At 69.6% G+C, this 111,857-nt stretch carries 113 protein-coding genes and 4 tRNA genes (2 of these 117 running past the window's edge); 81 read left to right on the top strand and 36 right to left on the bottom strand.

The genetic code is table 11. The annotated features are described in order from the left end of the window. Window positions 1-87, top strand: partial view of a molybdopterin-dependent oxidoreductase gene (locus BJY18_RS20195; RefSeq protein WP_221459630.1) — the 3' portion only. Its footprint begins 1,416 nt before the window's first position; the window shows 87 of its 1,503 coding nt (coding positions 1,417-1,503); its start codon lies beyond the left edge, outside the window; the stop codon is at window positions 85-87. A 72-nt stretch (window positions 88-159) separates the two neighbouring features. Here the strand turns inward: BJY18_RS20195 and BJY18_RS20190 are convergent, their stop codons facing one another. Next, window positions 160-648: a hypothetical protein gene (locus BJY18_RS20190; RefSeq protein WP_184781446.1), complete on the bottom strand. Its 489-nt coding sequence runs from the start codon at window positions 646-648 to the stop codon at window positions 160-162. Window positions 649-789: 141 nt separating this feature from the next. Then, the gene (locus tag BJY18_RS20185; protein WP_184781445.1) at window positions 790-1,416 is read right to left on the bottom strand and encodes a hypothetical protein; all 627 of its coding nucleotides are present in this window, start codon (window positions 1,414-1,416) and stop codon (window positions 790-792) included. Between the two features lie 735 nt (window positions 1,417-2,151). On the opposite strand from BJY18_RS20185, the gene BJY18_RS20180 reads away from it, so the two are divergent. From BJY18_RS20180 to BJY18_RS20135, 10 genes are all read left to right on the top strand, one after another. Beyond that, on the top strand, window positions 2,152-2,949 hold the full coding sequence (locus BJY18_RS20180) for a redox-sensing transcriptional repressor Rex (protein ID WP_184781444.1): 798 nt from the start codon (window positions 2,152-2,154) through the stop codon (window positions 2,947-2,949). Further along, on the top strand, window positions 2,950-4,284 hold the full coding sequence (locus tag BJY18_RS20175; protein WP_184781443.1) for a glutamyl-tRNA reductase: 1,335 nt from the start codon (window positions 2,950-2,952) through the stop codon (window positions 4,282-4,284). It begins immediately after the preceding gene. Continuing rightward, entirely contained in the window at window positions 4,281-5,228 is a 948-nt protein-coding gene (gene hemC, locus BJY18_RS20170) for a hydroxymethylbilane synthase (protein ID WP_184781442.1), read from the top strand. The genes BJY18_RS20175 and hemC overlap by 4 nt, the downstream gene beginning before the upstream one ends. Window positions 5,229-5,313: 85 nt before the next feature. Further along, entirely contained in the window at window positions 5,314-6,846 is a 1,533-nt protein-coding gene (locus BJY18_RS20165) for a bifunctional uroporphyrinogen-III C-methyltransferase/uroporphyrinogen-III synthase (RefSeq protein WP_184781441.1), read from the top strand. Between the two features lie 82 nt (window positions 6,847-6,928). Continuing rightward, window positions 6,929-7,159 (top strand): type II toxin-antitoxin system CcdA family antitoxin, encoded by a 231-nt coding sequence (locus BJY18_RS20160; protein WP_184781440.1) that lies wholly within the window; start codon window positions 6,929-6,931, stop codon window positions 7,157-7,159. Then, window positions 7,152-7,553, top strand: coding sequence for a type II toxin-antitoxin system VapC family toxin (locus BJY18_RS20155; protein WP_184781439.1), 402 nt, complete (start codon window positions 7,152-7,154; stop codon window positions 7,551-7,553). Before BJY18_RS20160 ends, BJY18_RS20155 begins: the two co-directional genes overlap by 8 nt. 78 nt (window positions 7,554-7,631) lie before the next feature. Beyond that, window positions 7,632-8,603, top strand: a complete 972-nt coding sequence (hemB, locus tag BJY18_RS20150) for a porphobilinogen synthase (protein WP_184781438.1) — start codon at window positions 7,632-7,634, stop codon at window positions 8,601-8,603. Between the two features lie 19 nt (window positions 8,604-8,622). Next, window positions 8,623-9,195, top strand: a complete 573-nt coding sequence (locus BJY18_RS20145) for a hypothetical protein (RefSeq protein WP_312873900.1) — start codon at window positions 8,623-8,625, stop codon at window positions 9,193-9,195. Next, on the top strand, window positions 9,195-9,659 hold the full coding sequence (gene mce1N, locus BJY18_RS20140) for a transport-regulating membrane protein Mce1N (protein ID WP_184781437.1): 465 nt from the start codon (window positions 9,195-9,197) through the stop codon (window positions 9,657-9,659). The genes BJY18_RS20145 and mce1N overlap by 1 nt, the downstream gene beginning before the upstream one ends. Before the next feature lie 40 nt (window positions 9,660-9,699). Further along, on the top strand, window positions 9,700-10,038 hold the full coding sequence (locus BJY18_RS20135; protein ID WP_312873899.1) for a hypothetical protein: 339 nt from the start codon (window positions 9,700-9,702) through the stop codon (window positions 10,036-10,038). Window positions 10,039-10,105: 67 nt separating this feature from the next. On the opposite strand, the gene BJY18_RS20130 is transcribed toward BJY18_RS20135, so the two are convergent. Beyond that, window positions 10,106-10,591, bottom strand: a complete 486-nt coding sequence (locus BJY18_RS20130; RefSeq protein WP_312873898.1) for a TspO/MBR family protein — start codon at window positions 10,589-10,591, stop codon at window positions 10,106-10,108. 117 nt (window positions 10,592-10,708) lie between these two features. Between BJY18_RS20130 and hemL the strand changes: the two genes are divergently transcribed. The 3 genes from hemL to BJY18_RS20115 are packed head-to-tail and all read left to right on the top strand — an operon-like array spanning window position 10,709 to window position 13,252. Further along, window positions 10,709-12,013, top strand: coding sequence for a glutamate-1-semialdehyde 2,1-aminomutase (gene hemL, locus BJY18_RS20125; protein ID WP_184781435.1), 1,305 nt, complete (start codon window positions 10,709-10,711; stop codon window positions 12,011-12,013). A gap of 34 nt (window positions 12,014-12,047) precedes the next feature. Continuing rightward, the gene (locus tag BJY18_RS20120; RefSeq protein ID WP_184781434.1) at window positions 12,048-12,674 is read left to right on the top strand and encodes a histidine phosphatase family protein; all 627 of its coding nucleotides are present in this window, start codon (window positions 12,048-12,050) and stop codon (window positions 12,672-12,674) included. Further along, the gene (locus tag BJY18_RS20115) at window positions 12,671-13,252 is read left to right on the top strand and encodes a TlpA family protein disulfide reductase (RefSeq protein WP_184781433.1); all 582 of its coding nucleotides are present in this window, start codon (window positions 12,671-12,673) and stop codon (window positions 13,250-13,252) included. Before BJY18_RS20120 ends, BJY18_RS20115 begins: the two co-directional genes overlap by 4 nt. A 1-nt stretch (window position 13,253) precedes the next feature. Here BJY18_RS20115 and BJY18_RS20110 read toward each other — a convergent pair whose 3' ends face one another. Further along, entirely contained in the window at window positions 13,254-14,210 is a 957-nt protein-coding gene (locus BJY18_RS20110) for a ketopantoate reductase family protein (protein ID WP_184781432.1), read from the bottom strand. 210 nt (window positions 14,211-14,420) lie between these two features. On the opposite strand from BJY18_RS20110, the gene BJY18_RS20105 reads away from it, so the two are divergent. The 7 genes from BJY18_RS20105 to BJY18_RS20075 all read left to right on the top strand — a co-directional run bounded on the left by BJY18_RS20105 (window position 14,421) and on the right by BJY18_RS20075 (window position 21,016). Then, window positions 14,421-15,194, top strand: a complete 774-nt coding sequence (locus BJY18_RS20105; protein WP_184781431.1) for a cytochrome c biogenesis CcdA family protein — start codon at window positions 14,421-14,423, stop codon at window positions 15,192-15,194. Further along, window positions 15,191-16,798: a cytochrome c biogenesis protein ResB gene (gene resB / locus BJY18_RS20100; protein ID WP_184781430.1), complete on the top strand. Its 1,608-nt coding sequence runs from the start codon at window positions 15,191-15,193 to the stop codon at window positions 16,796-16,798. The genes BJY18_RS20105 and resB overlap by 4 nt, the downstream gene beginning before the upstream one ends. Further along, complete coding sequence (gene ccsB, locus BJY18_RS20095) at window positions 16,798-17,781, top strand: c-type cytochrome biogenesis protein CcsB (protein WP_184781429.1); 984 nt, start codon at window positions 16,798-16,800, stop codon at window positions 17,779-17,781. Before resB ends, ccsB begins: the two co-directional genes overlap by 1 nt. A gap of 81 nt (window positions 17,782-17,862) precedes the next feature. Continuing rightward, window positions 17,863-19,158: a MinD/ParA family ATP-binding protein gene (locus BJY18_RS20090; RefSeq protein ID WP_184781428.1), complete on the top strand. Its 1,296-nt coding sequence runs from the start codon at window positions 17,863-17,865 to the stop codon at window positions 19,156-19,158. Between the two features lie 110 nt (window positions 19,159-19,268). Then, complete coding sequence (locus tag BJY18_RS20085; protein WP_184781427.1) at window positions 19,269-19,754, top strand: hypothetical protein; 486 nt, start codon at window positions 19,269-19,271, stop codon at window positions 19,752-19,754. A 4-nt stretch (window positions 19,755-19,758) separates the two neighbouring features. Then, window positions 19,759-20,361, top strand: coding sequence for a DUF3558 domain-containing protein (locus BJY18_RS20080; RefSeq protein WP_184781426.1), 603 nt, complete (start codon window positions 19,759-19,761; stop codon window positions 20,359-20,361). A gap of 79 nt (window positions 20,362-20,440) precedes the next feature. Then, window positions 20,441-21,016 (top strand): DUF3558 domain-containing protein, encoded by a 576-nt coding sequence (locus BJY18_RS20075; RefSeq protein WP_184784730.1) that lies wholly within the window; start codon window positions 20,441-20,443, stop codon window positions 21,014-21,016. A gap of 11 nt (window positions 21,017-21,027) precedes the next feature. Here the strand turns inward: BJY18_RS20075 and BJY18_RS20070 are convergent, their stop codons facing one another. After that, entirely contained in the window at window positions 21,028-21,210 is a 183-nt protein-coding gene (locus BJY18_RS20070; RefSeq protein WP_184781425.1) for a hypothetical protein, read from the bottom strand. Window positions 21,211-21,364: 154 nt separating this feature from the next. Further along, entirely contained in the window at window positions 21,365-21,577 is a 213-nt protein-coding gene (locus BJY18_RS20065) for a BldC family transcriptional regulator (protein WP_072474890.1), read from the bottom strand. 355 nt (window positions 21,578-21,932) lie between these two features. Here BJY18_RS20065 and BJY18_RS20060 point away from each other — a divergent pair, with 355 nt between their 5' ends. Genes BJY18_RS20060 through cds1 form a run of 3 tightly spaced genes read left to right on the top strand, consistent with a single transcriptional unit; the run spans window position 21,933 to window position 23,784 of the window. Then, window positions 21,933-22,406, top strand: a complete 474-nt coding sequence (locus BJY18_RS20060) for an Lrp/AsnC family transcriptional regulator (RefSeq protein WP_184781424.1) — start codon at window positions 21,933-21,935, stop codon at window positions 22,404-22,406. An 11-nt stretch (window positions 22,407-22,417) separates the two neighbouring features. After that, window positions 22,418-22,711, top strand: coding sequence for a DUF4229 domain-containing protein (locus BJY18_RS20055; protein ID WP_184781423.1), 294 nt, complete (start codon window positions 22,418-22,420; stop codon window positions 22,709-22,711). Further along, window positions 22,708-23,784 carry an L-cysteine desulfhydrase Cds1 gene (gene cds1, locus BJY18_RS20050; protein WP_184781422.1) on the top strand — a complete coding sequence of 359 codons (1,077 nt, stop codon included), beginning with the start codon at window positions 22,708-22,710 and terminating at the stop codon, window positions 23,782-23,784. Before BJY18_RS20055 ends, cds1 begins: the two co-directional genes overlap by 4 nt. A gap of 9 nt (window positions 23,785-23,793) precedes the next feature. Here cds1 and BJY18_RS20045 read toward each other — a convergent pair whose 3' ends face one another. The 3 genes from BJY18_RS20045 to BJY18_RS20035 all read right to left on the bottom strand — a co-directional run bounded on the left by BJY18_RS20045 (window position 23,794) and on the right by BJY18_RS20035 (window position 27,353). Further along, on the bottom strand, window positions 23,794-24,666 hold the full coding sequence (locus BJY18_RS20045) for a 1,4-dihydroxy-2-naphthoate polyprenyltransferase (RefSeq protein WP_184781421.1): 873 nt from the start codon (window positions 24,664-24,666) through the stop codon (window positions 23,794-23,796). Window positions 24,667-25,266: 600 nt separating this feature from the next. Further along, window positions 25,267-26,409 (bottom strand): o-succinylbenzoate--CoA ligase, encoded by a 1,143-nt coding sequence (menE, locus tag BJY18_RS20040; RefSeq protein WP_184781420.1) that lies wholly within the window; start codon window positions 26,407-26,409, stop codon window positions 25,267-25,269. Window positions 26,410-26,429: 20 nt separating this feature from the next. After that, window positions 26,430-27,353, bottom strand: coding sequence for a 1,4-dihydroxy-2-naphthoyl-CoA synthase (locus BJY18_RS20035; protein ID WP_184781419.1), 924 nt, complete (start codon window positions 27,351-27,353; stop codon window positions 26,430-26,432). Window positions 27,354-27,449: 96 nt separating this feature from the next. On the opposite strand from BJY18_RS20035, the gene menD reads away from it, so the two are divergent. Next, window positions 27,450-29,126 carry a 2-succinyl-5-enolpyruvyl-6-hydroxy-3-cyclohexene-1-carboxylic-acid synthase gene (menD, locus tag BJY18_RS20030; RefSeq protein WP_184781418.1) on the top strand — a complete coding sequence of 559 codons (1,677 nt, stop codon included), beginning with the start codon at window positions 27,450-27,452 and terminating at the stop codon, window positions 29,124-29,126. A gap of 261 nt (window positions 29,127-29,387) precedes the next feature. Here menD and BJY18_RS20025 read toward each other — a convergent pair whose 3' ends face one another. Together BJY18_RS20025 and budC are read right to left on the bottom strand one after the other, a co-directional pair. Further along, window positions 29,388-30,341, bottom strand: coding sequence for an alpha/beta hydrolase (locus tag BJY18_RS20025; RefSeq protein WP_184781417.1), 954 nt, complete (start codon window positions 30,339-30,341; stop codon window positions 29,388-29,390). A 21-nt stretch (window positions 30,342-30,362) separates the two neighbouring features. Then, window positions 30,363-31,124, bottom strand: a complete 762-nt coding sequence (budC, locus tag BJY18_RS20020) for a meso-2,3-butanediol dehydrogenase (RefSeq protein WP_184781416.1) — start codon at window positions 31,122-31,124, stop codon at window positions 30,363-30,365. 87 nt (window positions 31,125-31,211) lie between these two features. Here budC and BJY18_RS20015 point away from each other — a divergent pair, with 87 nt between their 5' ends. The 3 genes from BJY18_RS20015 (at window position 31,212) to BJY18_RS20005 (ending at window position 34,360) form a co-directional block, all read left to right on the top strand. After that, complete coding sequence (locus BJY18_RS20015) at window positions 31,212-31,778, top strand: TetR/AcrR family transcriptional regulator (protein ID WP_184781415.1); 567 nt, start codon at window positions 31,212-31,214, stop codon at window positions 31,776-31,778. 595 nt (window positions 31,779-32,373) lie between these two features. Next, window positions 32,374-33,888, top strand: coding sequence for a M1 family metallopeptidase (locus BJY18_RS20010; protein WP_184781414.1), 1,515 nt, complete (start codon window positions 32,374-32,376; stop codon window positions 33,886-33,888). Between the two features lie 22 nt (window positions 33,889-33,910). After that, on the top strand, window positions 33,911-34,360 hold the full coding sequence (locus tag BJY18_RS20005) for a DUF3592 domain-containing protein (protein WP_184781413.1): 450 nt from the start codon (window positions 33,911-33,913) through the stop codon (window positions 34,358-34,360). 277 nt (window positions 34,361-34,637) lie between these two features. On the opposite strand, the gene BJY18_RS20000 is transcribed toward BJY18_RS20005, so the two are convergent. Next, the gene (locus tag BJY18_RS20000) at window positions 34,638-35,477 is read right to left on the bottom strand and encodes an inositol monophosphatase family protein (protein WP_184781412.1); all 840 of its coding nucleotides are present in this window, start codon (window positions 35,475-35,477) and stop codon (window positions 34,638-34,640) included. A gap of 224 nt (window positions 35,478-35,701) precedes the next feature. Here BJY18_RS20000 and BJY18_RS19995 point away from each other — a divergent pair, with 224 nt between their 5' ends. Together BJY18_RS19995 and BJY18_RS19990 are read left to right on the top strand one after the other, a co-directional pair. Beyond that, on the top strand, window positions 35,702-36,772 hold the full coding sequence (locus BJY18_RS19995; RefSeq protein WP_312873897.1) for a glycosyltransferase family 4 protein: 1,071 nt from the start codon (window positions 35,702-35,704) through the stop codon (window positions 36,770-36,772). Between the two features lie 3 nt (window positions 36,773-36,775). Then, on the top strand, window positions 36,776-37,879 hold the full coding sequence (locus tag BJY18_RS19990) for a glycosyltransferase family 4 protein (RefSeq protein WP_184781410.1): 1,104 nt from the start codon (window positions 36,776-36,778) through the stop codon (window positions 37,877-37,879). 21 nt (window positions 37,880-37,900) lie between these two features. Here the strand turns inward: BJY18_RS19990 and asnB are convergent, their stop codons facing one another. Beyond that, window positions 37,901-39,733 (bottom strand): asparagine synthase (glutamine-hydrolyzing), encoded by a 1,833-nt coding sequence (gene asnB / locus BJY18_RS19985; RefSeq protein WP_184781409.1) that lies wholly within the window; start codon window positions 39,731-39,733, stop codon window positions 37,901-37,903. A 174-nt stretch (window positions 39,734-39,907) separates the two neighbouring features. On the opposite strand from asnB, the gene BJY18_RS19980 reads away from it, so the two are divergent. From BJY18_RS19980 to nuoN, 16 genes are all read left to right on the top strand, one after another. Then, a complete protein-coding gene (locus tag BJY18_RS19980) occupies window positions 39,908-40,597 on the top strand; it encodes a demethylmenaquinone methyltransferase (RefSeq protein WP_184781408.1) in 690 nt (229 codons plus the stop codon). Window positions 40,598-40,607: 10 nt separating this feature from the next. Beyond that, a complete protein-coding gene (locus tag BJY18_RS19975; protein ID WP_184781407.1) occupies window positions 40,608-41,900 on the top strand; it encodes a geranylgeranyl reductase family protein in 1,293 nt (430 codons plus the stop codon). A gap of 473 nt (window positions 41,901-42,373) precedes the next feature. After that, window positions 42,374-42,784, top strand: a complete 411-nt coding sequence (locus tag BJY18_RS19970; RefSeq protein WP_184784729.1) for an NADH-quinone oxidoreductase subunit A — start codon at window positions 42,374-42,376, stop codon at window positions 42,782-42,784. A 4-nt stretch (window positions 42,785-42,788) separates the two neighbouring features. Next, a complete protein-coding gene (locus tag BJY18_RS19965) occupies window positions 42,789-43,337 on the top strand; it encodes a NuoB/complex I 20 kDa subunit family protein (protein ID WP_184781406.1) in 549 nt (182 codons plus the stop codon). A gap of 5 nt (window positions 43,338-43,342) precedes the next feature. Further along, window positions 43,343-44,113, top strand: coding sequence for an NADH-quinone oxidoreductase subunit C (locus BJY18_RS19960; protein WP_184781405.1), 771 nt, complete (start codon window positions 43,343-43,345; stop codon window positions 44,111-44,113). Window positions 44,114-44,177: 64 nt separating this feature from the next. Then, a complete protein-coding gene (locus BJY18_RS19955; RefSeq protein WP_184781404.1) occupies window positions 44,178-45,551 on the top strand; it encodes an NADH-quinone oxidoreductase subunit D in 1,374 nt (457 codons plus the stop codon). Continuing rightward, on the top strand, window positions 45,548-46,411 hold the full coding sequence (nuoE, locus tag BJY18_RS19950; protein WP_184781403.1) for an NADH-quinone oxidoreductase subunit NuoE: 864 nt from the start codon (window positions 45,548-45,550) through the stop codon (window positions 46,409-46,411). The genes BJY18_RS19955 and nuoE overlap by 4 nt, the downstream gene beginning before the upstream one ends. Then, the gene (nuoF, locus tag BJY18_RS19945; protein ID WP_184781402.1) at window positions 46,411-47,706 is read left to right on the top strand and encodes an NADH-quinone oxidoreductase subunit NuoF; all 1,296 of its coding nucleotides are present in this window, start codon (window positions 46,411-46,413) and stop codon (window positions 47,704-47,706) included. Before nuoE ends, nuoF begins: the two co-directional genes overlap by 1 nt. Continuing rightward, window positions 47,703-50,168, top strand: a complete 2,466-nt coding sequence (locus BJY18_RS19940) for an NADH-quinone oxidoreductase subunit G (protein WP_184781401.1) — start codon at window positions 47,703-47,705, stop codon at window positions 50,166-50,168. Before nuoF ends, BJY18_RS19940 begins: the two co-directional genes overlap by 4 nt. Next, complete coding sequence (gene nuoH / locus BJY18_RS19935) at window positions 50,165-51,511, top strand: NADH-quinone oxidoreductase subunit NuoH (protein ID WP_184781400.1); 1,347 nt, start codon at window positions 50,165-50,167, stop codon at window positions 51,509-51,511. The genes BJY18_RS19940 and nuoH overlap by 4 nt, the downstream gene beginning before the upstream one ends. After that, window positions 51,498-52,037 carry an NADH-quinone oxidoreductase subunit NuoI gene (gene nuoI / locus BJY18_RS19930; protein ID WP_184781399.1) on the top strand — a complete coding sequence of 180 codons (540 nt, stop codon included), beginning with the start codon at window positions 51,498-51,500 and terminating at the stop codon, window positions 52,035-52,037. The genes nuoH and nuoI overlap by 14 nt, the downstream gene beginning before the upstream one ends. Next, window positions 52,034-52,906, top strand: a complete 873-nt coding sequence (locus BJY18_RS19925; RefSeq protein WP_184781398.1) for an NADH-quinone oxidoreductase subunit J — start codon at window positions 52,034-52,036, stop codon at window positions 52,904-52,906. The genes nuoI and BJY18_RS19925 overlap by 4 nt, the downstream gene beginning before the upstream one ends. Then, window positions 52,903-53,202, top strand: coding sequence for an NADH-quinone oxidoreductase subunit NuoK (nuoK, locus tag BJY18_RS19920; protein WP_184781397.1), 300 nt, complete (start codon window positions 52,903-52,905; stop codon window positions 53,200-53,202). The genes BJY18_RS19925 and nuoK overlap by 4 nt, the downstream gene beginning before the upstream one ends. A gap of 12 nt (window positions 53,203-53,214) precedes the next feature. After that, window positions 53,215-55,122, top strand: a complete 1,908-nt coding sequence (gene nuoL, locus BJY18_RS19915) for an NADH-quinone oxidoreductase subunit L (protein WP_184781396.1) — start codon at window positions 53,215-53,217, stop codon at window positions 55,120-55,122. Window position 55,123: 1 nt separating this feature from the next. After that, window positions 55,124-56,674 carry an NADH-quinone oxidoreductase subunit M gene (locus tag BJY18_RS19910; RefSeq protein ID WP_184781395.1) on the top strand — a complete coding sequence of 517 codons (1,551 nt, stop codon included), beginning with the start codon at window positions 55,124-55,126 and terminating at the stop codon, window positions 56,672-56,674. A gap of 12 nt (window positions 56,675-56,686) precedes the next feature. Continuing rightward, the gene (nuoN, locus tag BJY18_RS19905) at window positions 56,687-58,255 is read left to right on the top strand and encodes an NADH-quinone oxidoreductase subunit NuoN (RefSeq protein ID WP_184784728.1); all 1,569 of its coding nucleotides are present in this window, start codon (window positions 56,687-56,689) and stop codon (window positions 58,253-58,255) included. 72 nt (window positions 58,256-58,327) lie between these two features. Here the strand turns inward: nuoN and BJY18_RS36375 are convergent, their stop codons facing one another. Beyond that, complete coding sequence (locus BJY18_RS36375; RefSeq protein WP_221457841.1) at window positions 58,328-59,059, bottom strand: hypothetical protein; 732 nt, start codon at window positions 59,057-59,059, stop codon at window positions 58,328-58,330. Between the two features lie 260 nt (window positions 59,060-59,319). Here BJY18_RS36375 and BJY18_RS19895 point away from each other — a divergent pair, with 260 nt between their 5' ends. Beyond that, window positions 59,320-60,357 (top strand): polyprenyl synthetase family protein, encoded by a 1,038-nt coding sequence (locus BJY18_RS19895; RefSeq protein WP_312874112.1) that lies wholly within the window; start codon window positions 59,320-59,322, stop codon window positions 60,355-60,357. 11 nt (window positions 60,358-60,368) lie between these two features. Further along, window positions 60,369-62,189 carry a sunset domain-containing protein gene (locus BJY18_RS38070; protein ID WP_376774698.1) on the top strand — a complete coding sequence of 607 codons (1,821 nt, stop codon included), beginning with the start codon at window positions 60,369-60,371 and terminating at the stop codon, window positions 62,187-62,189. Window positions 62,190-62,512: 323 nt separating this feature from the next. On the opposite strand, the gene BJY18_RS19885 is transcribed toward BJY18_RS38070, so the two are convergent. The 4 genes from BJY18_RS19885 to BJY18_RS19870 all read right to left on the bottom strand — a co-directional run bounded on the left by BJY18_RS19885 (window position 62,513) and on the right by BJY18_RS19870 (window position 67,044). After that, window positions 62,513-63,577, bottom strand: coding sequence for a 2-oxoacid:ferredoxin oxidoreductase subunit beta (locus BJY18_RS19885; protein WP_184781394.1), 1,065 nt, complete (start codon window positions 63,575-63,577; stop codon window positions 62,513-62,515). Continuing rightward, window positions 63,574-65,499 carry a 2-oxoacid:acceptor oxidoreductase subunit alpha gene (locus tag BJY18_RS19880; protein ID WP_184781393.1) on the bottom strand — a complete coding sequence of 642 codons (1,926 nt, stop codon included), beginning with the start codon at window positions 65,497-65,499 and terminating at the stop codon, window positions 63,574-63,576. Before BJY18_RS19880 ends, BJY18_RS19885 begins: the two co-directional genes overlap by 4 nt. Window positions 65,500-65,821: 322 nt before the next feature. After that, on the bottom strand, window positions 65,822-66,583 hold the full coding sequence (locus BJY18_RS19875; RefSeq protein WP_184781392.1) for an enoyl-CoA hydratase: 762 nt from the start codon (window positions 66,581-66,583) through the stop codon (window positions 65,822-65,824). Between the two features lie 17 nt (window positions 66,584-66,600). Further along, complete coding sequence (locus BJY18_RS19870; RefSeq protein WP_184781391.1) at window positions 66,601-67,044, bottom strand: Lrp/AsnC family transcriptional regulator; 444 nt, start codon at window positions 67,042-67,044, stop codon at window positions 66,601-66,603. 74 nt (window positions 67,045-67,118) lie between these two features. On the opposite strand from BJY18_RS19870, the gene ddaH reads away from it, so the two are divergent. The 3 genes from ddaH to BJY18_RS19855 all read left to right on the top strand — a co-directional run bounded on the left by ddaH (window position 67,119) and on the right by BJY18_RS19855 (window position 69,587). Next, window positions 67,119-67,967: a dimethylargininase gene (gene ddaH, locus BJY18_RS19865; RefSeq protein ID WP_376774697.1), complete on the top strand. Its 849-nt coding sequence runs from the start codon at window positions 67,119-67,121 to the stop codon at window positions 67,965-67,967. 101 nt (window positions 67,968-68,068) lie between these two features. Further along, window positions 68,069-68,716, top strand: a complete 648-nt coding sequence (locus BJY18_RS19860) for a polysaccharide deacetylase family protein (RefSeq protein WP_184781390.1) — start codon at window positions 68,069-68,071, stop codon at window positions 68,714-68,716. A gap of 187 nt (window positions 68,717-68,903) precedes the next feature. Continuing rightward, window positions 68,904-69,587, top strand: coding sequence for a glycoside hydrolase family 75 protein (locus BJY18_RS19855; protein WP_184781389.1), 684 nt, complete (start codon window positions 68,904-68,906; stop codon window positions 69,585-69,587). 138 nt (window positions 69,588-69,725) lie between these two features. On the opposite strand, the gene BJY18_RS19850 is transcribed toward BJY18_RS19855, so the two are convergent. Both BJY18_RS19850 and BJY18_RS19845 read right to left on the bottom strand, forming a co-directional pair. Then, window positions 69,726-70,601 carry an LLM class F420-dependent oxidoreductase gene (locus tag BJY18_RS19850; RefSeq protein ID WP_184781388.1) on the bottom strand — a complete coding sequence of 292 codons (876 nt, stop codon included), beginning with the start codon at window positions 70,599-70,601 and terminating at the stop codon, window positions 69,726-69,728. Between the two features lie 39 nt (window positions 70,602-70,640). After that, window positions 70,641-71,609 carry a YncE family protein gene (locus BJY18_RS19845; protein ID WP_184781387.1) on the bottom strand — a complete coding sequence of 323 codons (969 nt, stop codon included), beginning with the start codon at window positions 71,607-71,609 and terminating at the stop codon, window positions 70,641-70,643. Between the two features lie 145 nt (window positions 71,610-71,754). On the opposite strand from BJY18_RS19845, the gene htpX reads away from it, so the two are divergent. Then, window positions 71,755-72,600 (top strand): zinc metalloprotease HtpX, encoded by an 846-nt coding sequence (gene htpX, locus BJY18_RS19840; RefSeq protein WP_184781386.1) that lies wholly within the window; start codon window positions 71,755-71,757, stop codon window positions 72,598-72,600. Between the two features lie 7 nt (window positions 72,601-72,607). Here the strand turns inward: htpX and BJY18_RS37795 are convergent, their stop codons facing one another. The 3 genes from BJY18_RS37795 to BJY18_RS19825 all read right to left on the bottom strand — a co-directional run bounded on the left by BJY18_RS37795 (window position 72,608) and on the right by BJY18_RS19825 (window position 74,092). Beyond that, window positions 72,608-73,402: a MerR family transcriptional regulator gene (locus tag BJY18_RS37795; protein WP_184781385.1), complete on the bottom strand. Its 795-nt coding sequence runs from the start codon at window positions 73,400-73,402 to the stop codon at window positions 72,608-72,610. Between the two features lie 20 nt (window positions 73,403-73,422). Beyond that, a complete protein-coding gene (locus BJY18_RS19830; RefSeq protein ID WP_184781384.1) occupies window positions 73,423-73,914 on the bottom strand; it encodes a VOC family protein in 492 nt (163 codons plus the stop codon). Window positions 73,915-74,007: 93 nt separating this feature from the next. After that, a tRNA-Tyr gene (locus BJY18_RS19825) sits at window positions 74,008-74,092 on the bottom strand. A gap of 126 nt (window positions 74,093-74,218) precedes the next feature. On the opposite strand from BJY18_RS19825, the gene BJY18_RS19820 reads away from it, so the two are divergent. Continuing rightward, window positions 74,219-74,710, top strand: coding sequence for a YajQ family cyclic di-GMP-binding protein (locus BJY18_RS19820; protein ID WP_184781383.1), 492 nt, complete (start codon window positions 74,219-74,221; stop codon window positions 74,708-74,710). A 31-nt stretch (window positions 74,711-74,741) separates the two neighbouring features. On the opposite strand, the gene BJY18_RS19815 is transcribed toward BJY18_RS19820, so the two are convergent. From BJY18_RS19815 to BJY18_RS19800, 4 genes are read right to left on the bottom strand one after another with little or no spacing between them, the layout of a single operon-like run. Next, the gene (locus BJY18_RS19815; RefSeq protein WP_184781382.1) at window positions 74,742-75,944 is read right to left on the bottom strand and encodes a tyrosine-type recombinase/integrase; all 1,203 of its coding nucleotides are present in this window, start codon (window positions 75,942-75,944) and stop codon (window positions 74,742-74,744) included. After that, window positions 75,934-77,337, bottom strand: coding sequence for a replication initiator (locus tag BJY18_RS19810; RefSeq protein ID WP_246458928.1), 1,404 nt, complete (start codon window positions 77,335-77,337; stop codon window positions 75,934-75,936). Before BJY18_RS19810 ends, BJY18_RS19815 begins: the two co-directional genes overlap by 11 nt. Further along, on the bottom strand, window positions 77,337-77,849 hold the full coding sequence (locus BJY18_RS19805; RefSeq protein WP_184781381.1) for a hypothetical protein: 513 nt from the start codon (window positions 77,847-77,849) through the stop codon (window positions 77,337-77,339). Before BJY18_RS19805 ends, BJY18_RS19810 begins: the two co-directional genes overlap by 1 nt. A 3-nt stretch (window positions 77,850-77,852) precedes the next feature. Then, entirely contained in the window at window positions 77,853-78,251 is a 399-nt protein-coding gene (locus BJY18_RS19800; protein WP_184781380.1) for a hypothetical protein, read from the bottom strand. Window positions 78,252-78,398: 147 nt separating this feature from the next. On the opposite strand from BJY18_RS19800, the gene BJY18_RS19795 reads away from it, so the two are divergent. Further along, window positions 78,399-79,166: a GntR family transcriptional regulator gene (locus BJY18_RS19795; protein WP_184781379.1), complete on the top strand. Its 768-nt coding sequence runs from the start codon at window positions 78,399-78,401 to the stop codon at window positions 79,164-79,166. After that, entirely contained in the window at window positions 79,163-79,636 is a 474-nt protein-coding gene (locus BJY18_RS19790) for an HIT family protein (RefSeq protein WP_221457838.1), read from the top strand. The genes BJY18_RS19795 and BJY18_RS19790 overlap by 4 nt, the downstream gene beginning before the upstream one ends. A gap of 455 nt (window positions 79,637-80,091) precedes the next feature. Here the strand turns inward: BJY18_RS19790 and BJY18_RS19785 are convergent, their stop codons facing one another. The 3 genes from BJY18_RS19785 to BJY18_RS19775 all read right to left on the bottom strand — a co-directional run bounded on the left by BJY18_RS19785 (window position 80,092) and on the right by BJY18_RS19775 (window position 82,733). Next, a complete protein-coding gene (locus tag BJY18_RS19785; protein ID WP_184781378.1) occupies window positions 80,092-81,135 on the bottom strand; it encodes a helix-turn-helix domain-containing protein in 1,044 nt (347 codons plus the stop codon). Beyond that, window positions 81,135-81,779: a hypothetical protein gene (locus BJY18_RS19780; RefSeq protein ID WP_184781377.1), complete on the bottom strand. Its 645-nt coding sequence runs from the start codon at window positions 81,777-81,779 to the stop codon at window positions 81,135-81,137. Before BJY18_RS19780 ends, BJY18_RS19785 begins: the two co-directional genes overlap by 1 nt. 225 nt (window positions 81,780-82,004) lie before the next feature. Then, window positions 82,005-82,733 (bottom strand): tyrosine-protein phosphatase, encoded by a 729-nt coding sequence (locus BJY18_RS19775; protein WP_184781376.1) that lies wholly within the window; start codon window positions 82,731-82,733, stop codon window positions 82,005-82,007. Window positions 82,734-82,933: 200 nt separating this feature from the next. Here BJY18_RS19775 and BJY18_RS19770 point away from each other — a divergent pair, with 200 nt between their 5' ends. From BJY18_RS19770 to BJY18_RS19760, 3 genes are all read left to right on the top strand, one after another. Next, on the top strand, window positions 82,934-84,082 hold the full coding sequence (locus BJY18_RS19770) for an exo-alpha-sialidase (RefSeq protein WP_184781375.1): 1,149 nt from the start codon (window positions 82,934-82,936) through the stop codon (window positions 84,080-84,082). A gap of 74 nt (window positions 84,083-84,156) precedes the next feature. After that, the gene (rfbA, locus tag BJY18_RS19765) at window positions 84,157-85,038 is read left to right on the top strand and encodes a glucose-1-phosphate thymidylyltransferase RfbA (protein WP_184781374.1); all 882 of its coding nucleotides are present in this window, start codon (window positions 84,157-84,159) and stop codon (window positions 85,036-85,038) included. 105 nt (window positions 85,039-85,143) lie between these two features. After that, the gene (locus tag BJY18_RS19760) at window positions 85,144-85,791 is read left to right on the top strand and encodes a LysE family translocator (RefSeq protein ID WP_184781373.1); all 648 of its coding nucleotides are present in this window, start codon (window positions 85,144-85,146) and stop codon (window positions 85,789-85,791) included. 106 nt (window positions 85,792-85,897) lie between these two features. Here BJY18_RS19760 and lon read toward each other — a convergent pair whose 3' ends face one another. From lon to BJY18_RS19745, 3 genes are all read right to left on the bottom strand, one after another. Beyond that, the gene (lon, locus tag BJY18_RS19755; protein WP_184781372.1) at window positions 85,898-88,300 is read right to left on the bottom strand and encodes an endopeptidase La; all 2,403 of its coding nucleotides are present in this window, start codon (window positions 88,298-88,300) and stop codon (window positions 85,898-85,900) included. Between the two features lie 97 nt (window positions 88,301-88,397). Continuing rightward, complete coding sequence (locus tag BJY18_RS19750; RefSeq protein ID WP_184781371.1) at window positions 88,398-89,246, bottom strand: SAM-dependent methyltransferase; 849 nt, start codon at window positions 89,244-89,246, stop codon at window positions 88,398-88,400. A gap of 62 nt (window positions 89,247-89,308) precedes the next feature. Then, the gene (locus tag BJY18_RS19745) at window positions 89,309-90,247 is read right to left on the bottom strand and encodes a GNAT family N-acetyltransferase (RefSeq protein WP_184781370.1); all 939 of its coding nucleotides are present in this window, start codon (window positions 90,245-90,247) and stop codon (window positions 89,309-89,311) included. Window positions 90,248-90,505: 258 nt separating this feature from the next. On the opposite strand from BJY18_RS19745, the gene BJY18_RS19740 reads away from it, so the two are divergent. The 6 genes from BJY18_RS19740 (at window position 90,506) to BJY18_RS19715 (ending at window position 94,681) form a co-directional block, all read left to right on the top strand. Beyond that, entirely contained in the window at window positions 90,506-93,127 is a 2,622-nt protein-coding gene (locus tag BJY18_RS19740; protein WP_184781369.1) for a putative bifunctional diguanylate cyclase/phosphodiesterase, read from the top strand. A gap of 79 nt (window positions 93,128-93,206) precedes the next feature. After that, window positions 93,207-93,279: transfer RNA gene (locus BJY18_RS19735), tRNA-Thr, on the top strand. A gap of 160 nt (window positions 93,280-93,439) precedes the next feature. Further along, window positions 93,440-93,512 (top strand) — tRNA-Met (locus tag BJY18_RS19730). Window positions 93,513-93,561: 49 nt separating this feature from the next. Continuing rightward, the gene (gene rpmG / locus BJY18_RS19725; protein WP_005152047.1) at window positions 93,562-93,726 is read left to right on the top strand and encodes a 50S ribosomal protein L33; all 165 of its coding nucleotides are present in this window, start codon (window positions 93,562-93,564) and stop codon (window positions 93,724-93,726) included. 110 nt (window positions 93,727-93,836) lie between these two features. Further along, complete coding sequence (locus BJY18_RS19720) at window positions 93,837-94,286, top strand: MaoC family dehydratase N-terminal domain-containing protein (protein WP_184781368.1); 450 nt, start codon at window positions 93,837-93,839, stop codon at window positions 94,284-94,286. Continuing rightward, entirely contained in the window at window positions 94,283-94,681 is a 399-nt protein-coding gene (locus BJY18_RS19715) for a MaoC family dehydratase (RefSeq protein WP_184781367.1), read from the top strand. The genes BJY18_RS19720 and BJY18_RS19715 overlap by 4 nt, the downstream gene beginning before the upstream one ends. A 6-nt stretch (window positions 94,682-94,687) precedes the next feature. On the opposite strand, the gene BJY18_RS19710 is transcribed toward BJY18_RS19715, so the two are convergent. Beyond that, a complete protein-coding gene (locus tag BJY18_RS19710; RefSeq protein WP_184781366.1) occupies window positions 94,688-95,593 on the bottom strand; it encodes an SGNH/GDSL hydrolase family protein in 906 nt (301 codons plus the stop codon). A 100-nt stretch (window positions 95,594-95,693) separates the two neighbouring features. Continuing rightward, window positions 95,694-96,599 carry a TIGR03619 family F420-dependent LLM class oxidoreductase gene (locus BJY18_RS19705; protein ID WP_184781365.1) on the bottom strand — a complete coding sequence of 302 codons (906 nt, stop codon included), beginning with the start codon at window positions 96,597-96,599 and terminating at the stop codon, window positions 95,694-95,696. A 424-nt stretch (window positions 96,600-97,023) separates the two neighbouring features. Between BJY18_RS19705 and BJY18_RS19700 the strand changes: the two genes are divergently transcribed. The 6 genes from BJY18_RS19700 to BJY18_RS19675 all read left to right on the top strand — a co-directional run bounded on the left by BJY18_RS19700 (window position 97,024) and on the right by BJY18_RS19675 (window position 100,899). Then, window positions 97,024-97,096: transfer RNA gene (locus tag BJY18_RS19700), tRNA-Trp, on the top strand. 32 nt (window positions 97,097-97,128) lie between these two features. Beyond that, entirely contained in the window at window positions 97,129-97,566 is a 438-nt protein-coding gene (secE, locus tag BJY18_RS37790) for a preprotein translocase subunit SecE (protein ID WP_184781364.1), read from the top strand. A gap of 69 nt (window positions 97,567-97,635) precedes the next feature. Further along, entirely contained in the window at window positions 97,636-98,586 is a 951-nt protein-coding gene (nusG, locus tag BJY18_RS19690; protein ID WP_184781363.1) for a transcription termination/antitermination protein NusG, read from the top strand. A gap of 80 nt (window positions 98,587-98,666) precedes the next feature. Next, window positions 98,667-99,101 carry a 50S ribosomal protein L11 gene (rplK, locus tag BJY18_RS19685; protein ID WP_184781362.1) on the top strand — a complete coding sequence of 145 codons (435 nt, stop codon included), beginning with the start codon at window positions 98,667-98,669 and terminating at the stop codon, window positions 99,099-99,101. Window positions 99,102-99,300: 199 nt separating this feature from the next. Beyond that, window positions 99,301-100,020, top strand: a complete 720-nt coding sequence (gene rplA, locus BJY18_RS19680) for a 50S ribosomal protein L1 (protein WP_184781361.1) — start codon at window positions 99,301-99,303, stop codon at window positions 100,018-100,020. 69 nt (window positions 100,021-100,089) lie between these two features. After that, complete coding sequence (locus BJY18_RS19675; protein WP_184781360.1) at window positions 100,090-100,899, top strand: alpha/beta fold hydrolase; 810 nt, start codon at window positions 100,090-100,092, stop codon at window positions 100,897-100,899. A 6-nt stretch (window positions 100,900-100,905) separates the two neighbouring features. Here BJY18_RS19675 and BJY18_RS19670 read toward each other — a convergent pair whose 3' ends face one another. Continuing rightward, window positions 100,906-101,883, bottom strand: coding sequence for a hypothetical protein (locus tag BJY18_RS19670; RefSeq protein ID WP_184781359.1), 978 nt, complete (start codon window positions 101,881-101,883; stop codon window positions 100,906-100,908). 322 nt (window positions 101,884-102,205) lie between these two features. Here BJY18_RS19670 and rplJ point away from each other — a divergent pair, with 322 nt between their 5' ends. From rplJ to BJY18_RS19615, 11 genes are all read left to right on the top strand, one after another. Further along, window positions 102,206-102,760, top strand: a complete 555-nt coding sequence (gene rplJ / locus BJY18_RS19665; RefSeq protein ID WP_184781358.1) for a 50S ribosomal protein L10 — start codon at window positions 102,206-102,208, stop codon at window positions 102,758-102,760. 49 nt (window positions 102,761-102,809) lie between these two features. Beyond that, window positions 102,810-103,199, top strand: coding sequence for a 50S ribosomal protein L7/L12 (gene rplL, locus BJY18_RS19660; protein WP_184781357.1), 390 nt, complete (start codon window positions 102,810-102,812; stop codon window positions 103,197-103,199). A 246-nt stretch (window positions 103,200-103,445) separates the two neighbouring features. After that, window positions 103,446-103,610, top strand: a complete 165-nt coding sequence (locus tag BJY18_RS19655; RefSeq protein ID WP_184781356.1) for a hypothetical protein — start codon at window positions 103,446-103,448, stop codon at window positions 103,608-103,610. After that, complete coding sequence (locus BJY18_RS19650; protein WP_184781355.1) at window positions 103,580-104,752, top strand: ABC transporter ATP-binding protein; 1,173 nt, start codon at window positions 103,580-103,582, stop codon at window positions 104,750-104,752. The genes BJY18_RS19655 and BJY18_RS19650 overlap by 31 nt, the downstream gene beginning before the upstream one ends. A 38-nt stretch (window positions 104,753-104,790) precedes the next feature. Then, entirely contained in the window at window positions 104,791-105,543 is a 753-nt protein-coding gene (locus BJY18_RS19645; protein WP_184784722.1) for an MlaE family ABC transporter permease, read from the top strand. Window position 105,544: 1 nt separating this feature from the next. Next, complete coding sequence (locus tag BJY18_RS19640) at window positions 105,545-106,381, top strand: MlaE family ABC transporter permease (RefSeq protein ID WP_184781354.1); 837 nt, start codon at window positions 105,545-105,547, stop codon at window positions 106,379-106,381. Next, entirely contained in the window at window positions 106,378-107,709 is a 1,332-nt protein-coding gene (locus tag BJY18_RS19635) for an MCE family protein (protein WP_184781353.1), read from the top strand. The genes BJY18_RS19640 and BJY18_RS19635 overlap by 4 nt, the downstream gene beginning before the upstream one ends. Beyond that, complete coding sequence (locus BJY18_RS19630; protein WP_184781352.1) at window positions 107,706-108,737, top strand: MCE family protein; 1,032 nt, start codon at window positions 107,706-107,708, stop codon at window positions 108,735-108,737. The genes BJY18_RS19635 and BJY18_RS19630 overlap by 4 nt, the downstream gene beginning before the upstream one ends. Continuing rightward, on the top strand, window positions 108,734-109,720 hold the full coding sequence (locus BJY18_RS19625; RefSeq protein ID WP_184781351.1) for an MCE family protein: 987 nt from the start codon (window positions 108,734-108,736) through the stop codon (window positions 109,718-109,720). Before BJY18_RS19630 ends, BJY18_RS19625 begins: the two co-directional genes overlap by 4 nt. Further along, window positions 109,717-110,895 (top strand): MCE family protein, encoded by a 1,179-nt coding sequence (locus BJY18_RS19620; RefSeq protein ID WP_184781350.1) that lies wholly within the window; start codon window positions 109,717-109,719, stop codon window positions 110,893-110,895. The genes BJY18_RS19625 and BJY18_RS19620 overlap by 4 nt, the downstream gene beginning before the upstream one ends. A gap of 2 nt (window positions 110,896-110,897) precedes the next feature. Then, window positions 110,898-111,857, top strand: partial view of an MCE family protein gene (locus tag BJY18_RS19615; protein ID WP_376774695.1) — the 5' portion only. The gene runs 270 nt beyond the window's last position; 960 of the gene's 1,230 nt are visible here — the first part of the coding sequence; its start codon is at window positions 110,898-110,900; the stop codon falls past the right edge of the window.

Below are 111,857 nucleotides of genomic sequence, written 5' to 3'. Positions count from 1 at the left end.
TCCGGCTACACCCAGACCGACCATCCGGCGGACCCGGTCCCGGACGGAGCGAGCGGATGGCATTCGGTGTCGTTCACCGCGCGGTGAGAGTCCGGTCTCGTCAGGGCCGGAGGGGCGTGGGCAGCCGCCTGCCCAGCGCGTCGGCCAGCTCGTGCTTCATCAACCGGGCAGCGACTGGATTATCTTGTCGGCCACCTTCTCGGTCATGGCACAGGCAGTGTTGCCAAAGCTGGTGACGGAATCCGGTCCGAAGTTCAGCGCGATCGAGAAGAGCTGCTGTGTGTCGTCGCCGGCCAGCCGCACGTTGAGCACGCAAGCTTGACCCTCCGCGGCACTCGTCTCGGTGGCCTCTTGCCCGGCAACAGTCACATCCGAACCGCCCTTCGATGACTCGATCCCGCGAGCGAGCGTGGCGGTCACCTGGTTCGAGGACTGGTAGACACACTGAGGACCGGAAACTTCGGGTCTTGGCACCGCTCCGCCGACGATCGATCCCAAATCCGCTTGGCTGATGAGGTCGCACGCGGTCTTCGACCCCAGCTGCTTCGCCGGTGCGTCAGGGGATGAACTGCAGGCCGCTGTGCTCGCCAGTGACAAAGTCAGTAGCGCCAATACCGCTGCCGCATGCTTTCGGGGCTTCAAGTCCAACTTCCTCTTCAGTGTGAAGATGCCTTAGTCGTCTGTACGGGGGGACGCTCGCCAGTACGACGAAGGAGGCCGCCGAGGGTGCGTTACTTGCGGCGGTCCCGCACAGCTGCGCGTTGCACGGACAGTGCGGCCCTAGCCTGTTCAGCGGGACAGTCGCTGGGCGAGGTCCTCCAGGTCCGCGACCGCGGGGTCGATGCGGTTCGGGTCGAAGCGGCCTTCGTGCCAGGTTTCCAGGCGGCCGGCGACCACGCGGAACGGGCGGCGGCGGTGCGTGGCGAGCCAGTCCTGGACCGCAGGGGGGATCAGGCCCTCGGTCGCCCATTCGCTGTCGATGTCGGGGTTGCCGGTGCCGGAGCCGGTGAGGCCGGCCTGGTTGGCGAGCCTGCCGATCCGGCCGCGCGGGGTCGCGTACACCTCGTGTGCCGGGAAGGGCAGCTTCAGCGAGGCGAGCTGGCGGAAAACCCGGCGGGCGTAGCGGTTGCCGTGGTTTCGGCCGCGGACCTCGCTGTACTCGAACGACAGCACCTCGTACGGCCCGTGCTGCCCGCGCACTGCGTGCCAGGCGCGGCGACGGCGGCCGAAGCCGTCGAACGGGGCGCCGTGGCAGCGGCCGAGCAGGTCCTGGTCGCGTTCGGTGTAGGTCCAGCCGCGCTGGGTCGCGTACGCCGTGGCCGCCGCCTTGTTCCGCTGGTATCGGCGCCAGTAGAAGAGCGCGCAGCCGATGATGACCAGCGGCGCGATCACGTACCAGATCCAGTGCGTCGCCATCGTTCTCCTGACCGTCGCGTCCGGGAATGGGGCAGGCAGGAGATTGTGCCGGGTACCCGGACCGGACGCGCACCGGGTCGCTCCGCGACGGGCCGTTGCCGTGCCCGTGACATGTCGGTGACCAGTGACTTTGTGCCTGCGTTCACAAGTGGACTACCGTGGGTCGGGTCGTCCCCGTGAAGCCCGGCATCGAACCGGACGGAAGCCGCGGGGTCAAGAGTCGGTTTCCCGCCACCTGGATGTGGACTGGGAAACGGACGTGCACAGGTCGGACGAGGAGTGACCAGCGTGGTGACACAGCGGGGTGGGCACAGCGGTGCCGAACCGCCGGTTACGCCACCCCACGGTGAGACCGCCGGCACTGACGGTGACGAAACCGGGTCCAGGCCTGCCCGTCGCCGATCCGGCGGCCGGCACGCGGCCGGGAAACGCCGGCCCACCGTCGATGGCGAAAGCTCCCCTGGCGGCAACGGTTCCCCTGGCAGTAATGGTCGCGTCCCCGGCCCGGACCAAACCGGTGCCGAAGACAACGGCCACGCCCCCCGAACCGCAGGATCCGGGAACGGGGCCTCCCGGAGTTCCGCCACGCGGGAAGCCACTCCCGAGGGCAACGGCCGCGCCCCGAGGAGTGCCGCAGCGAGCACCCGCGAGGCCGCGCCTCGGGCGACCACGGCAAGCCGCCCCCGCCGGGGGGCTCGGTCCGCGCCGGACGCCGACAACGCGCCGACCGCCGAGATGCCCGCCGTGGCGGGGGTGGAGGACACCGCGGTCCGGGCGAAGCAGATTCCCGAGGCCGCCGTCGCGCGGCTGGCCGTGTATCTGCGGGTGCTGTCCGGGATGGCCGAACAGGGCGCGACCACCGTCTCCAGCGAGGAGCTTTCCGGTTCCGCCGGGGTCAACTCGGCGAAGCTGCGCAAGGACCTGTCCTACCTCGGCTCCTACGGCACCCGCGGCGTCGGCTACGAGGTGCAGGTGCTGGTCAGCCAGATCGAACGGATCCTCGGGCTCACCCGTCAGCACCGCGTCGCCGTGATCGGGATCGGCAACCTCGGGCACGCGCTGGCGAACTACGGCGGCTTTCCCGGACGCGGGTTCCCGGTCGAGGCGCTCTTCGACACCGACCCGGACCTGGTCGGCATCCCGGTCGGCGGGATCCCGGTCTCACATCTCGAGGACATTCCGCGGATCTGCTCCGAACGGGAGATTTCCGTGGGGATCATCGCCACACCTCCTACCGCCGCGCAGTCGGTCTGCGACAGGCTGGTGGCAGGCGGCGTCCAGTGCATCCTGAACTTCGCGCCGGTGGTGCTCCAGGTACCGGCGCATGTCGAGGTCCGCAAGGTCGACCTGGCCGTCGAGCTGCAGATCCTGTCCTTCCACGTGGCTCGCCGTGCCGATCGCGCCGGGGAAGCACCGGAAAACCGGGGAACTCCCGGGTTACCGGACGCCGGCCTGCCGATCGACAATGGCGGTACAGGTGACGGACGAAACAGCGCCGGAACGGACGGCGGTCTCGGAATGGTGGTGCGCTGAATGAGCGTGTTGGCGGTCGGGCTCTCCCATCGCAGTGCGGACCTCGGCACGCTGGAGCGCGCCGCGGTGCCCGCCGGCGAGCTGGCCAAGGTGCTCCACGAGCTGCAGCAGGCCGAGCACGTCAGCGAGGCCATGCTCGTCTCGACGTGCAACCGGATCGAGGTCTACGCCGTCGTGGAGACCTTCCACGGCGGGGTCAACGACGTCTCCGAGGTGCTCTCCCGCCAGGCCGGGATGGAGCCCACCGAGCTGTACGACAACCTGTACGTGCACTACGCCGGCGCGGCCGTGGAGCACCTGTTCTGCGTGGCCTCCGGGCTCGATTCGATGGTGGTCGGCGAGACCCAGATCCTCGGCCAGGTCCGGGCCGCCTACGCCACCGCGCGGGAGGCCGGCACCGTCGGCCGCACACTGCACGAGCTGATCCAGACCACCCTGCGCGTCGGCAAGCGCGTGCACTCCGAGACCGGGCTCGACCAGCTCGGCGCGTCCGTGGTGTCCGAGGCGCTGAACGCCGCGGGCGAGCTCGCGGGCAAGCACGCGCTGATCGTCGGTGCCGGTTCGATGGGTGCGCTGAGCGCGACGCAGCTGGCCAAGGCCGGGATCGGCCGGATCACCGTGGCCAACCGCACCGACGCCAACGCCTCGCGGCTCGCGGTCAAGATCACCGAACAGGGCGTGCTCGCGCAGTCCGTGCCGCTGTCCGAGCTGGCCGGCGCCGTGGCCGAGGCGGACGTGGTGGTGTCGTGCACCGGTGCGAAGGACGCGGTGTTCCTGGCCGAGCACGTGCCGCCGCGCGCCGGGCGCCCGCTGGTCGTATGCGACCTCGGGCTGCCCAAGGACGTCGACCCGGACGTCGCCGAGCTGGCTGACGTCACCGTGGTCGACCTGGAGACGATCCAGCGCCGGATGCGCGAGGCCGGTGCGCCGACCACCGAACGGCAGACGGCCAAGGCCAACGGCATCGTGCTCGACGAGGTGCGCGACTACCTCGCCGGGCAGCGCAGCGCCGAGGTCACGCCCACCGTCACCGCGCTGCGCCGCCGCGCGGCCGAGGTGGTGGACGGGGAGCTGCTGCGCCTGGACCACCGGCTGCCGGAACTGGACAGCCAGGTGCGTGAAGAGGTCGGCCGCACGGTTCGCCGGGTGGTCGACAAGCTGCTGCACGCGCCCACCGTGCGCGTCAAGCAGCTGGCCGCCGAGACGGCCGACACCGACTACGCCAACGCGTTGCGGGAGCTGTTCTGTCTCGATCCGCAGGCCCCCGCGGCCGTGGCGAGCCCGACCGTGTCCGCAGCGTCCCCATCCCCGGAAACCGAGAAGAAATCCCAGTGACCAGAGTCATCCGTATCGGCACGCGAGGCAGCAAGCTGGCCCTCGCGCAGACCGGCACCGTCGCCGACGCACTGCGCGGCACCGGCGTCGAGGTCGAGATCGTCACCGTGAAGACCCCCGGCGACCTCTCCAGCGCCCCGATCTCGCAGATCGGCGTCGGCGTGTTCACCTCCGCACTGCGCGAGGCCTTGCTGCGCAAGGAAATCGACGTCGCGGTGCATTCGTACAAGGACCTGCCCACCGCGCCCGAACCTGGCATCGTGCTCGCCGCGGTGCCGCTGCGGGAGGATCCGCGGGACGCGTTGATCGCCCGTGACGGGCTCACCCTCGGTGAGCTGCCACCCGGTTCGAAGGTCGGCACCGGCGCGGCCCGGCGGATGGCGCAGCTGCGCGCGCTGGGGCTCGGTTTGGAAATCGTGCCGATCCGAGGCAATATCGATACCCGCATGCGCAAGGTGACCGATGGCGAGCTGGATGCCGTCGTCCTCGCGCGTGCCGGACTGGCCAGGACCGGCCAGGTCGAGGCGATCACCGAGACCCTCGACCCGATCCAGATGCTGCCCTCGGCCGCGCAGGGGGCGCTGGCGCTGGAGTGCCGGGCCGCCGACGTGGACGTCGAGCACCTGCTCGCGTCCACTGTGGACGACGAGGGCACGCGGGTCGCGGTGACGGCCGAGCGGGCCCTGCTTGCCGCGCTCGAGGCGGGGTGCAGTGCCCCGGTGGGGGCGCTCGCCGAGATCGTCGAAGATCTCGACGCCGAGGGCGCGGTGCTCGAACGCATCTCGCTGCGCGGCACCGCTGCCGTCGAAGGCGAGAACGGCGGAGTCGACATGGTGCGCGCGTCCGGTGTCGCCGAACTCGGCGAAGCGGAGCAGCTCGGCCGGACGCTGGCCGCCGAACTGCTCGACCTGGGGGCCGGTGCGCTGTCCGGCCCCGCCCAGTGACGCACGGCGGCACTGACCCGAACAACCTGCCCCACCCACCCGCGGCCGGGGACACCGGCCGCCCAAGAGGAGAAGAACACCAACGATGACCCCCGCTCGCAAGACCGCAGGGCGCGTCGCTTTCGTGGGCTCGGGCCCCGGTGACGCCGGTCTGCTCACCGTCCGCGCCCAGGAGCTGCTGGCCAAGGCCGAGGTCGTGGTGACCGACCCGGACGTGCCCGCCGCCGTGCTCGCGTACGCCCCGGCCGGGGCCGAGGTACGGCCCGCCGTCGGCGAACCGGCCGACGTGGCGAAGGACCTGACCGCCGAGGCCAAGGCAGGCCGGCTCGCGCTGCGCCTGGTCTCCGGCGACCCGCTGACCAGCCCCGCCGTCGTGGCCGAGGTGCAGGCGGTGGCCCGCACCTCCGCCGTGTTCGACGTGATCCCGGGCGTTTCGCCGGGTACCGCGGTGCCGGCGTACGCGGGCGTCGCGCTGGGCGGCACGTACACCGAAGTCGACGTGCGTGGCGAGGTCGAGTGGGGTTCGCTGGCCGCGGCCGCCGGCCCGATCGTGCTGCACGCCACCTCGGCGCACCTGGCCGAGGCGGCCAGCCAGCTCACCGAGAAGGGCCTGCCGCCCACGACCCCGGTCGCGGTGACCGCCAACGGCACCATCAACACCCAGCGCACGCTGGACACCACGCTGGCCTCGGTGGCCAACGACGCGGGCGAGCTGGTCGGCCCGCTCGTGGTGACCGTCGGCCAGGCGGCCGGGCAGCGTTCGAAGCTGTCCTGGTGGGAGTCGCGTGCGCTTTACGGCTGGAAGGTGCTCGTGCCGCGCACCAAGGAGCAGGCAGGCGAGATGGCCGAGCGGCTGCGTGGCCACGGCGCGACCTCGCACGAGGTGCCGACGATCTCGGTCGAGCCGCCGCGCAGCCCCGCGCAGATGGAGCGCTCGGTGAAGGGCCTCGTCGACGGCCGCTACCAGTGGATCGTGTTCACCTCCACCAACGCGGTACGCGCGGTGTGGGAGAAGTTCGAGGAGTTCGGTCTCGACGCGCGGGCGTTCTCCGGCGTGAAGATCGCCTGCGTCGGCGAAGCGACCGCCGCGAAGGTGCGTTCGTTCGGCATCATCCCCGAGCTGGTTCCGCAGGGTGAGCAGTCCAGCGAGGGCCTGCTGGCCGAGTTCCCGCCGTACGACGACGTGCTGGACCCGGTGAACCGGGTGCTGCTGCCGCGGGCCGACATCGCCACCGAGACCCTGTCGGCCGGTCTGGTCGAGCGTGGCTGGGAGGTCGACGACGTGACGGCCTACCGCACCGTCCGCGCCGCCCCGCCGCCCGCGGAGACCCGCGAGATGATCAAGACCGGCGGTTTCGACGCGGTCTGCTTCACCTCGTCCTCGACGGTCCGCAACCTGGTCGGCATCGCCGGCAAGCCGCATGCCCGCACGCTGGTCGCGTGCATCGGCCCGAAGACCGCGGAGACCGCCGTGGAGTTCGGCCTGCGGGTGGACGTCCAGCCGGAGAAGGCCGACGTGCCGAACCTGGTGGACGCGCTGGCCGAGCACGCCGCCCGGCTGCGTGCCGAAGGCGCGCTGCCGCCGCCGCGCAAGGCCAAGCGGACCCGGCGCAGCTGAGCCCTGAAGTCGATGAAGGCCTCGTTCAGGGAACCCAGTTCTCCGAACGAGGCCTTCACGGCTTTGTGTGTATAGTGTGTGTATGGCGCGAATGAACGTGTACGTGCCGGACGAGCTGGCTGCGCGGGCGAAAAGTGCTGACCTCAATGTCAGCGCACTGGTCCAGGCCGCGTTGTCCGATGCCCTGCAGCGGCAGGCCACTGATGCGTGGCTCGATGCGCTTCCCGCGCCGCGGCGCACGATCTCGCATGAGGCGGTCATGGACGCTGTGGCTGCCGCGCGTGCGGAGCTGGGCGACGTGTCCGATGCCTGATTCCGCGGCCGAAATCGCGGTTCTCGACGCCTCGTTGCTCGTGGAAGTGCTGGCGGGGACGAGTCATGCCGATGCGGCGAGAGAGCGGTTGCGTGGCGCTGTCCTGCATGCTCCCGCGCATTTCGATGCCGAGGTCCTGTCGGCGCTGGGCAGACTGCAGCGTGCGGGTGAGCTGACTCCGGACGAGGTCGCCGCCGCACTGGACAGGCTGACCAGTCTGCCCCTCACCCGGCACCCGGTTGCCGAACTGGCGGCCGGGGCTTGGTCCCGGCGAGCCGACCTCCGGCTGACTGACGCGCTGTACGTGGAGCTGGCCGCGCGGCTGCGCACAGTGGTGCTGACCACCGATCGCAGGCTTGCCCGGGCCACCACGCTCGCCGAGGAGATCGGCTGACCCTGGGTGTCTCGTGAGTGGCTACGCCGGTTCTGACCGGCATTAACACTCACGACGCGCGCGAGTACCGTGGATGGGGTGTTCCCTGAACAGCGACCTCGCAGGCTTCGTACCACTCCGGCTATGCGCAGGCTGGTCGGTGAGACCACGCTGCGGCCCCGGCAGCTGATCCTGCCGATGTTCGTGGCCGAGGGAGCCGATGCGCCGCGGCCGATCTCGAGTATGCCGGGCGTCGTCCAGCACACCCGGGACACGCTGCGGAAAGCGGCCGTCGAAGCGGTCAACGCCGGGGTCGGCGGGCTGATGCTGTTCGGTATCCCGGCCACCCGTGACGCCGAGGGGTCCGGCGCCGTCGACGAGAACGGCATCCTCAACGTCGCACTGCGCGATCTGCGCAGTGAGCTCGGCGACTCGACCGTGCTGATGGCCGACACCTGCCTCGACGAGTTCACCGACCACGGGCACTGCGGTGTCCTGGACGCCGACGGCGCGGTGGACAACGACGCCACGCTGCGTCTGTACGCGGAAATGGCGGTGGCGCAGGCGGAAGCCGGTGCGCACGTGCTCGGGCCGAGCGGCATGATGGACGGCCAGGTCGGCGTGATCCGCCGGGCGCTGGACGAGGTCGGGCACAGCGACAAGGCCATCCTCGCGTACGCGATCAAGTACGCCAGTGCCTTCTACGGCCCGTTCCGCGAGGCGGTCGATTCGCAGCTCAAGGGGGACCGCAAGACCTACCAGCAGGATCCGGGCAACGCGCGGGAGGCGATGCGCGAGCTCGAGCTGGACCTGGCCGAGGGTGCGGACATGGTGATGGTCAAGCCTGCGCTGTCCTATTTGGACATCGTGAAGGCGGCCGCGGACATCTCCCCGGTGCCGGTGGCGGCGTACAACATCTCCGGCGAGTACGCGATGGTCGAGGCGGCCGCCGCGAACGGCTGGCTCGAGCGCGAGCGCACCGTGCTCGAGGTCCTCACCTCGATCCGCCGGGCCGGCGCCGATGCGGTCCTCACCTACTGGGCCGCCGAGGCCGCGGCCTGGCTGGACTGACCTGAGCTAGGGTTCTGCGGTGGCCGACAACGACGAGCCGGACGCCGGGCTGACCGGCGGCCAGCCCCGCGACCAGGACAAGCTCACCGACGACCAGCTCCGCAAGCTGGGCCGGGCGCCGGATCCGGTGCTGCCAGGGCAGACGGCGGCGAAGGCGAGTCCGCCGAGGCCGGTGCACCTGGCCTTCGTGCTCGTCGTCGTGGCCGCGGTGGTCCTCGTGGCCGGGCAGGTCGTCACCGTCCTGTACAAGCAGCAGCTGGTGGACGAGGCGATCCGCCAAAGTGCCCAGTCCGGGCAGAAGTTCGACGCCGGGCAGGTGCAGGCCAACGCGACCACGCTGGTCTGGGCGTTGTTCGTGGGCGCGCTGTGCTTCGGGGCGCTGATGGTGCTGTTCGCGTGGAAGTCGCGGGAGGGCACGCGTTCCGCGCGCACCGTGGTGACGCTGCTGGCGGTCCTCGGCCTGGTCTTCCAGCTCGGCCTGGTGCGCAGTGTGTTCTCGGTGGTTTCGTCGCTGCTGCTGGTGATCGCGTTGGTCCTGCTGTACCTGCCGAGTGTGGCGGAGTACTTCCCGAAGGTCGGCAAGAAGCTGTAATGGACCGCACGCTGTACTCGGAACCCGGCGTCCGATGGACGGCGCTGGTCTGGGGCCCGCTGTTCGCGGTGCTGGGCGCGCTCGCCGAACTCGCGACAGGTGGGCCGGTACACGTGGTGGGCTGGGTGCTGGTCGGGGTCGGGCTGGCCGCGCTGACCCTGCCGTGGGTGTACGCGCGCCGCCGGTTCCTCTCCCTGGCGGTCACCACCCACGGTCTGCGTCAGGGCCGGGAGAACGTGCCGGCCGCGCGGATCGCGGAAGTGGCCGACGTCGGCGCGCCGGCGGGTGCCAAGGTGCTCGGCGGCGGCTGGGCGGTACCCCGCAAGTACGACGAACTGCCGGTGCAGCTCGACGACGGCACGGTGGTGCTCGCCTGGGCCAGGGACGTCGAGTCCCTGCGTACGGCCCTGGGTGAGCTCGTCGCGGCGAACCCCGACCGGGAGGACCAGCCCGATGAGCGCTGAACCCGAGCGCGCTGCCGGCGAACCTGAAAGGCTGGACCCCGTGATCGACCTCCCTCAGCCGACCGGTGCGCAGCTGTGGCCACCGGAAGAAGCCAAGCCGTCCTCACGGCTCAACCAACCGTGGCGGGCGTTCGTCGCGCTCGGCGAGGTACTGGTGGCCGCGGTCGCTTTGTGGCTGGCGTTCCTGCTGTGGCACGCCGGGGTGATCACCGTCGTCACCACGGCCGGCGACGGCGCGCAGCTGGCTTCGCAGCGGTACTTCGGCGGGCACCTCGCCGGGGCGCTCGGGCTCGGCGCCCTCGCCGCGGTGCTCGTGGTGGACGCGATCCGGCAGCTCCTGCTCGCCGTGCGTGCGCGGCGCCGCAAGCACAAGGACTGAATCCGGCCGGACAAGTCTGTCCACTTCGGACTCCCCGGCGCGGATCCTGGACGTCGTACCGCCGGCGTCAGCCCACGTCGTTGAGCGCGATGATCGCGACGTTCAGCGCGGTCGTGTAGCAGAGCCAGCCGAAGTAGAGCAGCAGCAGCAACGAGGCGGCGCGGGAACGGCGGTAGAACAGGCCGACCGTCATCAGCACGAAGAAGTCGAGCAGCACGATGTCCACGCAGGCCAGCCGGGTCGAGCCGCCGGCGAAGAACAGCGGCGACCAGAGCAGGTTGAGCAGCAGGCCGATGCCGTAGAGGGCGAAGCCCTGGGTCTCCCCGTCGGTGCGCCAGTAGGCCCAGCCGGCCAGCGCGAGCACCGCGTACATGACCGTCCACACCAGACCGAACCAGTCCGCGGGCGGGGCCCAGGACGGCACGGTGAACCGGGCGTAAATCTCCGGCGCGGCGGTGGCCGCGAGGGAGCCGACCAGCGCGACCACGGCGACCAGGCAGAAGAACGCCACGAGCATGACCCACGGGTTCCGCCGGTGAGTGGGCGCCGTCACGTCTCCTCCTCCGCTGCGCGATCCCGTCAAAGTACCGGCTGAGGTGCTGATTTCGCCGGACCTGCGCCGCGGCGGGTGGGGCCGACACCGATCGGGTGGATTTGCGAGACTGGGAAGGTGAGCACTGGCACCGAGCAGTCCAAGCGTTGGTTCGAACGTGCGAAAACGGCCGTCCCCGGCGGGGTGAACTCGCCGGTGCGGGCGTTCAACTCGGTCGGCGGCACGCCGCGGTTCATGGTCCGCGGCGAAGGCCCCCACCTGTGGGACGCCGACGGCAACCGCTACGTCGACCTGGTCTCCTCCTGGGGGCCGATGATTCTCGGGCACGCGCATCCGCGGGTCGTCGCGGCCGCACGGGAGGCCGCCGCGAGCGGGCTCTCCTTCGGCACCCCGACGATCGGCGAGGTCGAGCTGGCGGAGGAGATCATCGGCCGGGTCGCGCCGGTCGAGCAGGTCCGGCTGGTCAACTCCGGTACCGAGGCCACGATGAGCGCCATCCGGCTCGCGCGCGGCTTCACCGGCAGGCCGAAGATCCTGAAGTTCGCCGGGTGCTACCACGGGCACGTGGACGCGCTGCTCGCCCAGGCGGGGTCCGGCGTCGCCACGCTCGGCCTGCCCACCTCGCCCGGGGTCACCGGCGCGCAGGCGGCGGACACGCTCGTGCTGCCCTACAACGACCTCGCCGCGGTCCGGCAGTCCTTTGCAGAGAACGAGGGGCAGATCGCCGCGGTGATCACCGAGGCCGCCGCGGGCAACATGGGTGCGATCGCGCCGGACGCCGGGTTCAACGCCGGACTGCGCGACCTCGCGCACGAGCACGGCGCGTTGTTCATCGTCGACGAGGTGATGACCGGCTTCCGCGTCTCGCGTGCGGGCTGGTTCGGCCTCGACGGAGTGGCCGGCGACCTGTACACCTTCGGCAAGGTCATGTCCGGCGGTCTTCCCGCCGCCGCTTTCGGTGGCCGTGCCGATGTGATGGCCAAGCTGGCGCCTGGCGGCCCGGTCTACCAGGCGGGCACGCTCTCCGGTAACCCCGTCGCAGTCGCCGCGGGCCTCACCACGCTGCGCGAAGCCGACGACGCTGTGTACGCGAAGCTCGATGCCAACGCGAAGCGTCTCGGCGACCTCTTCGACGCGGCGTTGACCGAAGCGGGTGTCGCGCACACCGTGCAGTACGCGGGCAACCTGCTCAGCGTCTTCTTCGGCGAAAGCCCCGTACGCAACTACGCCGACGCGCAAGCCACGGAGACCTGGCGCTTCGCACCGTTCTTCCACGCGCTGCTCGATGCCGGCGTGTACGGGCCACCCAGCGCGTACGAGGCGTGGTTCGTGAACGCTGCGATGGACGACGAAGCGTTCGGCGTCATCGAAGCGGCTCTCCCGGCAGCAGCGCGCGCTGCGGCAGAGGCGGTGCAGCAGTGACCACCGCTGACGTACTTTTTCCCGCGGAGGCGTCATGACAACGGTCGTGCACATGCTGCGCCACGGTGAGGTTCACAACCCGGACAAGATCCTTTACGGCCGGCTGCCGAACTACCGGCTGTCCGAACGTGGACAGCGGCAGGCCCTCACCGTCGCCGAGGCTGTCGCGGGCCATGACCTCGCGTACGTGGTCGCTTCGCCGCTTCAACGTGCGCAGGAGACCGCCGCGCCGATCGCGGCGGGGCATCGCCTCGACATCGCCACCGACGAGGGGTTGATCGAGGCGGCGAACATCTTCGAAGGCCAGCGCGTGGCAGTAGGCGACGGCGCGCTGCGGCAGCCGAAGGCGTGGCCGCACCTGGTGAACCCGTTCAAGCCGTCGTGGGGCGAGCCGTACGTGGAGATCGCACACCGCATGGTCGGCGCGGTGCACCGTGCGCGCGAGAAGGCCGAAGGCCGCGAAGCGCTGTGCGTGTCACACCAGCTGCCGATCTGGACGCTGCGGCGGTTCCTGGAGGGCAAGCGGATGTGGCACGACCCGCGGCAGCGGCAGTGCTCACTCGCGTCGCTGACCAGCCTGGTGTTCGACGGCGAAGAGCTGATCGAGATCGTCTACAGCGAGCCCGCGGGCAGCACCGATCCGAAGGTGACCGGCGCATGAAGCAGCGGGCGATCGGGGTGCTGCTGGCGGCCGCGCTCGTCGTGGCCGGCTGCTCGACCGGCAAGGACGCGGTGGAGCAGGGCGGCACGTTCACGTTCGTCTCGCCGGGTGGCCAGGTCGACATCACCTACCCGATCGACCAGCGGCAGAAGGCACCCACGCTGGCCGGTGACGATCTGATGCACGAGGGCAAGCAGCTCTCGATCGAGGATTTCCCCGGCAAGCCGGTGGTGATCAACCTGTGGGGCCAGTGGTGCGGCCCGTGCCGTTCGGAATCGCCGGAGCTGGAGAAGGCGAGCAAGGAGATCCAGCCGCTCGGCGGCGCGCTGATCGGGCTGGACGTGCGGGATCCGGCCCGCGAGGTGGCACAGGACTTCGTGCGGGACCGTGCGCTGACCTACCCGTCCATCTGGGATCCCTCCGGCCGCGTGCTGCTGCGGCTCTCCGGATATCCGCGCAACATCATCCCGTCCACGATCGTGCTGGACAAACAGCACCGGGTGGCGGCGGTGTTCCTGCGCACGGTGCTGTCGTCGGACCTCACGCCGCTGGTGCGGAAGCTCGTCGACGAGAAGTAGCTCACCCGGTCGCCGGCCGCCACTCCGGTTCCGCCGCCTCCAGCCGCGGTACCGCGATGCCCAGCCGCCGTGCCTCGGCCAGGGTGTCCCGGCAGATCTCCCGCGGCTCCCGGGCCGCGGGGTCGGAGTGCGCCGCGAAATTCGCCCGCACCGGCTCGAAGTGGACGGTCAACCACGCGAGCAGGCGGGCCGTCAGCCAGCTGGGCGCGCGAAGCTGCCGCACCTGGCCACGATGGCGTTCGAGGTCGACGCCCCGCGCCTCGATGAGGGGCAGAAGCTCGCGGCCGGTCCGCACCGCCTCGCGCAGGTCGGCGGTCGACCCGGCCAGCCTGGCCAGCGAGCCCAGCCGTACGCCCTGCGAGTGCAGGCCGGCGTTCGACACGAAATGGAGCCACAGCCAGCCGCGGAAATCGGTCTTCTCCGTGATCCGGAAGCCGGCCTCGCCGAACGCCCGGCGCGCGGTCCGCTCGCATTCGGTCGGCGGCCTGCCGAAGGTGCCGAACACGACCGACCGCAGCAGCACCGTGCGGAGCACGCCGTCCTCGCCGAAACCGCCGCCCGCTTGGGGAAATCCCCAGGCGACCTGGGCAAGGGGGAGGTCGCCGATCGCGGCCGTCGGCTCGTCCCAGACGTTGCCGAAGACCAGCACGGTGGCGTTGCCGATGCGCGGCGCCAGGAAGTCCGCCGCCTCGGTGAGGTGGTAGTGCGGCACGCTCAGCACGATCAGGTCGAAGTCGTGGTCCGGTGCCAGTGCCTCGCGGTAACGCACCGGCCACTTCGCGACGACGCGCTCGCCCAGCGTCCGGCGCCGCAGATCGAGCAGTTCGAGGTCCATCGCGTCCCCGTACGCCGCTGCGCGGCCCGGCCGGACGTAGAACTCGACCTCGTGTCCTGCCTGGTGCAGGGCCCAGCCGTAGCTGGCGGCGATCACGCCCCGGCCGAACATGAGGACTTTCACGCCGCACCTCCGAGGACGAAGTGGAGACTGTCTCCACCTCAAAAAGTATGCTCCACTTGTCAACGAGGAGCGGCGCCGGCCCAGGTGTCGTGATCGTGACGAGATTCCCGGAGATCCCGGCCGGGACGAAGGTCCCGCACGGGCGTGGCGTAGGTCCCGTGAACCGGACCCGCCGGTCTCACACCCAGCTCACTGCCTACCCTCAGGTACGTGAACTCCGTGTCCGAGCTGGCGATCTCCGGACCGCTGCTGCTCGCCGCGGGCGTGGCGCTGGTGGCGGGCGCGATCTCGTTCGCGTCGCCGTGCGTGGTGCCGCTGGTGCCGGGTTACCTGGCCTACCTCGCGGCGCTGGTCGGCGCGGACGCCCCGGCGGTGCGGGCCGGTGAGGACCGCAAGAAGGGCCGCTACGCCGTGCTCGGCGCGGCGGGCCTGTTCGTGCTCGGGTTCACCGTGGTGTTCGTCGCGACGCTGGGCACGCTCGTCTGGCTCGCCGACACGCTGCTGGTCAACCAGGACCTCCTGCAACGCATCGGCGGGGTGCTGACCATCGCCATGGCGCTGGTCTTCCTCGGCTGGATTCCCGGGCTGCAGCGCGAGTTCCGCTCGCACCGCGTGCCCGGTGGCGGGCTGTGGGGCGCGCCGGTGCTCGGTGCGGTGTTCGGGCTCGGCTGGACGCCGTGCATCGGGCCCACGCTGTCGGCGGTCACCAGCCTCGCCAGCGCCACCGGCGGGGCCGCGGCGCGCGGGTACCTGCTGGTGCTCGTCTACTGCCTGGGCCTCGGCCTGCCATTCCTGCTGCTCGCCCTCGGCGCCCGCTGGGCCGTGCGGGCCACCGACTGGCTCCGCCGCAACGGCCGCCGCGTGCAGCTGATCGGGGGCGGGCTGCTGCTGGTCGTCGGCGTCCTGCTGGTCACCGGATTGTGGGGAGATGTCATGGGCTGGCTGCGCAATTCCGTCGCCTCCGATCTCGAGCTGCCGTTGTGACCACGACCGAAGCACCGCCGGAGAACCCGCGGCACCCGTACCGGCCCTCGCGCGGCCGGCAGGTGCTGGCCTTCCTGCGCAACACCTGGCGCGGGCTCACCTCGATGCGCACCGCGCTGGTGCTGTTGTTCCTGCTCGCGCTCGCCGCGCTGCCCGGCGCCCTGCTGCCGCAGCGGCGGCTGAACGTCGGCAAGGTCGACGAGTACATCTCCGCGCACGGCTGGTGGGGAACGCTGCTGGACAAGCTGGAGTTCTTCGACGTCTACTCCAGCGTCTGGTTCTCCGCGATCTACCTGCTGCTGATGATCTCGCTCGTCGGCTGCCTCACGCCGCGCAGCTTCGAGTACGTCAAGCAGATGCGGGCCAAGCCGGTGCTGACGCCGCGCAGGCTCGCGCGGATGCCGCACCACCGCATCGCACGCACCTCGCGTACGCCGGAGACGATCCGCGAGGACGTGCGCAAGCAGCTGTCCGGCTGGCGGAAGGTCGAGCGCGACGAAGAAGACGGCGGGTTCAGCGTCTCCGCCGAGCGCGGATACCTGCGCGAGACCGGCAACCTGCTGTTCCACTTCGGAATGCTCGGCCTGATCATCTTCTTCGCCCTCGGCAAGCTCTACAGCTACGAGGGCCAGGTCATCGTGCAGGCCGACGGCGGCCAGTTCTGCAATTCCGGCATCTACAACTACGACTCGTTCGAGGCGGGCCTCACCGTCGACGGCACGCACCTTGACCCGTTCTGCGTGCAGGTCGACGACTTCACCGCGCACTACGCGCCCTCCGGCGAAGCCGACTACTACCACTCGAACATCCAGTACCAGTCCGGCGAAGATCTGCAGACCGATACCTGGAAGCCCTACAACCTGCAGGTCAACGATCCACTGCGGACCGCGGGCGACCGGGTGTACTTGCTGGGCAACGGATATTCGCCGCGGTTCACGGTGACCTTCCCGGACGGGCAGCAGCGCACCCAGAACACCCAATGGCGCTACAGCAACCAGGCCACCATGCTGTCCGACGGTGCCACCAAGTTCGATCCGCCCGGCGTCACCGACGAAATCCAGCGGCGAACCCGGCAACTGGCGATCACCGGACTGCTCGCGCCGACCTCGTTCGTGCACGGCGGGGTGCTCACGTCCAGCGCACCGCAGCTGAACAACCCGATGGTGGCGGTCGACGTGCTGCGCGGCGACCTCGGATTGGACGCCGGCCGCGGGCAGTCGGTGTTCGAGGTCGACCAGTCGCGGGTGGCCGACGGGCGGCTCAAGCGCGTCGCCCGGCAGAACCTCGCGGTCGGGCAGGAGTTGAAGCTCGACGACGGCACCCGGATCCGCTTCGACGGCGTCAACCGGTGGGTGAACCTGCAGATCTCGCACGACCCCACGCAGGGGTACGTGCTCGGCTTCGCCATCGTGATGTTCGCGGGGCTGGGGGCGTCCCTGCTGGTCAAGCGGCGCCGGGTGTGGGTACGGGTGCGCCCGGGTGACGAGGACCACGCGGGTACCGTGATCGAGGTCGCCGGGCTCGCGCGCACGGACCAAGCCGGGTATGGCGAAGAGTTCCAGCGGATCAGCGAACGGCTGGTCACGGGCCGGAAAGGCAGCTGATGGAGATCAACGAGACGCTCTCGCAGTACAGCGACCTGCTCTACACCACCACGGTGGCGATCTATGTGCTGGCGCTGCTCCTCTCGCTGTTCGAACAGGCCTTCGGGGCGAAGGGCCGGCGGGCCGCCGAACGCAGCCGGCACAAGGTGCTGGCCGGTGCGGGCGGCCCGGACGTCGAGCTGGAGGACGCCGACCTCCCGGCCACCCCCGAGCCGCCGAAGGCGGTCGGCCGCGCGGAGCGGATCGGCCGGATGGGCGCGGCGCTGCTGGTGCTCGGCGCGGTGCTGCAGCTGGCCGCGATCGTGCTGCGTGGCCTCGCGGTGCACCGCGCGCCGTGGGGCAACATGTACGAGTACGGCATGGCGGTCACCTTCATCACCGTCGTCGCCTGGCTCGTCGTGATCCGGAAGTTCCCGGTCCGCCACCTCACCGGCTTCCTGCTGACGCCGGTCGTGATCCTGATGTTCATCAACGGCACGCTGCTCTACACGGTGGCCGCGCCGGTGGTGCCCGCACTGCAGTCCTACTGGCTCTACATCCACGTGTCGGCGGCGATCATCGGCTCGGGTGTGTTCCTGGTGCCCGGTGTGGCGAGCGTGCTGTACCTGTTCCGCACCGCCCACGACCGTGACTCGGCGAAGTTCCCGAAGTTCGGTCCGAAGCTGCCCGCCGCCGACGTGCTGGACCGGATCTCCTACCGGGCGACCATCGTCGCGTTCCCGATCTTCACCTTCGGCGTGCTGTGCGGCGCGGTGTGGGCCGAGGCGGCGTGGGGCCGGTTCTGGGGCTGGGACCCGAAGGAGACGGTGGCCTTCATCGCGTGGGTGATCTACGCCGCCTATCTGCACTCGCGGGCCACCGCGGGCTGGCGGGGAACCCGTGCGGCGGTGATCAACGTCGTCGGGTTCGCGGCGACGATCTTCAACCTGTTCTTCGTCAACCTGGTGACTGCCGGACTGCACTCCTACGCAGGGGTGAACTGAGCGGGGGTCCACCGGATCCCTCCCGGCTTCTGCGACTACCGTCGTCCTCGGGGTACTCGACAGACGCGGGAGGTTGGCACGGTGACCGGACCCAGTGAAGAGGCTGCCGGGGGGCCGCAGCCCGAGCAGGCCCAGGAACCGGCGGCCGAGCTGTTCTCCGAGCAGCGCACCGATTCGGCGCCGCACCCGGGCAGCGGACCCTACGACGCGCAGCCGACGCAGGTCGTCCAGCCGAACCCGTACGCCACGCCGCCCGGTGCCGCGCAGCCGCAGGGCTACCCGCAGCCGGGCGGGTACGACCAGAACCTGCCGCCGTTGCAGCCCGAGCCGGGGTACCCGCCGGGTTACCAGCAGTCACCGCCGGGGGCGGTGCCGAACCCGGGTCCGCCGCCGGGTCAGTCGGGTCAGCCGGGTCCGCCGCCTGGGTTGCCGCAGCCCGGTGGGGCGCCGGGGCCGGACGAGCTGTCCACGGCGCACCTGGTCAAGCAGCAGAAGCGCACCCCGCAGTCCGGCTGGCGCAAGGTCCTGTACCGGGGTTCGGGCAAGCTGATCAATCCCGGCGAGAGCCCGGCCGACACGCGCCGTCGTGAGCTGATCGCCCGCGTCAACCAGCCCCTGCGTGGCTGCTACAAGATCGCGATGCTGTCGCTGAAGGGTGGCGTCGGCAAGACCACCACCACGACCACGCTGGGTTCCACTTTCGCGTCGCTGCGCGGGGACCGGGTGGTGGCCGTGGACGCGAACCCTGACCGCGGCACCCTGTCGCAGAAGATCGCCATCGAGACCACCGCGACGGTGCGGCACCTGTTGCGGGACGCGGACAAGATCACCCGTTACAGCGACGTGCGGTCCTACACCTCACAGGGCGCGAGCCGGCTGGAAATCCTTGCCAGCGAACAGGATCCGGCGGTGTCGGAGGCGTTCTCGGAGACCGACTACCGGCGCACGGTGAACCTGCTGGAGCACTTCTACAACATCGTGCTCACCGACTGCGGCACCGGCCTGATGCACTCGGCGATGAAGGGCGTCCTCGACGTGGCCGATTCGCTGGTGGTGGTCTCGTCGGGCTCGGTCGACGGCGCACGCAGCGCGTCGGCCACCCTCGACTGGTTGGAAGCGCACGGCTACGGCGACCTGGTGAAACGCTCGGTGGTGGTGATCAACTCGGTCCGCCCCAAGGGCAGCTCGGTCGACCTGGACAAACTGTCCGCGCACTTCGGCGCGAAGGTCCGCTCGGTCTGCCGCATCCCGTTCGACCCCCACCTGGAAGAAGGCGCGGAAGTCGAACTGGAACGCCTGGCCGCCGACACCCGCTTGGCCCTGCTGGAACTGGCCGCCACCGTAGCCGACGGCTTCGGGGGACAGCAGTACCGCTGAACTTCGGGTCATTCGGCCCCCGCGCGCGGTTCTGACCGATTACTCTCGGCCGGAGTGTCGGCAGTTGCAGACAGTATTGCCGGGAGCACGAGGCAAAGGGGAGCGTTGTCGTGGGTGGGCAGTCTGCGGAAAGCGAGCAGCCGAGTGGCCGCGCCGGGTATCTCAGCCCGGAGGAGCAGGCCCTGCGTGACCGGCAGGACAAGCAGTACAACGAGGCCATGAACTCGACCGGCACGCACATCTACCAGCAGCGCGCCGCCGAGGACGCCAAGGTCAACGCCGCTGCCGCCGGTGGCGGCTTCAGGATGGACATCGACGCGATGAAGTCCCTGCTCCCGGATTGGCAGAGCATCGCGGACGATCTCGACGACATGATAGGCACCGCGCAGCAGTTGCGAAACGTGGCGCAGCCTGCCGAAGATCCGGGCAGCACGCTACAAAAGCAGGCCGCCGACCGGCATGCTGACGCCTATATCGACAGCCTCGCTCAGCAGCAGGCGTATGCACAAGGTTACGCAGACCAGCTGAAGCAGGCGATCGCCAAATACGAGCAGCAGGACCAGGCGAATACTGACGGACTCGACAAGCAAGGATGACCCGGTGACCCAACCCATCACCCGCGCCGCAGCCGTCGGCCTTTTCCTGCTGGTTGTCACGGCCTGCTCCGCCACGCCGGGTACGTCCAGCCCGGCAAGTTCGAGTGGCGCACCTGCATCGCCCTCCAGTACTGGGCTCGAGGTGCCGCAGGTGACCAATCCGCTGGACGCCACGAAATACGAGCGGCACCCTTGCTCTGTCCTCACTCAGGCGCAAGTCACGGAGGTATTCGCAGCCGTACGCAACAGGGAAGGCGGCGGCACAGTCGCACCCTTGTGCACCTGGAACGACAGCGACAACAGCAGCGTCGGTCTGGGCTTTCTCCCCGGGCAAGGTGGGCTGGCCACCACCTATGAGAACAGCATTGATGCCGGTGCCGGCTACTTTGAAGTGGCGCCCGATGTCGCCGGTTATCCGGCCGCGTTTTCCGCCGTTCATGACGACCGCAAGAGCGGTGGATGCCAGATTGCCGTTGGCATCAAGAACGACGAGGTTCTGACCGTTTCCAGTCGTCTCCGAACGAGCTCGCAGGACTACAGCGATCCCTGTTCATTGGTGACGAAGGTTGCCGAAGCGGCAGTCACCACGCTCAAGGCGGGGGCCTGAGTCGTCAGCCCGTTACGGGATCCTGACGGGCTCGAGAAGCAAGGATGACCCGGTGACTCGAAACATCACCCGCGCCGCGATGACTGGCCTCTTGCTCGTCGTTGCGGCGGCTTGTTCCGCCAGCCCTGGGAGCGGCAGTTCGGGAAGTTCCGACAACGTACCTGCGTCGCCGTCCAGTACTGGGCCCAAGGTGCCGCAGGTGACCACTCCGCTGGACACGACCAAATTCGACCAGCATCCCTGTTCTGCCCTCACCGAAACGCAAGCACAACAAATATTCGCGGCTGTGCGGAGCAGGGAAGGAGGTGGCACTGTCGCACCCGGATGCTCGTGGTACGACAGCGCTGACAACAGCGTCGGCCTCGGGTTTCTTCCCGGGCAAGGCGGGCTGGCCACCACCTACAAGAACAGTGTCGACGCGGGCGCCGGCTATTTCGAGGTGGCGCCCGACGTTGCCGGTTACCCGGCTGCGTTCGCAGGTGTTTCGGATGACCGCAAGAGTGGTGGGTGTCAGATTGCCGTTGGCGTGAAGAATGACGAGGTTTTCACGGTCTCGGCCCTTCTCGACCAAAGCTCGCAGGACTACAGCGATCCCTGTTCATTGGTGACGAAGGTTGCCGAAGCGGCAGTCACCACACTTAAGTCGGGGGCCTGAGCACTCGGTCGTCAGGACTCCTCGTCCGGGCGGTGGTCGAGCTGTTGTTCGGAGAGTTTGCGGAGGAAGTCCGGGTCGTCGTCCGGGGCCAGGGGTGGGCGGCGTTGCGGTACCTGGATGCGTTCGGCGCCCAGCACGCGCCACAACAGGACGACGATGGTGATCGCGCCCACGGCTGCGAGCAGAGCAATCATGCCGGGTCCTTCCGTCGGGCAGGCTGCCAGCACCCCAGGTTAGCCCGAAACTTCGGATGTGTCGCGAACCCGGGAACGCACGAAGGGTCGTGACCGGTAAGCGGTGCTCGGCTGCACCTCTTACCACTCACGACCCTTTTTCCGAATGCGTGCCTCAGGCCTTGCGCGCCGGCTCGCTCGCGTCCGTGGTGAGCTCGGCCAGCAGCTCGTTCACCTCGGACTCGCGGAACCTGCGGTGTCCGCCCGGGGTCCGGATCGAGCCGATCCGGCCCGCGGTGGCCCAGCGGGTGACCGTCTTCGGGTCCACCCGGAACAGTGCGGCCACCTCGCCGGGGGTGAGCAACCGTCCGCCCATGGTCGCGGTCATTTTCCGCCTCCTTAACGACCTACCTGCTATACCGGAGGCATCGGGCCGTTCGCCCGTCGCGCCGGGATGTCAACACGGCAATCGTGGCACTTCACCCGTCGGGTACTCGAACGGTTGTCGTTGGGTAAAGAGCCCTTAAAGTGCAAAAGGGACATAATCTCGGCGCTCTCCGTACCCTCTGCCCGCCCGGACAGGAACCCTCTGACCAGGACTTACGTCGAACGCCCGCGGATCGGCCGGGTAAAGCGGTCGCCAACGCCGTCGCCGCGGCGGGCGAGTTCCGCCCGGGGCTGTGACACAGGAGACATTCCAGGCCGCCCGGGCCAGCCCGTCCGGTGGTGCGCATAATGACCCGGTGGATCAGCTGGACCGGAAGATCATCGCGGCGCTGCGGATCAACGGGCGGGCCACCTACGCCGACCTGGGCCGGGCCGTCGGGCTGTCCGCGTCGTCGGTGCACGAGCGGGTCGGCAAGCTCGAAGCCGCGGGCGTGATCACCGGCTACCACGCGACGGTCGATCCCAACGCCGTCGGTCTCGGCGTCACCGCGCTGGTCGGCATCCATCCCACGGACACCGCCACCGACGACGACGTCGCCACGGCGCTCGGTGAGCTGCCGGAAGTGGAGAGCTGCTACGCGGTGGCCGGCGACGAGGCGTACGTGGTGAAGGTGCGCGTGTCCACCGTCGACGAGCTGGAGCTCACGCTCGGCCGCCTGCGCCGGATCCCGGGCGTCGGACGCACGAACACCACCGTGGTGCTTTCCACCCGGTTCGAGAGCCGGCCCAACAACGCGGGCCTGGACGAGGAGTCCGTCGGCGGGGCGTAGCCTGCTTCGATGTGAGTGCTGCCCCGGACCACCTGCCCCGTGACCTGACGGTTTACCTGATCGCGCGGTTCGCGCTCGTGGCCGTGGTCGCCTGGGTACTGACGCTGGTCGGGGTGCCGTTGCTGGTCGCCCTGCTGATCGGTCTCGTGGTGGGCCTCCCGCTGGGGCTGCTGCTCTTCCGCGGGCTCAACCAGCGGGTCACCGCCGGGCTGGCCAAGCGCAACGAGTCCCGCGCCCGCGCTCGGGCGCAGCTGCGCGCGCAGCTGCGCGGCGACCACTCCGAGGCCGACGACCGCGCCTCATGAGCCGTACGCACAGCCGTGCCTGGGTGCGGGAAGCGGTCCGGATCATCGAGGCCGACGCCAACCGCAGCGCCGACACCCACCTGCACGTGTTCCCGCTGCCCCCGGAATGGGGCGTCGACCTCTACCTGAAGGACGAGTCGGTGCATCCGACCGGTTCGCTCAAACACCGGCTGGCGCGCTCGCTGTTCCTCTACGGCCTGGTCAACGGCCAGATCGGACCGGACACGGTGCTGGTCGAGGCCTCCAGCGGGTCCACCGCGGTCTCGGAGGCCTACTTCGCCCGCATGCTCGGGCTGCGGTTCGTCACGGTGGTACCGCGGCGCACCAGCAAGGAGAAGATCGCGCTCATCGAGTTCTACGGCGGCGAATGCCATTTCGTCGACGAGGCGCCCGCGATGTACCCGGAGGCCGAACGGCTCGCCGCGGAGTCCGGCGGGCACTACCTCGACCAGTTCACCTACGCCGAGCGCGCGACGGACTGGCGCGGCAACAACAACATCGCCGAGTCGGTGTTCGCGCAGCTGCGTGCGGAACGCCATCCGGTACCTAGCTGGATCGTCGTCGGCGCGGGCACCGGTGGAACCAGCGCGACCTTCGGCAGGTACGTGCGCTACAAGCGGCACACCACCAAGGTCTGCGTGGTCGACCCGGAGAACTCGTCGTTCTTCGGTGCCTGGGAGACCGGGGCGATGGACTACGCGACCGGGATGCCGTCGCGGATCGAGGGGATCGGCAGGCCGCGCTGCGAACCCTCGTTCGTGCCCGGCGTGATCGACGAGATGATCCAGGTCCCCGACGCGGCCTCGCTCGCCGCGATCCGGCTGCTGCGCGAGCGCACCGGGCACTGGGCGGGCGGTTCCACCGGCACCAACCTCTACGGTGCGTTCCGGCTGATCTCCCGGATGGTGAGCGAGGGCCAGGCCGGCTCGGTGGTCACCCTTCTCTGCGACGGCGGCGACCGCTACGCCAACACCTACTACTCCGACGAATGGCTGGCGGCACAGCAGATCGACCTCGCGCCGTACCGTGCGCGGTTCGACGAGTTCCTGCTGACCGGCCGGTTCGACGGCTGACCTTCCGGCTCAGCTGAGGGCGAGGGTCACCGCGCTGAGCACGGCCCAGGCGAGCATGGCCAGCCCGGTGTCGCGAAGCGCCGGGATCAGCGCACGGCCCTGCTGCCCGCCGCCGACCGCGCGGACGGACTTGAGCAGCATCGGAGCCGTGATCAGGGCGATGAGCAGCAGCGGGTGCCAGATCCCGAGGACCACGGTGAGCACGTACGGCACGGACACCAGCGTCACGTACACCCGGCGGGTGCCGCGGTCGCCGATACGGGTCGCGAGAGTGTGCTTGCCGGTCTCCAGGTCGGTCGGGATGTCACGCAGGTTGTTCGCGGTCAGCACGGCCATCGAGAAGCAGCCGACAGCCACCGCGAAGCCCACTCCGGCCCAGCTCACGCGGCCGGCCTGGACGTACACCGTGCCCAGTACCCCGGCCAGGCCGAAGAAGATGAACACCGCCAGCTCGCCGAGGCCGTGGTAGCCGTAGGGTTTGCTTCCTCCGGTGTAGAACCACGCGCCGAGGATGCACAGCGCGCCCATCGCGAGCAGCCACCAGTATCCGCTGAACGCGACGAGCAGCAGCCCCAGGACGCCGGCGAGGCCGAGGCAGGCGAGAGCGGCCGCCAGCACGGCCTTCGGCGCCGCGGTACCCGAGCCGACGAGCCGCAGCGGGCCCACCCGGTTCTCGTCGGTACCGCGGATCCCGTCGGAGTAGTCGTTGGCGAAGTTCACGCCGATGATCAGCGACAGGGAGACGAGCAGAGCCAGGACCGAACGCCACCAGGAGAACGCGTCGAGCGCGACGGCCGCCCCCACCCCGGCCACGACCGGCGCGATCGCGTTGGGCAGCGTGCGCGGCCGGGCACCTTCGATCCATTCACTGACTGTCGCCATGCCCGATATTCAACGCCATGCGCCTGTCACCCGTTCGGCGAGGCTGGGGCGGGCTGTTTCCGGAGGTGCAGGCACGTGTGGGGACGGAGTCGTGGGGTTGTCGCAACGCGGTGTGGGTCCCCGGGTGTGTTGCGATGGTGCGGAACGTCGGTGGTTGGTGCGGCTGCGGTTGGTGGTGGCAGGTGCGCGCGGGCGGGCGGCTCGTGCGGTGGGGTTGACCGCAACGGCGGGGCTGCGCCGTGGGCCGGCGGCTTTGGCGGTGGGGTGGGGACGGGCGCGGTTGTTGCGGCAGACGGGTAACGCGCCCCGCCGGCTCGGCCCGATTCGGTCAGGCTGGGCACGGTCCGGCTTGGTCTGGTTGGGCACGGTCCGGCTTGGTCTGGTTGGTTTGGCTCGGCCCGGCGCGGTTCGGCTCGGCTCGGTCTGGCTGGGTACTGTCCGGCTCGGTTCGGCTTGGTCTGGCACCTTCCGGCTCGGTCTGGCTGGGCACGGTTCGGCTCGGTTCGACTTGGTCCGGCTCGGTTCGGCTTGGTCTGGTCCGGCTCGGTTTGGCCTGGTCGGTCTGGTTTGGCCTGGTCCGGTTTGGCTCGGCGCCGGAGGTCAGGTGGCGGCGAGATGGTGGCGTACGGCAGTGCGGTCGATCTTTCCCGGACCTCGCAGTGGCAGTTCTGCGGTGAATTCCACCCGTTTCGGGGTGGCCGCGGCGCCGAGTTCGGCGCGGACGGCGGCACGCAGGCCGTCCGGGTCGGCTTGCCCGGCCACGACCAGCGCGACCACCGCCTCGCCCCACTCCGGGTCCGGCAGGCCGACCACACAGGCGTCGCGGACGCCGGGGCAGCCGCCGAGCACCCGCTCCACGGCTGCGGCGGAGACTTTCACACCTCCGGTATTGATCACGTCGTCCGCACGGCCCAGCACCTCGACCCGCCCGTCCGGCAACAACCGGCCGCGGTCGGACGTACGGAACCAGCCGTCGCGGAACGACTCGGCGGTCAGTTCGGGGGAGAGCCGGTAACCGTGGGCGAGCACGTCGCCGGCAATCCACAGACGCTCGCTCGCGTCCGGCTCCACGCGCACGCCGTCGAGCGGAAGGCCGTCGTACACGCAGCCGCTGGCGGTCTCGCTCATGCCGTACGCGGGCACGATCCGCACGCCGGCTTCGTGGGCACGCGCACGCAGCTTGGGCGACGTTGCCGCTGCACCCAGCACGATTCCGTCGAACGCCTTCGCCGCCGCGAGACCGGCACCGCCGTCGTCGAGGAGACGTACGAGCTGGGTTGGCACCAGCGCGGTGTACCGCGGGCCCGCTTCGGCGAGCACCGGCGCGGCAGCTACCGCGAAGGCATCCGTACGGAAGCCTTCGCCGGTCAGGAACGCCGGCTTGGTGCCCGCGAGTCGCGCGCGGATCAGCACCTGCAGGCCGCCGATGTAGTGCGCGGGCGTGGCGAGCAACCAGTGACCGGGGCCACCGAGACGAGCGTGGGTCGCCGTCGCGGACGCGGTGAGCGCGTGCGGGGAGAGCAGCACTCCCTTCGGCGCGCCCGTGGACCCCGACGTGGCGATGACCACCGCGGTGTCCGGCTCGATCGCCTGCTCCGGCGACATCGCTTCGAGCAGCGACTGCGCGGACGGGTCCGCGGCGTTCAGCGGCAGCACCGCTTCGCCGCCGTCCAGCGCGGCAGCCACCGCTTCGTCGAGCGCGGCGATCGCCGCGGCGCTGCCGTCCAGCCACACCACACGCACGAGCCAGCCTCCTCGTGGAATCAGTAGTAGTACGGGTAGCCGGACCAGTCCGGATCCCGTTTCTCCAGGAAGGCGTCCCGGCCCTCCACGGCCTCGTCCTGCATGTAGGCCAGCCGGGTGGTTTCGCCGGCGAAGAGCTGCTGCCCGACGAGACCGTCGTCGATCGCGTTGAAGGCGTACTTCAGCATCCGCTGCGCGGTCGGCGACTTGCCGATGATCGTCCACGCCCAGTCCACCGCCACCTCCTCCAGCGACGCGTGCGGGACGACCTCGTTGACCGCGCCCATCCGATGCATCTGCTCGGCGGTGTACTCCCGGCCGAGGAAGAAGATCTCCCTGGCGAACTTCTGCCCGACCTGCCGGGCCAGCCCGGCCGAACCGTAGCCGGCGTCGAACGAACCGACGTCGGCGTCGGTCTGCTTGAAGCGCGCGTGCTCGGCCGAGGCGATGGTGAGATCGCACACCACGTGCAGCGAGTGCCCGCCACCCGCGGCCCAGCCCGGCACCACGGCGACCACCGGTTTCGGGAGGAACCGGATGAGCCGCTGCACCTCCAGGATGTGCAGCCGGCCGGCCCGCGCCGGGTCGACCGTGTCGGAGGTCTCCCCGCTCGCGTACTGATACCCGGACCGTCCGCGAATACGCTGGTCACCGCCGGAGCAGAAGGCCCAGCCGCCGTCCTTCGGTGACGGGCCGTTGCCGGTGAGCAGGACGCAGCCGACGTCGGAGCTCATCCGGGCGTGATCGAGTGCCCGGTACAGCTCGTCGACGGTGTGCGGCCGGAAGGCGTTGCGGACCTCGGGCCGGTCGAAGGCGATGCGGACCACCCGTTTGCCGGAGCGGTTGTCGCGGGAGCGGTGGTAGGTGATGTCGGTGAAGTCGAAACCGTCGATCGCGGTCCACACGGCCGGGTCGAACAGCTCGGAAACTCGGGTGTCATCCACGTTTGGGAGAATAGGACCTGTGGACATGATCGCTGTGCTCGATGCCGCCTCCGCGGGGGAGAGCACGCCCGACGGCGCGGTACCGGGGGTCTGCCGGTGAACCCTTCCACCGCGCAGGCCAGGGTCATCGTCGACGAACTCGTCCGCAACACCGTTTCGCACGTCGTACTGTGCCCGGGCTCCCGCAACGCGCCGCTGTCCATCGCGCTGTACGACGCGGCCGCCGCCGGACGGGTCCAGCTGCACGTGCGCATCGACGAACGCGGTGCGGCCTTCCTCGCGCTTGGCATCGCCGCGCGCACCGGACGGCCTGCCGCGGTGATCTGCACCTCCGGTACCGCGGCGGCGAACTTCCACCCGGCCGTGTTGGAGGCCGACCGGGCAGGCGTGCCACTGATCGTGCTCACCGCCGACCGCCCGCCGGAGCTGCGTGCGGCAGGGGCGAGCCAGGTGATCGACCAGTACCAGCTCTACGGCGACGCGGTGCGGTACTTCGACGAGCTGGCCGTCGGCGAACGCCGGGCGGGTCAGAATTCCTACTGGCGCAGCCAGATCTGCCGCGCGTGGAACGCGGCGTACGGCGAATGGCGCTGCGGTCCGGTGCACCTGAACATCCCGTTCCGCGATCCGCTGGTGCCCGACCTCGACGACGACGGCGAGTGGTTCGAATCGCTGGAGGGCCGCCCGGGCGGCGCCCGCTGGACCGAGCTGCCCGACTTCGGCGCGCTGCCCTCGTTCGTGGTGCCCTCGGCGCGGCACGGGCTGGTCATCGCCTGCGACACCGGTGCGCAGGCGGCGAGTGAATGGGCCGAACAGCACGGCTGGCCGGTGGTGTCGGAGACCGGTGGGCTCGGCCTTTCCGGCGGCACGGCGATCTCGTCCGGCGCCTGGCTGCTCGGCGTGGAGGAGTTCATCTCGAGGCACCGGCCGGAGCAGGTGCTGTGCCTCGGCCGGCCGACGGTGTTCCGGCAGGTGCAGAAGGTGCTTTCGGACCCGGCCGTGGAGGTGCTGCTGGTCCGGCCGGATTCGGACTGGCCGGCGCCTGCGCACAACGTGCGCCAGGTCGGGCAGTGGTTTGCCGAGCCGACCAAACCGGCCGACCCGGAGTGGCTGGCCGGCTGGAAGCGGGCCGACGCGGCCGCGGCGCGGGCGGTGTCGGAGACGCTGGCCGGTGAACCGTGGCCGAGCGGGCTGCGGATGGCGGCCGAGCTGGTAGACGCGCTGCCCGAGGGCGCGCTGCTGGTGGTGGGCTCCTCCAATCCGACGCGTGACGTGGCGCTGGCCGGGCAGCTGCGCCCGGACGTGCTGGTGCACCGCAACCGGGGCGTGGCCGGGATCGACGGCACGGTGTCCACCGCGATCGGCGCGGCCACCGTGCACCGGGCACCCTCGTACGCGTTCCTGGGTGATCTGACTTTCCTGCACGACGCGTCCGGCCTGCTCACCGGCCCGGCCGAACAACGCCCGGACCTGACCATCGTGGTGCTGAACGACGACGGTGGCGGCATCTTCTCGCTGCTGGAGCAGGGCGCCCCGGAGCACGCGGCCAGTTTCGAACGCGTTTTCGGCACCCCGCACGGCGCCGACCTCGGCGCGTTGTGCGCGGGGTATCGCGTGCCGTACGTGCTGGCCGAGACGCTGCCGGAGTTCCGGGCCGCGCTGCGCCCGGCGCCGGGCCTGCGTGTGGTGGAGGTCCGGGTCGACCGGACCCGCCATCGCGGGTTGCACGGTCGCCTTCGGGCGGCGGTGGCGGAGGCGGTTACGCATAGCTGACTTCCACCGGTGGAGGCTGTGTCGTAGGGGGTTGTGCCAGGTCTGCTGGAAGGTGTGGGCCGGGGTGTTTGTGGCGTGAAGGGGTTCTGGGCGCGCTTGGCGTGCAAGAGCGTGCCTGGTGCCGCTGTAGGCGGGTGGGTCGGCTGATACGTCGGTGGCGACCGGTCGGGCTTGTGTGTGGTGGGGGTTGGGGTGGGCCGGAGTTATCGTCGGGGGCTGCACGGCCGTCGGACGGCGGAGGCGGTTGCGCATAGCTGAGCCTCACGCGTGGAGGCTGTGTCGTACGGAGTTGTGCCAGGTCTGGGCGAAGGTGCGGGCCAGGGCGGTTTCCGGGGCGAAGCGGTCCCAGGCGTGTACGGCGCCGCCGTAGACGTGGAGGTCTACGGATACACCTGCAGCGATCAGGCGCCGCGCGAAGTCGATGTTCTCGTCTCGGAACACGTCGTACTGGCCGACCGCGAGGAAGGTGCGCGGGAAGCCGCTGAGGTCGGTGGCTCGTCCCGGGGCGCAGTACGGGTGCAGGTCAGGTGCTCCGGCTCGGTCACCCAGTACGGCGGCCCATGCGTACAGGTTCTCTTGGCGGTCGAACACCCCGATATCGGTCACCTCGTGGCTCGACGGGGTCTCGTTGCGGTCGTCGAGCATCGGGTAGAGCAGCGACAGCACCCGTGGCACCGGCGCTTCGCGGTCGCGCACCATCAACGCCGTGACCGTGGCGGGCGCGCCACCGCCGCTCGCCCCGGCGAGACCGATCCGCGTGGGGTCGAGGTCGTGGTCGGCGGCGTGCTTGCACAGGTGGGTGTAGGCCAGGTAGCCGTCCTCCGCACCGCCGGGTGCCGGGGTCTCCGGGGCGACCCGGTAGTCCACCGCGGCGACCACGCACTCACATGCGAGCGCGAGGGAGGTGAGGTACTCGGCGTCGTGGTGCGGCTCGCCGCCGAGGACCTGGCCACCGCCGTGGAACCACAGAATCGCCGGCTGTGTCTCGGGTCCGTCCACCGGCCGGTAGAGGACCACGGCCAGCTGTGATCCGTCCACCCGGTCGAGGAGCAGGGTTTCGACGGCCACCCGGGGATCCTGTGGTGGCGTCTCGGCAGCCGCCGCGGCTGCCCGCAACTGTTCGCGGAGCGCGGGGATGTCGCTGTAGTCCAGCAGGGTTCCCTTGGAGTTCTTGGGCAACGCGGCGATCGCGGCCGCGACTTCGGGGTCGATCATCGAGAATCCTTTCGGGCGAAATCAGAACAGGTCGGGTTGCCCGCTGGCGGCGGTGATCCCGCCGTCGACGGGCAGGACGGTGCCGGTGATGCACCGGGCGTCGGCGGAGGCGAGGAAGGCGACCGCGGCACCGATGTCGGCCGGGGTGGAGTGGCCGCGCAGCGCCCGGCGACGGTCGAACCGCTCGGCCAGCTGGTCGATCCCGGGCAGCTGCCGGTGCTCCTCGCCGATCGTCAGCGCCGGTGCGACCGCGTTCACCCGGATGCCGTGCGGTCCGAGGTCCATGGCGAGGCCGCGGGTGAAGTTCACGACCGCACCCTTGGCCGCGTTGTACGCGGTGAGCAGGCGATCCCCGCCGAGACCGGATGCGGACGCGATCTGGACGATGCTGCCCTTGCTCTGCTTCAGATACGGCAGCGCTGCCTGTGCACCGAAGAAGCAGCTGTCGAGGTCGGTGCTCATCACGAGCCGCCAGTCCTCTGGCGTGGTCTCTTCGAACGGCTTCAGCCGGCCGAATCCGGCGTTGGAGACCAGCACGTCGATTCCGCCGAACCGCTCCGCGCCGGCCCGGACCATCGCCTGGACGTCGCCGGGTTGCGTGACGTCCGCGGCGACCGCCAGCACCCGCTCCGGGCCGAGCTCGGCCGCGAGCTCGTCGAGCTTTTCCTTGCGGCGGGCGGCGATCACGACATTCGCGCCCTCCTCGGCGAACCGCCGCGCGATGCCCGCCCCGATGCCGGAGCTGGCGCCGGTGACGATTGCGGTTGTGCCTTCGAAATGCATGGAACCCCTCGCGCTGTCAGTGACTGACTGTCAGCCGCTGACAGTACGCCCTGTCAGTCACTGACGCAAGTGTGCTAATCTCGAGGCATGCCCAGAGGCGTGGACTTGGTGCGGCAGCGGCTGAAGGACGCCGCGGTCGAGCTTTTCCTGGACAACGGCTTCGACGAGACGACGGCGGAGAGCATCGCCGCCCGCGCCGGGGTCACCGAGCGCACGTACTTCCGGCATTTCGCCGACAAACGGGAGGTGTTGTTCGACGAGGAGGGAGAGTTCGGCGAACGCATCGCCGCCGCGATCGCCGCGGTTCCGGAAGGCGTGGAGCCCTTGCCCGCGTTGCACGCCGCTTTCCATGACGTGGTGCCGCTGCTCGTCGCCGGCCGCCCGCAGACCGAACCGCGCATGCGGGTGATCGCCACGCATCCGGCGCTGCAGGAGCGCGCGCTGGCCAAGACCGCGGCGTTGGTCACGTGCTGTTTCGAGGCGTTGCGTGCCCGCGGCGTGGACGACCGCACGGCGAAGCTGTGTGCGGAGGTGGGGTGGCACGCGTTCGGTATCGCGACCGACCGGTGGCGGGAGGACTCGGACGTCGAGCTGGCCGACGTGCTGGACGAGGTCTTCGAGAACTTGCGGGCGGTGGTCGGCGCGTTGGGTTGAGTGGCCGGTGTTTCCGGCGGGCTGAGCTGGACGAGGCGTTCGGGGGTTTCCGCAGGGTGGCCGGCGTGCTGGGTTGAGCGGCCGCGTTCCGGCGACTGGGCCAGGTGTTCGAGGGCCGGCGGAGGGTGCCCGGCGCGCTGAGTTGAGCGATCGTCTCCCAGCGGGCCGCACGAGGTCTCCGAGGGCTGCGGAGGATGGCTGGGCGCGTTGGGTTGAGTGGCCGGCGTTTCCGGCGGGCTGAGCGAGGCGTTCGAGGGACTTATGGCGGGTGGTCGGCGTGCTGGGCTGACCGGCCGCTCTCTCCGCTGACCTGGACGAGGCGTTCAGGGGGCATGAGGCAGGTGGGCTGGTGCGTTAGGTTGGCCGGCCGCTCTCCCTGGTGAGCCGGAGGGGGCGTTCGGGGCGTGTGGGGGGCGCCGGTGCGCTGCGTGAGTGGCGGCTCTCTCCGAAGGTCCGGACGAGGCGTACGAGGATAAGCGGCCGGCGTGTTGGGCTGGGCGGCCGTTCCCAGTGGTTGGAAACCTTCCTTCGGACGTATCTGGGCAACGCCGGCGTGGCTACGTTCGAGCGCGCTGCTCACTTCCCAGGAGGAATCATGCGATCGAGAACTCGTGCCGGAGCCGGGGTGCTCGCGGCCGGGGTCGCGTCCGTGCTGCTCGCCACCACCGCGAGTGCCGCACCCGAGCCGGGGGCACCCGGGGCCGGCGATCCGTACTACCCGAACGCCGGCAACGGCGGCACCGACGTGCTGCACTACGACATCCGGCTGAGCTACCAGCCGGAGACCGATCTGCTGTCCGGCACCACCACCCTGCTGCTCACCGCCACGCAGGACCTGTCGCGCTTCGACCTCGACTTCGCGCTGAAGGCTTCCAGCGTGCTCGTGAACAACCGGCCGGCGCAGTTCACGAACTCCGACGGCAACGGTGAGCTCGTGGTCACCCCGGCCGAGGCGCTGGCCAAGGGGCAGACCGCGACCGTCGTCGTGAAGTACTCCGACACCCCGTCCACCGAGCAGGTCGACGGGCTCAACGGCTGGAAGCACGGCGACTTCGGCGCGCTCGGCGTGGACGAACCGCAGAGCGCGCAGTGGTGGTTCCCCTCCAACGACCATCCCACCGACAAGGCCACCTTCGACGTGTCGATCGAGGCGCCGGACGGGCTTTCCGCGATCACCAACGGCTCGCTCGTGCGCACGACCAAGAGCCGGGCAGGCTGGACGCGCTGGAACTGGCGCAGCACGCATCCGCAGGCGACGTACCTGACCTCGTTCATCGTCGGGAAGTACGACGTGCGCCAGTCCACCACGCCCGAGGGCAAGCCGTTCATCACCGCCTACGGAACGGACCTCGGTGACTCCCGGGGCGCCGCCGAGGCCAGCGTCGAGCGCACACCGGAGATCAACGCGTTCCTGGCCTCGCAGTTCGGGCCCTACCCGTTCGAGGCCGAGGGCGGTGTGGTGACCAGCGGCATCAGCTTCTCGCTGGAGAACCAGACCCGGCCCACGTACGGGCTGAAGAACTTCACCTCCGGCGCCAACACCACGCTGATCGCGCACGAGAACGCGCACCAGTGGTACGGCGACAACGTCTCGCTCGGGCGTTGGAGCGACATCTGGCTGAACGAGGGTTTCGCGTCTTATGCCGAATGGCTGTGGTCCGAGCACGAGGGCGAGGGCACCGTCGCCGAACTCGCGCAGTACACCTACGACTCCAACGCCGCCGACGCCGACCTGTGGAAGGTCGTGCCCGCGGATCCGGGCGCGGACAACCAGTTCGACAGCGCGGTGTACGACCGCGGCGCGCTGACGCTGCAGGCGCTGCGCACGACCGTCGGCGACGACGCGTTCTTCACGATTTTGAAGGACTGGCAGGTGGAGAAGGCCGGGAAGGACGGCCGGATCCAGGAGTTCATCGCGCTGGCGGAGAAGGTGTCCGGCAAGCCGCTGCACGAGCTGTTCCAGACCTGGCTCTACACGGCGGGGAAACCGGCGGCCGGTCCGAACGGTGCTGCCGCGGCCAGGACCGCGCACGCGGCGGCGGCCAAGCCGAAGTCCTGGGACCAGATCCAGGCCAACCACCGGTTGCTCGCCACGGAGCACCGGCACTGAGCGGTACCGCTACGCTCGCGGCGTGAGCAGGAGGAGTGAGCGGGCGAGGCGCATCGGCTGGATCGCCGTGCTCGGTGTCGCCTCGCTCCTCACCGTGATGTGCGTGACCCTGCTGTTCGCCGCTTTCCGCAACGACAACGCGATCGAGGCGCATCCGGGCACGGCGACCGCCACCGTGGAATCGGTGGCCTTCGACCGCACGATCATCCAGTACCAGACCCCGGACGGCATCGTGCACAGCCCGGCCACCGGGGTGCTCTACCCGTCCGGCCTCGCCGCCGGCCAGCTGGTGCTCATCGAGTACGACGGCACCAACCCCGATTTGGCGAGGGTGGCCGGCCGCACGGCCACGTTGACGTTGCTGCCGCTCGGCGTCACGGTGCTGGTGATTTGGCTGGTCGCCGGCCCGGCGCTGTGGTGGCTGCGGCGGCTGATCCACCGCGACCGCGCGGACGAGCCGGTGCCTGCCTGACGGTCCTCAGAGCGCGGCCAGTGCTTCGATCACCACGCGGAACCGCGGGTCGATCAGCCCGGCCACCTGCACTAGAGAACTGGGGCCGGAGGCCGGGCCGGATCCAGGTGTTCGTCGCGGACCGCATGCAGCACCGGCAGGTCGGCCAGGTCGGTGCGGAAGTAGGTCAGCTTCACGACCACTGGTCGGCGGCAGCCCCTGCGGACGGATCAGGTATTCGGGCACGGCAGGTTCCTCCGATCCCGGAAGGGGCGGCGTTCCGGCACGACAGCGCGGCTCAGCTGCCGGCCGTGGCGGTTTCCTGCCACCAGCCCAGCACCTCGTCGGCCACTCCCGGCGCGGCCACCAGCAGGCCGTCAGTGGGCAGGGCGGTGTCCTCGCCGTGCTTGTCGAGCACCACCGCGCCGACCTCGATCGCCATCGCCACCGAGCCCGCGACGTCCCATTCGTGATAGCTGTGCAGCACCGCGGCCGCGGCGTGCCCGAGGGCGACCTGCGCGATGGACAACGCGGCCGAACCCAGCACCCGTACTCCGGCGTGCGCGGCCGCGGCACGTTCGATGAACTCGCCCATTCCTGGCCACGGACCCTTGCGGGCCAGCTCCGTGCAGACGATCGCGCCCGCGGTACCCGGCCGGTCCGTGAGCCGGACCGGCTTGCCGTTGGCGCGCGCGCCTCGGCCGCGGGCGGCGGCGTAAATCTGTGCCCGGTACGGATCGGCGACCACGCCGACCACCGGACCGGACGCGTCGACCAGCGCCAGGCTGTAGGCACACCACGGCACCCCGGCGACGTAGTTGGCGGTGCCGTCCACCGAATCCACCACCCAGCGGTACTCGGCCACGTCCGCGCCGTGGTCCGCGCCGAACTCGTGGCCGACGACCGGGATACCGGGGAACTCCGCGGTCAGCACGCGCCGGGTGTGCCGCTCCAGGATCCGGTCGGTGTCGGTGACCCAGTCGAACGGGGACTCCAGCGTCGCCGGGTGCGCGCCGCGGCCCGCCGTCGCGGTGATCACGTCGGTCGCGTCGTTCGCCAGCCGGCCCGCCACCTCGAGTGCCCTCGAGAGCAGGCCCGGCTCCACCGGCCGGGACGGCCGGGAGGACAAGAGGGTCATGCCTGCTTAGTCTGGGCCGTGCTGGTGTCCGGCACACGACCTTGAGATGACATGTCGTGGCGAATTGATCGACAGCCGGTGTCCGCGAGCGGACGCTGCGCAGTGTTCGGCGGCAGTTGGCCGGGCGGTCACGCGGGATTGGCTCGCCCCGCGCGTGCCGGTGCGACAGTGACCGGGTGCGAGTCGCCATAGTCACCGAAAGTTTCCTGCCCCAGGTGAACGGCGTGACGAACTCCGTGCTCCGGATCGTCGAGCATCTGGCCGGAGCCGGGCACGAGGTGCTGGTGGTGGCGCCGGGGCCGGGCCCGGAGTCCTACCGCGGCGCGCCGGTGGTCCGCATCCCGGCCTTCGACGTGCCGGGAGTGCACTCGCTGCCGATCGGCCTGCCGACCCGCACCGTGCTGACCGCGCTGGACGGGTTCGGCCCGGACGTGGTGCATCTGGCGTCCCCGTTCGTGGTCGGCGCCCGCGGGCTGGCCGCGGCGAGACGGCTGCGGGTGCCCTCGATCGCGGTCTACCAGACGGACATCGCAGGCTTCGCCACGTCGTACGGCTTCGGCATCGGCGCCCGCGCTGCCTGGCGCTGGGTACGTCGGTTGCACTCGCGCGCCGACCGCACGCTCGCCCCGTCGTCGGATTCGATGCGGCAGCTGGAGCTGCACGGCGTACCGCGGGTGCACCGCTGGGCCCGCGGGGTGGACGTCGCGCGGTTTTCGCCACGGCACCGGGATCCGGCGTTGCGCGGAGAGCTGGCGCCGAACGGTGAACTGCTGGTCGGTTTCGTCGGACGCCTCGCCCCGGAGAAGGAAGTCGACCGGCTGACCACGCTCGCCGGGACGCCGGGAATCCGCGTGGTGGTGGTCGGCGACGGTCCGGAACTGCCGGCGTTGCGCGAGCGGCTGCCCGGCGCGGCATTCCTCGGCGCGAAGTACGGCGACGAGCTCTCCACGGCGTACGCGAGCCTCGACGTGTTCGTGCACACCGGTCCGCACGAGACGTTCTGCCAAGCCGTGCAGGAGGCGATGGCGTCCGGGCTGCCGGTCCTCGCGCCGGACGCGGGCGGGCCGAAGGACCTCGTTCTGCCCGGTCGTACCGGCTACCTGCTGCCGGCCGACCGGGAGGAGTTCGGCCGCGCGCTGGCCGACAGGGTCGATGCGTTGCGGGATCCGGCGCTGCGGGCTCGGCTGGGGGAGAAGGCCCGGAAGGTCGTGCTGGGCCGTACTTGGCCCGCGGTGTGCCGGAAACTGGTCGGCCACTACGAAGCAGTGCAGGGCCGAGTCGCACGCGCGGCTTGAGTCATGCACATCGTGCAGCTGGCGAACTTCTACGGACCGCGTTCGGGCGGGTTGCGCACCGCACTGCACCACCTCGGCGCCGGGTACGTCGCCAGTGGGCACCGGGTGACGCTGGTGGTGCCCGGAACCCGTTACACGGTCGAAAACCTGCCCACCGGAGTACGGCGCTGTTCGCTGCCCGCCCCGCGGATCCCGGGCACCGGCGGGTATCGCGCGATCGACCCACACCGGGTGCGGAGTGTGCTGCGCCGGCTGGAACCGGACCGGCTGGAGGTGTCCGACCGGCTGACCCTGCGGGGGATGGGCAGCTGGGCTCAGCGCAACGGCATCCCCAGCACGGTGATCTCGCACGAACGGCTCGACCGGCTGCTGGAGCAGTTCCTGCTGCCCCGGCCGGTGGCGCACCGCGTGGCGGACACGGCCAACCGGCGGATGGCCGCGAGGTACGACACGGTGGTCTGTACCACCTATTTCGCCCGCGCGGAATTCGACCGGATCGCCGCGCCGAACGTACGCCGGGTGCCACTCGGAGTCGACCTGGCCACGTTCGCCCCGTCCATGCGCGACGACGGCTGGCGCTATGCACTGGCCGGCGGTGCCGACGCTCTGTTGGTCCACTGTGGCCGGTTGTCGCCGGAGAAACACGTGGAGCGCAGCGTGGACACCGTGGCCGAGCTGACCGAATCGGGTGCCCGCGTCCGGCTGGTCATCGCCGGCGACGGTCCCCGGCGGCGCGCACTGGAACGCCGTGCGCGCGGTTTGCCGGTGACCTTCCTCGGATTCCTCTCCGGTCGGGACGAGGTGGCCCGGTTGCTGGCCACTTCGGACGTTTCACTCGCCCCTGGTCCACATGAGACGTTCGGGCTCGCCGCGCTCGAGGCGCTCGCGTCGGGTACCCCGGTGGTGGTTTCGGCTTCGTCCGCGCTGCGCGAGATCGTGCAGCCCGGCTGCGGAGCCGCGGTGGACGATCACGCCCCGGCGTTCGCCACCGCGGTCACCGGATTGCTGGACAGCCCGGAAGACCTCCGCCGCGCCGCGGCCCGGTCGCGGGCGGAGGACTTCGCATGGCCTGCCTCGGTACGCGGCATGCTCGACGCTCTCGGCTGACCGCGTACCGAAGCCGGGTGCTCAGCCGAGTTTCAGGGTCGGCTTGCGCAGGTCCATCCAGGTGGCCACGTCGAGGAACCGTTCCAGGCCGGAGCGCTGCTGGTTGGTGATTTCGGCGATGCCCGCGCCGCTCGCGGCCAGCACCGCGTCCCGGTCGTAGAACTCCAGTGCCGCGTGGTCGCCGGAAACCAGCTCCCGCGCGTGCGACTGGATGGCCGCCAGGTAGGCCGGGTCGAAGCTGCCCGGATAGCCGCTCTTCTTCCGGTTCGCCACGCTGTCGGGCAGCGTGTCCCGGGTGGCGCCGCGCAGGATGCTCTTTTCCCGGCCGTCGTAGGTCTTGAGCGACCACGGCGTGTTGAACACGTACTGCACCAGCCGGTGGTCACAGAACGGCACGCGAACTTCCAGGCCCACCGCCATGGACATCCGGTCCTTGCGGTCCAGCAGAGTCTGCACCATCCGCGTCAGATGCAGGTAGCACACCTCGCGCATCCGCCGTTCCAACCCGGTTTCGTCGTCACGGTAGGGAACCTCGCGCAGTGCCTGGCGGTACTGGTCGGCCTTGTAGGTCTCCAGGTCCAGCTTGGCGGTGAGGTCGGCGTGCATCATCGAGGCGGGGCTGATCGGCGACTTCTGGTTGGCCAGCCACGGGAACGTGTCCGCCTCGCGCTGCTCGTTGTGGAACCACGGATAGCCGCCGAACACCTCGTCCGCGGATTCGCCGGACAGCGCGACCGTCGACTCCTCCCGGATCGCCTTGAACAGCAGGTACAGCGAGTTGTCCCGGTCGCCGAGCCCGATCGGCAGGTCCCGGGCCGCGACCGCCGCGGCGCGGGTCGCCGGATCGGCCATCGCCCCGCCGTCGAGCATGATGTCCTTGTGCTCGCAGACGATGTGCTCGGCAACCGCGTGCACGTACGGGGTGTCCTGGGTGGGTGCGATGTCCTCGGCGCGGAAGTTCTCCGCCTGGTTGGGGAAATCGACCGCGAAACTGCGCACCACCTCGCCTTGTTCCTGCAGCTGCGCCGCGGCGATCGCGGTCATCGCGGACGAGTCGAGGCCGCCGGACAGCAGGGTGCACCGCGGCACGTCGGCGACGAGCTGACGCCGGATGATGTCGTCGAGCAGTGAACGGACGTGCGCGACGGTCTCTTCGGTGCTGTCGGTGTGGTCAGTGACCTCGAGCTGCCAGTAGCAGGTCTCGCGCAGTCCGGAACGGTCGACGACGGCCAGGTGCCCTGGCCGCAGCTCCCGCATGCCCGACCACACCGCGTGCCCGGGGGTCTTGGCGAAGGCGAACAGCTCCCGCAGCCCGTCGGTGGTGATCACGTGCTCGGCCAGCCGGTTGGCCAGTATCGCCTTCGGCTCGGAGCCGAACAGCACGCCGTCCTCGGTCTCGTAGTAGTAGAACGGCTTGATCCCCATCCGGTCGCGGATCATCACCAGCTTGTCGGAGCGGGTGTCCCAGATGGCGAAGGCGTACATCCCGTTGAGCCGCTCGACGAGCGCCTCGCCCCACTCCAGGTATCCGCGCAGCACGACCTCGGTGTCCGAGTCGGTGCTGAACTTCGCGCCACGCCGGCGCAGCTCGTCCCGCAGTTCGGTGAAGTTGTAGGCCTCGCCCGAGTACACCATCGCGACCGGACCGTCCGGCGTGTCCACGGTCATCGGCTGCGCACCGCCGGGCAGGTCGATCACGGCGAGCCTGCGGTGGCCGAGCGCGGCGTGCGGGACGGCCCAGGCGCCGTTCGCGTCCGGACCGCGGCAGGACATGGTCGCGGTCATCGCGTCCAGTTCTGCTGCTTCCTGCGTCAGGTCGCGGTGGAACGAGACCCAGCCGGTGATGCCACACATAAGCGCCCTTCCTTGTTACGGCCATATGTTGCCTGTGCTAACTAACTATTAACCGCGTCATGATCATCGGACTACCCGGCAAAGGAGTGACGTAGAGCGAGCGCACCGTGCCGGAAAGTGGCGGAAACGGCCCGCCCGGCGACGAACCGGACGGCGCTGTCTAGATTCAGGGGTATGCCGCGCGCCAGCTTGGAGAAGGATCCGCACGATGTCGCCGCGATGTTCGACGGCGTCGCGTCCGGGTACGACCGGGCCAACTCCTTCATGACCTTCGGGTTCGACCGCCGCTGGCGGACCACCACCGCGCGGGTGCTCGACGCCCGGGCCGGGGAGCGGGTGCTCGACCTGGCGGCCGGGACCGGGGTCTCCACCGTCGAGTACGCCCGTGGCGGTGCCTGGTGCCTGGCCGCGGACTTCTCCGTCGGCATGCTCAAGGCCGGCCTGCACCGGCAGGTGCCGATGGTCGCCGCGGACGCGCTGAACCTGCCCTTCGCCGACGACAGCTTCGACGCCGTCACGATCTCCCTCGCGCTGCGCAACTTCGTGGACACCAAGGCGGCGCTGACCGAGATCCTGCGGGTGACCAAGCCGGGCGGACGGTTGGTGATCTGCGAGGTGTCCACGCCCACGTTCGCGCCCATCCGGTTCGTCTACCGGCGGTTCATCCTCAAGGCGCTGACCTGGGTCGGCAGCCGCTCCTCGACCAATCCGGAGGCCTACTCCTACCTGGCCGAATCGATGCTCGCCTGGCCCGACCAGCGGACGCTGGGCGAGACCATCGCGAGCGCGGGCTGGACCGAGGTCGAGTGGCTGAACCTCACATTCGGCGTCGTCGCCATCCACCGCGCGCGGAAGCCTCTTTAGACTCGGGGGCATGACGACCTCGCGCCGCAGCCCGGACCACGACGCCGAAGTGATCGTGGTCGGCGCCGGACCGGCCGGTTCCACCGTGGCCACGTACCTCGCCCGCTCGGGTGTCGACGTGCTCCTGCTGGAGAAGACCGCGTTCCCGCGCGAGAAGGTGTGCGGCGACGGGCTCACCCCGCGTGGCGTCAAGCAGCTGATCGACCTGGGCCTCGACACCAGCGAGGAGGCCGGCTGGGTGCACAGCCGCGGACTGCGCATCCTCACCGGCGATCTCACGCTGGAGCTCGACTGGCCGGACCTGACCAGCTATCCGCCCTACGGCGTCGCGCGCACCCGCCAGGACTTCGACGATCTGCTGGCGAAGACCGCGGTGAAGGCGGGCGCCCGGCTGTACGAGCGCACCACGGTGACCGGCGCGATCACGAACGCCGCCGGCCGGGTGGTCGGGGTGGAGGCGAAGGTCGGCCCGGAGAAGACGCCGGTGAGCTACCGCGCGCCGCTCGTGCTGGCCTGCGACGGCGTGTCCGCGCGGCTCGCGCTGAGCGTCGGCATCGAGAAGAACGAGAAGCGCCCGATGGGTGTCGCGGTCCGGCGCTACTACAAGAGCCCGCGGCACGACGACCCGTTCATCGAGGGCCACCTGGAGCTGTGGGACCGCTCGGACCCGCGGAATCCGAAGCTGCTGCCCGGCTACGGCTGGGCGTTCCCGCTCGGCGACGGCACGGTCAACGTCGGTCTCGGCATGCTGTCCACGTCCGCCTCGTTCCGCAACACCGACTACCGCGCGCTGCTGCGGCAGTGGCTCGATGGCACACCCGAGGAATGGGGCTACCGCGAGGAAAACGCGGTCGGCAAGGTCGGCGGCGCCGGGCTGCCGATGGGCTTCAACCGCACCCCGCACTACCGCGACGGCCTGCTGCTGCTCGGCGACGCGGGTGGCATGGTGAGCCCGTTCAACGGCGAGGGCATCTCGGCCGCGATGGAGTCCGCGCAGGTCGCCGCGGAGGTCGTCGTGCAGGCGCTGGCCCGTCCGGAAGGACCGTCGCGGGAACGCGCACTGGCCGGCTACCCGCGTGCCGTGGCCGACCTGATGGGTGGCTACTACCGGCTCGGCAACGTGTTCGCGAAGCTGATCGGCAAACCCGCCGTCATGCACGCCGCGACCAAGTACGGGCTGCGGATCAACAAGATCCTTCCGTTGGTGTACAAGGGACTTTCCGGTTGCTACGACGCACGCGGCGGCGATGGCGTCGACCGCCTGATCGCCGCCCTCTCGCGCGCCACCCCCAGCCCGCGCTGACCCTCGCGAGTGGCGGTCCCGGTTGGTACCGGTCTCGCCGTTCACGCGTGGAACTACCCGGCTGGAGCAATGGTTGCCTGGCCGGTCAGGTGGGATGCGTCACAAGGTCGCGTCCGGCGGACCGTCCGGCGCGGTTCCTCAAGAACCCTTTACCGCAGGTCTGCCCACTGTGTCCGCAGGTGCACCGGGTTGGCCGTCCGGTCAAGTTAGGTAAGCCTTATACCACGGCCCCTAGGGACAACCGTGTGACTCGCGTCCTACACTCCCCCCATGCTTTGTGAATCGCTTCACAACCGCGACGAGTGGCTTGTGAACTATTTCACAAGCTCCTTACGGACCGGCCACGGGCCGTAAGGGTGCCCTGACCCTCGGCGGTGTGACCCAGCTCCCTTAGGGTTCCGCCGGGGACTCGGACCACCACCCGAGAAGCAACCCGCAGCGGCGCGGAAAGGATGGCGAAAGATCCCGTGCTGATGGTGTCCGTGCTGGCGCAGGCCGACTCCGGGACGGCGGCGCCCGGCCTGAAGGTGTACCTGCCGCTCGTTCTGCTGTTCGTGCTCGCGGCCGCGTTCGCCGTGTTTTCGGTGTCGCTGGGCCCGCTCGTCGGCCCGAGCCGCTACAACAAGGCGAAGACGTCGGCCTACGAATGCGGCATCGAACCCTCGCCGCAGCCGCTCGTCGGCGGCGGCCGGATGCCGGTGGCGTACTACATCACCGCGATGCTGTTCATCCTGTTCGACATCGAGATGGTGTTCCTCTACCCGTTCGCGGTGAACGCCGGCGCGCTCGGCGTGTTCGGCCTGGTGGAGATCCTGCTGTTCATCGTTACGGTCGGCTTCGCCTACGCCTACGTGTGGCGGCGCGGCGGCCTGGATTGGAACTGAGCCCATGGGTCTGGAAGAGAAACTCCCCAACGGCATCCTGCTGGCCAGTCTCGAGGGCCTGGTCAACTGGGCACGCAAGAACTCGATGTGGCCCGCCACCTTCGGTCTCGCCTGCTGTGCGATCGAGATGATGACCGCGGGCGGATCCCGTTACGACATCGCCCGCTTCGGCATGGAGCGGTTCAGCGCCACGCCGCGGCAGGCCGACCTGATGATCGTGGCCGGCCGGGTGACCCAGAAGATGGCGCCGGTGCTGCGGCAGATCTACGACCAGATGGCCGAGCCCAAGTGGGTGCTGGCGATGGGCGTGTGCGCCTCCTCCGGCGGCATGTTCAACAACTACGCCGTGGTGCAGGGGGTCGACCACGTGGTGCCGGTCGACATGTACCTCCCCGGCTGCCCGCCGCGCCCGGAGATGCTGCTCGACGCGATCCTCAAGCTGCACGCCAAGGTCCAGGACGAGCCGATCAACGCCCGCCGCGCCGCCCTGCGCGCGGCCAGCGGCGCGCGCACCGAGCTGGTCCCGTCCTCGATCAAGTACGCGAAGAAGTGAGTCCGGTGCCCGAAAACCCTGAAGAGAAGCCCGAAACCGGCGGGGAGCAGTCCAGCGCGCAGCGGCCGGACGCCGGCCTGGAACCGCACGGCACGCGACCGGCCGAACCCGCCGAACCGGTCGTCGCCGGCCGCGCCCGCGCGGGCATGTTCGGCGTCAGCGGCAGTGGCGACACCTCCGGCTACGGCGGCCTGCGGCTGCCCGCGTTCACCCCGCCGCCCGCGGAACGCCCGTACGGCGGCTGGTTCGACGAGTTTGCCGACGAGCTCTACGCGGCCATGGCGGACAACAACATCCCGGCGTCGGCGATCCTGCAGACCACCGTGCACCGCGACGAGATCACCTTCTACGTCGAGCGCGAGCATTTGGTCGGCATCGCCGGTGTGCTGCGTGACGACGCGGGCCTGCGGTTCGAACTGCTCAGCTCGGTGTCCGGAGTGGACTACGGCGTGGACGTCCCGCAGCGGCTGCACTCGGTCTACCACTTCACGTCGATGACCTACCGGCGGCGGATCCGGCTCGAGGTCACCCTGGACATCGAGGACCCACACGTGCCCTCGCTGGTCGAGCTGTACCCGACCGCGGACTGGCAGGAGCGCGAGGCCTACGACATGTTCGGCATCGTCTACGACGGCCACCCGGCGCTGACCCGGATCCTCATGCCGGATGACTGGGACGGGCACCCGCAGCGCAAGGACTACCCGCTCGGCGGGATCCCGGTCGAATACAAGGGCGCGGAAATCCCGCCGCCGGACCAGCGGAGGTCGTACTCGTGAGCATCGAGACGTCCGGCCGGGCGCGGAAATCCCGGCTCTGTCCACAGCAGCGGAGGTCGCACTCGTGACTACCAGCGAAAACCTCTCCGACGTCACGACCGGCACCGACACCTCGTCCACCGGTGCCGACAGCGTCGACTACGCCGATTCGCGCGAGACCACCGAAGGCCGCGTCTACTCGGTGTCCGGCGGTGACTGGGACGACATCGTCTCCGACGCCGGGCACGACGAGCGCATGGTCATCAACATGGGCCCGCAGCACCCGTCCACGCACGGCGTGCTCCGGCTCGTGCTGGAGATGGAGGGCGAGACCGTCACGCAGCTGCGGTCGGTCATCGGCTACCTGCACACCGGTATCGAGAAGAACTGCGAGTACCGGACGTGGACCCAGGGCGTCACCTTCGTGACGCGGATGGACTACCTCGCGCCGCTGTCCACCGAAATGGCCTACTGCCTCGGGGTGGAGAAGCTACTCGGGATCCAGGCGCCGCCGCGCGCGGAGCTGCTGCGGGTGCTGCTGCTGGAGATCAACCGAATCGGCTCGCACCTGGTCTACATCGCCACCGGCGGGATGGAGCTCGGCGCCACCACGGCGATGACGCTCGGGTTCCGCGAGCGCGAGGTGGTGCTGCACCTGCTGGAGGAGCTGACCGGGCTGCGGATGAACCACGCGTTCATCCGCCCTGGCGGGCTCGCGCAGGACATGCCCGCGGACTTCGAGGAGAAGGTCACCGAGTTCATCAAGGTGATGGACCAGCGGCTTCCGTTGTACGACAAGCTCTTCACCGGTCAGCCGATCTGGCGCAACCGGCTCAAGGGCGTGGGCGTGCTGCCGCTGGACGCCTGCCTCGCGCTCGGCATCACCGGACCGATCCTGCGCTCCGCGGGCCTGCCGTGGGACCTGCGCAAGACCGAGCCGTACTCGCGCTACGACGAGTTCGAGTTCGACATCCCCACCTCCACCGACGCGGACTGCTGGTCGCGGTACCTGATCCGGGTCGAGGAGATGCACCAGAGCCTGCGGATCATCAAGCAGGTGCTGGCCAAGCTCGAACCGGGCCCGGTGATGGTCGAGGACAAGAAGGTCGCCTGGCCCGCGCAGCTGTCCATCGGCAGCGACGGCATGGGCAACTCGCTCGAGCACGTGAAGAAGATCATGGGCCAGTCGATGGAATCGCTGATCCACCACTTCAAGCTCGTCACCGAGGGCTTCCACGTGCCGCCGGGCCAGGTGTACACGCCGGTCGAATCGCCCCGCGGCGAGATCGGCGCGCACCTGGTGTCCGACGGCGGCACCCGGCCGCTGCGGGTGCACATGCGGGAGCCCAGTTTCGTGAACCTGCAGTCGATGCCCGCGATGTCCGAGGGCGGGCTGGTGGCCGACGTGATCGCCGCGGTCGCCTCGATCGACCCGGTGATGGGGGGAGTGGACCGATGACGAACCCGACCGCAGTCCCGGAACCGGGACCACGGGACGCGGAGACCACGTACGCGGCCGCGGGCGGCGACACCGACGTCGTCGGCATCGCCCCGGAACCCGCTGTCGCGGAAGGGATCCTCGCCGACGCTCCGGCGGCGGACATCTTCGGCGCGGACACCGAGCGGCAGGCGAAGGAGATCATCGCCCGCTACCCGGTGTCGCGTTCCGCGCTGCTGCCGATGCTGCACCTGGTGCAGTCGGTGCAGGGCTACGTGAGCCAGGAGGGCATCGGGTTCTGCGCCCGGCAGCTCGACCTGACCGACGCCGAGGTCAGCGCGGTCGCCACCTTCTACACCATGTACAAGCGCCGCCCGTGCGGTGAGCACCTGGTGAGCGTGTGCACCAACACGCTGTGCGCGGCGCTGGGTGGCGACGACATCTACCGCACGCTCCAGACCCACCTCGGCTCCGCGGACAAGCCGCTGGGCCACGAGGAGACCGCGGGTACGCCGGGGGAGCCCGGCTCGATCACGCTGGAGCACGCGGAGTGCCTGGCCGCCTGCGACCTCGGACCGGTGCTCCAGGTCAACTACGAGTACTACGACAACCAGACCACGGACCAGGCGGTCGCACTGGTCGACGCGCTGCGGGCGGGCACGAAACCGGCGCCGACCCGGGGTGCGCCGCTGAGCGACTTCAAGGGTGCCGAACTGCAGCTGGCCGGGTTCTTCCCGGAGGACGAGGCGACCTACCGCGGGGACGTCGACGGGCCGTCGCAGGCCGTCGAGACGCTGCGGGGCGCGCAGCTCGCCACCGACCGCGGCTGGACCGCGCCGGGTGCGCAGGACGTACCGCTGCCAGAAGTGGAGAAGAAGTAATGCCTGATCCCATTACTCCGGTCCTCACGAAGCGCTGGCTGTCGCCGGAATCCTGGCGGATCGAGACCTACGAGCAGCTCGAGGGCTACACCGCCGCGCGCAAGGCACTGGCGGCCACGCCGGAGCAGCTCGTGGCTGTGGTCAAGGACTCCGGTCTCCGCGGTCGCGGCGGCGCGGGCTTCCCGGCGGGCGTGAAGTGGTCGTTCATGCCGCCCAACGAGGACAAGCCGCATTATCTGGTGATCAACGCCGACGAGGGCGAACCGGGTACCTGCAAGGACATCCCGCTGATGATGGCCGACCCGCACTCGCTCATCGAAGGCTGCATCATCGCCTCGTACGCGATGCGTTCGCACCACTGCTTCATCTACGTGCGCGGCGAGGCACTGCACTGCATCCGGCGGCTCAACGCGGCCACGCGGGAGGCGTACCGCAAGGGCTACCTCGGCAAGAACATCTTCGGCACCGGCTACGACCTCGAGCTGACTGTGCACGCCGGCGCCGGCGCGTACATCTGCGGTGAGGAAACCGCGCTGCTCGACTCGCTCGAAGGCCGCCGTGGCCAGCCGCGGCTCAAGCCGCCGTTCCCCGCCGCCGCCGGCCTGTACGCCGCGCCGACCACGGTGAACAACGTCGAGACCATCGCGAGCGCGCCGTACATCGTCAACGCCGGTTCGGCCTGGTTCCGCGAGATGGGCCGGGAGAAGTCGCCCGGTCCGAAGATCTACTCGATCTCCGGACACGTGGAAAAGCCTGGCCAGTACGAGTGCCCGCTCGGCACCACGCTGCGTGAGCTGCTGGAGCTGGCCGGCGGGATGAAGGACGGCATTCCGCTCAAGTTCTGGACGCCGGGTGGTTCGTCCACGCCGATGTTCACCGCCGAGCACCTGGACACGCCGCTCGACTTCGAGGGCGCGGCCGAGGCCGGTTCGATGCTCGGCACCACCGCGGTGCAGGTCTTCAACGAGACCGTGTCCGTGCCGTGGGCGGTGATGAAGTGGACGCAGTTCTACGAGCACGAGTCCTGCGGCAAGTGCACGCCGTGTCGGGAGGGCACGTACTGGCTCACCCAAATCCTGGAGCGGATGGTCGAGGGCCACGGCACCGCCGAGGACATCGACACCCTGCTGGACGTCTGCGACAACATCCTCGGCCGCTCGTTCTGCGCGCTCGGGGACGGTGCGGTTTCGCCGATCACCAGCGGCATCAAGTACTTCCGGGACGAGTTCCTGGCGCTCTGCCGGCAACAGCAGGGTTCCGCAACCGCGCACGAACTGGTGGGAGCGCAGGCATGACGATCGCGCCCGACAAGCCCACGACCGAGGAGACCCCGGTCCCCGAGGGCCACGTGAAGCTGACCATCGACGGGGAAGAGGTCATCGCGCCCAAGGGCGAGCTGCTGATCCGCACCGCCGAGCGGCTCGGCACGGTCATCCCGCGGTTCTGCGACCATCCGCTGCTCGACCCGGCAGGCGCCTGCCGCCAGTGCCTGGTCGAGGTCGAGATGGGCGGCCGTCCGATGCCGAAGCCGCAGGCCTCGTGCACCATGACGGTCGCGGACGGCATGGTGGTCAAGACGCAGCTGACTTCGCCGGTGGCGGACAAGGCGCAGCAGGGCGTGATGGAGCTGCTGCTGATCAACCACCCGCTGGACTGCCCGATCTGCGACAAGGGCGGCGAATGCCCGCTGCAGAACCAGGCACTCGCGCACGGCCGCACGGATTCGCGCTTCGTCGACACCAAGCGCACCTTCCCGAAGCCGCTGCCGATCTCCACCCAGGTGCTGCTGGACCGGGAACGGTGCGTGCTGTGCCAGCGCTGCACCCGGTTCTCCGCACAGATCGCCGGGGACCCGTTCATCGAGCTGCTGGAGCGCGGCGCGCACCAGCAGATCGGCACCGCGGAGACCGCGGACGTCCTCGACCTGGCCTCGCGCACGACGTCCGGTCAGCCGTTCCAGTCCTACTTCTCCGGCAACGTGATCCAGATCTGCCCGGTCGGCGCGCTGACCAGCGCGGCCTACCGGTTCCGGTCGCGGCCGTTCGACCTGGTGTCCTCGCCGAGCGTGTGCGAGCACTGCTCGTCCGGCTGCGCCGAGCGCACCGACTTCCGGCGGGGCAAGGTGCAGCGCAAGCTGGCCGGTGACGACCCGGAGGTGAACGAGGAGTGGCTGTGCGACAAGGGCCGCTTCGGGTTCCGCTACCTGCAGGCCGGTGACCGGATCCGCCGTCCGCTGGTCCGCAACGAGGCCGGTGAGCTGGAAGAGGCGTCCTGGACCGACGCGCTCCGCGTCGCCTCGGCCGGTCTGCTGAAGGCCCGCGAGGGCAACGGCGCCGGCGTGCTCACCGGGGGCCGGCTGACCGTCGAGGACGCCTACGCGTACTCGAAGTTCGCTCGGGTCGCCTTGCGCACCAACGACATCGACTTCCGCGCCCGGGCACACTCGGACGAGGAGCTTGCGGTGCTCACCTCGCTGGGGGTGGCCTCGGCCGAGGTGAACGGCGTGACGTTCGCCGACCTCGAGAAGGCCCGCACGGTGCTGTGCGTGGCCTTCGAGCCGGAGGACGAAGCGCCGATCGTGTTCCTGCGGCTGCGCAAGGCGGCCCGCAAGAACAGCACCCGCGTCGTCCACTTGGGACAGTGGACGACGTCGTCGGTGCGCAAGACCTTCGGCGAGCTGCTGGCCTGCGTGCCGGGTGGCGAGGCCGCCGCGGTCGAAGGCATCGCGCAGCACGCGCCGGACCTCGAAGAGGCACTCGGCGGCGAAGGCGCGGTGGTGCTGGTCGGTGAACGCGCCGCGGAAATCCCCGGCCTGTTCTCCGCACTGCGTGCGCTGGCCGACCGCACCGGCGTGCGGCTCGCCTGGATCCCGCGGCGTGCGGGCGACCGGGGCGCGCTGGCCACCGGATGCGTGCCGACCCTGCTTCCGGGCGGTCGCCCGGTGACCGACGACGCCGCGCGCGCCGAGGTCGAAAAGCACTGGGGCGCTTCGATTCCGGCCGAGCCGGGGCGCGACACCACGGGCATCCTGCAGGCGGCCTCCGGCGGTCAGCTCGACGCGCTCGTCGTCGGCGGTGTGGACCCGAACGACCTGCCGGATCCGGACCTCGCCCGGCGCGCGCTGGACAACGCCGGGTTCGTGGTCAGCCTGGAACTGCGGGCGAGCGAGGTGACCGAGCGGGCCGACGTGGTCCTGCCGGTCGCGCCGTCCGCGGAGAAGGCGGGCAGCTACCTCAACTGGGAGGGCAGGCGCCGCGAGTTCGCGATCACGCTCGAGGGCACCGGATCCCTGCCGGACGGCCGGGTCCTGGACACCCTCGCCGTCGAGATGGACGCCGACCTGTTCACCCAGACCCCGGCCGCCGCCGCGGGCGACTTCGCGAAGCTCGGCCAGGCGGTCCCGAACCGGGGGCACGTCGCCACGCCGGCGCAGTCCGCGCCGGTGCCCGGTGCGGGGCAGGCGGTGCTCGCGACCTGGCGGCAGCTGATCGACAACGGATCGCTGCAGGACGACGAACCACACCTCAAGGGCACGCAGCGAACCCCGGTGGCCCGGCTCTCGGCCACGACTGCCGAAGGGCTCGGCGGCACCGTCCGGGTGTCGAACGAGCGCGGTTCGATCACGCTGCCGATCGAGGTCGCCGACCTGCCGGACGGCGTCGTGTGGCTGCCCGGCAACTCCGACGGCTCCGCCGTTCGTCCCGCGCTCGCCGCGGGCCACGGCGCGCTGGTGCAGATCTCCGGAGGTGACCAGTGAGCCCGCAGCTCACCCAGTTGCTCGCCCAGGTCCCGGACGCCGCGGAACGCGCCCGGATCCTGGCCGACGACCCCTGGTGGCTCTACCTGATCAAGGCCATCGTGATCCTGCTGATCGGGCCGATCCTGACGATCTTCCTGATCGTCTGGGAACGCAAGGCGGTCGGCCGGATGCAGAACCGGCCCGGTCCCAACCGGGTCGGCCCCGGCGGGTACCTGCAGTCGCTGGCCGACGCGCTGAAGCTCCCGTTCAAGGAGCAGATCATCCCGGACACCGCCGACCGCAAGGTGTACTTCCTCGCGCCGGTGCTGTCCGCGGTCCCCGCGCTGATCGCGCTGGCGGCCATCCCGTTCGGCCCGGTGGTCTCGATCTTCGGTGAGCAGACCACGCTGCAGCTGGTGGACCTGCCGGTCGGCGTGCTGGTGGTCCTGGCCTGCTCGTCGATCGGCGTGTACGGCATCGTGCTCGCCGGCTGGTCGTCCGGATCGCCGTACCCGCTGCTCGGCGCGCTGCGCTCGGCCGCGCAGGTGATCTCCTACGAGATCGCGATGGGCCTGTCGATCGTCGCGGTGATCCTCTACGCCGGATCGCTGCAGACCTCGGAGATCGTGCAGGCGCAGTCGCACGGCTGGTACTTCTACATGCTCATCCCGAGCTTCGTGATCTACCTGATCTCGATGGTGGGCGAGACCAACCGCGCGCCGTTCGACCTCGCGGAGGCCGAATCGGAGCTGGTCGGCGGGTTCCACACCGAGTACAGCTCGATGAAGTTCGCGATGTTCTTCCTCGCCGAGTACGTCAACATGGTGATCGTCTCGGCGTTCTGCACCACGTTGTTCCTCGGCGGCTGGCGGTTCCCGTTCGTCGGCGACGATTCGGCGCTGAACCAGAACTGGTGGCCGGTCCTCTGGTTCTTCGCCAAGACCTTCGTGCTGCTGTTCTGCTTCATCTGGCTGCGCGGCACGCTGCCGCGGATGCGCTACGACCAGTTCATGCGGCTGGGCTGGAAGGTCCTGGTCCCGGTGAACCTGGTCTGGATCATCGTCGTGGTGGCGATCAGGACCATCCAGTGGAGCTGGCCGCAGATCCTCATCGGTGTCGGAGTGGTGCTGGTGGTGCTCGTGCTGCTGAGCCTCGCGCTGCCGGACAAGAAGCTGCCGGAGTCGGAGTACGTGGATCTCACCGGCGGCGGGCATCCGCTGCCGCCGCTGGACCTGCGGGTCCCGGAAAGCACTCCGCGCCAGAAGGCGCTGGCCAAGGCGGAGGCGAGGGCCGCCCGGCGCAAGCCGGCCGGGGTCACCTCCGGAGCCGCACAGGAAGGGGCAGAAGATGGCGGCAACTGACTTCCTCAATCCCATCAAGGGATTCGGCGTCACCTTCGGGATGATGTTCAAGAAGGTCGCCACCGAGGAGTACCCGGAGGCCGGTGCCCCGGCCGCCCCGCGCTACCACGGGCGCCACCAGCTCAACCGGCATCCGGACGGGCTGGAGAAGTGCGTCGGCTGCGAACTGTGCGCGTGGGCCTGCCCGGCGGACGCGATCTTCGTGGAGGGCGGCGACAACACCGAGGAGGCGCGGTACTCCCCTGGTGAACGCTACGGCGCGGACTACCAGATCAACTACCTGCGCTGCATCGGCTGCGGGCTGTGCATCGAGGCGTGCCCGACGCGATCCCTCACGATGATCAACTTCTACGAGCTCGCCGACGACGACCGTCAGCGGCTCATCTACACCAAGGAAGACCTGCTCGCCCCGCTGCTGCCCGGGATGGAGCAGCCGCCGCACCCGATGCGGCTCGGCGAGAACGAACAGGACTACTACGTCAACGGGCCGGAACTGGCCCGCGGGGCGCAGGAGGCGAAGCAATGATCGCCGCAGTTCTCGCACAGGCGACGGGGGCGGTCGACCAGTCGGTTCCGGTAGGCGAGGCCATCGCGTTCTGGATCCTCGGCCCGGTCTGCCTGCTCGGCGCGCTGGGGATGATCTTCTCCCGCAACGCCGTGCACTCGGCGCTGTGGCTGGTGCTCACCATGCTGAGCCTGGGCGCGCTGTACATGACCCAGTCCGCGCCGTTCCTCGGGTTCACCCAGATCATCGTCTACACCGGCGCGATCATGATGCTGTTCCTGTTCGTGCTGATGCTGGTCGGGCGGGAGAGTTCCGATTCGGTGGTCGAGGTGCTGCGCGGGCAGCGGCTGGCCGCCACGGTCCTCGGCGTCGGGCTGGCCGCGCTGATCGCGGCCGGGGTGTTCCGCTCGCTGGTGAACGTGACGCCGGCGCAGCCGCTGGACCCGTACTCCACGGCAGGCGGCGCGGCCGGCGGGCTCGGCCGGATCATCTTCACCGAGTACCTGTTCCCGTTCGAGCTGACCTCCGCGCTGCTGATCACCGCCGCGCTCGGTGCCATGGTGCTCGCGTTCACCGATCGCAACGCCAAGAACGGCAAGCTCAGCCAGCGCGAGCTGGTCAAGATGCGCTTCCGCGGTGAGCACGACCGTCCGTCGCCGCTGCCGGGGCCGGGGGTGTTCGCCACCGCGAACTCGGTGGCCGTCCCGGCACTGCTGCCGGACGGTTCGGTGGCGCCGGAGTCGCTGTCGGAGATCATCGAATCGACTTCGGCGATCCAGCTGATGCGCGACCGCAAGCTCATCGCGGACGAGGGACCGAAGCCGGACGCGCACGCGCTGGTCGGCGCGGAGCAGCCCGAAACGGGCGAAGAAGAAGGGGAAGGAAAGTGACCCCGAGCTACTACCTGCTGCTTTCGGCGTTGCTGTTCGCGATCGGAGCCGTCGGCGTGCTCGTGCGCCGCAACGCGATCGTCGTGTTCATGTGCATCGAGCTGATGCTCAACGCGGTGAACCTCAGCCTGGTCACCTTCGCCCGGATCAACGGCGGGCTGGACGGCCAGGTGATGGCGTTCTTCGTGATGGTGGTCGCCGCCGCCGAGGTCGTGGTGGGCCTGGCGATCATCATGGCGATCTTCCGCACCCGCCGTTCGGCCTCGGTCGACGACACGAACCTGCTGAAGTACTAGGGGAGAGACCGAGTGACCGCATCATCGTGGCTGCTGGTGGCCCTGCCCGCCCTCGGCGCCCTGATTCTCCTGCTTTCCGGGAAACGGGCACGGGCGTGGGGGCATCTGCTCGGCACCGCCACCGTCGTACTGGCCTTCGTGTACGCCGTGATCCTGTTCTTCGCCACGGGCAGCAAATCCACAGTGGACACCAAGGTGTTCTCCTGGATCCCGGTCGACCAGTTGCAGGTGGACTTCGGGCTGCGGATCGACGCGCTGTCGTTGACGTTCGTGCTGCTGATCACCGGCGTCGGCATGCTGATCCACTTCTACTCGATCGGCTACCTGGCCGACGACGAGGGCAGGCACCGGTTCTTCGCCTACCTGAACCTCTTCGTCGCCTCGATGCTGATTCTGGTGCTGGGCAACAGCTTCGTGACGCTGTACCTCGGCTGGGAGGGGGTGGGCCTCGCGTCCTACCTGCTCATCGGCTGGTACCAGCACCGCCCGGCCGCGGCGACCGCGGCGAAGAAGGCGTTCCTGATGAACCGCGTCGGGGACGTCGGGCTGGCGCTGGCGATCTTCCTGATGTTCAAGTACACCGGCTCGACCGGCTACGCGCAGGTCTTCGACGGTGTCGCAAGCGGGCAGATCCCCTCCGGCGCGATCACCGCGATCGCGATCCTGCTGCTGCTCGGAGCCTGCGGTAAGTCGGGCCAGTTCCCGCTGCAGGCCTGGCTGCCGGACGCGATGGAGGGCCCGACCCCGGTGTCCGCGCTGATCCACGCGGCGACGATGGTCACCGCGGGCGTCTACCTGGTCGCCCGCTCGAACGTGATCTTCAGCGCCACACCGGACGGCAGGCTCGTGGTCACCCTGGTCGGCGCGATCACGCTGCTGCTCGGATGCATCGTCGGCTGCGCCTACGACGACATCAAGAAGGTGCTCGCGTACTCCACGGTCAGCCAGATCGGCTACATGATGCTGGCGGTCGGGCTCGGGCCGGGCATCTACGCGCTCGGCATCATGCACCTGGTCGCGCACGGCTTCTTCAAGGCCGGGCTGTTCCTCGGCGCCGGTTCGGTCATGCACGGCATGAACGACGAGGTCGACATGCGCAAGTTCGGCGGGCTGGCGAAGAAGATGCCGATCACCTTCGTCACCTTCGGCCTCGGCTATCTGGCGATCATCGGCTTCCCGTTCCTCACCGGGTACTACACCAAGGACGCGATCATCGAGGCCGCGTTCGGCCAGGAAGGCTGGCGTGGCTGGGTGTTCGGGCTCGCCACGGTGATCGGCGCCGGGCTCACGGCGTTCTACATGACCCGGCTGATGATGATGACCTTCTTCGGCAAGTCGCGGTGGAAGGAGATCAAGTCCGCCGACGGCCGCGACTTCCACCCGCACGAGTCCACGCCGGTGATGTGGATCCCGATGGTGATCCTGGCGGTCGGCTCGGTCGGTGCGGGCGCGTTCTTCGCGCTGGGCAACCGGTTCGTCGACTGGCTGTCCCCGGTGCTCGGCGAGTTCGAGGAGGCCGAGCACACCCCGATTCCGTCGTGGACGGTGCCGGCGGCCACCCTGGTGCTCGCGGCGATCGGCGTGCTGCTGGCGGTGTGGCTGTTCCGGCCGTCGCGCGACGTCCCGGTCGAGAAGCCCGAGCGGGTGTCCTGGCCGGTCCGCGCGGCCCGGCGGGACCTCTACGGCAACGCGCTCAACGAGACGCTGGTCGCCCGTCCGGGCACCTGGCTGTCGCGGGCGCTGGTCTACGTGGACAACCGCGGGGTGGACGGGGCGGTCAACGGCCTCGCCGCGGCCCTCGGCGGTGGATCCGGGCGGCTGCGCCGGCTGCAGACCGGGTTCGTGCGGTCCTACGCGTTGTCCATGCTCGGTGGCACGTTCCTGCTTCTGGCGGCCCTTCTGCTGGTGAGGTTCTCCTGACATGACTTGGCTTCTGGCGCTCATCCTGCTGCCCCTGGTGGGCTCGCTGGCGCTGGCGTTCCTCAAGGGGAACGACCGGGCGGCGGTCGCGACCGCGCTCGTCGTGTCCATTGTGGAGTTCCTGCTGATCATTCCGTTCTGGGCGAGCTACTCGCCCTCGGGCGAACGCATCCAGCAGGCCACCACGATGGACTGGATCCCGACGTTCGGCATCCACATCTCGTTCGGCACCGACGGCATCTCGCTGATCATGATCGCGGTGATCGCGCTGCTCGTGCCGATCGTGGTGGGGGCGCTCGGGCTCACCGACAAGCTCCCGGCCGGCCGCAGTGCCGGCGGGTTCCTGTCGCTGATCCTGCTGCAGGAGGCGATCACGATCGGCGTCTTCGCGGCGACCGACGTGTTCCTCTTCTACGTGCTGTTCGAGATCATGCTGATCCCGATGTACTTCCTGATCGGCGGCTACGGCGGCGCGAACCGGCAGTACGCGGCGGTGAAGTTCTTCCTGTACTCGTTCCTCGGCGGCCTGATCATGCTGGCCTCGGCGATCGGGGCGTACTCGCTGGCCTCGGACAAGCTCGGCAAGGGCACCTTCGACTGGGCCACCCTGGTCACCGTGGTGCGGGACGCGCCGACCGGCACCCAGGTCTGGCTCTTCCTCGGGTTCTTCCTCGCCTTCGCGATCAAGGCCCCGCTGGTGCCGTTCCACACCTGGCTGCCCGACGCGGCCGGCCAGGCGCCGATCGGCGTCGCGGTGCTGCTGGTCGGCGTGCTGGACAAGGTCGGCACGTTCGGCTTCCTGCGCTACTGCCTGCCGATGTTCCCGGAGGCGAGCAAGACACTGGCGCCGCTGGTGCTGGTGCTCTCGGTGATCGGCGTGATCTACGGGTCGATCCTCGCGGCCGGGCAGACCGACATGAAGCGGTTCCTCGCCTACGTCTCGATCGCCCACTTCGGCTTCATCGCGCTGGGCATCTTCACCTTCAACGAGCAGGCCATGGTCGGCTCGGTGTCCTACATGCTCAACCACAGCCTTTCCACCGGCATGCTGATCGTGGTGGTCGGCCTGATCGTGATGCGCGGTGGTTCGACCCGCATCTCGGACTACGGCGGGATGGCGAAGGTGACCCCGCTGCTGGGCGGGATGCTGCTGATCGCCGGGCTGTCGGCGCTGTCGCTGCCCGGTACGAACTCGTTCATCAGCGAGTTCCTGGTGCTGCTGGGGTCCTTTGTGGACCACCCGGTGTACACGATCATCGCGACCGTGGGCATGGTGCTCGCCGCGGCCTACGTGCTGTGGCTCTACCAGCGGGTCATGCAGGGCCCGGTACGGGGCGACGCGCTGATCGGCGCCGGCGGCGGCCCCGGCACCGCGATGGCACCGGAACTGGGTGCCAAGAAGGCCATCAAGGACCTCGGCGGACGCGAGATCGCCATTCTCGCGCCGATGGTCATCCTGATCATCGGCTTGGGTGTGTATCCCAAGCCGATGCTCGACACGATCACCCCGTCGGTGCAGGCGACACTGTCTGCCGTGCAGGGAGGCAAGTAAACCGTGCTCGACATGTTCCTCGCGCAGGCGCCCACCGCGGCGGTGCAGGCGCCCGCGGTCGATTACGCGGCCGTGCTGCCGATGCTGATCGTCTTCGGCATCGCATGTGTGGGTGTCCTGGTGGAAGCGTTCGCGCCCAAGGCGACGCGGTGGGGGATCCAGGTCGCGATCTCGGTCATCGCGATCGTGGCCGCCGGGGTTTCGCTGATCACCTACGCCAGCGGCTCGGCACCGCAGGCGGGCACCACCACGTTCTCCGGGGCGATCTCGGTGGACGGGCCGTCGTTGTTCCTGTGGGGCACGCTGCTGCTGCTGGCCCTCGGCGCGTTGTTCCTCATCGCGGACCGCAAGGTCGAGCCGGGCGGTGCGTTCGTGGCGCAGGCGGCGATCAGTCCCGGCACCGCGCGGGACCGCGCGCAGGCCGGTGCCACCACGGCGTCGCAGACCGAGGTCTTCCCGCTGACGTTGTTCGCGCTCGGCGGCATGATGGCCTTCTGCGCGGCCAACGACCTGCTCACCATGTTCATCGCCCTCGAGGTGCTGAGCCTGCCGCTGTACCTGATGTGCGGTCTCGCGCGGCGGCGCCGGCTCATCTCGCAGGAGTCGGCGGTGAAGTACTTCCTGCTGGGCGCGTTCTCCTCGGCGTTCTTCCTCTACGGGCTGGCGCTGCTCTACGGCTACGCGAACTCGGTCAAGCTCGCCGACATCGCGCACGCCGCGGCCGGTTCGGACCGGTCGGACACGCTGTTGTTCGCCGGGCTCGGACTGCTCGTGGTGGGCTTGCTGTTCAAGGGTTCGGTGGGGCCGTTCCACACCTGGACCCCGGACGTCTACCAGGGTGCGCCGACGCCGGTCACCGGCTTCATGGCGGCTTGCACGAAGGTGGCCGCGTTCGGCGGGATCCTGCGGGTGCTCTCGGTCGCGTTCTCCTCGACCAGCTGGGAATGGCGCGGGGTGCTGTGGGCGGTGGCGATCATCTCGATGGTGATCGGCGCGATCCTCGGCCTCACCCAGACCGACGTGAAGCGGATGATCGCCTACTCCTCGATCGCGCACGCGGGCTTCCTGCTCGTCGGTGCCATCGCGATGACCGAGGACGGCCTGTCCAGCACGCTGTTCTACCTGCTGGCCTACGGGTTCACCACGCTCGCCGCGTTCGGCGTGATCAGCCTGGTCCGCGATTCCACCGGGGAGGCCACCCACCTGTCCGCGTGGGCCGGGCTGGCGAAACGGTCGCCGGTGCTGGCGGGGGTGTTCACGTTCCTGTTGCTGGCACTGGCCGGGATCCCGTTGACGAGCGGGTTCGTGGGCAAGTTCGTGGTGTTTTCCGCCGCGCTGTCGGACGGGATGGCCCCGCTGGTGGTGGTCGCGCTGGTGTTCAGCGCGGTGGCCGCGTTCTTCTACCTGCGGGTGATCGTGCTGATGTACTTCTCCGAACCGGCCGCGGACGGCCCGACGGTCACCGTGCCGGGTGGCTTCACCACCGCGGCCATCACGCTCGGCGTGGTGGTGACCCTGGTGCTCGGCATCGTGCCCGCGTTCGCGCTGAACTGGGCAGCCTCCGGCGGATTCGCCTCGTAATTCCTCTTGCCGTCGGGTTCGTGAAGGCCCGCGTCCGGGAACTGGCTTCCCTGACGCGGGCCTTCACCGCTTTCACGGGGTCGGCGCGCAGGCCGTGTGGCCCACCGAAACCGAGCCGGTGGCGCCGGAGCCAGGGGCGAAGTCGATGCGCAGCATGGTCAGGTCGATGCCGCCGTCGCCGGGGAGCGCCTGCACGTTGAAGTTCGCGGTGGCGAGCAGCGTGCCGTCGGCCTTGGTGAGCGGCTTCGCGTAGTTCACCGGCATCGGCGAGGGCAGGTCGGTGATGCCGGACAGCCCGTTGAACGTCCAGTTCGCGCTCGTCTGGCCCTGCACGCCCTTGCAGGTGACGGTGTAGGAGCCGAGCTTGATCCGCCGTCCGCCCGCACTGACGAGCGCGGCGAGTTCGAAGTTCTTCCCGGTGGCGGTCGACGTGGTCGCGGTGACGTCGTCGGCCGGATCGGTGACCTCGGTGGTGCAGGAGGAGGTGCCACCACCGAAGGTGATCCCCGCCTGCGAGACGGCCCCGGACGACCCGCTTTCCGGCCCCTCGACGGCACACGGCGCGACCGGCGGGACGGAGACGGTGGCAGCCCCCTTGGTGAAGCCGGCCTCGCCGACGTCAGCCACGCCGGCCGGGCTGGCCACGGTCCCGGCGGGCTGGCCGGCCGCGTGGGCTGTGCCGGTGGATTGGCTGGGTCCGTCAGCCGTTTCGATCGCCTCGGCCGAGCCCGTCCCCGCGAGCACTCCGCTCGCCATCAGCAGCGCACCCACCAGGCCGGCTCGGGTGATCGTCGTCTTCGGCATTTCGCCTGTCCTCCTTGTTGCGGCTCGACTCCCTCCCGTGACTATCCGCAAGCCCGATTCGCCCGTTGCGCCGGCCGGCGGCGACCACTCGTCCGAGACCGCGGATCAACCCGTTCGTGGCCGCGCGGGCGGATGTCGCGTTCGTCACCGTTTCCGCTGGACAGCGGGTAAACAGAGCGCGCAGGGTAACCACTACCCTGAAGGGCGTAAACCCGAGCGGCGCACGAACGAGCCACAAAGAGAGCGGAGCCGACGTGTCTGTGTCTTCACCACCTCCGGGGCCGGCCCGGGATGGCGCTGTCGAGGACCTGCGCGCGACCGTCGGCCTGCCGATCGAGGACGAGCAGCTGCTCCGGTCCATCGCGGGTGACCTCGCCGAGGTCGAGGTGCTGCTGCGTGACGTCGTGAAGAGCGACGTGCCGGCCGTGCACGACGCGGCGTTGCACCTGGTCGAAGCGGGGGGCAAACGTTTTCGTCCGCTCTTCACGCTGCTGTCCGCGCAGTTCGGGCCCAAGCAGGGTGAGCAGGTCCGCATCGCGGCCGCCGCGGTCGAGCTGGTGCACCTGGCGACGCTGTACCACGACGACGTGATGGACGAGGCGACCATGCGCCGCGGCGCGGAGAGCGTGAACGCGCGCTGGGACAACACCGTCGCGATCCTCACCGGCGACTTCCTCTTCGCGCACGCCTCCCGGCTCGTCGCCGACCTCGGCACGGACGCCGCGCGGATCATCGCCGAGACGTTCGGCGAGCTGGTGACCGGGCAGATGCGGGAGACCGTCGGCCCCGGCGCGGGCGACGACCCGGTCGAGCACTACCTCACCGTGATCGGGCAGAAGACCGGTTCGCTGATCGCCACCGCCGGCCGGTTCGGCGGCATGATGTCCGGCGCGGACGAGGAGCACGTGCAGGCGCTGCGCCGATTCGGTGACATCGTCGGCACCGCGTTCCAGATCTCGGACGACATCATCGACATCGCCTCGCCCTCGGTCGAACTGGGCAAGGCGCAGGGCACCGACCTGCGGGAAGGCGTTCGCACGCTGCCGATGCTGTACGCGCTGGCCGATCCGGGCACCGATCCGCGGCTGAGTGACCTGCTGTCCGGCCCGATCACCGAAGACGCCCTCGTCGAGGAGGCGCTCGGGCTGCTGCGCCGTTCGAGCGGCCTCGAACGCGCGCGCGTCACTCTTTCCGACTACGCTTCCCGAGCACGTGGAGAGCTCGCCGCGCTGCCCGCTTCCCCCGCGCGTGACGCTTGCGAGTCGGTCGCCGACTACATGGTCGCGCGTACGTTCTAAAGGGGCGGAAAATGTCCATTTTCGGGCAGGTGTGGCTCTGGAGCCTGCTGGCCTTCGTCGTCGGTGCGCTCATTTCCTGGCTGGTGCTGGCCCGGCCGATGCGCAGACGGGTCCAGGAGCTGGAGGAGCGGCTCGCGACGGCGCACGCCGACGCCGCCCGCACCCCGGCGAACGCCGGTGCCTCCCGAACCGCGCTGCTGTCCCCGGTCGGTGACGAGACGTCGGCTTGGACCCGTGAGGAGCCCCGCGGGGAGCAGGCTCAGCCCGCCGGCCGCGGCTTCGATCCTGAGTCGGAGTACGAGGCCGAGTACCGCACGGCCCCGGAACAGGTTGTTGCCGAACCCGCCACTCCTGGATCCGCTTTCGAATCGACTGCCTTCGACGATGCGGACGAGGCTTTCGCCCGCCCGGAGCACGGTTACCCGGACGCCGAGCGCACGACGGTGACGCCCAGCCTCGCCGCCCTCGACGGACCCACCGGCGACCCCGGGCACGGTGATCCGGGCTTTTCGGGCAACGGCCGGAGCACCGTAGGCGATCCGCACGTCGAGGAGTCCACTGTGGACTCCAACTATGGTGACGGGCGGACCACTGTGTACTCGGGCCTGGATGGAGCCGAGGAGTCCGGAGTGGACGCTGGGCTTCCCGGTTTCCCGGGTGTCGATCAGTCCGCTTCGGAGATTGGTGTTTCCGGTTCGGAGCCGGGTGTTCCGGCATCGGCCGATTCCGGGCACAGCGCAGTTTCCGGGCGGTTCGCGGAGGAGGAGGCGGGGGCCGAGTCCACTTCGGAGTCGTTCGCCCAGCGCGCCGGGCACGATCCCGATTACCGGGCCGCGGCCACCGACTACCTGAATCCGGCGGAGTCCGGCAGCGGGTACCACCGCGTGGCCGATACGCCATCGGCGGACGAGTACGGCAGCGGGTACCACCGTGCGCCGGAGCCGTCTGCTTTGGAGCGTCGGCTGGAACCGTCGCCGGTCGGTTTCGACGGCGGACCGTCCGCTCCGGACGAGCCGGTCTCGTTGTTCGAGCCCACCCCGCACCAGGAACCGGAAGCGGAGCCGGATTGGTTCCGCCGCCCGGACCTTCCGGAACGCTCCCCGTTCGAGGAGCCCGCGGACGGCCACCTCGCCGAACCCGCGGAGACCGACCACCTGAACCCCGCCGGCAGCGGTCATGAACAGGGCTTCGTCCCGCCGGATGCCGCTGAGGTTCGCGAGCAGGGCTTCGCATCGACGGATGCTGGCGGCGGTCGTGAGCAGGGCTTCGTGCCGACCGAGGCCGGTGGCGAGTCCGCGTCGGGGCTTGTCGGCGAGTCCGCCTCGGACTCTGCCGATCGCGGTGGCGAGTCCGCTTTCGAGTCGGCCGGGAACAGCCCCGGACAGGCCGGCTCGGAGTCCATTGTGGACTCCGCCGACGGTACTCAGCTCCTGCCCAAGCGTCAGCCGCGGGACGCGCCGCGTGGCGGGTTCGACCCGCCGCGGCCGATCCAGCCGTCGATGCGTCCGATCGAGCGGCGGGGACCGGAGCTGTCCGGTACGCAGAGCGGGTCTTTGTTCGAACCGTCCGTGCAGCCCAACCAGTCCGCACCGGAGCCGCCGCCCGCGCGGGGCAGCGGTGAGGAAGCGGTGCCTCCGGGACCGTTCGGGCCCGGATCGGCGATGCCCCGGCCCGGCGGTGGCCGCCCGGCCGAGGGGTACACGGTGAAGGCCAGCGTGACCGCATTGCGGTACTGCACCGAGGAATCACCGCAGTTCCCGCGGATGGTCGCGGAGGTCTGGTTCCGCAGCGCCGCGGACGCCGAGCGCGTCGGGTTCCGCCCACTGCACTGACCGTCCACCAGCGCCGGTCAGCCGTCTGCGAACGACAACCGGCGGCCCGCGACGACGACCGGCAGCCGTCTGCGAACGACGACCGGCGGGGCCCGCAACGACGACGGTCAGCCATCTCCCCGCGACGACACCGACGGCCCGCGACGACGACCGGGCAGCTGTCTGCCCACGACGGCCGCCCGCCCGCCCGTCCGAGAAGACAACCCTCCGTCCATTGAGGACGGTCAGCTGTCCACTGACGACGGCCGTCCACCCACCGACGAACGGAGGCCGCCATCCCCGAGGGGGTGGCGGCCTCCGTGCGGCTCAGGCGAAAGAAACTGTCAGACCACGGTCCAGGTGTCCTTGCCCCGCAACAGTCCCTGCAGGTCGGGCCGGTGTGCTTCGCGGGCCTGCTCGACCTGGGCGCGGGCGCCGTCGTCGTAGGTGGGTCGGTCGATCTGGCGCAGGATGCCGGTGGGCACGTGGTTCAGGTTCTGGTCGCCGAGGCGGGACAGCGCGAAGGCGTAACTCGTGTCGGCGATCGCCGGATCGTGCAAGACCAGGTTCTGCTCGCCGATCTCGGCGACCTTGCCGACCTCGAGCCCGCCCCAGTCACTGCGGCGCACGCCGTACTCGCCCTCGGCGCCGAACCGGATGGGCTCGCCCGCGTGCAGCGGGATCAGCCGCTGGGCCGCCTCGTCCTTGTCCTTCAGCACTTCGAACGCGCCGTCGTTGAAGATCGGGCAGTTCTGGTAGATCTCGACGAGTGCCGAACCACGGTGCTTCGCGGCCGCTTCGAGCACCTCGGTGAGGCCCTTGCGGTCGGAGTCCATCGCCCGGCCCACGAACGAGGCCTCGGCGCCGATCGCGAGCGACAACGGGTTGAACGGGGTGTCCACCGACCCCATCGGGGTCGACTTGGTGACCTTGCCCGGTTCCGAGGTCGGCGAGTACTGGCCCTTGGTCAACCCGTAGATCCGGTTGTTGAACAGCAGGATCTTGATGTTGACGTTGCGGCGCAGCGCGTGGATCAGGTGGTTGCCGCCGATGGAGAGCGCGTCGCCGTCGCCGGTCACCACCCACACCGACAGGTCCGGACGGGTGGTGGCCAGCCCGGTCGCGATCGACGGCGCGCGGCCGTGGATCGAGTGCATGCCGTAGGTGTCGAGGTAGTACGGGAACCGCGACGAGCAGCCGATGCCCGAGATGAACACGATGTTCTCGCGCTTGAGCCCGAGGCTCGGCAGGAACGACTGGACGGCGTTGAGCACCACGTAGTCGCCGCAGCCGGGGCACCAGCGCACTTCCTGGTCGGACTTGTAGTCCTTGGCCTTCTGCGGTTCGTCGGTGGCAGGAACCAGGTCCAGGCCGCCCAGCTGCGGCAGCCCGAGATCGATGGCGGTCACTTGACGCCCTCCGGGACGAGGTTGGTGATGAGGTCGGCGAACACGTTCTGCAGCTCCTCGGCCTTGAACGGCAGGCCGGCGACCTTCGAGTGCGAATGGATGTCCACCAGGTACTCGGCCCGCAGCAGCAGGGCGAGCTGGCCGAGGTTCATCTCCGGCACCACGACCTTGTCGTAGTGGCGAAGCAGTGCGCCGAGGTTCTTCGGCAGCGGGTTGAGATGGCGCAGGTGCGCCTGCGCGATCGGCATGCCCATCTTCCGCACCCGCCGGCAGGCCGCGCCGATCGGACCGTAGGAGGAACCCCAGCCGAGCGCGAGCACTCGTGCCTCGCCGGACGGGTCGTCCACCACCACGTCCGGCACGGTCACGCCGTCGACCTTGGCCTGACGCAGCCGCACCATGTGGTCGTGGTTGTCCGGGTCGTAGGAGATGCTGCCCTTGCCGTCCTGCTTCTCCAGTCCGCCGATGCGGTGCTGCAGCCCGGCGGTGCCCGGCACCGCCCATTCCCGCGCCAGCGTCTCCGGATCGCGGACGTAGGGCCAGAACTCGCCGGAATCGTCGGTGGCGTTGGGCGCGGAGGCGAACTCCACGCGCAGGTCGGGCAGGTCCGCCACGTCCGGGATCAGCCACGGCTCGGACCCGTTGGCGATCGCGCCGTCGGACAGCAGCAGCACCGGCGTGCGGTACTGCAGCGCGATCCGGGTCGCCTCGAGCGCCGCGTCGAAGCAGTCCGCGGGCGAGCACGGCGCGACGACCGGTACCGGGGATTCGCCGTTGCGGCCGAACATCGCCTGCAGCAGGTCGGCCTGTTCGGTCTTGGTGGGCAGCCCGGTGGACGGACCGCCGCGCTGCACGTCGACGACCACGAGCGGCAGTTCGGTCATCACGCCGAGGCCGATCGCCTCGGACTTGAGCGCGACACCCGGTCCGGACGTGGAGGTGACGCCGAGCGCCCCGCCGTAGGAGGCGCCGAGCGCGGCCCCGATCCCGGCGATCTCGTCCTCGGCCTGGAAGGTGATGATGCCGAAGTTCTTGTGCTTGGACAGCTCGTGCAGCACGTCCGAGGCCGGGGTGATCGGGTAGGTGCCGAGCAGGATCTGCAGGCCGGACTGCTGTCCGGCGGCCACGAGCCCGTAGGCCAGCGCGGTGTTGCCGGTGATCTGCCGATAGGTGCCCTGCGCCAGCTTGGCCGGCGCGACCTCGAAGGTCGTCACGAACGATTCGGTGGTCTCGCCGTAGTTCCAGCCCGCGCGGAAGGCCAGGATGTTGGCCTCGGCGATGTCCGGCTTCCTGGCGAACTTCTCCTTCAGGAACCGCTCGGTGCCCTCGGTGGGCCGGTGGTACATCCAGGACAGCAGCCCGAGCGCGAACATGTTCTTGCAGCGCTCGGCGTCCTTCTTGCCCAGCCCGGTGTCCGCGAGCGCGCCCTGGGTCAACGTCGACATGGCGACCCGGTGCACCTGGAAGGCGGACAGCGTGTCGTCGCCGGTCGGGTCGCTGTCGTAGCCGACCTTGACCAGGTTGCGCTTGCTGAACTCGTCGGTGTTCAGGATGATCGTGCCGCCGCGCGGGACGTCGCCCAGGTTCGCCTTGAGGGCGGCGGGGTTCATCGCCACCAGCACGTCGGGCCGGTCGCCGGGCGTGAGGATGTCGTAGTCGGCGAAGTGCACCTGAAACGACGACACCCCGGGGATCGTGCCCTGCGGGGCGCGGATCTCGGCCGGGAAGTTCGGCATCGTCGACAGGTCGTTGCCGAAGGCGGCGGCCTCGGAGGTGAACCGGTCACCGGTCAGCTGCATGCCGTCGCCCGAGTCACCGGCGAACCGGATGACGACCCGGTCCAGCTTGCTCACTTCGGTGGCCCTGGTCGCGGTCAGCGCTGCGTGCCCGTTACCGGTCTCGCTGCCGTTCGTCGTGCTCATGGGTCAGGGAATCCCTCTCTCCCGACGTGCTGCGGCCCGGGCCGTTCCCCGGGACGCCCGCCCCCACCACCGACGTCGGCGGCGGTACCGGGCCTGCTTCCGAGGCTACTCGCCGAGCACCTCCGCGCTGCCGAAGTGTGGGGTAGCCGGGAGCCAGTACTTCCCTGCCTGGCCACGACCGGCACAGCTGCGTTCGATGGTAGTGGCGCGGACGGCCCGGGCAGGCGTGACGCGCGTCTCCCACCAATGGTCCAGATCAGAAGTCAAAGCTCGCTCGAACTTCACTGTTCCCACTCTGTGGACGCCGCGCTGGTGATCGTGGTCAGCGCCGGGTGATCCGCGCCTTCATCGCCGCCAGCCGTTCCGCGAACGCCGGTGCGGCCAGGGATTCCAGTTGCGGTGCGAGCTCCGCGTCGACGGCCGCGGGGTGTTCGGCGAGGTCGCTGGTCAGCCGCATCGTCCGCTTCGTGGACACGAGAACCTCGCGCGGCGCGGCCACCGCGGGCTCGGCCAGCGCACGGGCCGCGGTGATCAGCGCGTCGTGCTCGCCCTCGACGACGCGCAGCGCCAGCCCGGCGCGGACGGCGGCCTCGGCGTCGAGCACCTCGCCGAACAACGTCATCGCGGCGGCTTGCTGCGGCCCGAGCAGGCGCTGTGTCATCCAGGTCATCCCGCCGCCGGGATGCAACCCCAGTTCCAGGAACCGGGCGATGAACTTCGCGCGCGGCCCGGCGAGGCGCACGTCGGCGGCGAGCGCGAGGTTCAGCCCCGCCCCGACCGCTGCCCCGCCGACCGCGGCGATCGTGGGCAGGCTGCACCCGGCGACGGCGAGGAATCCCGCGTAGACGGAACGAAGCCCCGTGGCATCCGCGTCGCCGAGCGCGCTGAGGTCCGCACCCGCGCAGAACGCGGGCGGGGCGCCGGTGACGATCACCGCGTGCACGTCTTCGTCGGCCTCGGCGCGAGCCACCGCGGCGGCCAGCTCCGCGGACAGGTCGAGGGTCAGCGCGTTGCGGCTCTTCGGGGCGTCGACGGTGAGCAGCGCGACGCCGTGGTCGTGCTCGCTGTGGATGCGGTCGGTCATGTGCCCGAGCATCCCACTCACGAGGGGCTCGGCGGCCGTTCCAGCAACCGCGACAGCACGACGGTGGACACGGTCCGGTCGATGATCTCCAGGCCGCGCAGCCGTTCCAGCGCGGTTTCGAGGTGGTGGATGTCGGCCGCGCGCAGGTGCACGATCGCGTCTGCCGCGCCGGACACCGTGTAGGCGGCCACGACCTCGGGCAGCGGGTCGAGCCGCGCCCGGATCCGGGCCGGGGTCACGTTGCCCTGGCAGTGCACCTCGACGAACGCCTCGGTGCCCCAGCCCAGTGCCTCCGGGTCGACCACCGCGGTGAACCCCCGCAGCACCCCCGTTTCGAGCAGCCGGTCGACCCGGCGTTTCACCGCGGGGGCGGACAGTCCGACGACCTTGCCGATCTCCGCGTAGCTGGACCGCGCGTTGGCCACCAGGCAGGAAACGATTCGCTGGTCGATACTGTTCACACGCAATGTTTAGCAGGTATGCACGCAGTGAACAGCGATTGATTGCGAGTTCAGACCGACCTTACGCTTGACTCATGCAGGGACAGGCCGTGCCGCGGGTGCCCACCCCCCGCCGTTACCTGATGTGCCCGCCGCGGTTCTTCGCGGTGGACTACGCGATCAACCCCTGGATGGACCCCAGCCAGCCGGTCAGCGCGAAGGTCGCCCTCGCGCAGTGGACCGAGCTTCGGGACACCTACCGCCGCCTCGGCCACACCGTCGAGGAGATCGAACCGCAGCCGGGGCTGCCGGACATGGTCTTCGCGGCGAACTCGGGCACTGTCGTGGACGGGCGGGTGCTGGGTGCGCGGTTCCGGGCGCCGCAGCGCGCCGCTGAGGCCGAGCACTTCCGCCGCTGGTTCACCGAGCACGGTTACCGCGACCTCACCATGCCGGAGAAGATCAACGAGGCCGAGGGCGATTTCGCGTGGACCGGCCGGGTGCTGCTGGCCGGCACCGGCTTCCGCACGGATCCCGCCGCGCACGCGGAGGCGCAGGAGGTGCTGGGCGTCCCGGTGGTGTCGCTGCGGCTGGTCGATCCGCGGTACTACCACCTGGACACCGCGCTGTTCGTACTCACCGAGGCGACCGACGCGGCGCCTGCGCAGGTCGCCTACTACCCGGAGGCGTTCTCGCCGGGCTCGCAGCAGGTGCTGCGCCGGCTGTTCCCCGACGCCGTTGTCGCCACCTCGGCCGACGCCGAGTGCTTCGGCCTGAACGGGGTGTCGGACGGTCGCAACGTGGTGTTGCCGTTGGAGGCGCGGCGCACGGGGCTGGGGGAGACGCTGAGCCGGTGCGGCTACGAGCCGGTCTACCTGGACGTTTCCGAACTGCGCAAGGCCGGCGGCGGGCCGAAGTGCTGCACGATGGAGATCCGCAAGTAGCTCTCCGTACGGCCCGGTCGGCCTCACCCCGGTTGCCAACGGGATTAATCGGGTAGCATGATTAATCCCTTACACGGCTTCCGGCGGGCGGAGAGGTGCGCATGGTCACCTTCGCAGTGCACGGCATCGGACGGCCTCGCCGCGCCCTCGACCCCGGCGAGGACGAACGGTGGCTCACCGTCGAGCAGTTCGACTCGCTGCTCGACGTGGTCGCCGGCGCCGGCGCGCACCTCACCTTCGACGACGGCAACGTCTCCGACGTGGAGATCGCCCTGCCCCGGCTGGTCGACCGGGGGCTGCACGCGGAGTTCTTCCCGCTGGCCGGCCGGGTCGGCGAACGCGGGTACGTCGGGCGCGAGGACCTGCGCCGGCTCGTGCGGGCGGGGATGCACGTCGGTTCGCACGGCTGGGACCGGCACGGCTGGCGTCATCTCGACCGGACGTTCACGGTACGGCGCGAGCTGGACGCCGCGCCCCGGCTGCTGGAGGAGCTGAGCGGTGCGCCGGTGCAGCGCTACTCGCTGCCGTCGGGCTCGTACGACCGGCGCGTGCTGACCCACCTGCGTGAGGCCGGGGCGACGCGCGTCTACTCCACTGGCGGCCGCTCCCGTCCGGGTGCCTGGCTGCGGCCCCGCGTCGAAGTCCGGTCGGATCTCGACGCCGGATGGGTCGAGAACGCCGTGCGCCGAGCCGGCCTTCGCCGATGGCACAGGACATCCGGCGGCGCGGGACTGCTGCGCTTCCGGTAAGCCTGCGGTCGCGGGAGTCGCGCGCTGCCTTCGCCGCTCGCGCGCCTGTCGCTCGCGTCGTCCGAAACTCCGGCCTGTCCGGTGAGAAAAACACCCACCTTTCGGCGGTAGCCGCCTTACCGTCCGCGGAGCACCCTGTTGCGCACGCCGCATCGTAAAGAACGTTTCCTAATGGACAGGGAGCATCATGCGGAAACTGATCCTGCTCGCGATCATGGCGCTCGCCGCCGCGGTTCTGCCCGCTGCGCTCGCCTCGGCCGCGACCCCGTCGGGGAGTCGTCCGGCCGCCGGGCCCAGTGCCGAGCAGCTGCTGGCCAAAACGACCGGCTGCGACCAGATCTCGAACGGCAAGTACAAGACCGACGAGGACGCCGCCGACGCCGGGGTGGCGGTGTGCGACGGCGGCTCCGCGGTGTTCTGGAAGGCGGATCTGGACATCGACTGCGACGGACAGCGGACGTCCCAGTGCAATGAGGACACCGACTGCTGCTTCCAGCCGGACACCGCGTTCCACCAGTCCGACGGGCAGCCGCTCAACGCGGCGGAACTGCCCTACATCGTGGTGCCCAGCTCGAGTGACATCTGGGACTACCAGTCGGCGAACCTGCACGGCGGCGGCTCCTGCGCGGTGATCTACAACGGAAAGGTCGAGTACGCGGTCATCGGGGACACCGGACCGGACGAGATCATCGGCGAGGCCTCCTACGCCACCGCGAACGACCTGGGCATCAATCCGGACCCGTCGAACGGCGGCACCGACTCCGGCGTCACCTACATCTGCTTCAAGGACTCCGAGGTGAACCCCATCGAGGACCACGCCGCGGCGACCAGCACCGGCGAGGACCTGGCCACCCAGTTCGTGAACGGCTGAACCGGTGCGGGGCCGCCTCGCCGTCTCACCGGCGGGGCGGCCCCTTCAGCGGCCCACTCAGCGGCGGCCGAGTACACGGTGCCGTACCGGATCAGGCTGATCCCGGTGAGCCTGCTGGGAAACGTGGCGACCGGTCCCTCAGGACAGCGCCTCCGCCGCCGGGATGACGTCGGTGCCCATCTTTTCGATCAGGCGCAGGTCCGGAACTCCGGGCAGGGCACCGATCGCGGCGTCCACCCCGAGTCCGTGCAGCCGTTCCAGCTCACGTTTGAGGTCGTCGGCCTTCTCGCCGGACGGGCCGATGTCCAGGATGTGGTAGACGGTCTTGGTGATCTCGCCGTAGTCGCGGCCCTCGGTGTCGCAGTGGCGCTTCAGCACGTCGAGTTTGTGTTCCAGCTCCGGGCTGTTGAAGATGTTGCACGCGTCGCCGTACTTCGCGACGAACCGCAGGGTCTTCTTCTCACCGCTGCCGCCGACCATGATCGGCGGGTGCGGGCGCTGCCGGGCCTGCGGGACGTTCATCAGGCGCTCAGCCCGGAAATGCTTGCTGGTGAAGGATTCCTCGCCCTCGCCCCACATCTGCAGCACATACTGGAGGTTCTCCTCCAGCAGTTCGAACCGTTCGGCGGTGGGCGGGAAGGGGAAGCCGAGGCCGCGGGATTCCTCCTCGTTCCAGCCGGCCCCGATGCCGAGGACCGCGCGGCCGCCGGAGAGCACGTCGAGGGTGGTGATGGCCTTCGCGAGCAGGCCGGGATGCCGGTAGAGCACCCCGGTGATCACGGTGAGCAGCTTGGCGCGCTCGGTGTGCGCGGCCAGGTAGCCGAGCGTGGTGTACGCCTCGAGCATGTCGTGCTCGACCGGGCCGACCTGCGGGATCTGGAAGAAGTGGTCCATCACGGCGAGGTACTCGAACCCGGCCTCGTCGGCCGTCCGCGCGACCGCGGCGAGATCCGCGCCGAGACTGCCCGCTCCGCCGGCCCACGTGAAGTCCGGGATCTGCAGTCCAAGTTTCATGTATTCGACGGTATACCTGGAGTAACCCCGGCCGCGCGATCAGAAATCGCGCACGACGGTGACCGTTCCGTGCAGGGGATCGCTCACGTACACCGCGCCCGTGCGCTGGTCCACGGCCACTTCGCCGGGGTTCACGCCGAGGCCCAGCTCGCCGCTCAGCGTCTCACGCTGTCCATCCACTTTGGACAGACCGTTCTGGCCGCCGTTGGTGTAGACCGTATCGGTGTCCTGGTGCACGGCGACCGAGGAAGCTTCGCTGCCCAGCAGCACGGTCTTCGTCTGGGTCCTGGTCACGCCGTCGACAATGGACAGGTGGTGGATCGCCGAGTTGGCCACGAACACCTTCCCGCTCCGCTCGTGCACAACCACCCCGATGGGGGAGGCGCCGACCGCGACGCTGCCGGTGAACTTCCCGGCGTCGAGGTCGTAGATCTCCACGGAATCGGTGTCCGGGCTGGTGCAGTAGGCCCGCCGGCGCCCGGGGTCGACGGCGATACCGGCCAGCCCGGGTTTCGGAGCCGGCACCAGCTTCCGCTGGGTCAGGCTGACCGTGTCGACGACCGCGAACGTGCCGGTGTCCGCACTGACCGCGTACACCGCCTGTGCGCCGGGATCCACCGCCACCGACGACGCCCCGGCCCCGGCGCCGACCACGCTCAGCGTGCGGTGGGTCGCCCCGTCGAGAGCCAGCACGGTGCCCCCTGGCGGGTTGGCGACGTAGATCCGGTTGGCGTTCGCGTCCACGGCGAGGCCGCTCGGCGCGCCCCCGACGGTGAGCGTGGCCACGACCTGCCCGGCCTGCGGGTCGAGCACCGCGATCGAGCCGGCGCTCGCGTCGGCGGCGTACACCAGGCCGGTGACCGGATTCACCGCGAGCGCCGACGGCGACCCCCCGACCTGGAGCACACCGACCCGCTCGGCACCTCTGGCCGGGGCCGCGACGAACCCGGCGGCACCCGCCGCGACCAGCGCGAACAGACCTCGTCTCGGAAACCGCGGACCGCGCATCGCATCCTCCTGCCCCGGTGGCCGGTCGGTTCGGATTGCCGCCCGACCCTAACCCGGGCGAGGATCATGTGAAGGAACTTCGGATCCCCCGATCGCGTTGTTTCCGGTGAGTAACCACGGTGAAGAGCGGACGGAGGCGAGCCGCGTGCACAGGCACCACAACGGACTGAAGACGGCGTTGCTGCTCGGTCTGCTGTCAGCGATCATCATCGCGATCAGCGGGCTGTTCGGGCGCGGGGCGTTGCTCATCGGCCTGCTGCTGGCGCTGGGCATGAACGCCTTCGCCTACTTCAACTCCGAGAAACTGGCGCTGCGGGCGATGCACGCGCGGCCGGTTTCGGAGGTCGAACAGCCCGCGATGTACCGGATCGTGCGCGAGCTGGCCACGACCGCGCGGCAGCCGATGCCCGCGCTATACCTCAGCCCGACCGCGGCGCCCAACGCGTTCGCCACCGGGCGCAACCCGCAGCACGCCGCGGTGTGCTGCACCACCGGCATCCTCGAGCTGCTCGACGAGCGGGAGCTGCGCGCGGTGCTCGGGCACGAGCTCTCCCACGTGTACAACCGCGACATCCTGATTTCGTGCGTGGCCGGTGCGCTGGCCAGTGTGGTCAGCGTGCTGGCCAACCTCGCCTTCTTCTTCGGCGGCAACGACCGGGAGGGCAACCCGTTCACGTCGCTGTTGCTGGTGCTGTTGGGGCCGATCGCGGCCGGTGTGGTCAAAATGGCGGTGAGCCGCTCGCGGGAGTACCAGGCCGACGCCTCGGGCGCCGAGCTGACCGGCGATCCGCTCGCGCTGGCGTCCGCGCTGCGGAAGCTGGAGCGCGGCACCCGGGCCGCGCCGCTCGCGCCCGAACCGGCGGTGGTGTCGCAGTCGCACCTGATGATCGCGAACCCGTTCCGTCCTGGTGCCGGCCTCACCAAGCTGTTCTCCACCCATCCGCCGATCGAGGACCGCATCCGCAGGCTGGAGGAGATGGCCGGCCGCTGAGCCCGGGTCACTCCCAGGTCGCGGTGTCCGGGTCGACCCCGTGCGCCTCGGCGTTGGCGAAGATCACGTCGCGCAGCCAGCCGGAAAGCCCGGGCGTCAGACCGTCGTAGTACGACGAGAACCCCGGGTCGGTGGCGAACTTGCGGCCGAGGCACACCTGCATCGCGTGCGTGCAGTCGAAGTACTGGGACAGTTCCGTGCGGTGCCGCTCGGCCAGCTCGTTGGCCTCGGCCGAGCCGGGCGCGGTCCCGGCCTGTTTGGCGGCGGCCAGGTCGGCGTTCAGGGTGTCGTGCTCGTCGGAGACGCGCCGCCAGTCGTCGGCCGTCTTCCCCGCGGTCCGCTCCTCGTACTGCGCCCACTGCTTCGTGTCGCCCCACCGCTGTTCGGCCTGGCGTGCCCAGTCCGGATCCCAGCCGGAACCGAAGATCTCGACCTGTTCCTCCGGCGTGATCTGAATGCCGCCTCGGGTGGCCGCCAGCATCCGCTCCACCGCGGACGCCATGTGCTGCAGCCGGGTGATGCGGTCGGCCAGCTCGGCGCGCTGCCGTCGGAGGTGGGCGCGTTCGTCGGTGGCCGGATCGTCCAGGAGACGGCCGATCTCCGCGAGTGGGAAGCCCAGCTCGCGGTAGACCAGCACCCGGTGGATGCGCGCGACGTCGCCGGCCGAGTACACCCGGTACCCGGCCGGCGTCCGAGCGCTGGGCCGGACCAGGCCGATGGCGTCCCAGTGGTGCAGCGCTTTCACACTCACCCCGACGAGGGTCGCCACCCGGCCGACGGTGAGGCCGTCCTGTTCCGTCACCGCTCCAGTGTCGCCCGCGTTCACGGGCGCGGCACTTCGATGCCCACCGCCCGCAGCCGGTCGGCGACCACGCTGTCCGGGTCGATCGGCTGAGCGGCGGTCAGCACGACCCGCGTGCCCTCCGGCGTCACCACGATCAGGTCGAGCGAGTTCCACGGCCGCTCGTGCGGCCCGTCCGTGCAGCCCGGCAGCAGCTCCTCACACCGCTCACGGATTTCGCCCAGTTCACCGAGCACGCAGGAGAAGTTGATGCGCGGCGCCCCGGCTCCCGCGCTGCGCTCTCCGGGCTCGAGCAGCACGTCCTGAAACGCCCAGCGCCGCAAGTGGACCAGCCGGCCCGGAATGCTGAACAGGTCGCTGAACCCGAGCCCGCGAAGCCAGAACTCCCGGGAAGCGGCCAGATCGGCGGTCGGTACGGTCAGAAACATCGGCATGCCGTAAATGCCGTCGTAGTTCCCCGGAGAAACCGCATCAAAGGCGGGCACCGGGACGGGGCTGCGAAATTCGGTCATGGCAGTGAGCCTGCGGCCTCCCGCAGGGTCAGGGTCAAGCCATCGGGCCAAGAGACGACGAAACCCCCGTGACCGAGGGCCGCGGGGGCTTGCTGGTGGCAGGTGAGGGATTCGAACCCCCGAAGGCTGAGCCGTCTGATTTACAGTCAGATCCCTTTGGCCGCTTGGGTAACCTGCCTTGACCGGGTGACCGGCCGGGGAAAGGATACCCAACGGCCGCGGGCCGGGGTCAACCGGGATGCCCGGTGGTGTGCAGGGGCTAGGCTGGTGGCCCCTGACGAGCGAGTACGAGGTGTGAGGACACGTGGCGGATCCCTCTTTCGACGTGGTGAGCAAGGTCGACCGCCAGGAGGTGGACAACGCGCTGAACCAGGCGGCCAAGGAGCTGGGCACGCGGTTCGACTTCCGCGGGACCGGGACCGGGGTCAGCTGGGCCGGTGAGGAAGCCATCGCGATCGAGTCGGAGACCGAGGAACGCGCGCTGGCCGCCGTCGAGGTCTTCAAGGAGAAGCTGATCAAGCGGAACATCTCGCTGAAGGCCTTCGAAGCAGGCGAGCCCGCCGTCTCCGGCAAGATCTACAAGATCAACGGCAAGATCCTGCAGGGCATCGCCTCGGACAAGGCCAAGCAGATCGCGAAGTTCATCCGCGACGAGGGCCCGAAGGGCGTGCAGGCCCAGATCCAGGGCGACCAGCTGCGGGTCTCGGGCAAGAAGAAGGACCAGCTCCAGGACGTGATCGCCCTGCTGAAGGGCGAGGACTTCGAGATCGCGCTCCAGTTCACCAACTACCGGTGAGCGATGGGCTCTGACCTGCGGGTATCTGGTTTCAGGTGCCCGTGGGTACAACCCCGGTACAACCGAGCGCGGAGTCCACGAGCGTCCGCGTCTGGTCCACCGCGTCCGGCCAGTAGCCGACGTAGGTGTTGAGCGTCACCGTGGGCGTGGTGTGGCCCATCGCGAGCTGAACGGTCTTGACGTTCGCTCCGCCGAAGATCAGCACCGTGGCGAAGTAGTGCCGGAGGTCACGCAGGCCGAAGCCCTCCGGCAGGCCAGCGGCCTTCACAGCCGGACGCCAGATGTACGACCAGTCGGCCCGGTGGATCGGGCGGCCGTCGCCCCGCGTGAACACGAGGTTGGCGGGCCGCCGGATCGGCCGGCGGGGGTCGGTCTCGTCGTCGATTTCCTCCGGCAGCGTCCGGAAGGTCTCCAGGTGGCCGCGTAGGGAGTTCGCGACCAGCGTCGGCAGCTCGTTCGCGCGGCGGCTGGTCTTGGTCTTCGGCGGCGCGAGGTAGGGCGTGCGGCCGGACACCACGGTGAGCTGATGGCGGACCTCGACCTCCATCGCGTCGAAGTCGATCGCGTCCCGCTCCAGGCCGAAGATCTCGCCACCACGCCAGCCGCAGCCAGCCGCCAGGTAGACGATCGGCCGGTACCGCTCCGGCAGCGCGTTGTGGAGTGCGTGGACCTCTTCGGGGCGCGCGATGTAGTACTGGGCGTCCTCGATCTCCGGCAGCCGAATGCCGACGCACGGAGACGTCCCGATGCGCTTGTCGGCCACGGCCGCGTTGAACAGCGGAACGAGCGTCCCGAAGTAGACGACCGTGAGCGTGCTCGGAGCGAGCTTGGTCGCTCGATCCTTTACCCAGCCCCGAATGTGCGAGCTCCGGATCTGCGCGATGGGCAGCCCACCGAGCACGGGCACGAGGTGCCGCCGGATGACGCGCTCCGTCCGTTCAGCCGTGCTCGGGCGGTGCAGCAGCGTCTGCCGCCACTGGTCCGCGTACTCCTGGAACGTCAGCCGACCGGCTCGAGGATCGACGTACTGCCCGCGCGAGATGTCGGCGTGCATGTTCGCGTCGTGCCGGTCGGCGTCGGCGCGGCGCTCGAACAGCTCGGTACGGTCCTGGCCGGTGTCCGGGTCGACCCAGCGGACACGCCAGCGCTTACCGCGTCCATGGCGCTTCGCGCGCAGCCTTTCGCCGGTCTCCGCGTCGCGTTTGCGCAGGTACCAGAGGTCGTCAACGGCCATGCGGTCCCCCGCCGTCGTCGTCCTGACCGTCGAGCTTGCGCCGGGCGAGGTGCAGTTCGGCGAACACGGCAGCGAGCCGTCGCTCCGCGTCGTTGTGGTAGCCGATGCCGGTCATGGACCAGTCGTTAACGACGGTCAGGACCTCGGTGTCGGCGATGCCCAGGGCCTCACGCTGCTCATCGAGGCGGTACTCCGCCCGGGTACGGCGGATCTGCCCGAACGTCGTGGAGTAGCGGCGGGACTTGGTCAGGAAGTGGCCCCGAAACCCGAGCATGTGCGCCCACTTCCGGAGGTTCAGCTCCCGGTACTCGGGCAGCCCGCCGAGCCGCCAGGCGGTGCGCATGAGCTGCTTGTGGTGCTCGGTGATCGGAAGCTGCTCGATGTGCTCCGCCGAGCGGATGCGGTAGTCGGAGCCCTCGGTAAGGCGGGTGCCCTTGGTGGCGTACTTGGCGACGTAGCCCGCGACGCGCCGGTCGTGCCAGCCACCGTCCGAGTCCTCCGAGGTGCCCTCCGACGCCGCGATGGGCTCCACGTCGACCTGCTCACCCCAGGACAGCTTGACCACGCCCACAGCGGGGGACTCGGGGGTGCGCACGATGACGGACGCAGCGGCGGCCTGGATGACGGCGGTCAGGAGGTCGTCGGTCACGGCGGCCGGCGGGGGCGGTCCGTCCGGTCCCTCGGGGCCATCGACGCGCACGACGGCGTGGAAGTGGATGAGCCCGCGGCGCTGGTACTCGGCGACTTTGGCGTAGGACAGGCGCATGACCTCGCGCAGCTCAGCCGGGCGGATGCCGAGGGCGCGGGCGAGTTTGCGGCCCACGGCGATGGTGAAGCGGCGCCACAGCTCCCCGGCGTGGGCCTGCCACAGCACCGACCCGACGTAGTCGTAGGTCTCGGGGTCCAGGGGCGTGCCGAGGACGTCGTCGTACTGGGAGTGCAGCTCGCCACAGGAGCAGCGGCGCACGTGTCCATTGCGGAACGGTCGCGAGTGGACTTTCCCGAACGACGGCGCGGTCAGCGTCGCCAGCACGCGCAGGTGACCGGTGACGGTCTCGGGGACGCCCTTGCCCCCGGCCATGCCAGCGCGGATGAGGTGGAACGTGTCGTGCGCGTAGTGGGCTGAGCAGGACTCGCACACCGACGCGCGCCGGTTCTTGCAGGGGACGAACACGCTGCCGGACAGCTCGGCGAAGACCTTGCCGGAGGAGTCGACCACGGTGGATCCCCCGGCCATCCGGACCGGCTTCGCGCAACCCCGAGCGGCCTTGACCTTCCCGGCCCAGGTGTCGAAGTTCGAGCGGGCGAGGACGTGCGCCAGGGCCGGGTCCAGCGTGCCGGACTCCGAGAACGCGGCCACCATCTCGCCGAAGCCAGCCGGAGCAGCCACCATCAGGCAGCCACCCCCACCCGAGCGGCACCCGGCCAGCCGACGCGCGACGCTTGGCGGTCACCCCACACGACCGGACGAGCGACGGTGTGGACGCCGTCCAAGCAGGGCACTTCGAGGACTTCCCCGCGTTCCACGAGGGTGTTCCAGCGCTCCGGCGAGACGCCCATGCTCAGGACCAGGTCCTGGACCAGCTCGGGGAGGTCGGCGAACCGTACCTCGCAGAAACGGCGGCCGGTCTCCGAGTCCACATCAGACAGGCGGAACCGCTCGCCAGGCAGGCGACGGACCTGGGCGCAGTGGCGTTCCTGCTGGGCCACGACCATGTCGGAGTACGAGCCGAACCGGCCCTCGCCACGGCAGGTGCGGCAGGCAATGCCGGACCCGGGCGTGAGCGTGCCCATTCCAGAGCACGACCAGCACGGCGCCCACGCGATCACGGGAGCCTGGATGTGCGGCTGCCCGCAGCGGGAGCAGTCGAAGGTGAGCACGTCACCGAGCTGCATGGTGGTCATGGCTCAGACCCCCGCGCAGTCGCAGACGAAGGCTGCGCCGACGGTGCCGGTCACCGAGCCATCGGTGTCGCAGGCCGCGAGGGTGCCCCAGCAGTCCGGGCACATGCCGGTCGGGCCAGGGCGGTGCTTGCGGGCGGCGAACGACTGGAACAACGGAGCCAGCGAGTAGTAGCGGAACGGCCCGACGACGGAATAGGTCTCCCCCGCGTCCACGAGCGCTTCCCACTTCGCCTCGGTCAGCCCGACGACGTCCGTGATCACGTCCTCGACGTACGGCGGCAGGTCACCGAACTTGTTGCGGCCGAACGGTTCCAACGTCAGCGGGTTCTCGTCGGAGAACCGGAACCGCTCCGGAATCACCGTCACGTACCGCTCGTCATCCAGCAGAGCAAGAGCGCCCATGTTCGCCTCCGTCGTCGCGCCGAACCCGGTCAACCTCCCTAGGGAGGTATCTTCAGGTTGCACCTCCCTAGGGAGGTTGTCAAGCGAGGTGTGGAGGTCTCACTAGGGAGGCCGTACGCTGGACACTGACGCAGCGAAGGAGATCCCGTGTCGGAACGGCTACCGCTCAGCAGACGGATCGCGGCCGACCTGCGCGCGGCGATCTTGCAGGGGGACCTCGCTCCGGGGGCCGTACTCCCGTCCGAGCGGCAGCTCATCGCCCAGTACGGCACGACCAAGGCGACCGCAGGCAAGGCGATTGCCTTCCTGGTCTCCGAGGGCCTGGTGACGACCGAGTTCGGACGCGGCACCTTCGTTCGACGCCGTCCGCCCCTCCGCCGCGTCTCTGCTGCACGACGCCACGCGGCCCACCGGGACACCGGAAAGCCCGTCTTCGATGTCGGAGCCATCGAGCAGGGGCGAGTTCCGTCCCGGCGAATCCTCTTCGTCGGTCGCGCTCCCCTGCCCGCGAATGCAGCCCATTGGCTACGCGCTTCGCCCGGCGACGAGGCAGTCGTACGCCGTCGCTTGCAGTTCCTCGACGACGAGCCGGTCGTGGTCTCCGCGAGCTACTACCCACTGTGGCTCGCAGCGGACACTCGCCTTGAGTCTCCCGACGCACTGCCGGAGGGGCCGGACGAGCTGATCGAGTCACTCGGGCACACGTTCTTCCGAGGGGTCGAGGTGTTCAGCGCGCTCATGCCGACCCCGGAGGAGACGGAGCTACTCACCCTCCACGCGGGCGTGCCGGTGATGCACATGTGGGACGTCGACTACGACAAGGACGGTAGGCCACTGCAGGCCGCTCACGACGTCTACGCGGGCGACAAGCACGAGTTCATCTACGAGTGGAACGAAGGCGACATTCAGCCATGACGAGCGAGTGGCCGGGCAACTGGGCGGACCGGATCAGCGGCGAAGCCTGTGAGATGTGCCAGTCGAAGCGCTTGGACGAGGACACCTACGGGATCCGGATCTTCGAGACGGCCGATGTGGACGCCGTGCTCCAGCGGGCCGATATCCAGCGCGGGTACACGCTCGTGATCTGGCGCGGGCGTCACGTCGTCGAGCCGTTCGAGCTGAGCGAGTCGGAGGCGCAGGCGTACTGGAAGGCGACGTTGACCGTGGCGAAGGCGCTGGCGACGTTCTACCGGCCGCTCAAGATGAACTACGAGACGTTGGGGAACACCGTTCCGCATCTCCACACGCACCTACTGCCGCGCTTCGTCGAGGACCCTGCTCCGGGGAGGCCGTTCCCGCTGCTGCCTCAGAGTGGCGATGAATCCCAGATCGACCCTGCGCAACTCGCCAGCGACGCCGCAGCGCTTCGGACTCTTCTCGGTTGAGCCGCTGGTCGTGAGGCGGAGGCTCGGTGAGAACTTTCTCTACAGGATCAAGGCGGCCCCTCCGGGGCCGCTCGGCCCCATGCCTTTGCCCCGGCCAAGCCCTCGCGGGGGCGTGCGGCCTGGCGGCCGGTCCCCCGCGAGTCGGCCGGGGCGAATGGGCCGATGGACGCGATAGGCCGCAGATCAAAGAGGTGTCCTCGCCGGACGGGCAGGTCTCCGAGATGGCCGGCAGGGCCCGCACGTTGCGTCCGTGGTTGGCCAAACGGCATCTCGCCGACCTCCCAGAGGGCTATCACGCCGCGTCAAGGGGGCGTTTTCGCAGTTCAGGCACCCAGGGCGGAAGGTGCCCCCTTGACACGACATGATCGGGCTGCGCCAGGTCGACGAGATGCCGAGAGGCCACCCACTGCGAGGGCGGGATCCCAACGCCGCCATGTCAGCGCATCACTTGAATCTCAGAGCGCGCGGAGCCGCGGCCATTCGGCGCAGATTATCGTATTCAGGCTGACATCTCTATATCCAGCCATCTTTGCAACCTCTTGTTCAGAGAAACCCTTCGATTGCAAAGTAGTGGCAACGTTCTCCGTGAGGTGTGGAACTTCCAAGGGCAACTCTTCGCTGACCGGCTCGCGAACGCGCCAACCCAATCGGCTGAACTTCTTGTATAGCGACGTCCGCTCAGTGGCCGTAATTGTCCTCAACTGATGCGCGCGTTCAACCAACGCTTGCATAGATGTGCCCCACTGACGCTTGAGATCAGCCAGTCTTCCCGTCGTCAGGTTTCGAAGCTGAGGACGAATAATCTCTTCTGGCATAAGAAATTCAGCCGCGAATCCATTGGCCTCATCTTCGGGACTGGTGCCTATATACTCCGAGTGCAAACACAAGTGACCAAGTTCATGGGCGAGCGTCCATCGTCGTCGATCAGCTGGGGCGCGCTCATTCAACAGCACGACCGGATGATCGCCAACCCACTGCGATAGGCCGTCCACTCTGGCCGTGCCGAAATCTTCGACAATCACGACGCAGCCTGCAGCCTCAATCCACCCGGTCAGGTTTCTGATCGGCCCGACCGGAATACGCCATTGCATCCGCGTCAATCGGGCCGCATCGGCTGCGGAAACGTCGACAGGATCGAAGGTTGGCACGATCTGATCCGCATGAAGGGAAACCTGCTCAAAGAGAAAGCTCAAGCGCATTCGCAACTCGTTCAAACGCGCCTCAAGTTGGCGCCACTCTTTGGCCCTCGCGGACGCTCGCCGCCGCATGTGTGCATCCACTGCCATCGCACCCCTGAGCGAACCCGCATGCTGCAGGAAGTCCTCAGTGACCCCCAGCGCCTCAGCGAGCTTGCCAAGGGTCTCCTCGTCCGGCACGCGCTCGTTCATCTCGTAACGGTTGACCGTCGGCTGCGCTACTCCGATCAACTCGGCGAGATGTTCACCAGTGAAGCCGCGGGCAAGGCGCAACGTACGTAGCGCGTCACCGATTGCAGCCATTACTCCTCATCCGATCCTGTGGGTTGACGCCCGCCGGCCGCCCCATCTGCAACGTCGACAGTGGGCAACGTCGGCCCCGGCACGTTGGGGTAGGCGACGACGCCTCCCGCCTCGCCGCTCGGCTCATCAGGCAGCTGGTAGGTCCAGATGACGTTATCTTGCCCGTCTCGAAGAGTGAGCACACCGGGGCCCATAGATCGCGTCTCACGATCCCACTCATAGCCAGCCTCCAGACGGCATTCGTCAAAACCGGGGAAGCTGTCAGTTGCACCCTGTGACTCGAAGTCGATCACGTTCTGTGTGCGATAGCTGCTCGTTCGACCGTCGAGATGGTGCCGCTTCAGACGGACGCGATAGTGCAGTCGCTCGGCCGAGCTGACCTGGACCAGAATCTCTCGCTTGACGTTATCGTCGATCAAGTGGATGTGATCAAGGTCAGCGAACTGGCGGTCGACCTCCGACCACATCCAGTCATGTAACAGGCAGGCAATGGTCCTTGGCGTGTTGATGGCCACCCAGTCAGGGTGCTCCTCACGGTAGACGCTGTACTCGCGCTTTCCGTGCCGGGCTGCCCGAGCGAGCCCCAAGATCACCTTGTCGCCCAGCTCTGCAACCACGGTGTCCATGACCGGATGGGAAATCATACCGGATTTTATACCACTCTTGAGGTGGCGTGTCACGCGGACAAGACTGACTGGGTCGGTACAAATCCGGTACAGACGGCACCAGTCAGCGACGACCAACGACGAGCGCCAACGGACACGAACCCGCAGCTCAGAGCCCCGCGACCGCCCATCCGTCCAGGTTGGACGCAGTTCACCAACTACCGCTGACGGACCCCCGGCGTGGTGGGCGGCCGGTCCGCCACGTCAGGGGAGTGTTCCGCGCCAGGTCGTGATCGCCTTTCGGTCCTCGGTGTCCAGGAGGTCGAGGAGCGGGGCCGCGGCGCAGGCAGCGACTGCGGTGCGGAAGGCGGTCTCGGTTGTCGTGCCGTGGGCGCGGCACAGGGCTTCGGCGGCGGGTTCGCCGTTCGGGCGGCCTTGGGCGGCTGCCACCGCGGCGCCGTTGCGCGCCGAGATCAGGTAGTCCTCGACGATCGCTTCCTCGGTGGTTCCGGCGATGGCCAGCAGGAGCAGCGAGATGAGCCCGGTGCGGTCGCGGCCGCTGACGCAGTGGAACAGCACGCCGCCCTCCGGTGCCCGGGCGAGCGCGGACAGCACCGCCGCCGAGCGGTGCGGTAGCCGGGTCAGGTGCGGCAGGTAGTACAGCGCGGTGCCGACCAGCCCGCTTTCCCAGTACTCCGCCCAGAAATCGGGATGTTCGGTCAGACCGTCGTGATCGATCTCGACCCGGGTGAGCCAGTCGGGTGCGCGATAGCCGGACTGTGCGCGTTCGGCTGGTTGCCGGAGATCGAGCACGGTGCGGATGCCGAGCGCGTGCAGGTGCCGCCAGCCCCGCGCGGTCACCGCGGACAGGTTTTCCGAGCGGAAGAACACGCCGCGCGGGGTGTGTCCGCCGCCGGTTCGTTCGAGCCCGCCGAGATCCCGGGCATTGACCAGGCCCTCGGCGGACACGACGCGAGACGGGTTCGTGCTCACGATGCGGTGCGTCCCATCGCTTCCACGGCCGCGAAGGTCGGGCCGGATATTTCGAAGGTGCCTTTGTACCCTCGCCGGCGGACCAGCCGCGCATGAGACCCCACGAACGAGTGGAATCGGGGACTGACCTGCGGAACTTTCGGGGTGCCTCGGCGGTCGCGTGATGTAATCGCGCGGCCGTCAGCGAGAGAGGGTGCCGAATGCGTCGTTGGACTCCCGTGGTCGCCTTCCTCACGTCGCTGGTGGTCCTCGCCGCCGGGTTCACCCCGGCGACCGCGGTGGTCGACAAGCAGCAGCTGGTGCCCGGGTACGGGTCGTACCCGCGGCTGGTGCGGCTGGAGCATTCGCCGTTCGGGCGCGGAAACATCATCGCGGCGCTGACCAGTGAGGACTCCGCCGGCAAGTTCACTCCGATCATGGAGAGCACCGACGAGGGCCAGAGCTTCCACCGGATCGCCGCGATCCGTGATCCGGACGCCGAGCTCGGCCAGTGCTGCGGGACGCTCTACGAACTGCCCCAGCGCGTCGGGTCCCTGCGCGAGGGCACGTTGCTGTGGGCCGCCAGCTACCGGCAGGAAGCGGGTGCGCAGCGGCGCATCGGCATCAAGGTGTGGGCCAGCCGCGACGGCGGCAGGCACTGGACGTTCCTGTCCGAGGCCGCGCGCTCGCACAACCACGACGGCATCTGGGAGCCCGAGTTCTCCGTCGACGCCGGCGGCACGCTCTGGCTGCACTACGCCGACGAAACCCAGGCCCCGCAGTACGCACAGGTGCTCAACCGGGTCGCCTCGACCGACGGCGTGCACTGGGGAACCAAGCAGCTGACCATGGCCATCCCGCCGGACCGGGTGCGTCCGGGCATGCCGATCATCCGCAGGCTGCCGGATGGGCGGTACTGGTTCAGCTACGAGATCTGCAACTACGGCGACCGCTACTGCGATCCCTACTACAAGATCTCCGCCGACGGTGCGAATTGGGGCGATCCGGCCGATCCGGGCACCCGCGTGGTCACCGCCAGCGGCGACTACTTCCAGCACGCCCAGACCGTCACGCTCTTCCCCGGCGGCCCGCACGGCGTGCGGCTGGTCATGGTCGGGCAGATCTACACCAGCGCGCTCGGCGCGCCCCGGCCCGGCAACGGGCAGACTCTGCTCGTGAACGACGACCTCGGCGAGGGCAACTGGTACCCGATGCCCGGTCCGATCCTGATCACCGGCATCTACAACAACTTCTGCCCCAACTACTCGTCCACCCTGCTGCCGGTCGACGGCGGGAAAAACGTGCTCGAGATCGCCACCGAGTACAACTCCGGCTGCAAGGCGTACTTCGGCAAGGGGCCGCTCTTCTGATTCTCGAGCGACTCGTCCGGTGTCACTCGGTACGGTGAGCGGCGAACCGGAGAGCGACCGAGGGAGCAGCAGACGTGAAGGGCATCGTGCTCGCGGGGGGCAGCGGTACACGCCTGCACCCGATCACCCAAGCCGTGTCGAAGCAGTTGCTGCCGGTGTACGACAAACCGATGATCTACTACCCGATCTCGGTGCTGATGCTGGCCGGGATCCGGGACATCCTGATCATCTCGACGCCGTCCGACCTGCCGAACTTCCGCCGGCTGCTGGGGGACGGCAGCCAGTTCGGGCTGTCCTTCTCCTTCGCCGAGCAGCCGAGCCCGAACGGGCTGGCCGAGGCGTTCGTGATCGGCGCGGACTTCGTCGGCGACGATCCGGTGGCGCTGATCCTCGGCGACAACATCTTCTACGGCCAGGGTTTCTCCACCACGCTGCAGCAGGCCGCCACCGGCCTCGACGGCTGCGTGCTGTTCGGCTACCAGGTCAAGGATCCCGAGCGCTACGGCGTCGGCGAAGTCGACGAGCACGGCCGGCTGCGCTCCATCGAGGAGAAACCCGAGCGGCCGCGGTCGAACAACGCGATCACCGGGCTCTACTTCTACGACAACGAGGTCGTGGACATCGCCCGCAAGCTCAAGCCGTCGCACCGCGGCGAGTTCGAGATCACCGACGTCAACCTCACCTACCTGCGCCAAGGCCGCGCCGACCTGATCGAACTGAGCCGCGGCTTCGCCTGGCTCGACACCGGCACGCACGATTCGCTGCTGGAGGCCGGTCAGTTCGTGCAGGTGCTCGAACACCGCACGGGCGTGCGGATCGCCTGCCTCGAAGAGGTCGCGCTGAAGATGGGCTTCATCGGCGCGGACGAGTGCTACGCGCTGGGCACGAAGCTGGCGAAATCGGGCTACGGCGAGTACGTGATGAACGTCGCCAGGGTCGCGGGCGCCACCGGCTGACCGTCCACAGCGGACACCACAGGCGGCACGGACACCACCGGCCAGGCCAGTGCCGGCCGGCTGGCCCTTGAACGACCCGGCCCACCGGCCGCAGCATCAGCGGTCATGGTGATCTCGACGGCGGCCGCGGCCGGCATGGCGGTGACCGCGCTGGGCATGGTGCTCACGCCCGGTCCGAACATGATGTACCTCGTCTCGCGCAGCATCAGCCAGGGCCGGATGGCCGGCTGGATCTCGCTGGCCGGCACCGGCGTCGGCTTCGTGGTCTACCTGGCCATGGCGAACCTCGGGCTGGCGGTGGTGTTCGCCGCGGTGCCGTGGCTCTACATCGGCTTCAAGGCCGCGGGTGCCGCGTACCTGGCGTACCTGGCCTGGCAGGCGCTGCGGCCCGGCGGACGGGGGCTGTTCGAGCCGCGGGAGCTGGCGCGGGACCCGGCGGGCAAGCTGTTCCGGATGGGCATGGTCACGAACCTGCTGAATCCGAAAGCCGCGATCATGTACGTGGCCCTGATCCCGCAGTTCGTCGACCCGGCACTGGGCCACGTGACCGCACAGGGATTCACTCTCGGCGGCCTGCAGATCGTGGTCAGCCTCACGGTGAACGCGTCGATCGTGCTCGCCGCCGGTTCGGTCGCCAAGCTGGTCGGCCGCCGTCCGGCGTGGGCGGCCTGGCAACGGCGGATCACCGGCACCCTGCTCGGCTGCGTCGCCCTGCTGCTCGCATGGGAAGTTCCCGCCAGGGCACGGATCTGACCGCAGGTGCGCGGGAGACCGCGCACCTGCACGACCAGTGTCGCGCACGACCAGCGCCGAGGGCCCCGCTCCTCCTGGCTGGAAGAGCGGGCCCCGCGACTCCGGGTCAGGCCGCTTGCGGCAGGCCGGCCGAGGCCGGGGTCAGCGCCAGGTCCAGCACCTCCCGGACGTTGGCCACCGGGTGCACGTCGAGCTGGGCGAGGACTTCGGCGGGTACGTCGTCCAGGTCGGGTTCGTTGCGTTGCGGGATGATCACCGTCTTCATCCCCGCTCGGTGGGCGGCGAGCAGTTTCTGCTTCACCCCGCCGATCGGCAGGACGCGTCCGGTGAGGGAGACCTCGCCGGTCATCGCCACGTCGGTGCGGACCATCCGGCCGGACAGCAGCGACGCCAGCGCCGTGGTCATCGTGATGCCCGCCGACGGACCGTCCTTCGGCACCGCGCCCGCGGGCACGTGGACGTGGATGCCGCGGTCCTTCAGATCACTCACCGGCAGCTCCAGCTCCGCGCCGTGCGAGCGCAGGTAGGACAGGGCGATCTGCACCGACTCCTTCATCACCTCGCCCAGCTGGCCGGTGAGTTGCAAACCGGTGGACCCGCTTTCCGGATCGGCCAGCGACGCCTCGATGTAGAGCACGTCACCACCCGCGCCGGTCACCGCCAGACCCGTTGCCACACCCGGCGTCGACGTGCGCTGCGTGGCCTCCGGCAGCGACGACTCCGGTACGTGCCGGGGACGGCCGAGGTAGGTTTCCAGCCCCGTGGCGTCGACCGTGACCGGCAACGCCAGCTCGTCCATCGCGACCTTCGTGGTGATCTTGCGCAGCACCTTCGCGATCGTGCGGTTCGCCTCGCGCACGCCCGCCTCGCGGGTGTACTCGGCCGCGATCCGGCTGAACGCCTCGTCGGTGAGCGTGACGTCGCCGGAACCCAGCCCGGCACGCTCCAGCTCCCGCGGCAGCAGGTGATCGCGCGCGATGGTCACCTTCTCGTGCTCGGTGTACCCGTCGAGCGTCACCAGCTCCATCCGGTCCAGCAGCGGCCCGGGGATCGTCTCCAGGGCGTTCGCGGTGGCCAGGAACACGACGTCGGACAGGTCCAGCTCGACCTCGAGGTAGTGGTCGCGGAACGTGTGGTTCTGCTCCGGGTCCAGCACCTCCAGCAGTGCGGCCGTCGGGTCCCCGCGGTAGTCGGCGCCGACCTTGTCGACCTCGTCCAGCAGCACGACCGGGTTCATCGAGCCGGCCTCCTTGATGGCCCGCACGATCCGGCCGGGCAGCGCGCCGACGTAGGTGCGCCGGTGGCCGCGGATCTCCGCCTCGTCCCGGATACCGCCCAGCGCGACGCGGACGAACGTGCGCCCCATCGCCTTCGCCACCGACTCGCCGAGCGAGGTCTTGCCGACCCCGGGAGGACCGGCGAGCGCCAGCACGGCGCCGGAACGGCGGCCGCCGATCGGGCCGAGCCCGGACTCCGCGCGCCGCTTGCGCACGGCCAGGTACTCGATGATGCGTTCCTTCACGTCGTCGAGCCCCGAGTGGTCGGCGTCCAGCACCGCACGGGCGGCGGCGATGTCGTAGACGTCCTCGGTGCGTTCGTTCCACGGCAGCTCCAGCACCGTGTCGAGCCAGGTGCGGATCCAGCCGCCCTCGGGGGACTGCTCGGAGGTGCGCTCCAGCTTGTCGACTTCGGCCAGCGCGGCTTTCTTCACGTGGTCGGGCAGCTCGGCCGCCTCCACGCGGGCGCGGTAGTCGTCGTCCTCCGCGGTGCCGTCGAGCTCGCCGAGCTCCTTGCGGATCGCCTCGAGCTGGCGGCGCAGCAGGAACTCCTTCTGCTGCTTGTCCATGCCCTCCTGGACGTCCTTGCGGATGGTGTCGGTGACCTCCAGCTCGGCCAGGTACTCCCGGCTCCACTCCAGGGCCTTCTCCAGCCGGGCGCTCACGTCGAGCGTGTTCAGCAGCTCCAGCTTCTGCTCGGTCTTCAGGTACGGCGCGTTGCCGGACAGGTCGGCGACCGCGGACGGCTCCTCGATCTGCTGGACGGCGTCGATCATCTGCCAGCCACCGCGCTGCTGGAGCACCGAGATGACCACGCCCTTGTACTCCGTGGCGAGCTGCGCGGAACGGTCGTCGGTGGTCTCCGCCACGTCGTCGGCGTGCACCCAACGGGCGGCGCCCGGACCGTCGGCGATCCGACCCACCACGGCACGGCCGGTGCCGCGCAGCAGGACCGCGGCCGTGCCGCCGGGAACCCGGCCGACGCGTTCGACCGTGGCCACGGTGCCGAACTCGGCGTACTCGCCGTGGACGCGCGGCACGATCAGGACCTCGGCCTTGGTCGCCGCGCCGGAACGGATGCCGGGCAGCGAAGCCGCGGCGGGCGTCCGGGCCTGTGCGGACTCCACTGCGGCCCGGGTCTCGCCGTCGCTGAGGTCGAGCGGGACCACCATGCCCGGCAGCACGACGTCGTCATCGAGCGGGAGCACGGGCAGGAGGCGGGTGTCGGACATGTGCACTCCTCGGATAGTTGAGTCTGACTTGCTCAACTCTCCGAAGGGCGGGTTTGTTTCCCAGGGAGTGTTCGCCCGCAGCGATCACCCCTCGTTGCTAGGGCTTGCGTGCGACCCCGCACCAGGCGAACGGCGTGGCTTCCGCTTCGACCGCGTTCAGTGTGCGCTCCGGACGCCAGTCCGGCAGGTGCTGGATGCCGGGTTCGAGCAGCGGCCAGCCGCCGAAGAACGGGACGACCTCGTCGCGCTCCCGCAGCCACACCGGGTTGCTGGTCTTGCGGTACTGCTCGACGAACCAGCGCAGGCCTTCGAGCGCCGGCCCGCTGCCCTCGCCTTCGGTCATCTGCGAGATGGCCAGCCAGCTGCCCGGTGCGAGCGCGTCGCGGTAGGCGGCGACCAGTTCGTCCGGTCCGTCGTCCGGGCCGACGAAGTGCAGCACCGCCATCATCATCAGGCAGACCGGCTGGTCGAAGTCGATCAGCTCGAGGGTGCGCGGGTGCCGCAGCACCGCCTTCGCGTCCCGCACGTCGGCCTGCACGATGCCGGCCCAGTCGGTGGCCGCCTCGTCCTCGAGGATCAGCGTCGCGTGCGCGACCGCCACCGGCTCGTAGTCGACGTAGACCACGGTCGCCTCGTCGTCCTCGTCGAGCTCGGCCTCGATCACCTCGTGCACGTTGCCCGCCGTGGGCACGCCGGAGCCGAGGTCGACGAACTGCCGGATGCCCTCGTCCAGCGCGGCCCGCACGACGCGGTTCATGAACTCGCGGTTCTGTTTCGAACCGGGCCGCACGAGCGGCCACTGCTGCTCGATCCGTTTGCCGAACTCCCGGTCCACGGCCCAGTTCTGCTTACCGCCGAGGAACCAGTCGTACACGCGGGCCGCGGACGGCTTCTCGGTGTCGACACCCTCGGGCGCTCTCGGTGCGGAATCCGGCTGATCGGTCACGACGACTCCCCTCGGTCGCAGCCAAGTTACCCCGTGCCGGAGCCGTCCCGCTCAAGGGCAGCTCAGCGCGCCGCGGGCCGCCGCTGCCATCCGGTCCACAGTGGCCGGTAGCCCTGCGCGTACCAGAACGGCGTGGACCGCGGGTTGGCCACGGCGCTGTGCAGGAGCACGACATCCGCACCGGCCTCGTCGAACACCTGGTGCGCGTGCGCGGCCAGCGCCGAACCGACACCGGAGGACCGAGCCGCCTCCGACACCGCGAGCGACGACAGGTAGCCGATCCGGGACGCGGCCACGCGGTGGCTGATCCAGCCCGTCTCGTCCGGCATCTGCAACAGCGCGATGCCCAGCGGCTGTCCGTACAGCTCGGCGATCCACAGCTGGGGTTCGGGGCGCTCGAGCTGGCGCAGCAGCTCCTTCTCCAGCAGCTCCTCGATGCCCGGGCGCACGGTGACCTTGCCGAACTGCGCGTCGTAGCGCTGCAGCTCCAGCATCAGCTTCACCGCGGTGCCGAGGTCGTGCGGCGTCGCGTGCCGGATGCAGACGCCCGGGGTGGTGGCCGGTCCCGGCGCGGCCATCCGGGCGGCGGGGCGGACCGCGATGACGCTGACCGGGGCGAAGCCGTGACGCAGCAGTTCGGTGGCTCCGGCGGTGTCACGGCTCGGCCTCGACAGCACCGCGGCGCACTCGTTATCCCCCACCTGGGCGAGGGGTCGCAGGTGTTCATCCCATCGGGTGAGGAGGGCGTCCAGGCCCGCCGCCGGATCGGGTCCGGCGAGCTGCACCTCGAGCCGGTGCTCGGTCAGCGCCCGCCAGACCGACTGCGGATCGTCGCTGCCCAGTTCGGTCCGGCTGGCGAGACCGGCCGCGGTGGTGTCGCCGACCTCCGCGGTGAGCAGGGCGTTTTCCCCGTGCACGGAGAACGGGGGTGGCGCGGGAAGCAAGGCGTCCACCGTGGCGATGCGCGCCGCATGGCCGGTGGCTGTCACGTCGTTGTGCATGCCTCCATTGTGATCCGCTGTGATCCGCGCCGGGCGGTCCGGACCCCAGAACACACCCCAGGCCGCCGGATCCAGCCCGAACGGGCAGTTTCACTCCTTGGTCCACGCTGGTCAGCAGCGAGTGCCCATTGTTAACCGTGTGGTGATCTCCTACTGTCTCGAAAGGGACGCAGGTACACCCTACGGGGTAAGGTGCGGCTCTCGCCCACACCTGACGTCACTGACGAGCGCGACCGGGATGCCGGGAAGGAAGGTCGGATGCCGGACAGCAACGCCCATGCCGGTGCCGCATCCGGGGCCAAGGGCAAGGGGGGCGCCGCGGCCGGGGCGTTGACCGATTCCCGCACCGACGAGAGCCGCTTCCGCGTCTACACGTTCGTCGTGCTGACGCTGGGCATCGTCGCCGCGTTCGCGGTCGGCACCTGGCTGCCCTTCGACGGTTCGGCCAAGCTCTGGTGGATCGGCCCGGTGCTGGCGCTGGCCTTCCTGCTCGCCGAACAGCTCGGCATCAACGTCGACGTGCGCAGCGGGATTTCCTGGACCATCTCGTTCACCGAAATTCCGCTGGTAATCGGTTTCTTCGTGGCGCCGTTCGAGGTCGTGCTGGCCGCGCACCTGGTGGCCGGCATCGGCACGCTGCTGGCCCGCAAGGTCGCCGGCCGGGTCCTCTACAACGCGGGCGCGTTCCTGCTCGAGATCACCGGCGCGTTCGCGGTGGCCGGCCTCGTCACCCACGCGGTGGGCGGAAGCTCCATGCCGTGGGTCGCGGCGCTGGCCGGCACGCTCACCGCGCCGCTGGTGAGCACGCTGCTGGCGCTGGCCGCGGTCCGCGTGCTGCGCCGCCGGATGCGGGTCAGCACGGCGATCCGGCTCACCGGCCGCATCCTCGTCGTGGGCTTCGTGAACGCCTCGGTCGGCCTGTCCGGCTACCTCGTCATCTCGAACACCCCGCAGGCCTGGCCGCTGGTACTGGCCGTGTTCCTCGGCCTGACCGCGCTGTACTGGGCCTACTCCGACCTGCTGCGGGAACAGCGGGACATGGAAGCGCTTTCGGACGTGAGCCTGATGGTCGCGCGGTCCGGGCAGCAGGCCGCGGCCCGCCCGGCCAGCCGCGGTGAGGACCTCGTCGGCGGCGTCGACGTGCGGGAGTGGGCCACGATCGCGGAGCGGATCAAGGACCAGCTGGCCGCGGGACGCGTCGTACTGCGGCTGCGGCTGGAGGCGGACGACCCGATGCGCGTCGTCGTCGCGGGCGACGACCTGCCCGCGATCGATCCGAACGCCGACGATCCGCTGCTGCGCCTTCCCGGCGCGCACGTCCGGCACTTCCGGATCACCGAGGCGAACCCCGACGTCCGCGCCGCACTGCTCGACCGTGGCGCGCAGGAAGCACTCGTGGTGCCGTTGCGCAGTGCCAACCAGCTGCTCGGCATCGCCGAGGCGCACGACCGGCTCTCGCGCTGGCGCGGTTTCGGCAAGTACGACGTGCAGCTGCTCGGCACGATGGCCAGCCACCTCGCGACGTCACTGGACAACCGGCGGCTGCTCGCGACGCTCCGGCACGACGCCTACCACGACCCGCTCACCGGTCACCTCAACCGGCCCGGCTTCCAGCAGGTCGCCAAGGACCCGCTGCGCGAGTCCGCCGAAGTCGTGGTGCTGCGCATCGACCTCGACGTGTTCTCCACGGTCAGCGACGCCCTCGGCTACTCGTGGGCGGACCGGATGGTGATCGCGGCCGGCCGCCGCATCCGCGACGCGCTCGGCCCGGACGTGCCGCTCGCCCGGCTCGAGGGCGCCTCCTTCGTCGCGTTGCTGGTGGACTGCACGAACGACAACGCGCACCTGGTCGCCGAGCGGCTGCGGGTGCAGCTGTCCGCGCCGTACCCGGTGGACCGGCTTTCCGTCGAGGCCAACGCGATGATCGGCTACGCAAGCTCCTCCGGTGAGGCGGGCGAGGTGGACGTGGACGGCATGCTGCAACGAGCCGACGTCGCCGTGCGCGCCACCCGTGGCGGTGACGAGGTGCGCGGCTACGTGCCGAGCATGGGGCAGATCTTCCTGCGCCGGTTCCAGATGGTCACGCAGTTCCGGCAGTCGCTCGAAGACGGGCACGTGTCGGTGCACTACCAGCCCAAGATCACCCTGCCGAACCGGCAGGTGGCGGGTGTGGAGGCGCTGGTGCGCTGGGTGCACCCGGAGTTCGGCAGGCTCGGCCCGGACGAGTTCGTGCCGGCGATCGAGGCGGCCGGCCTGATCGGCGTGCTGACGTCCTTCGTGCTGGAGGAATCCCTCCGGCGGGTGCGCAAGTGGCTCGACGAGGGCCTGCGCATCTCCGCCGCGGTGAACCTGTCCGTGCGCAACCTGGGCGACGAGGACTTCCCGGCGAAGGTGCAGCGCGAGCTGGAACGCTTCGGCGTGCCCCCGGAACTGCTCACCTTCGAGCTGACCGAGTCCGGGGTGATGTCGGACCCGCAGAAGGCGCTGCCGATCCTGCGTGAGCTGCATTCGCTGGGCATCGAACTGGCCGTGGACGACTTCGGCACCGGCTACTCGTCGCTGGCCTACCTGCGCCAGCTGCCGGTGGACCAGGTGAAGATCGACAAGAGCTTCGTCCTCGGCATGGGCACCGACCTCGGCGACCTCGCGGTGGTGCGCTCGATCGTCGAACTCGGCCACTCGCTGGGCCTCACGGTGGTCGCCGAAGGCGTCGAAGAGGACGTCGCGCGCGACCAGCTGGAGGCGATGGGCTGTGACGTGGCCCAGGGGTACCTGATCTCGCGCCCGTTGCCGGAGGACCGGCTGGAGGCCTGGCTGCAGGCCCGCACGGCCCGCTCGCCGGGACGGCATTCGGAGACCGTGCTGACCCTGCTGACCTGAGGTTTCGCGGTAACCCGACCCCGGTTGCACCGACGGGTGAAGCCCCTTGCTAACCTTTCCAAGTCCTCGCAAGAGGCAGGCCCCTTTAGCTCAGTCGGCAGAGCGTCTCCATGGTAAGGAGAAGGTCTACGGTTCGATTCCGTAAAGGGGCTCGCGAGTCGGCGAGCCTTGCCCGTGGAAATCACGGGCCTGGCTCGCTTCGCGGCGTCCATCTGGGGGTCGAACCCCCAGACCCCCGCCAGGGGGCAAGCCCCCTGGACCCCCAAGCCGGGTGCGGCTGGGTGGGGTTGCGCGGGTGGGGATGTCACGCAGGGCGGTGTAGCTCAGTTGGCAGAGCAAGCGGCTCATAATCGCTGTGTCGCCGGTTCAAGTCCGGCCACCGCTACGCGGTACCCACGGGGCTGGCCCCCGGATCTGAGAGAGAAGGAAACGCTGTGGCTGCCACCGACGTGCGACCCAAGATCACGCTGGCGTGCGAGGAGTGCAAGCACCGCAACTACATCACCAAGAAGAACCGGCGCAACAACCCGGATCGCCTGGAGATGAAGAAGTTCTGCCCGAACTGCGGTACGCACCGGACTCACAAAGAGACCCGCTGACGCACACCTGTCATCGCTTCCGAGGAGCCGTCCCGGCCACGTGCCGGGGCGGCTTCTCGCTGTTCGCGGTACGCGTCCGGCAGGGGACCGTGGTCGGTTAGCCTCCTTGCGTGCCTTTGGACCAGACTTTCACCGGGCGGAGCTATCCGCCGGTCGAGAAGTACCACGTGAGCCGGGAGAAGATCCGTGAGTTCGCCGACGCGATCGGCGACCCCAACCCGCTCTTCCACGATCCCGCCGCCGCGCGCGCGGCGGGCCACCCCGACGTGCTCGCGCCGCCCACCTTCCTCACCCTGCTGAACCTGCCGAAGATCAACAGCATCGTGTCCGATCCGGCGCTCGGGCTCGACTACTCCCGGATGGTCCATGGCGACCAGGGATTCCGCTACGAGCGGCCGGTGCACGCCGGCGACGTGCTGGAGATCTCTGCCCGGATCGAGGGCATCATGGCCCGCGCGGGCAACGACTTCATCAACCTGCACGCGGAGATCACCGATTCCGGTGGCGAGCTCGTGTGCACCACCCGGGCGCAGCTCGTGGTGCGAGGGGAGGACGCGTGAACGTCGGTGACGAACTGCCCCCGCTGCAGGTGCGGCTCACCCGCGACCAGCTCGTCCGCTACGCCGGTGCCTCGCTCGACTTCAACCCCATCCACTGGAACGAGCGGTTCGCCACCGGCGTCGGCCTGCCGGACGTGATCGCGCACGGCATGCTCACCATGGCGCTGTCCGGACGCATCGTCACCGACTGGCTCGGCGACCCGGCCCGGCTGGTCGACTTCAGCGCCCGCTTCACCCGCCCCGTCGTCGTCCCGGACCACGACGAGGGCGCGCTGGTCGAGGTCACCGGCAAGGTCGGCGCCCTCACCGACGACGGACTGGCCCGCGTCGACCTGGTGGTCAAGTTCGAGGGCAGGACGGTACTGGGCAAACCACAGGCGCTCGTCCGTCCCTGACTTCGGTCAGGAACCGACCAGGGACTCCACCACGTCCGCCATCCCCTCCGCGCCGCGTGCGTTCGGGTGCAGGGCGGCGGCGGGTGAGGTCGGTACGAGACCCTCGACCCAGCGGACGCTCGAGTCGGTGCACACGTCGTGGCCCTTGCTCACACCGGCGGTGTCGGCGAACCCGGAATCGTGCGCCTTGGCCTGCGCGGCCAGCGCGTCGTTGAGCCCGGCCAGCTCGTCGCGCAGGTAGGCCACGTCCCCGGAGCCGATCGGCAGCGTCGGCCAGCAGCCTTCGCCGTCCGGGAGCACGGTGGGGTAGCCGACCACGATCACCTGTGCTTTCGGGGCCCTGGAGTGGATCTTGTCGAGCACCACGCCGACCCGGTTCGCCGTCGTGGCGATCCGGTCGGCGAGCTGGTCGTGGCCGCCCGCGGTCAGCCGGTCGTGGCAGGGTGCGCTCTTCGCGTGCGAGGTCACGCAGCTGGGCGCCAGCGCGATGAAGCCCACGTCGTTGCCGCCGATGCCCAGGGTGACCAGCGTGGTGGCGGACGTGACGGCGTCGAGCTGCGGCGGGTTTGTGCCGCTCCGCGTGGACTGCGCGGAGCTGAGGTCGGCAGTGGTCGCGCCGCTGCAGCTGACGTCCACGAACTCGGCCGGCCGGACCTTCGCGGACACCAGGTGCGGGTAGTTGGTGTCCGAACGGTCGCAGCCGGCCGGCGTGCCCGCTCGCTTGCCGATGTGCGGCGCGGACGTGTACGAGTCGCCCAGCGCCACGTACCGGCCCGAGCCGCCGCCGGTGTCCGCACCCGAAGGCGGCGCGGTGGACGATCCGTGCTTCGACTTGTAGTAGCCGACCCCGAGCAACCCGGCCACGACGACCAGGACCAGCAACCCACATCCACCACTCTTCTTGGCCGCCACGAGACGTTTCTACCGGCACCGGACCCCGGCGACGACCCGCTTTCGGGTGATCAGGGGTTACCTGAGCTGCCGGTTTCGCGGGTGGTCGGCGAAAGGGCGTTCACCGCTGGACGGCCGTGAACAGCTCGTCCGCGAGGTCCAGCGCCTGTCCCACGTCGCCGGCGAGGTAGTGCAGGTCCACCAGAGCTTCCCGGTAGCCCTCGGCCACTGCCTCCTTGAGCTGGGTCGCGACGTCCGCGACACTCGCGCAGGCGGAGCCCGGAACGGGGTTGAGCCGCAGCACCCGCCGCAGCCGTCCCGGGTCGCGGCCGGCTCGCTCCGCCGACTCGGTGACCACTGCCCACATCCGACCGAGCACGTCGGCGGGCAGCCGGGTGGGCAGCCAGCCGTCGGCGAGCCTGCCCACCCGGCGCAGCGCGGCATCCGACATGCCGCCGACCAGCACCGGTGGATGCGGCCGCTGCATCGGGCGCAGGTCGAACCGGGAGTCCGGAATCTCCCAGCGGCCACTGTGGTGGCCCGCCGGATCGGCGGTCCAGATCGTGCGCAGGACCTCGATCAGCTCGTCGAGCCGGGCACCACGGCCACGCCACGGCACCCCGGCGGCGGTGTACTCGTCCCGCAGCCACGACAGGCCGAGCCCGAGGTCCAGCCTGCCGCCGGAGAGCCGGTCGAGCGAGGTCGCCGTGCGGGCCAGCAGGACCGGCGAGTACAGCGGACCGCTGAGCGTGCTCGACCCCAGCCGGACCGTCTTCGTGGCACTCGCGGCGACGGTGAGCGCGACGAACGGGTCGACGAACCGGGCGAACTCCGGAGGGTAGGGTCGCTCCGCCGTCCCGCCGCCCGGATAACGGTCCGACGGCGCGACCGGGGCGAGCAGCCGGTCGCCCACCCACAGCGAGGCGTAGCCGAGTGCTTCGGCCGAGGCGGCGAACCCGGCGATCGCGGCCGGGTCGGCGAGGGCGCCGTACTGCGGGAGGGCGAGCCCGAGCTGGAGTGTGGTCACCTGATCTCCTTGGGCAGGATTTGCCTTTACGGACAACGTTGATCACCTACGACCGGAGAGCTCTCCCTGGCGCGGTCCGGAAATTCGGCGGTTCTGAAGAGGTTTCGCTTGCCCGGTACCGGGTTCGACCGGTGGTGCCGCTACGGTGACCGGCCGTCCGGGGAGGCGGCCGCGTGATCGGCCGAGCAGGGGGCACGGGCTCATACTGACACGATCGAGTGATATTTTTCGCCCCGGTCCGGAAGTCGGCCGGAGTGCTCCGGTGGGTGCCGCGGCGCGGCCGGACCGCGGTCGAGGGGGCGCGGTTGCGGGCGGTCGACCGGCTTGCCGTAGACTTCGGAACTCGGAACGCACTACGGTCATCCCCGCCTGATGGTGGGGATGATGGAATGCGTCCTCCGGAGCCCGGGAGACCGGGCTCCACAGGGGTGTAGCTCAATTGGCAGAGCAGCGGTCTCCAAAACCGCAGGTTGCAGGTTCAAGTCCTGTCACCCCTGCGTACGGGAACTGGTGGAGCGGAGGAGTGGTCGTGAGCGACAGCGACGCCAGCGGCGAGCACGAGCAGGACGAGTCGGGCGAGCAGTCCGGCGTCGAATCCCGCCCGAGCACCGCGGCAGCTCGACGCGAGCGCCGGGCCTCCGCTCGGCCGGCCGGCAAGTCCGAGGCCCGGCCGGGCTCGACCCGGCCGTCCGGCAAGGCGGGCGACAAGGTCGCGAAGCCCGCCCCGGACGCCAAGGGCGCGCCGACCCCCAAGCGGGACCGGAAGCCGAAGAAGGCTTCGGTGTTCGCCCGGATCATGCGCTTCATCCGCGAGGTCTGGGCGGAGCTGCGGAAGGTGATCTGGCCCAACCGGAAGCAGATGGTCACCTACACCGCGGTCGTGCTGGTGTTCGTGGTGTTCATGGTGGCCCTCGTGAGCGGGCTCGACCTGGGCTTCAAACAGCTCGTCGGGCTGGTCTTCGGCTGAGGGGCGCACACCGCGCCGCGCGGGCCGGCCTGACCGAGCCCGGCAAGTGATCAACTGAGAGGACGGAACGTGACCTCCGACAACGGCACAGAAGCCGGTCGCGACCTGACCGAGCTTTCCGACGAGCAGGTGCACGCGGCACTCGGCGACGAGGAGTCCGCCCACCTCGAGCCCGTCGAGGTGCCCGCCGCGGCTGACGAGGTCGACGAGTCCGCCACCGACGAGGACGGCACCGAGACCGCCGCGGGCGAGACCGGCACCGAGGCCGAAGACGGCGAGACCGCCGAGGCCGGTGACGAGACCGAGGACGGCGAGTCCGGCGACCCTTCGGAGGCCCAAACCGCGGCCGACGAGCCCGCGGTCGCCGAGGCGGACGAGCAGGAGCCGCCTGCCGAGGCGGCCGACCCGGTCGCCGCGCTGCGCGCGGAGCTGCAGTCCGCGCCGGGCGAGTGGTACGTGGTGCACTCCTACGCCGGGTACGAGAACAAGGTGAAGACCAACCTCGAGACCCGGACCACGACGCTGGACGTCGAGGACTACATCTTCCAGATCGAGGTGCCGACCGAAGAGGTCACCGAGATCAAGAACGGCCAGCGCAAGCAGGTGCAGCGCAAGGTGCTGCCCGGCTACATCCTGGTCCGGATGGACCTGAACGACGCCTCGTGGAGCGCGGTGCGCAACACCCCTGGCGTCACCGGGTTCGTCGGCGCCACCTCGCGGCCGTCGCCGCTGACCGTGGACGAGGTGCTGAAGTTCCTCGCGCCGCAGGTCGAGAAGGAAGCCCCGGCCAAGGCCGCGAAGGGCGGCGAGACCGCCGCGGCGGCCCCGGCAGGCGCGCCCGCGGTCGAGGTCGACTTCGAGGTCGGCGAGTCGGTCACCGTCATGGACGGCCCGTTCGCCACGCTGCCCGCCACGATCTCCGAGGTCAACGTCGACGGGCAGAAGCTGAAGGTCCTGGTGTCGATCTTCGGCCGGGAGACCCCGGTCGAGCTGTCGTTCAGCCAGGTCTCCAAGATCTGACGGCCGGGAATACCGGCCGGCAGTCCCCGCGTACTGGCAGGTGTGCGGGGGACTCACGTCAGTAAGAAGGACACAAGGTAATGCCACCCAAGAAGAAGAAGCTTGCGGCGATCATCAAGCTGCAGATCAAGGCGGGCGCCGCCAACCCGGCCCCGCCGGTCGGCCCGGCGCTGGGCCAGCACGGCGTCAACATCATGGAGTTCTGCAAGGCCTACAACGCGGCGACCGAATCGCAGCGTGGGGACGTCGTCCCGGTCGAGATCTCCGTGTACGAGGACCGGTCGTTCGACTTCAAGCTGAAGACGCCGCCGGCCGCGAAGCTGCTGCTGAAGGCCGCGGGCGTGGAGAAGGGCTCGGGCGAGCCGCACAAGACCAAGGTCGCCAAGGTCAGCTGGGACCAGGTCCGCGAGATCGCGAAGACCAAGGAGACCGACCTCAACGCCCAGGACATCGACCAGGCCGCGAAGATCATCGCCGGCACCGCGCGCAGCATGGGCATCACCGTCGGGGATTGATTCCCGAGGTGGGTCGCCCGCGAGATCGCGCCGATTTCTGGACCGAGTGATTCGATCGGCCCCAGGCCGAGCGAATCGGGAGGGAAGAAATCGGCTCCCAGGCGATCTCGCCGCCGCGACGAAGTCGCGGCAATCAGACACCGTGGGAGAGCCGGGTGCGGCTCGCCACCACACTGATCCAGGAAGTAAGGACAGAAGCATGACCAAGCACAGCAAGGCCTACCGCCAGGCCTCGGAGCTGATCGACAAGGCGCGGCTGTACGCGCCGCTCGAGGCCGTGAAGCTGGCGAAGGACACCACCAAGTCGAAGATGGACGCGACCGTCGAGGTCGCGATGCGTCTCGGGGTGGACCCGCGCAAGGCCGACCAGATGGTCCGCGGCACCGTGAACCTGCCGCACGGCACCGGTAAGACCGCCCGCGTCATCGTCTTCGCCGTCGGCGACAAGGCCGCCGAGGCCGAGGCCGCCGGCGCGGACGCGGTCGGCACCGACGAACTGATCGAGCGCATCCAGGGTGGCTGGCTCGACTTCGACGCCGCGATCGCGACGCCGGACCAGATGGCCAAGGTGGGCCGTATCGCCCGCATCCTCGGCCCGCGCGGCCTCATGCCGAACCCGAAGACCGGCACGGTGACCCCGGCGGTCGCCAAGGCGGTCGCGGACATCAAGGGCGGCAAGATCAACTTCCGCGTCGACAAGCAGGCCAACCTGCACCTGGTGATCGGCAAGGCCTCCTTCGACGCCGACAAGCTGGTGGAGAACTACGCCGCCGCACTCGACGAGATCCTGCGTGCCAAGCCGTCCTCGGCGAAGGGCCGCTACGTCAAGAAGGTCACCTTCACCACGACGATGGGCCCGGGCATCCCGGTCGACCCGCTGCGGACCCGCAACCTGCTCACCGAGGAAGCGGCCGGCTGAGTCGGACATCACGGGAAAGGGTGGTCACGCAATGTGCGTGACCACCCTTTTTTCGTGTCTCATGGAGGCATGCCGACGACGTTCACCGCTCCCGACGGGCTCCCGCTGAGCTACACGGTGTGGGAGGGCGACGGCCGGTACCGGCGCCCGGTGGTGCTGCACCACGGGTTCGCCGCCGACGCCGACGTCACCTGGGTGCGCCCGGGACTCGTCGACACGCTGGTGCGTGCGGGGTTCACGGTGATCGCACTCGACGCTCGCGGGCACGGTGCCTCCGGCAAGCCCCACGACCCGGCCGTGTACGGCGAAGCGGTGATGGCCGCGGACGTTTCGGCGCTGCTCGACGAGCTCGAGCTGCCCGAGGTGTGCCTCGCCGGGTACTCGATGGGGGCGATCGTCTCGCTGCTGGTGGCCTCGAACGACCGCCGCGTGCGTTGCCTCGCGGTGGGCGGGGTCGGCGCGGGCATCGTGGACTTCGGTGGCGTGGACGCGCGGGAGCTCGACCGGGAGCAGATCGCGGCCGGGCTGCTCGCCCAGGACCGCGCGGACGTCCTCCCGGCCGCCCGTCCGTTCCGCCGCCTGGCCCGCCGGGCCGGCGCCGACGTGGAAGCACTGGCCGCGGTCCTGCGTGCCCCGTCGCCAGGGCCGATCCGGCTGTCCGCGCTGTCGGTGCCGACCCTGGTGCTGGCCGGAGAATCGGACCAGCTGGCCGCGGAACCGGAACGCCTGGCCGCCGCCATCGCGGGGGCGCGGCTGGTCCGGGTCCCGGGAGACCACATGGCCGCGGTGGCGCACCCGGCGTTCGCGACGGCGCTGGCGGACTTCTTCGCGTACTCGGACACCGGCGAATTCCGGCCGGCGATCAGCTCGCCTGCCTGAGCGTGCTCAGCGGGTCGGCGGCGCCGGACAGGTCCGCGGCCCCGGCTGGTGGCCGACGATCAGCCACTGGCTCTTCTCGACCTGTTTCACGGTGAAGTCCCCGAGCGCCGGTCCGCCGGTGATGGCGAACTCGCACGAGCTGACCACCACGGAGTCACCCGGCGGCCAGCCGGAGCGCTTGGAGATCGACTCGGCGTAGGCGTCGACCGAACCCGGTGCGGGATCGAGTGCGGCGTGCAGGCCCTCGACCGCCGCGGCGCAGCTCGGGTAACGGAGGTCGGTCGCGAACTTCTGCTGGGTCGCCTCGTCGAACAGGCCGCAGACGTGGTCGACCATGCTGCGCTGCCCCGGCCCGTGCTGGGCGACACCGTCGTACACGCGGCGCACCGATTCGTAGGGCGAGGCGGTCGTGAGGATCTGGTTCGTGTGGTAGGTCCCGCCGCCCTCGGCGGCGATCTGGGCCGAGGACTTGCCGTCGTCGCTCGGGAAGAAGTGGTGGTAGGCCCAGGTGGCGGCGATGCCGAGAAGTACGACCACGAGCACCCAGCCCAGGATCTTGCCGCCGAGCCGCTTCAGCCAGCGGGGAACCGGGCGGCGGGGACGGCGCGGTGGCTCGTACTGGGTGAGTGCCCCCGATGCGTCCGGCGGGGCGGGCGGCTGCCCACCGGCCTGGGTCTGCGGCTGCCGGGCGCCGGCCGGAACCAGCCCGCCGCCCTCGGCGAGCGGCGCGGGCTGGGTGCCCTGCTGCGCCTGCGTGAAGCGGAGGTACTCCTGGAAGCGCTGGAACTCCTGAAACTCCTGGAACTGCCGGTACTGCTCCGGATCGAGGTCCCTGCTTCCGGACGGCTGGGGCACCGGTGCCTGCGCCTGCGGGGTCGGTGGCTGCGCCGGATTCGCCGGTTGTGGCAGGTTCGGCGGACCACCCGCCGGGGTGTCGGTGGGGTGGTTGTCGAACGGCTGTCCGTCATCGCGCTGTTCCGCCACGTCACCATGATGCCCGCCGGTGCGGTGATTCCCGAGGCAGGGCGGTTCCGCGCAGGTCAGGGAGGGGGCCGGTGCGATCGGGTCCGGCCGGCCCTGTATTCTCGATCCCGGTTCTACCGAAGACCGCTGGTTTTCCCCGAAGCCGCAAGGCCCGGGGAGCGAAGGTCCTGCCACGAGGCGGGCGGCCCGCGCAGGAGGAACGAGGCTCGAGCGGTTCCGGCCGCTCTCTGTACGCCCCGCGCCCTGCTGCGTGTGGGCGTTTTTTCTCGTCCGGGGCTTCTTCGCGGCCAGTGGAAACACTAGCCAAGAGAGGAGGCGACCCATGGCGAAGCCCGACAAGGTGGCGGCCGTCGCCGAGATCGCGGAGAGCTTCCGCACCAGCTCGGCCACCGTTGTCACCCAGTACACCGGCCTCTCCGTGTCCCAGCTGTCCCAGCTGCGCCGCGCTCTCGGCACCAGTGCCAAGTACCGGGTCGCGAAGAACACCCTCGTCAAGCGGGCCGCCGAGGACGCCGACGTGCAGGGTCTCGATGACCTGTTCGTGGGCGCCACCGCGATCGCCTTCGTCGAGGGTGAGCCGGTCGACGCCGCGAAGGCGCTTCGCGACTTCGCGAAGGACAACAACGCGCTCGTCATCAAGGGCGGCTACATGGACGGCCGAGCGCTGTCCGTGGCCGAGATCGGCCGGCTGGCCGACCTCGACAGCCGCGAGGTGCTGCTCTCCAAGGCAGCGGGCGCGTTCAAGGCGAAGCTGTCCCAGGCCGCCGCGCTGTTCCAGGCGCCGGCGTCCCAGGTGGCCCGTCTGGCTGCCGCGCTGGAGGAGAAGCAGCGCGATGGCTCCGGTACCGAAGCAGCCGAAGCACCCGCCGAGAGCTGAACCACCCCCACCCCGAACGCCTAGTTCGTTTTTCTGAGAGGAAGCCATCATGGCGAAGCTGAGCACCGCCGAGCTGATCGACGCCTTCAAGGAGCTGACCCTCCTCGAGCTGTCCGAGTTCGTGAAGGAGTTCGAGGACGTCTTCGACGTCACCGCCGCCGCCCCGGCCGCCGTCGTGGCCGCCCCGGGTGCCGCGGGTGCGGCCCCGGCCGCCGAGGAGGAGCAGGACGAGTTCGACGTCGTCCTCGACTCCGCCGGTGACAAGAAGATCCAGGTCATCAAGGTCGTCCGCGAGGTCGTCTCGGGCCTGGGCCTGAAGGAGGCCAAGGAGCTGGTCGAGGCCGCCCCGAAGGCGCTGCTGGAGAAGGTCGACAAGGAGGCCGCCGACGCCGCCAAGGAGAAGCTCGAAGAGGCCGGCGCCAAGGTCACCATCAAGTGATTCCGGGCGCGTCAGCGCCTACTGCACCACCGCACGGGGCGGGCATCCATCCGGGTGCCCGCCCCGTTCGTGTGCCGGTCGCCCTGCGTCCGCGCAGGTCAGCGTCGATTGCTCCAGCGGTGTGACGGCGATGGGGCCAGCTGGCTCTGCATCTGTACGTGACGTGGACTACCGTGCTGCCAGCGGTCACCGGAGCCGAGCCCGAACGGGTGAGGCACCGACGGGGCTGGCCAGCAAACGAAACTGGTGAGTAACCTGTTCGCGCTCAGCTCGTTGCACCTGGTTGACGCGGAGATCATGGCGGACATCCGGCGCCGTTTCTCCCCGCCGGTGGTGCGGGGCGGCAGGCGCGACGACGCGGAACAGCTCCTGGAGGTGCGATGGGTGCCGAGGTGGTCATCGAAGGTCTGACGAAGTCCTTCGGCAGGCAGACCATCTGGCGGGACGTGACGCTGACCCTTCCCCCCGGTGAGGTGTCGGCGATGCTCGGTCCGTCCGGAACCGGCAAGTCCGTGTTCCTGAAGTCGATGATCGGCCTGCTCAAGCCCGACCGCGGGCGGTGCGTGATCAACGGGGTCGACATCGTCACCTGCTCCGAGCACAAGTTGTACGAGATCCGCAAGCTCTTCGGCGTGCTGTTCCAGGACGGTGCGCTGTTCGGCTCGATGAACCTCTTCGACAACGTCGCGTTCCCGCTGCGGGAGCACACGAAGAAGTCGGAGACCGAGATCCGCCGGATCGTGCTGGAGAAGCTCGACATGACCGGTCTGGCCGGGGCGGAGAAGAAGCTGCCCGGCGAGATCTCCGGCGGGATGCGCAAGCGTGCCGGGCTGGCGAGGGCGCTCGTGCTCGACCCGGAGATCATCCTGGTCGACGAGCCGGACTCCGGCCTCGACCCGGTCCGCACCACCTACATCTCGCAGCTGTTCCTCGACGTGAACGCGCAGATCGACGCGACCTTCCTGATCGTGTCCCACAACATCAACCTGGCTCGCACGGTGCCGGACAACCTGGGCATGCTCTTCCGCAAGGAGCTGGTCATGTTCGGCCCGCGCGAGGTGCTGCTCACCAGCGAGGAGCCGGTGGTCGCGCAGTTCCTCAACGGCCGCAAGCTCGGCCCGATCGGCATGTCCGAGGAGAAGGACAGCGCGACGATGGCGCGCGAGGAGGCCGAGGCCGAGGCGGGCCACGGTGACGGCGGGCTGAACGAGGACGTCCGTGGGGTCGTCCCGCAGATGCAGGTCAGCCCGGGGGTCGAGGAGCGTGCGGGGGCCAAGCGCCGGATGGACCGCGTGATGCGGATCCTGCACACGCTGCCGCCGGTGGCGCAGGAGGGCATCATCGAATCCCTCACCCCGGAGCAGCAGCGGTACTACAACGTGCGCCCGAACGCCGCCCCCGGCCAGTACGCCGGCCCGCAGGAGACCCAGCAGTTCCCGGCGGTCGGCGGTCCGGTCCCCGACCAGCACCAGGGTCAGCTGCCCGCGGACCAGGTCGCGCGGATCCCGGGTACGGCGGGTGGTCCACCACGGCACGGGCAGGGTGGCGCGTGAGTTCTCCGGCCACCTCGGCGAAGATCCCCGGCGCCGGCATGCTCCGGGAGACCGGGAACCTCTTCGCCCTCGGCCTCGACATCGTGCGCGGCCTGTTCCAGCGCCCGTTCCAATTCCGCGAGTTCATCCAGCAGGCCTGGTTCGTGGCGAGCGTGACGATCCTGCCGACGGCACTCGTCGCGGTTCCGTTCGGCGCGGTGATCTCCCTGCAGTTCGGGGCGCTCGCCCGCCAGCTCGGTGCGCAGTCCTACACCGGCGCCGGTTCCGTGCTGGCCACGGTGCAGCAGGCCAGTCCGCTGGTCACCGCGCTGCTGGTGGCCGGCGCGGGCGGCAGTGCGGTCTGCGCCGACATCGGGGCCCGCACCATCCGCGAGGAGATCGACGCGATGGAGGTGCTGGGCGTGTCCGCGGTCCAGCGCCTGATCGTTCCCCGCACGCTGGCCATGATGCTGGTCGCGCTGCTGCTCAACGGCATGGTCAGCGTCATCGGCGTACTCGGCGGCTACCTCTTCAACGTGGTGCTGCAGGGCGGCACCCCGGGCGCCTACCTGTCCAGCTTCTCCGCGCTGGCACAGCTGCCCGACCTGTGGGTCGGGGAGATCAAGGCGCTCATCTTCGGCTTCATCGCCGCGGTGGTCGCCGCCTACCGTGGCCTGCACCCCAGCGGCGGCCCGAAGGGGGTCGGGGACGCGGTGAACCAGTCCGTGGTCATCACGTTCCTGCTGCTGTTCGTGGTGAACTTCGTGATCACGCTGATCTACCTGCAGATCGTGCCCGGAAAGCTGGACTGACATGACGTTCATCTCGGGGGCGAAGCGGATCGCCAACCGGCCGCTGGAGACGCTGGACGCGCTCGGCGACCAGATGTCCTTCTACGGCCGCGCGTTGCTGTGGACGCCACGCACGCTGCGCCGGTACATGAAGGAAGTGCTGCGGCTGCTGGCCGAGGTCAGCTTCGGCTCCGGCTCGCTGGCGGTCATCGGCGGCACGGTCGGCGTGATGGTCGGCCTGACGCTGTTCACCGGTGTCCTCGTCGGTATCCAGGGTTTCTCGGCGCTGAACTCGATCGGCACGTCGGCGTTCACCGGCTTCCTCACCGCGTTCTTCAACACCCGGGAGATCGCGCCGCTGGTGGCCGGGCTGGCGTTGTCCGCGACGGTCGGCGCCGGTTTCACCGCGCAGCTCGGCGCGATGCGCATCTCCGAGGAGATCGACGCGCTCGAGGTGATGGGCGTGCCGAGCCTGCCCTACCTGGTCACCACGCGGATCATCGCCGGATTCGTCGCGGTGATCCCGCTCTACATCATCGGCCTGCTCAGCTCGTACGTGGCCTCGAGGCTGGTGGTCATCTACATCTACGGCCAGTCGGCGGGGACCTATGACCACTACTTCGACCTGTTCCTACCACCGCAGGACGTGCTGTACTCGTTCATCAAGGTGCTGATCTTCAGCGTCTTGATCATTCTTTCGCACTGCTACTTCGGGTACCGGGCCACCGGTGGGCCTGCCGGGGTGGGCGTGGCCGTGGGCCGGGCCGTGCGGCTTTCCATCGTCACGGTCTCGATCGTGAACTTCTTCATCGGTTTCGCCCTCTGGGGGACCGACGTCACGGTGAGGATTGCCGGATGATCACACTACGGCGCAGGTTGCTCGGCCTGCTGCTGGTGGCGCTCCTGGTGGGTGGGATCGCGCTCAGCATCGCCTTGTACGACAAGGCGTTCTCGAAGTTCGTCACGGTGAAGCTGGAGGCCGACAAGATCGGCAACCAGCTGCTCGAACAGTCCGACGTGAAGGTGCGTGGGCTGATCGTCGGGTCGGTCGAGCACATCAGCGCGACCGCGGACGGGGCCGAGCTGACGCTGGCGCTGAACCCGGATTCGGTGAACCTGATCCCGGAGAACGTGTCCGCGCGTTTCCTGCCGAAGACGCTGTTCGGTGAGCGCTACGTGTCGCTGCAGATCCCGCAGGACCGGTCGTCGGAAACGCTCGCCGACGGTGACGTGATCCCGCAGGACCGCACCTCCGGCGCCATCGAGCTGGACCAGGCGCTGGAGCACCTGATGCCGGTGCTGCAGGCGGTGCAGCCGCAGAAGCTGTCCAGCACGCTCAGCGCGATCTCCACCGCGCTCGAGGGCCGGGGCAAGCCGCTCGGTGAAACGCTTTCGCAGCTGGGGAACTACCTCGGCGAGCTGAACCCGCACGAACCGCAGCTGCAGCACGACCTCAAGGCACTCACCGAGTTCTCCGGGAACCTGAACTCGTCCGCGCCGGATCTGGTGCAGAGCCTGGACAACCTGAGCACGACCACGCGCACCGTGGTCGACGAGCAGAAGAACCTGTCGAGCCTCTACGGCAATCTCACCACCGCGTCGCAGGACCTCCAGTCGTTCCTGGAGGCCAACTCGCAGAACATCATCAGCCTCGCCGACACCGCACGCCCGACGGCGGAACTGCTGGCCAAGTACTCGCCGGAGTATCCGTGCGTGATCGGCCAGATGGCGAAGATCGTGCCGGAGGTCGACAAGGCGCTGGGCAAGGGCACCCGCGAGCCCGGCCTGCACGCGAAGCTCGAGATCGTGGTGAACCGGGGCGCCTACAAGCCGGGTGAGGAACCGCGGTTCGAGGACAAGCGCGGCCCGCGCTGCTACGACCTGCACCCGGCACCGGACCCGTTCCCGCAGGAGCCGCCGGACGGCCCGTACAAGGACGGCACGAAGCACACCACCGGCCCGAACACCGTGGGCCAGGGCCTGAACCCGGCCAACTTCAAGGCCGACGCCGCCGGCGTCAACGGCGGTGGCGCGGCCGGCGGCAACCCGGCCAACACCGCGGCGGAGAACCAGTTCCTCGGCGCGTTGGTCGGTCCCGAGGTCGGGATGTCGCAGAACCAGTTCCCGGGCTGGGGCTCGCTGCTGGTCGGCCCGCTGTACCGGGGCGCGGAGGTGACGGTCAAATGAGGGGCCTCGCCGCGCCGCTGATCAAGCTGGGCATCTTCCTGGTGGTCACGGTCCTGCTCACCACGATTCTCGGGATCAGCATCGCGAACATCAACACCACCAGCGTCAACGAGTACTCGGCGCGGTTCACCGACGCCACGCAGCTGCTGCCGAACGACGACGTGCGCATCGCCGGCGTCCGGGTCGGCCAGGTCAAGGACATCAAGATCGTCGACAAGCGCCAGGCGGAGGTGGAGTTCGAGGTGGACGCCGGGCGCCGGCTGCCGGCCGGGGTCACCGCGCAGATCAAGTTCCGCAACCTGGTCGGCCAGCGCTACGTCGCGCTCGGTGAGGGCACCGCCGCCTCCGGCGCCATGCTCCGGCCGGGCGAGAGCATCCCGCTCGAACGCACCACGCCGGCACTGGACCTGACCGAGCTGTTCAACGGCTTCAAACCGCTGTTCACCGCGCTCAACCCGGACGACGTGAACAAGCTGTCCTACGAGATCATCCAGGTACTGCAGGGCGAGGGCGGCACGGTGGAGAGCCTGCTGTCGCACACCGCGTCGCTGACCACCACGATCGCGGACAAGGACCAGGTCATCGGTGAGGTCATCGACAACCTCAACACGGTGCTGGACACGGTCAACGCGCACACCCCGCAGCTGAACACGCTGATCGTGAACCTGCAGCAGCTGGTGTCCGGCCTTGCCGCGGACCGCAAGCCGATCGGTGACGCGATCGAAAGCCTCGGCACGCTGGCGGACACCACCGCCGGCCTCCTCGGCGACGCGCGCCAGCCGCTCAAGGACGACATCGCCGCGCTGGGTGACCTGACCACGAAGCTCAACAAGAACGAGCCGGTGGTCGAGCACTTCCTCCAGTTTCTGCCGAAGAAGGTCTCGGCGCTCACACAGACCGCGGACTACGGCTCGTGGTTCAACTTCTACGCCTGCGAGGTCAAGGGGAGCGTCTCCCTGCCGCCGCTGGTCAACCAAGAGGTCAACGTGCCGCTGCTGCCCTCCAACCGGGAGAGGTGCACCGGATGAAGTCCTTCCAGAAGCGCAACCCGATCCCGATCGCGCTGGTCGGCCTCGCGGTGCTGGTGCTCGGCATGATCGCCGCGCTCAACTCCGAGGACCTGCCGGTGATCGGCGGTGGCACGACCTACAGCGCGGAGTTCGCCGAGGCGGCCGGGCTGACCACGGACAACGACGTGCGCGTCGCCGGGGTCAAGGTCGGTGAGGTGTCCGACATCGAGCTGGACGGCGCCAGCGTCAAGGTCTCGTTCAAGGTCAAGGGCGCCTGGCTCGGGAACAAGACGACCGCGGCGATCAAGATCAAGACCCTGCTGGGCCAGAAGTACCTGTCGCTGGATCCGCAGGGCGCCGGTGACCTGAGCCCGGGCAACCCGATCCCGCGGGACCGCACGATGTCCCCCTACGACGTGCTCGACGCCTTCCGAGGGTTGTCCCAGACGGTCGACAACATCGACACCGACCAGCTGGCGCAGAGCTTCGACGCGATCAGCCAGACCTTCGCGAACACGCCGCAGGACGTGAAGGGCACGCTGTCCGGGCTGTCCAAGCTGTCGGACACCATCGCCAAGCGGGACTCGCAGCTGTCGACCCTGCTGGCCAACACCCGCCAGGTGTCGCAGACGCTGGTCGACCGCGACGCCGAGGTGCAGAAGCTGATCACCGACGGCAACAAGCTGCTGGACGAGATCTCCAAGCGTGAGCAGGCGATCCACGCCCTGCTCCAGGGCGCCCGTGACCTGGGCACCCAGCTGCAGGGGCTCGTCGACGACAACGACAAGCAGCTCGACCCGGTGCTCACCCAGCTCGACCAGCTGACCTCGATGCTGCAGCGCAACCAGGACTCGCTGGCACAGGGGCTGGCCAAGTTCGCGCCGTTCATCCGGACCTTCAACAACACCATCGGCACCGGGCATTGGTTCGACAACTACATCTGCGGGCTGGTGCTGCCCTCGTTCGGACCGCTCAACCAGAAGGGGTGTTACGACAAATGACCGACACCCGCTTCGGCCAGTCGCTCACGCGGGGCGTGACCATCGCGATCGTGCTGGCGCTCGCGGTCGCCGGCGGTCTCTGGTGGACGCTCAAGGACGCCGGCCGCCACCACCTGACGGCCTACTTCTCCGGCGCCGTCGGCCTCTACGAGGGCAACAGCGTGCGGATGCTCGGAGTCGACGTGGGCACGGTGACCAAGGTTCAGCCCATGGGCAAGCAGGTGCAGGTGGACGTCGAGTACGACCGCTCGGTACCGGTGCCCGCCGACGCCAAGGCGGTCATCGTGTCACCGTCGCTGGTCAGCGACCGGTACGTGCAGCTCGCCCCGGCCTACACCGGCGGGCCGCGGATCTCCGACGGCGCGGTGATCGGCCTCGACCGCACCGAGGTGCCGCTCGAGGTGGACCAGCTCGCGGCCAGCCTGGCCAAGGTGAGTGAAACCCTCGGTCCGAACGGCGCGAACAAGAACGGTTCGCTGTCGGACCTGCTGAACACCACGGCGAACAACCTGGACGGCAACGGGCAGGCACTGCACGACACGATCACCAAGCTCGGCAAGGCCTCCGGCACGCTGGCCGGGAACAAGGACGACCTGTTCCAGACCGTGCAGAACCTCGGCCGGTTCTCCCAGACGCTGGCCAACAGCGACGGGCAGGTGCACCAGTTCGAGAACCAGCTGGCCGACGTCAGCGGGTTCCTCGCCGGGGAGAAGGACGACCTGGCGGCCACGGTCCAGCAGCTGGGCACGACGCTGCAGTCGGTGCAGGGCTTCATCGAACGCAACCGCGGCCGGTTGAAGTCCAATGTGGACAAGCTGGCCAGTGTGACCAAGGTGCTGGTGGACCAGCGCAGCTCGCTCGCGGAGATCCTGGACATCGCGCCGGTCGCGCTCTCCAACATCGTCGGCGCCTACAACGGCTCGTCCGGCACGCTCGACGCGCGGCCGCTGCTCAACGAGCTGACCCAGCCGCCGCTGGTGATGGCCTGCAGCCTGCTCAAGCAGACCGACGTGACCAAGCAGCTGCTCGGCACGGCCTGTGATTCGATCGCCGGCGTGGTCGACAAGCTGGTTCCGCTGCCTTCGGTGGCCCAGGCACTGCAGGCGATGCAGAACGGCAAGCTGCCGCCACTGCCGCTCCCGTTGCAGGGCCAGGTCTACGGGACGGGGAGCTGACCGTGAAGCGACTGACGAAGCTTTCCGCCGCGGGCATCGTGACCACGGTGTCGGCCCTGCTGCTGAGCGGCTGCGGCTTTTCCGGCATCTACGACGTCCCACTGCCCGGCGGGGCCGACCTCGGCGACCACTCCTACGAGCTGAAGATCCAGTTCCAGGACGTGCTGGACCTGGTGCCGCAGTCCGGGGTCAAGGTCAACGAGGTCCCGGTGGGCCAGGTGAAGTCGATCGGGCTCACGCCGGACGGCTGGCACGCCGAGGTGACCGTGCAGGTCAACGGCGACGTCAAGCTTCCGGCCAACGCGATGGCCAACGTGAAGCAGTCGAGCCTGCTCGGCGAGAAGTACGTGGAGCTGGCCTCGCCCGGTGACGACCAGGGGCAGGGACAGCTCACGAACGGCGCGACCATCCCGCTCGCCCGCACCGGCCGCGACGTCGAGGTCGAAGAGGTGCTCGGCGCGCTGTCGCTGCTGCTCAACGGTGGTGGCGTCGAACAGCTCAACACCATCACCAAGGAGCTCAACAACGCCACCTCCGGCCGGGAGCCGGACATCAAGGCGCTGCTGGACAACGCGAACGAGCTGGTGCGCAACCTCGATCAGCAGTCGGCGAACATCACCCGCGCCCTCGACGGACTCAACCGGCTGTCCATGACGCTGAACGACCAGAAGGACAAGCTGGTCGGCGCGGTGGACAACCTCGGGCCCGGGCTCGGCGTGCTGGAGCAGCAGCGCGGGCAGCTGGTGACGATGCTCAACGCGCTGAACAACCTCTCCGGCGTCGCGACCGACACGGTGAACAAGAGCAAGGCGGACCTGGTGGCCGATCTCAAGGCACTCACCCCGACCCTGCAGAAGCTCGGCGAGGCGGGCAACGACCTGCCGAAGGCGCTGGAGATCCTGCTGACCTTCCCGTTCACCGACCAGGCCTACAACGACGTCAAGGGGGACTACTTCAACCTG

The sequence above is a fragment of the Amycolatopsis jiangsuensis genome (genome assembly GCF_014204865.1).
GTDB classification, from domain to species: domain Bacteria; phylum Actinomycetota; class Actinomycetes; order Mycobacteriales; family Pseudonocardiaceae; genus Amycolatopsis; species Amycolatopsis jiangsuensis.
Note: the sequence above shows the minus strand (reverse complement) of the source record. Positions and strands in the feature narration are given on the sequence as shown.

What these genes read in the sequence shown, in the direction of transcription:
- BJY18_RS20185 (WP_184781445.1), bottom strand. Translation starts at nt 1,416, where the DNA reads ATGGCGACGCACTGGATCTGGTACGTGATCGCGCCGCTGGTCATCATC.
- BJY18_RS20180 (WP_184781444.1), top strand. Translation starts at nt 2,152, where the DNA reads ATGCCCGCCGTGGCGGGGGTGGAGGACACCGCGGTCCGGGCGAAGCAG.
- BJY18_RS20175 (WP_184781443.1), top strand. Translation starts at nt 2,950, where the DNA reads ATGAGCGTGTTGGCGGTCGGGCTCTCCCATCGCAGTGCGGACCTCGGC.
- BJY18_RS20165 (WP_184781441.1), top strand. Translation starts at nt 5,314, where the DNA reads ATGACCCCCGCTCGCAAGACCGCAGGGCGCGTCGCTTTCGTGGGCTCG.
- BJY18_RS20160 (WP_184781440.1), top strand. Translation starts at nt 6,929, where the DNA reads ATGGCGCGAATGAACGTGTACGTGCCGGACGAGCTGGCTGCGCGGGCG.
- BJY18_RS20155 (WP_184781439.1), top strand. Translation starts at nt 7,152, where the DNA reads ATGCCTGATTCCGCGGCCGAAATCGCGGTTCTCGACGCCTCGTTGCTC.
- mce1N (WP_184781437.1), top strand. Translation starts at nt 9,195, where the DNA reads ATGGACCGCACGCTGTACTCGGAACCCGGCGTCCGATGGACGGCGCTG.
- BJY18_RS20120 (WP_184781434.1), top strand. Translation starts at nt 12,048, where the DNA reads ATGACAACGGTCGTGCACATGCTGCGCCACGGTGAGGTTCACAACCCG.
- BJY18_RS20115 (WP_184781433.1), top strand. Translation starts at nt 12,671, where the DNA reads ATGAAGCAGCGGGCGATCGGGGTGCTGCTGGCGGCCGCGCTCGTCGTG.
- ccsB (WP_184781429.1), top strand. Translation starts at nt 16,798, where the DNA reads ATGGAGATCAACGAGACGCTCTCGCAGTACAGCGACCTGCTCTACACC.
- BJY18_RS20075 (WP_184784730.1), top strand. Translation starts at nt 20,441, where the DNA reads ATGACTGGCCTCTTGCTCGTCGTTGCGGCGGCTTGTTCCGCCAGCCCT.
- BJY18_RS20070 (WP_184781425.1), bottom strand. Translation starts at nt 21,210, where the DNA reads ATGATTGCTCTGCTCGCAGCCGTGGGCGCGATCACCATCGTCGTCCTG.
- BJY18_RS20065 (WP_072474890.1), bottom strand. Translation starts at nt 21,577, where the DNA reads ATGACCGCGACCATGGGCGGACGGTTGCTCACCCCCGGCGAGGTGGCC.
- cds1 (WP_184781422.1), top strand. Translation starts at nt 22,708, where the DNA reads ATGAGCCGTACGCACAGCCGTGCCTGGGTGCGGGAAGCGGTCCGGATC.
- BJY18_RS20045 (WP_184781421.1), bottom strand. Translation starts at nt 24,666, where the DNA reads ATGGCGACAGTCAGTGAATGGATCGAAGGTGCCCGGCCGCGCACGCTG.
- BJY18_RS20025 (WP_184781417.1), bottom strand. Translation starts at nt 30,341, where the DNA reads ATGATCGACCCCGAAGTCGCGGCCGCGATCGCCGCGTTGCCCAAGAAC.
- budC (WP_184781416.1), bottom strand. Translation starts at nt 31,124, where the DNA reads ATGCATTTCGAAGGCACAACCGCAATCGTCACCGGCGCCAGCTCCGGC.
- BJY18_RS20015 (WP_184781415.1), top strand. Translation starts at nt 31,212, where the DNA reads ATGCCCAGAGGCGTGGACTTGGTGCGGCAGCGGCTGAAGGACGCCGCG.
- BJY18_RS20010 (WP_184781414.1), top strand. Translation starts at nt 32,374, where the DNA reads ATGCGATCGAGAACTCGTGCCGGAGCCGGGGTGCTCGCGGCCGGGGTC.
- BJY18_RS20000 (WP_184781412.1), bottom strand. Translation starts at nt 35,477, where the DNA reads ATGACCCTCTTGTCCTCCCGGCCGTCCCGGCCGGTGGAGCCGGGCCTG.
- BJY18_RS19990 (WP_184781410.1), top strand. Translation starts at nt 36,776, where the DNA reads ATGCACATCGTGCAGCTGGCGAACTTCTACGGACCGCGTTCGGGCGGG.
- asnB (WP_184781409.1), bottom strand. Translation starts at nt 39,733, where the DNA reads ATGTGTGGCATCACCGGCTGGGTCTCGTTCCACCGCGACCTGACGCAG.
- BJY18_RS19980 (WP_184781408.1), top strand. Translation starts at nt 39,908, where the DNA reads ATGCCGCGCGCCAGCTTGGAGAAGGATCCGCACGATGTCGCCGCGATG.
- BJY18_RS19975 (WP_184781407.1), top strand. Translation starts at nt 40,608, where the DNA reads ATGACGACCTCGCGCCGCAGCCCGGACCACGACGCCGAAGTGATCGTG.
- BJY18_RS19970 (WP_184784729.1), top strand. Translation starts at nt 42,374, where the DNA reads ATGGTGTCCGTGCTGGCGCAGGCCGACTCCGGGACGGCGGCGCCCGGC.
- BJY18_RS19965 (WP_184781406.1), top strand. Translation starts at nt 42,789, where the DNA reads ATGGGTCTGGAAGAGAAACTCCCCAACGGCATCCTGCTGGCCAGTCTC.
- nuoE (WP_184781403.1), top strand. Translation starts at nt 45,548, where the DNA reads ATGACGAACCCGACCGCAGTCCCGGAACCGGGACCACGGGACGCGGAG.
- nuoF (WP_184781402.1), top strand. Translation starts at nt 46,411, where the DNA reads ATGCCTGATCCCATTACTCCGGTCCTCACGAAGCGCTGGCTGTCGCCG.
- BJY18_RS19940 (WP_184781401.1), top strand. Translation starts at nt 47,703, where the DNA reads ATGACGATCGCGCCCGACAAGCCCACGACCGAGGAGACCCCGGTCCCC.
- nuoI (WP_184781399.1), top strand. Translation starts at nt 51,498, where the DNA reads ATGGCGGCAACTGACTTCCTCAATCCCATCAAGGGATTCGGCGTCACC.
- BJY18_RS19925 (WP_184781398.1), top strand. Translation starts at nt 52,034, where the DNA reads ATGATCGCCGCAGTTCTCGCACAGGCGACGGGGGCGGTCGACCAGTCG.
- BJY18_RS19910 (WP_184781395.1), top strand. Translation starts at nt 55,124, where the DNA reads ATGACTTGGCTTCTGGCGCTCATCCTGCTGCCCCTGGTGGGCTCGCTG.
- nuoN (WP_184784728.1), top strand. Translation starts at nt 56,687, where the DNA reads ATGTTCCTCGCGCAGGCGCCCACCGCGGCGGTGCAGGCGCCCGCGGTC.
- BJY18_RS36375 (WP_221457841.1), bottom strand. Translation starts at nt 59,059, where the DNA reads ATGCCGAAGACGACGATCACCCGAGCCGGCCTGGTGGGTGCGCTGCTG.
- BJY18_RS38070 (WP_376774698.1), top strand. Translation starts at nt 60,369, where the DNA reads ATGTCCATTTTCGGGCAGGTGTGGCTCTGGAGCCTGCTGGCCTTCGTC.
- BJY18_RS19880 (WP_184781393.1), bottom strand. Translation starts at nt 65,499, where the DNA reads ATGAGCACGACGAACGGCAGCGAGACCGGTAACGGGCACGCAGCGCTG.
- BJY18_RS19875 (WP_184781392.1), bottom strand. Translation starts at nt 66,583, where the DNA reads ATGACCGACCGCATCCACAGCGAGCACGACCACGGCGTCGCGCTGCTC.
- ddaH (WP_376774697.1), top strand. Translation starts at nt 67,119, where the DNA reads ATGCAGGGACAGGCCGTGCCGCGGGTGCCCACCCCCCGCCGTTACCTG.
- BJY18_RS19860 (WP_184781390.1), top strand. Translation starts at nt 68,069, where the DNA reads ATGGTCACCTTCGCAGTGCACGGCATCGGACGGCCTCGCCGCGCCCTC.
- BJY18_RS19855 (WP_184781389.1), top strand. Translation starts at nt 68,904, where the DNA reads ATGCGGAAACTGATCCTGCTCGCGATCATGGCGCTCGCCGCCGCGGTT.
- BJY18_RS19850 (WP_184781388.1), bottom strand. Translation starts at nt 70,601, where the DNA reads ATGAAACTTGGACTGCAGATCCCGGACTTCACGTGGGCCGGCGGAGCG.
- BJY18_RS19845 (WP_184781387.1), bottom strand. Translation starts at nt 71,609, where the DNA reads ATGCGCGGTCCGCGGTTTCCGAGACGAGGTCTGTTCGCGCTGGTCGCG.
- BJY18_RS19830 (WP_184781384.1), bottom strand. Translation starts at nt 73,914, where the DNA reads ATGACCGAATTTCGCAGCCCCGTCCCGGTGCCCGCCTTTGATGCGGTT.
- BJY18_RS19815 (WP_184781382.1), bottom strand. Translation starts at nt 75,944, where the DNA reads ATGGCCGTTGACGACCTCTGGTACCTGCGCAAACGCGACGCGGAGACC.
- BJY18_RS19810 (WP_246458928.1), bottom strand. Translation starts at nt 77,337, where the DNA reads ATGGTGGCTGCTCCGGCTGGCTTCGGCGAGATGGTGGCCGCGTTCTCG.
- BJY18_RS19805 (WP_184781381.1), bottom strand. Translation starts at nt 77,849, where the DNA reads ATGACCACCATGCAGCTCGGTGACGTGCTCACCTTCGACTGCTCCCGC.
- BJY18_RS19800 (WP_184781380.1), bottom strand. Translation starts at nt 78,251, where the DNA reads ATGGGCGCTCTTGCTCTGCTGGATGACGAGCGGTACGTGACGGTGATT.
- BJY18_RS19790 (WP_221457838.1), top strand. Translation starts at nt 79,163, where the DNA reads ATGACGAGCGAGTGGCCGGGCAACTGGGCGGACCGGATCAGCGGCGAA.
- BJY18_RS19785 (WP_184781378.1), bottom strand. Translation starts at nt 81,135, where the DNA reads ATGGCTGCAATCGGTGACGCGCTACGTACGTTGCGCCTTGCCCGCGGC.
- BJY18_RS19780 (WP_184781377.1), bottom strand. Translation starts at nt 81,779, where the DNA reads ATGATTTCCCATCCGGTCATGGACACCGTGGTTGCAGAGCTGGGCGAC.
- BJY18_RS19770 (WP_184781375.1), top strand. Translation starts at nt 82,934, where the DNA reads ATGCGTCGTTGGACTCCCGTGGTCGCCTTCCTCACGTCGCTGGTGGTC.
- BJY18_RS19760 (WP_184781373.1), top strand. Translation starts at nt 85,144, where the DNA reads ATGGTGATCTCGACGGCGGCCGCGGCCGGCATGGCGGTGACCGCGCTG.
- lon (WP_184781372.1), bottom strand. Translation starts at nt 88,300, where the DNA reads ATGTCCGACACCCGCCTCCTGCCCGTGCTCCCGCTCGATGACGACGTC.
- BJY18_RS19745 (WP_184781370.1), bottom strand. Translation starts at nt 90,247, where the DNA reads ATGCACAACGACGTGACAGCCACCGGCCATGCGGCGCGCATCGCCACG.
- BJY18_RS19740 (WP_184781369.1), top strand. Translation starts at nt 90,506, where the DNA reads ATGCCGGACAGCAACGCCCATGCCGGTGCCGCATCCGGGGCCAAGGGC.
- rplK (WP_184781362.1), top strand. Translation starts at nt 98,667, where the DNA reads ATGCCACCCAAGAAGAAGAAGCTTGCGGCGATCATCAAGCTGCAGATC.
- rplA (WP_184781361.1), top strand. Translation starts at nt 99,301, where the DNA reads ATGACCAAGCACAGCAAGGCCTACCGCCAGGCCTCGGAGCTGATCGAC.
- BJY18_RS19675 (WP_184781360.1), top strand. Translation starts at nt 100,090, where the DNA reads ATGCCGACGACGTTCACCGCTCCCGACGGGCTCCCGCTGAGCTACACG.
- rplJ (WP_184781358.1), top strand. Translation starts at nt 102,206, where the DNA reads ATGGCGAAGCCCGACAAGGTGGCGGCCGTCGCCGAGATCGCGGAGAGC.
- rplL (WP_184781357.1), top strand. Translation starts at nt 102,810, where the DNA reads ATGGCGAAGCTGAGCACCGCCGAGCTGATCGACGCCTTCAAGGAGCTG.
- BJY18_RS19650 (WP_184781355.1), top strand. Translation starts at nt 103,580, where the DNA reads ATGGGTGCCGAGGTGGTCATCGAAGGTCTGACGAAGTCCTTCGGCAGG.
- BJY18_RS19645 (WP_184784722.1), top strand. Translation starts at nt 104,791, where the DNA reads ATGCTCCGGGAGACCGGGAACCTCTTCGCCCTCGGCCTCGACATCGTG.
- BJY18_RS19640 (WP_184781354.1), top strand. Translation starts at nt 105,545, where the DNA reads ATGACGTTCATCTCGGGGGCGAAGCGGATCGCCAACCGGCCGCTGGAG.
- BJY18_RS19635 (WP_184781353.1), top strand. Translation starts at nt 106,378, where the DNA reads ATGATCACACTACGGCGCAGGTTGCTCGGCCTGCTGCTGGTGGCGCTC.
- BJY18_RS19630 (WP_184781352.1), top strand. Translation starts at nt 107,706, where the DNA reads ATGAGGGGCCTCGCCGCGCCGCTGATCAAGCTGGGCATCTTCCTGGTG.
- BJY18_RS19625 (WP_184781351.1), top strand. Translation starts at nt 108,734, where the DNA reads ATGAAGTCCTTCCAGAAGCGCAACCCGATCCCGATCGCGCTGGTCGGC.
- BJY18_RS19620 (WP_184781350.1), top strand. Translation starts at nt 109,717, where the DNA reads ATGACCGACACCCGCTTCGGCCAGTCGCTCACGCGGGGCGTGACCATC.